Origin of the sequence: Pseudomonas sp. MWU12-2345 (assembly GCF_023242385.1) — a bacterium.
Lineage (GTDB): Bacteria > Pseudomonadota > Gammaproteobacteria > Pseudomonadales > Pseudomonadaceae > Aquipseudomonas > Aquipseudomonas gingeri_D.
In genome coordinates this window covers 230,687-343,504 of sequence record NZ_JALLJA010000002.1, presented here as the reverse complement: position 1 = coordinate 343,504, position 112,818 = coordinate 230,687, and the positions used below count along the sequence as shown (strand labels likewise).

Genomic DNA, 112,818 nt, shown 5'->3' with positions numbered 1-112,818 from the left:
GTAGGACGGCTTGACCTGGATGCTCGCCTCGACGCCCGAACCCAGTTCGCGGGCCGAGACATCGAGCAGACCGTCGGCATCGACCTGGAAGGTCACGCGGATCTTCGCCGCACCCGCGACCATGGCCGGAATGCCGCGCAGTTCGAAACGCGCCAGGGAACGGCAGTCACTGATCAATTCACGCTCGCCTTGCAGCACGTGAATCATCATGGCCGACTGGCCGTCTTTATAAGTAGTGAAGTCCTGGGCGCGGGCGACCGGGATGGTGGTGTTACGCGGAATCACCTTCTCCATCAGGCCGCCCATGGTCTCCAACCCCAGGGACAACGGAATCACGTCCAGCAGCAGCAATTCGCCGCCATCGCGCTTGTTGCCGGCCAGGGTATCGGCCTGGATCGCGGCACCAATGGCCACCACCTGATCCGGGTCGATCTCGGTCAACGGCTGACGGCCGAACATTTCGGCGACCGCCTCGCGAACACGCGGCACACGGGTCGAGCCGCCGACCATGACCACGGCCTGGACCTCGTCGAGCTCCACGTTCGAGTCACGCACGGCGCGTCGGCAAGCCTTGAGGCTGCGCGCAACCATGGGCTCGATCAGCGCATCGAAGACCTCACGGCTCAAGGCCGCACGCCAGTCGCCATAGACCACCTCGACCGAAGTCGCATCGGTCAGGGCTTCCTTGGCGGCGCAAGCGGTTTGCAGCAGATGACGCTGCGCACCCGGATCGAGATCGGCGGACAACCCTGCCTGCTCGATGATCCAGCCGGCAATCGCATGGTCGAAGTCATCGCCACCCAGGGCGCTGTCGCCACCGGTGGCCAGTACCTCGAAGACACCACGGGTCAGGCGCAGGATCGAAATATCGAAAGTACCGCCGCCCAGGTCATAGATGGCAACCACGCCTTCGGCGTTCTGATCCAGACCGTAAGCCACCGCCGCCGCCGTCGGCTCATTGAGCAGGCGCAGCACGTTGAGTCCGGCCAGCCGTGCCGCGTCCTTGGTTGCCTGGCGCTGGGGCTCGTCGAAATAAGCCGGCACGGTGATCACCGCGCCCACCAGTTCGCCGCCCAGGCTTGCCTCGGCGCGCAGACGCAGCACCTTGAGGATCTCGGCGGACACTTCCACCGGGCTTTTCGGGCCCTGCACGGTATCGATGAACGGCATGTGCGACTCGCCGCCGACAAAGCGGTAAGGCAGTTGTTCGCCCAGTTGCTTGACGTCCGCCAGGCCACGGCCCATCAGGCGCTTCACCGACATCACGGTATTGAGCGGATCACCGGCGGCAGCCAACTTGGCCGACTGGCCGACTTCAACGCGGTCGGCGTGATAGCGCACCGCGGACGGCAGGATCACCTGCCCGTCGGCATCGGGCAACGGCTCGGAAAGACCACTGCGCAATGCAGCGACCAGCGAATTGGTAGTGCCCAAGTCGATCCCCACAGCCAGGCGACGCTGGTGCGGTTGAGGACTCTGGCCGGGTTCGGCGATCTGCAGTAGGGCCATCGTTATCTGGACTTATCTGAATATCAGGCGTGCGACCGAGGCGGCACTGGGTTAATCGTCGAGGCGCTCTTCTAACTGGCGCACTTCGTAGGTGAGCTTGTCGAGAAACTGCATGCGCCGCATCAGGCGTTCGGCCTGTTCGCGTTGCGCGGCATCGTTCCAACAAGCTGCGAAGCTGTCGTTCAATTGATCCTGGGCGACTTTCAAGCGGCGCTTGAACGTGGCGATACCGGGCAGGTTCGCTTCGTCCTGCAACTCCTCGAGCTCCTCGCGCCATTGCATCTGCTGCATAAGGAAATCGGGGTCGTGCACCGTGACCTCCAGCGGCAACTCGCGACCGCCCATGGCGAGCAGGTAGCGCGCGCGCTTGGGAGGACTCTTGAGGGTCTGGTAGGCCTCGTTGAGGCTGGCGGACTGCTCCAGGGCCAGGCGTTGCTCACGCTCGGAAGCGTCGGCAAAGCGGTCCGGGTGCACACCGCGCGCCAGTTCTCGATAGCGCGCGGCCAACTGTTCGAGATCCAGCGTAAAGCTCGGCTGCAACTCGAATAAAGCGAAATGACAAGGAGTACCCACAACAAGAAGCCTCAGATGTTGAAGCTTTCGCCGCAGCCACATTCACCGCGCACGTTGGGGTTGTTGAACTTGAAGCCTTCGTTCAACCCTTCCTTGACGAAATCGAGCTCGGTGCCGTCCAGGTAGGTGAGGCTTTTCGGGTCGATGATCACTTTTTCGCCGTGACTCTCGAACACCTGATCTTCCGCCACCACTTCGTCGACGAACTCCAGCACATAGGCAAGGCCGGAACAGCCCGTGGTGCGAACACCCAGACGAATCCCTTCACCTTTGCCGCGCCCGTCAAGGGAGCGTCGCACGTGTCGAGCAGCCGCTTCTGTCATGCTGATAGCCATCGGTGACTCCTTACTAATCGCTTGAACGCCAGATCGTTTAGATCAGGCCTTTCTTCTGCTTGTAATCGCGAACGGCGGCCTTGATGGCGTCTTCGGCGAGGACCGAGCAGTGGATCTTCACTGGCGGCAGGGCCAGTTCTTCAGCCAGCTGAGTGTTCTTGATGGTCTCTGCTTCATCCAGAGTCTTGCCTTTCATCCACTCGGTAGCCAGGGAGCTGGAGGCGATAGCCGAACCGCAACCGTAGGTCTTGAACTTGGCGTCTTCGATGATGCCTTGCTCGTTGACCTTGATCTGCAGGCGCATCACGTCGCCGCACGCCGGAGCGCCGACCATGCCGGTGCCGACATCCGGGTCTTCGGCGTCCATCTTGCCGACGTTACGCGGGTTTTCGTAGTGGTCGATGACCTTTTCGCTGTAAGCCATGGTACTTAATCCTCACTCATCAGGGCCGCTCTCGGTCCTGTCGTTACGTCAGCCGTTGATTGCCGCGTCGCTACAGGACCTGTATGTGGCGGCTTCTTTATTTAGTGTGCCGCCCACTCGATCTTCGAGATATCGACGCCGTCTTTGAACATGTCCCACAGCGGCGACAGAGCGCGCAGCTTGGTGACGGCCTCGCAGACTTTCTGCGCGGCATAATCGATTTCTTCTTCGGTGGTGAAGCGACCGAAGGTGAAGCGGATCGAGCTGTGCGCCAGTTCGTCGTTGCGGCCCAGGGCGCGCAATACGTACGAAGGCTCCAGCGAAGCCGAGGTACAAGCGGAACCGGAGGAAACCGCGAGATCCTTGAGCGCCATGATCAGCGACTCGCCTTCGACGTAGTTGAAGCTCAGGTTCAGGTTGTGCGGTACACGGGCGGTCATGCTGCCGTTGATGTACAGCTCTTCCAGATGCTCGACCTGCTTGTAGAAGCGGTCGCTCAAGGCTTTGATGCGCAGGTTCTCGGCAGCCATGTCTTCCTTGGCCACGCGGAACGCTTCGCCCATGCCGACGATCTGGTGGGTCGCCAGGGTACCGGAACGCATGCCGCGCTCGTGACCGCCGCCGTGCATGGTCGCTTCGAGGCGAACACGCGGCTTGCGGCTGACGTACAGCGCGCCGATGCCTTTAGGGCCGTAGGTCTTGTGGGCCGAGAAGGACATCAGGTCGACTTTCAGCTTCTGCAGGTCGATATCGACCTTGCCGGTGGACTGAGCGGCATCGACGTGGAACAGCACGCCACGGGAGCGGGTCAGCTCGCCGATGGCGGCGATGTCGTTGACGGTGCCGATCTCGTTGTTCACGTGCATGATCGAGACCAGGATGGTGTCGTCGCGCAGGGCGGCTTCAACCATGGCCGGAGTGATCAGGCCATCTTCACGAGGCTCGATGTAGGTGACTTCGAAACCTTCGCGCTCCAGTTGGCGCATGGTGTCGAGGACCGCCTTGTGTTCGATCTTGCTGGTGATCAGGTGCTTGCCCTTGGTGCCGTAGAAATGCGCAACCCCCTTGATCGCCAGGTTGTCGGACTCGGTGGCACCGGAGGTCCAGACGATTTCACGCGGGTCGGCATTGACCAGGTCGGCCACCTGGCGACGGGCGTTTTCCACGGACTCTTCGGCTTTCCAGCCGAACACGTGAGAACGGGACGCCGGGTTACCGAAGTTTCCGTCGACCAGCAGGCATTCACTCATTTTTTGCGCGACACGCGGATCAACCGGGGTAGTCGCTGAGTAATCAAGGTAAATCGGCAATTTCATGGATACTCTCCTAAATCAGGCTGGCTGGCGCACCGTTGGCTCTTTGGCTGTCATTCGACGGTGGACGCTTCGATCTTGTCCAGGTGTAGCGCCCTGCTATTACCGCGGCGCTGATCCTGACGCTGGGCGACTTCTTGCACTTCACGGCGAGTGACAAGGTCCGCCAAGCTGATACCGCTGAGAAATTCGTGGATCTGCAGGCTGAGGTCGCACCACAGATGGTGGGTCAGGCAGGTATCGCCGCCATGGCAATCGCCCAGCCCCTGGCATTTGGTGGCGTCGACCGATTCGTTCACGGCATCGATCACCTGAGCGACCTGGATCCCCTGCATGTCACGCGACAGCTGGTAGCCGCCGCCGGGACCGCGCACACTGGACACTAGGTTGCTGCGGCGCAACTTGGCGAAAAGCTGTTCGAGGTAGGACAGGGAGATGCCTTGGCGCTCGGAGATATCGGCCAGAGACACCGGCCCGCGTTGCGCGTGCAACGCCAGGTCGAGCATGGCGGTCACGGCGTATCGGCCTTTTGTAGTCAGTCGCATGGACAGGTACCACGGAGTTACGGGATCGGTATGGGGAAGAGTATGCTATTCCCGAGTATTTAAGTCAACTATAAGACCTAGTGCTTTAGTCGGGTTTACCGCGAAAAGCGCGCGCAAATTGTAGCAAAGTCTGGGGCGTAATGGCATTGCGCTGGACCGATGGATTTTTGCTACCTGTGAGGGCCTCTTCGCGGGCAAGCCCTGCTCCTACAGTCCGGTGTCGAGCACTTATCTTGCGTCCGACACAAACCTGTAGGAGCAGGGCTTGCCCGCGAAAAGGCCAGCAGCCCCAACGAAGATCAACCCGCCTTGGCCTTCACCTCGACAAACCCATCACACTGCAACTCCGGCAGCTCCTTGGCGCAATAGGTGCTGCCCAGATCCTTCAGCGCCCCGCACATACCCTCCAGACGACCATCCACCGCCTGCAAGTGATCGAGCAACTGGCCAATGGCCCGCGCCACCGGGTCCGGCATGTCTTCGCTGACGCCATAGGCATCGAAACCAATCTTCTCCGCCATGGCCTTGCGCTTGGCTTCGACCTGATCGTCGGCCTTCATGATGATCCGCCCAGGAATCCCCACTACGGTCGCACCGGCCGGCACCGCCTTGGTCACCACCGCATTGGACCCGACCTTGGCCCCGGCACCGACGGTAAACGGCCCGAGCACCTTGGCACCGGCGCCCACCACCACGCCATCCTCCAAAGTCGGATGACGCTTGCCCTTGTTCCAACTGGTACCGCCCAGGGTCACTCCCTGGTAGATGGTCACGTCATCGCCGATCTCGGCGGTCTCGCCGATCACAATGCCCATGCCATGGTCGATAAAGAACCGCCGCCCGACCTTGGCCCCGGGGTGGATCTCGATGCCGGTCAGCCAACGACCGAAGTTCGACACCACCCGCGCCAGCCACTTCCAGCCCATGCCCCACAAGGCATGACCCAGGCGATGCAGCCAGATGGCATGCAGGCCCGGGTAGCAGGTCAGCACTTCGAAGGCATTACGCGCCGCCGGATCACGGTGGAATACGCTCTGGATATCTTCTCGCAAACGCTCGAACATCACTGATCCTTCCGCTTAAGGAGCTCGCCCCGGGCCGCTTTTTCGGTTTCCGTGAGGATGCCCCGCAAAATATTCATCTCGGCGCGACTGACCGAACTGCGCCCGTACAGGCGACGCAACCGTGCCATCAAATGGCGCGGTTTTTCGGGGTCGAGGAAGTCGATGGCCACCAGGGTCTGTTCCAGATGGCCGTAAAACCGCTCCATCTCGTCCATGGTCGCCAGCTCTTCGCTGCGCGTCGACGCCACTTCATGCTTCTCTACCTTGCTCGGCTGCCCGACGGCCGCCAGCCAGGACATCCGCACTTCATAGCTCAGCACCTGCACCGCCGTGGCGAGGTTGAGCGAACTGAAGTCCGGATCGGACGGGATATGTACGTGATAATGACATCGCTGCAGCTCGTCGTTGGTCAGGCCGGAATCTTCACGACCGAACACCAGTGCGATCTCGGCGCCCTGCCCGGCCTCCTCGACCACCTTCAACCCGGATTCACGGGGATCGAGCAACGGCCACGGAATCCGCCGATCGCGAGCACTGGTACCAAACACCAGGTTGCAACCGACCAATGCGTCTTCCAAGGTGGTGACGACTTGCGCGTTTTCAAGGATATCGGTAGCACCGGAAGCCCGTGCATCGGCTTCAGCGGACGGAAAGATCCGCGGCTCCACCAGCACCAGGCGCGACAGCCCCATGTTCTTCATGGCCCGCGCGGCCCCGCCGATATTGCCCGGATGACTGGTATTGACCAGGACAACACGAATATTTTGCAGCACGAGAGACACTCTCAGACTCGGCGAAGGGGAGCAAATCTTACAGAAGCACTGGGGATTGCGCCACGAGCGCCAACGTCGTCCTTCTCCCCCGGGACTTTTCTGGTAGAATGTTCGGCTTTCTTTAACACTCTAGGTGAAACGTCCATGCAGCCCATGCTGAATATCGCGCTGCGCGCCGCCCGCAGCGCCAGTGAATTGATTTTCCGCTCCATCGAGCGCCTGGATACCATCAAGGTCGACGAAAAAGACGCCAAGGACTATGTGTCCGAAGTGGATCGCGCCGCCGAGCAGAAAATTATCGACGCGCTGCGCAAGGCCTATCCGACCCACGCCATTCGTGGCGAAGAAACCGGCTTCCACGCCGGCAGCGGCGAAGGCGAAGAATACCTGTGGATCATCGACCCACTGGATGGCACCACCAACTTCCTGCGTGGCATCCCGCACTTCGCGGTCAGCATCGCCTGCAAATACCGTGGTCGACTGGAACACGCCGTGGTCCTCGACCCGGTTCGCCAGGAAGAATTCACCGCCTCCCGTGGCCGTGGCGCCCAGCTCAATGGCCGTCGCCTGCGCGTCAGCGGTCGCACCAGCCTGGACGGCGCCCTGCTGGGTACCGGCTTCCCGTTCCGTGACGACCAGATGGACAACCTGGACAACTACCTGGGCATGTTCCGCGCCCTGGTCGGCCAGACCGCCGGCATCCGCCGCGCCGGTGCCGCGAGCCTGGACCTGGCCTATGTGGCCGCCGGTCGTTTCGATGCGTTCTGGGAATCGGGCCTGTCCGAGTGGGACATGGCGGCAGGCGCCCTGCTGATCCAGGAAGCCGGCGGCCTGGTGAGCGACTTCACCGGCGGTCACGATTTCCTGGAAAAAGGCCATATCGTTGCCGGTAACACCAAGTGCTTCAAGGCCGTACTGACGGCGATCCAGCCGCACCTGCCGGCTTCGCTGAAGCGCTAAGCTTTCGCCGGACACAAAAATGCCCCGTATCTTGCGATACGGGGCATTTTTTATGTCCCTACAACAGTAGCCGTTACTGGCCCGGCTGCGGAGCTGGCTGACCCTGGTTCTGACTCAGGACCAGATGACCGTCCTTGTCCACCGGGATCTGGTTGCCCGGATCACGGTCCATCCGGATCTTGCCTTCCTTGCCGCCCAACTGATAACGCACGTCGTAGCCGACCACCTTGTCGCTGACATCATTGACCGTGTTGCAGCGTTTCTGGGTCGTGGTGTAGGTGTCACGCTCCTGCATGCCCTCCTGCACCTTGTTACCGGCATAACCGCCGCCGACCGCACCGACCACGGTGGCCAGGGTCTTGCCGCGACCGCCGCCGACCAGGCTGCCAAGCAGACCACCGCCGACCGCACCCAGTGCGGTACCGGCCAGGCGATGCTCATCCTGGACTGGCTTCTGTCGGGTCACCGCGACGTCTTCACAGACCTGACGCGGGGTCTTGATCTGGGTCTTGACCGGCTCTACCGCCAATACTTGCGCATACTCAGGGCCGCTTTTCACCAGGCTGTAGGTGGCAACAGCACCTCCGGCAGTGACACCGACAGCACCCAATACCGCACCCACCAGCAACGACTTGTTCACGTGAACCTCCTGACCATCACAAGTGGATCGGTGCCCACTCTTCTCTATGGCTTTGGAGTACAAAAAAAGGCGCGAGTTCAACACTCGCGCCTTTATCAGCAAACAGCCCGAAGAAAGATTTCCGTCAAGGACGGTCGTCAACTTCCTTCTGGGTATTGGCCGGAGGAATCAAGTCCTCGCTGTTCAGGTTCAGCCAGATCAGCACCACGTTGGCGATGTAGATCGACGAGTAGGTACCCGCCAACACCCCGACAAACAGGGCGATGGAGAAACCGAACAGGTTATCGCCGCCGAAGAACAGCAGCGCGGAAATCGCCAGCAAGGTGGAGATCGACGTCGCCATGGTCCGCAGCAGGGTCTGGGTGGTCGAGACGTTGATGTTCTCGATCAGAGTAGCCTTGCGCAGCACACGGAAGTTCTCACGCACCCGGTCGAAGACCACGATGGTGTCATTGAGCGAGTAACCGATGATCGCCAGTACCGCCGCCAGCACCGTCAGGTCAAAGGTGACCTGGAAGAACGAGAGGATACCCACTGTCACCACCACGTCGTGCACCAGCGAGACGATGGCGCCCACCGCAAACTTCCACTGGAAGCGGAACGCCAGGTAGATCAATACGCCGCCCAGCGCCATGAGCATGCCGAGGCCGCCCTGGTCGCGCAACTCTTCACCCACCTGCGGGCCGACGAACTCGACGCGCTTGATCTGCGCCGGGTTATCGCCGCCGACCTTCTGCAGCGCCTCGGCCACCTGATGGCCCAGCTGCGGGTCCGCACCCGGCATCCGCACCAGCAGGTCGGTGGTCGCGCCAAAACTCTGCACGATCGCCTCGTGATAACCGGACTCGTTCAGTTGCTCGCGCACTTTGGAGACATCCGCCGCATGCTCGTAGGTCAGCTCGATGAGCGTACCGCCGGTGAAGTCCAGGCCGTAGTTCAACCCCTTGTGGAAGCAGCTGAACAAGGCCAATGCGGTGAGAAACAGGGTGAAGCCGAACGCAACGTTGCGAACACCCATGAAGTTGATAGTACGTAACATGGCAGCCCCTTAAATCCACAACTTCTTGAAGTCACGACCGCCGAAGATCAGGTTGACCATCGCGCGGGTCACCAGAATGGCCGTGAACATCGAGGTAAAGATCCCGAGGGACATGGTCACCGCAAAACCTTTGACCGGGCCGGTGCCCATGGCAAAGAGGATGCCGCCCACCAACAGCGTGGTCAGGTTGGCGTCGATAATCGCCGTGAACGCACGACCAAAGCCTTCGTTGATCGCTCGCTGCACCGTCATTCCCGCGGCGATCTCTTCACGTATCCGCGAGAAGATCAGCACGTTGGCGTCCACCGCCATCCCCATGGTCAGGACGATACCGGCGATACCCGGCAGGGTCAGGGTTGCCCCCAGCAGGGACATCAGCGCCAGCAAGGCGACCATGTTGAAGGCCAGGGCCACGGTGGCGATGATGCCGAAGAAGCGGTAGATGGCGATGATGAACAGCGAGACGAACAGCATGCCCCACAGCGACGCATCGATACCCTTGGTGATGTTGTCGGCACCCAGGCTTGGACCGATGGTACGTTCTTCAGCGAAGTACATCGGTGCGGCCAGACCACCGGCACGCAGCAGCAGCGCCAACTCCGAGGACTCGCCCTGGCCGTTCAGGCCGGTGATGCGGAACTGACTGCCCAGCGGCGACTGGATGGTCGCCAGGCTGATGATCTTCTTCTCTTCCTTGAAGCTCTGCACCGGCACGTCTTTCTCGACGCCGTTCACAACCTGCTTGGTGTAGGTGGTGATCGGCTTCTGCTCGATGAAGATCACCGCCATGCTGCGACCGACGTTGCTGCGGGTCGCGCGGCTCATCAGTTCGCCACCGTGACCATCAAGCTTGATGTTCACCTGCGGACGACCGTGCTCGTCGAAGCCGGCCTTGGCATCGGTCACCTGGTCACCGGTGATGATCAGGCCACGCTCGATCTGCGCCGGAGGACGATTGCCTTCACGGAACTCGAACTCTTCGGAAGTGGCCTTCGAAGCACCCGCATCAGCGGCCAGACGGAACTCCAGGTTGGCGGTCTTGCCGAGGATCCGCTTGGCTTCAGCCGTGTCCTGTACGCCTGGCAGTTCGACCACGATGCGGTTGGCACCCTGACGTTGCACCAGCGGCTCGGCCACACCCAGCTCGTTGACGCGGTTACGGACCGTGGTCAAGTTCTGCTTGATGGAGTATTCGCGGATTTCCGCCAGCTTGGCCGGGGTCATCGCCAGACGCAGTACCGGCTGCTCGCCGAGGTCGGCCGTTACAATGTCGAAATCGTTGAAGTTCTTGCGAATCAGCGCACGGGCCTGTTCACGGGTATCCGCGTCAGCAAAGCCCAACTGGATGGCGCCATTGAACGGTGGCAGGGTGCGATAACGCACACGCTCCTTGCGCAACAGGCTCTTGACGTCGCCGTCATAGACTTTCAGGCGGGCGTCGACGGCTTTTTCCATGTCCACTTCCAGCAGGAAGTGCACACCACCGGACAAGTCCAGACCCAGCTTCATCGGGTGCGCGCCAAGGCTGCGCAACCATTGTGGTGTGGTCTGCGCCAGGTTCAGGGCCACGACATAGTCGTCGCCGAGGGCTTTACGCACCACGTCCTTGGCCGGCAGTTGGTCTTCCTGCCTGGTCAGACGAATCAGGCCGCCCTTGCCGCCGGCAGCCAGCGTGGCGCCCTTGACGGTGATCTTGGCGTCGGTAAGCGCCTGGCTCACGCGGTCCAGATCGGCCTGGGTGACCTGCAGTGCAGTGCTTGCGCCGCTGACCTGGATCGCCGGATCGTCTGGATAGAGATTGGGAGCGGAATAAATAAAACCGACCGCCAGCACCGCCAGGATCAGTAGGTATTTCCACAGAGGGTATTTGTTCAGCATCACGCCGCCCGCTTATGACGCGGGGCGCCTTGCGCGCCCCGTCGATTGTTAAGAGTTGAAACCTAGATCGCTTTCAGCGTGCCTTTAGGCAGAGTGGCCGCGATGGCACCCTTCTGAAACTTCATTTCGACGGTGTCGGAGACTTCCAGAACCACGAAATCGTCGCTCACTTTGGTGATCTTGCCGGCGATACCGCCGGTAGTGACCACTTCGTCACCCTTGGCCAGGTTGCCCAGCAGGTTCTTCTGCTCCTTGGCGCGCTTGGCCTGCGGACGCCAGATCATCAGGTAGAAGATGACCAGGAAGCCGACCAGGAAGATCCATTCGAAACCACCGCCCATCGGGCCTGCAGCAGCAGGCGCGGCGCCGTCGGCGAACGCGTTAGAGATGAAAAAGCTCATTTAGCACTCCAGTTGCAATCATTCAATTCTGAAAAATTCAGTCCAAAGGCGGTACGGGAAGCCCGCGTTTGGCGTAGAAGGCATCGACAAAGGCGGCCAATGTACCCTGTTGAATAGCCTCGCGCAAACCAGCCATCAGGCGCTGGTAATGGCGCAAATTGTGGATCGTATTCAACATGCTCCCCAGCATTTCGCCGCACTTGTCCAAATGATGCAGATAAGCACGGGAGAAGTTCTGGCAGGTGTAGCAATCGCAGGTCGGATCCAGCGGCGATTCATCATGGCGATGGAACGCGTTGCGGATCTTCAGCACGCCGGTATCGATGAACAGGTGCCCATTGCGGGCATTACGGGTTGGCATCACGCAATCGAACATGTCCACCCCGCGGCGCACACCCTCCACCAGATCTTCCGGCTTGCCAACGCCCATAAGGTAACGAGGTTTGTCAGCAGGCATCAGGCCGGGCAGGTAATCCAGCACCTTGATCATTTCGTGCTTGGGCTCGCCCACCGACAGGCCGCCGATGGCCAGGCCGTCGAAGCCGATCTGGTCGAGGCCTTCGAGGGAGCGCTTGCGCAGGCTTTCGTGCATGCCGCCCTGGACGATGCCGAACAACGCGGCGGTGTTTTCGCCGTGGGCGTTTTTCGAGCGCTGGGCCCAACGCAGCGACAGCTCCATGGACACACGGGCGACGTCTTCGTCAGCCGGGTACGGGGTGCACTCGTCGAAAATCATCACGATGTCCGAGCCCAGGTCGCGCTGGACCTGCATCGACTCTTCCGGGCCCATGAAGACCTTGGCGCCGTCGACCGGCGAGGCGAAGGTCACGCCCTCCTCCTTGATCTTGCGCATGGCGCCCAGGCTGAACACCTGGAAACCACCGGAGTCGGTGAGGATCGGGCCTTTCCACTGCATGAAATCGTGCAGGTCGCCGTGGGCCTTGATCACCTCGGTGCCGGGACGCAGCCACAGATGGAAGGTGTTGCCGAGGATGATTTCGGCGCCGGTGGCGACGATATCCCGAGGCAGCATGCCCTTGACCGTGCCGTAGGTGCCCACGGGCATGAAGGCCGGGGTTTCGACGGTACCGCGGGGGAAGGTCAGGCGACCGCGACGCGCCTTGCCATCAGTGGCGAGTAGCTCGAACGACATACGACAGGTGCGACTCATGCTTGGTCCTCTGGGGCCCGATCCTTGGGTGCGGCAGGCGCCGGGTTGCGGGTGATGAACATCGCATCACCGTAGCTGAAGAAGCGGTAGCCGTTGTCCACGGCGGCCTTGTAGGCGGCCATGGTCTCGGGGTAACCGGCGAAGGCCGAAACCAGCATCAGCAGCGTGGATTCGGGCAGGTGGAAATTGGTCACCAGGGCGTCGACCACATGGAAGGGACGCCCAGGGAAGATAAAGATGTCGGTGTCGCCGCTGAACGGCTTGAGCACGCCATCGCGGGCAGCGCTTTCCAGCGAACGGACGCTGGTGGTGCCCACGGCGATCACCCGGCCGCCGCGCGCGCGGCAGGCGGCGACGGCGTCGACCACTTCCTGGCTGACTTCCAGCCATTCATGGTGCATGTGGTGGTCTTCAAGACGCTCCACGCGAACCGGCTGGAAGGTCCCGGCGCCGACGTGCAGGGTGACGAAAGCGCGTTCAACGCCCTTGGCGGCGATGGCATCCAGCAGCGGCTGATCGAAATGCAGCCCGGCGGTGGGCGCGGCCACGGCGCCGAGGCGTTCGGCATAGACGGTCTGATAGCGCTCGCGGTCGGCGCCTTCGTCGGGACGGTCTATATAAGGAGGCAACGGCATATGGCCGACGCGTTCCAGCAGCGGCAGCACTTCTTCGGCGAAGCCCAGTTCGAAGAGCGTGTCGTGGCGGGCGAGCATCTCGGCTTCGCCGCCGCCATCGATCAGGATCTTCGAGCCGGGTTTCGGCGACTTGCTGGAGCGCACATGGGCCAGCACGCGGTGGGTATCGAGGACCCGTTCCACGAGGATTTCCAACTTGCCGCCGGAGGCTTTCTGGCCGAACAGGCGGGCCGGAATGACCCGGGTATTGTTGAACACCATCAGATCGCCTGGGCGTAAATGCTCAAGCAAATCAGTAAATTGACGGTGTGCGAGAGCGCCGCTGGGGCCGTCGAGGGTCAGCAGGCGACTGAGGCGTCGCTCGGCCAGGGGATGGCGAGCGATCAGGGAATCGGGGAGCTCGAAAGTAAAGTCAGCGACGCGCATGATGGGGTTCGTTCAGCAGGGCCGGGAAGTTTAGCGGAAATCGTAAAAATTGACCACGAAAGCCGATTGACCAACGGTAATCACGTCTCTATACTTCGCCGCCATTGAGCCCTGATGGCGGAATTGGTAGACGCGGCGGATTCAAAATCCGTTTTCGAAAGGAGTGGGAGTTCGAGTCTCCCTCGGGGCACCATCTTAAAAAAAGACCTTGAATTTCAAGGTCTTTTTTTCGCCTACAGAAAAGCGAAAGGCACCACGATCCCTATAGGAGCCGAGCTTGCTCGCGAAGAACGATAACGCGGTGAGCCTGCCGTGCGCCGCCGCCAATCCCGACATCAATCGAAGATCGCCCGGTCCTTAACCCCTCTTCCCACGCAACATCCCCTGCGTCAAATTACCGATCAGCGCCTTGCCCATCACCCCGGCTATCGGGGCATCCGTAACCTGCTCTCGAATACCGCCCTAAAGCGATTCAAATCTTGAAATACACCCCCAAATCCACGATACCCGCGACCTGCCCTACACCTACCAGGGCGAAACCACGGTCATCACTTCGGTGACAGGAGACGTCTGTCCGGCCTGCGCCGAGTCTGTCCTGGATACGGCCGAATCGGATCGTGTCATGCGCGAAATGCAATCAGTCTCGAAACAGGCCCATGCAGCTAACGCACCGCTCCTGTAGGAGCAAGCTTGCTCGCGATGAACGATAACGCGGTGAGCCTGCCAACACCCACCGCCAAAATCGGCATCAACCGAAAACTACCTGCCTACACCGACGCCTCGCGCAACATCCCCTGCGTCAAATCATCAATAACCGCCTTGCCCATCTCGCCCAAGTAATGCGATGCCCAGGCATAGCGTTCGCCGTCGCTTTCCAGGGCGGCATCGAGGGAGAGTGCTTTGGCGCAATAGAGCAGGAGGGAGGCGTGCTCCATGGCTTCCAGAATGGGAACGCCTGGGTTCACACGGAATAGTTCACGACCTTGGGAGCCGCACTGGGAAAAGGTAATGACGCCGAGGGTTTTGCTTGTAGGTGGATTGCTCATTGGGCACCTCCGGCGAATGCATGGATGCTGGAGACTTGAAGCTGAAGCTCTTGAGTCGAAACGTTCATGCGCTACTCCTACCGTAGAAGAAAGCGCCAGCAATCTAATCGATGATGGCGCCTATGCGCCTATCTTCTGTTCCACGGGTTTCCAGGCCCGGTCGCTGAGTTGGCAGCGACAGGGAAAAGGTAGCGCGCACAGTAGGGAGCCGCAATGTGAGTGGCGGAGGTATGTAAGTCGAAAAATTTCAGTCGGCATAGAAGATCGTTCACAGCCCCAAGCTAGATGGCGATCTACCCGAAGTGCATTACGATCATTCAGGGATGACGTCTTGGGCTGCGACCAAAATAAATCCGTCACCATTTCCGTATTCGTAGCTTTCCACTGCAAAAATCGAAGACAGCTTTCGGCCGATTCTGTTGAAAAAGTCGACCAGGGCCGACGGTCCATGTATTGAGCGGTGAAAACGTCATTTTTGCACGCTGCTACGTGAAATCTGAGTCCTGCACCCGCTGCTCAAGACACGGATTTCAATCTCAGACGCGTATTTTTCTGCCGTGAAAACCGAAACCGACTTTTTCAACAGAATCGGCCAGAAGCGGCCCTTTGTCCAACCTGCTACGCTGATCTCACAAGACCTTGCCTTCATCACTGAGTCTTACCGCTTCTGCGACTTTGCCAGCATTAAAGCCAATCCGCTCAATAAGTCGGCGTAGCAAGCCTGGCGCTCTCGCCACCAGCCCCTGGCTGCGTGGCACCGTCACTAGGTCACGCCTCTGCTCAATGCACTCCACCAGGGCGGTGACCACCCTCTCCAGTGCTACGAACTGCCAGATCCCCTGATGATTGTTCCAGACTAGGGTGGAAGACGGCCCAGCGATGACTGCCTCCATCATCGGCGTCTGGAAGAAGGTCGGGTGGAGTGATCCGACGCCCACGCCGTGCTGACGAAGCTCCAGGCGCAAGCTGTTACATAGGGCCCAAACTCCAGCCTTGCTGGCGGTGTAGGCTGTATTCAATGGCGAATGAACGAAAGCGGCCATGGACGAGATGGCCAGTAGATAGCCCTGGCGCCCCTTAACGTAGGGCAGCGCAGCGCGGAAGGTGCGGGCCACGCCGTTAAGGTTGATATCGATGACCCGCTCAAACGTGGCTGGATCGATGTACTCCAGGGCAACCACCGAGCTGACGCCAGCGCCGGCGACCACGACATCAATTGCGCCGAAGTGCTGCGCAGCCTTCTTCAGAGCTGTCTCCAGACTCTCAATCGAGCGCACGTTGGCCACCCAACCGGCAGCGACATCAGGTCCACCCAACGCCGCAGCCATAACGCTCAGGCTATCCAGATCAAGATCTAGCAAGACCAGCTTCGCGCCTTTGTCGCGCAGTGCCTGCGCGGCGGCCCTGCCGAGCCCCCCTGTGGCGCCGGTGATGGCAATGACGCGGCCGTTCAGCGAGTAGCTTTTCATGTGTGAACCTTATGCAAGTAGTAGGACATCAACTTGGGGTCTGGGTGCGAACAGATTCTTCCAACTCGTGAAGCAATCTTTGCAGGCGGGCATGGCGTGCCAGATGCCAGTCGGTGAAAACGTTGAACAGGCCGCGCATCAGGGAGATGGGCGCCCAGCGAGCCGGTACCACGATGCGCGGCTGGCGCTTTTGCAGACCGCGCACCACGCCACGTGCCACCTTTTCCGGTGCAATCGCCCGATGCAGAAAGGCCGGCAATAGGGCCTCGTTCATCTGGGTGGCGATGGCGTTGCCACCGAAGGCAACCTTGGCAATAGCGGTCGCCGTCCAGCCGGGATAGAGCACACTGGCGCTGGCCCCGGTCGCACTCAACTCAGCGCGCAGCGAGCGGGTCAGCGACTCCACCGCCGCCTTGCTAGCGGCATAGGGCGCGTTGGCCACGCCGTTCAAGTAGGCATAGGTCGACGACGTGACCAGCACCTGACCCCGGTTGCGCACGACTTCCGGCAGTGCGGCGCGCATCGTGTGCCACACCCCAAACAGATTCACTTCAATGATGCGGCGGAACTCCACTTCGTCGCAGATGCGTAGGGTCTCCGGTACACCTCGCCAGGAGATGCCGGCATTGGCGAAGGCCACATCGAGACGACCGAAGTGTTCGACTGCCTGCCGCACCACTGTCTTTGCCGCCTCGGCGTCGGTAACGTCGAACGCCAGCGGCAACACGCGTTGGCTATTGAACTCTTGAGCCAGTTGGTGCACCGCGTCCTGCGAGGTATCGGTTAGCACAAGGCTGGCGCCATGCGCATAGAGTTCGCGTGCACTGGCGGCACCGATGCCGCCAGCTGCGCCGGTGATCAGCACCACTTTGCCTTTAAGATGGTACATATTCTTATCTCTTCGTTGGGATGCTTGGCACGTTGCGCTTGAGGAAGTCGAGTTGATCACTCACCACCTGCTCGAAGGCTTCGCCCACATAAATATCGAAATGCCCATGGGCATAGCGCTTGATCTCATGACGTGGCGCGCGTCGGGCGTGACGCAGCGTCCGCTTCGCCGGTGCCACGCTGTCGGGATCACACACGCAAAACAGCACGGGGACCTGGATACGTGGCGTGCTGTGCCCTGGGTAGTAGCGAATGATGTCCAAGGCAAAGCGCGCAGCGGCCTCTTTGCGGATACACGCACCCGACGGGATCAGTCCGTTATAGCCACTCCAGGCATCCGGCGATGTCATGAATGCCGTATCGCCAGGTTGACCGGTAAGGGGCACAAGAATGGGCTTGGCGCCGAACCACGAGCCCATGCGGTCGGTCAAGGCCAACACGGTGAGTCGAAGTGACACCAGGGGTTCGGTGGCCAGAAAGGAGCTCAGGCCGTCGGTGAAAGGACATTGGGAGATGACTGCGGTCACTCTGGCATCATCGGCGGCGGTGGCCAGCACATGGCCGCCACCAAACGAAGTGCCCCATATAACAATCCGCTGCGGGTCGACATCCGCGAGGTGGCGAGCGTGATCTATCGCGGCTTTCCAGTCCTCGAGCTGGCGGTCGATATCCAGCAGTTGCCGTGGCTCGCCTTCGCTGTCGCCGAAGTGGCGATAGTCGAACACCATGCAAGCGTAGCCGGCGGCGGCGAAGCGTTCGGCAAAGGCAGGCAGACGCATCTTGCGCGTCCCGCCAAGTCCATGTGCCATCACCACCATCGGGAAAGGTCCGGCGCCCAATGGGCGATAAAAGTCGGCAACACAACGCGAACCGTTGGAGAGGAACTGGATTGTCGCCGGTGCGAAAAGATCGGTGATCGTGCTCATGAACGGCATCTGCTGGAATGGCTGGGGTGCCGTCATTCTCGACAGCTGCCGCAAGGAAGGCTTGACGGTATCCGACGCCCCGCTTGACACTTTGCGCCAAACAACAAAAGGCCAACCAGCCTAAAGAGGCCCGATGAGCCAGCCTTTGTATCGGCGCGTGGTGCCAGAGACCTACGTGCAACTGCTTTATGAATACCTGGAGGCGCTCGGTCATGAGCCCGAGTCGGTACTTGGCCAGCCCTGGCCCACACCTACCCAAGAGGGGGCCGGCGGCGTTAACGTGGAATGCTGGGATCGCTTGTTGGTGAGCGCGGCGCAAGTATTAGGCGATCCACTGTTAGGACTGCACCTCGGTCAAACCATCAGCGCCCGGCATATCGGTGTGCTCGGATCGGTGCTGCTGGCCTGCGGTAATCTCGGTACAGCTCTGCAACGCTTGGAACGCTACATTCGCCTGGTATACGACGTCATTCCCATGACTCGCCGCGACGGCGATGGTTGGTTCGAGCTGGTCTGGGATGTCAGCCAGTATCAGCCCGGCCCCTTGGTGAACGAAGTTGGTATGGTTGCCATCGTGCAGTTCTGCCGTGCCTTAGTGCGCGGCACCGCCAATCCGTTGCGGATCGATTTCAGTCACCCCGGGCCCCTCGACTTCAGCCCGTATGAAGCTTTCTTCGGCTGCCCGGTACGCTTCGGCCAGGTCGAGGCGGTCCTGCGTTTCTCCGCGCAACTGCTTGAGTTGCCCTTAAAAAGCCCCGATCCGGTGCTGGTCTCCCTGTTGGAACAGCATGCGGATCGCCTACTGGCGCAGTTACCACAGCAAGAGGAGTTCGTGGAACAGCTGCGCAAGGTCATCACCCATGCCCTGCGCAAAGGTGAGCCGAGTATAGAGCGGATAAGCCCCCAACTGGGCACCTCGTCACGCACGCTACAGCGCCGTCTACAAGAGGCCGGTACCAGCTATCGTCATGAACTGAACCTGGTCCGCCAGGAACTGGCGCTGTCGTACCTGCGCGATCCACGCCTGCAAATCGTGGATATCGCCATGCTGCTGGGCTATTCGGAGCACAGCGCCTTTACTCGCGCCTTCAAGGAATGGAATGGAAGATCGCCCCATGAGGCCAGGCAACTGAATTCGGAACCTTACTGAGCAGGGAGTCCGTGGAGGTAAGGACGGCTTTAGGGAGCAGGCCAGTATCTGATCAGCCCTGGGACTTCATGCCCTTTATGAGTGGCTGCAGATGGCCGATTCTGTTGAAAAAGTCGACCTGGGCTGACGGACCATGCATTGAGTGGTGAAAACGTCATTTTTTGCACGCTGCCACGTGAAAACTGAGTCCTGAACCCTCTGCTCGAAACACGGTTTTCAATCTCAGACGCGTACTTTTCTGCCGTGGAAGCCGAAGCTGTTATCGCTGATGCAGAGTTAACCCAGATGCCGACTTAAAGCTGCTCCATCAGTGATCAACTCAAAGTCAGACCTGCTAATACTTACAACGCCAAGGCTTGGGTCAGCCAAATTTCGGTAGCCGGGTCAATTGGGTATCAGCGACAACATGGCGGAGGTATGTAAGTCGAAAAATTTCAGTCGGTATAGGAGATCGTTCACAGCCCCAAGCTAGATGGCAATCTACCCGAAGTGCATTACGACCATTCAGAGATAACGTCTTGGGCTGCGGCAAAATAAATCCGTCATCATTTCCATTGACAGCGAGATTCTAAAATCGCCAGCCGGACAATATGTCCATGTCCTGCTTTATTCCCAAATCGCATGAATCATATGCCCCGCCGCGACGTTCCGCAGCCCCGCCAAGAGCAGCAAGATAGCCCCAGCACTCTTGCTGACCCACTCAAGGAAAACTGCGATGACCACTTTCACTCGTTACACACTCGACACCGCCCCTGCTGCCTCCAAGCCCATTCTGGAAGCCGTGCAGAAAGCCTTCAGCTTCGTACCGAACCTGCAAGGCAACATGGCTGAATCGCCAGAGCTGCTGGCCGGTTACAGCCAACTCTGGGACCTGTTCGGCAAGAGCACCCTCACCCCGCACGAACAGCAGGTCGTGTACCTGACCTCCAACTTCGAAAACAACTGCCACTACTGCATGGCCGGGCATACCACCCTGGCCAAGATGATCGAGATGGCACCCGAGGTCATTGCCGCTCTGCGCGCCGGCAGCGTCATTCCGGATGCTCGCCTGGAAGCCTTGCATGTGTTCACCACGGCGGTCGTGCGTGATCGCGGTTTCGTCAACGACGCCGGTATCGAAGCCTTCCTGGCTGCCGGTTTCACGCGGCGCAACGTGCTGGAAGTGGTACTGGGCGTCGCCACCAAGGTCATGAGCAACTACACCAACCATCTGGTGCACACCCAGCTCGATCCGTTCATGAAAGGCAACGAATGGACCAAGCCAGCCTGAAACCTGCCTTCGGCCTTCACTCGGCCAGCCCCTGCACGGGCTGGTCCCAGGAGCACTCATGAACAAGCGAACCTTTTTGATCACCGGCGCCAGCAAGGGCATCGGCCTGGCGTTGGCACAGACACTGGCAAACGCGGGTCACCGCGTCGTGGGCGTCGCCCGGCACGCTGAGGGTGTCGATTTCCCCGGTATTTTGGTACCGGTTGACCTGGGAGATCGCAAGGCGACCGAACAGGCCTTGGCGACGTTAACCCAGCAGTATGCTTTCGACGGGCTGGTGAATAACGTCGGTCTGGTTCGCCCGCAGCGGCTGGGTGAAGTGGATCTGGACGATTTCGATGCCGTGATGCGGGTGAATCTGCACTCGGCGCTTCTGGCCACTCAGGCGCTGCTGCCCGGTATGCGCGAGCGTCAATGGGGCCGGATCGTCAACATCTCCAGCCTGACCGTACTGGGCATTACCCATCGCACCGCCTATGCCGCCGCCAAGGCCGCACTCATCAGCTTTACCCGGTCGTGGGCACTGGAACTGGCCACAACGGGTATCACCGTCAACGCCGTTGCCCCTGGGCCGACCGAGACCGAACTGTTCCGCGCGAACAATCCGCTCGGCAGTGAAGGTGAAGCCCGCTACCTCTCAGGCATCCCTCTGCGGCGCTTCGGCCAACCCGAAGAGATAGCAGCAGCCATCGCCTTCCTGCTTTACGAAAGCAGCGGTTTCATCACCGGCCAGACGCTGTTCGTCGACGGTGGCGCATCAATCGGCAAAGCCGCATTTTAGCCAGGGTTGCGTTGCGCACGCCTTGTTGAGATAAACCACCCGCTGCGAGCGAAGCCCCCTGCTTCGCTCGCTTTTTTTGCTATGAGTTTTTAACTGTTTCAGGTGGAACGACATGGATCGATTGGCAGCAATGGAAACCTTTGTCTGCGTGCTCGAAGCGGGGTCGTTTTCCGCGGCGGCGCGGCGCCTCAACCTCGGCCAGCCCGCGGTATCGAAAACCATCGCACAACTCGAAGATCGCCTTGGCGTGCGGCTATTGCTGCGCTCTACTCGCGGGCTTACACCGACTGAAGCCGGCACCGCCTTCTACGAACGTGCCAAGCGTGCCATCGAGGAAGCCCACGAAGCCGACCTCGCCGCACGCGGTGCGGGCAGCGGCCTGCACGGCACCTTGCGGATCTGTGCGGCGGTGACCTTCGCGCGTCTGCATGTGCTGCCGTACCTGGGAGTATTCCTCGATGCACACCCCGAGCTGAACATCGATATCGTTCTGGATGACCGCACCGTCAATCTCGTCGAGGAAGGCATCGATGTTGCCTTGCGTATGGGAGCGTTAGCCGACTCCAACCTGATCGCCCGCAAGATCGGTGAATGTCAGCGGCTGGTGCTGGCCACCCCTGCTTACGTGCTAGCCCATGGCAAACCTTGCAACCCTACTGATCTGGCGCAACACCAAGCGGTCGTTTTCGCCCAGGCAGGCGGCGGTGAGCACTGGGCCTTCAAACAGGGCAGCACGGTGCAGTCGGTGACGGTTAGCGGGCGGGTACGGGTCAGTGCGGCGGAGGGTGTGCGGGCAGCGGTGCTGGGGAGTCTGGGCGTAGCATTGACGTCCCAATGGATGTTCGCAGAAGAACTGGCCAAAGGCGAAGTGGTACCCCTGCTGGAGGATTGGCAGTTGCCGCCGCTGGATCTGTGGGCGGTGTTTCCTACCGGGCGCCTGGCCAGTGCCAAGGCGCGGGCATTCGTTGATTTCGTCGCGGGCTTGATGAGCCAACAATAAGCTAGGCCGCCCGAAGGCGGCCTTGAGGGACTCGATATCAACCGCGTAATGCAGGCAGCAACTCAGTGGGCTCTGGACGCAGCGTGTAATCGGGATTCACCTCCGCGTACAGAATGATGCCGTCCTGGCCGATGACGAAACGACCCGGCATCGGCAAGGTCCAGCTCTGATCACCGTTGATGACCGGCAGGTTGTTGCCCAGGCTCAGATAGAGTTCAACCAGGTAGTCCGGCAGTTTGAACCGCAGGCCGAAAGCAGCCGCTACTTCATTACCGCTGTCGCTGAGGATCGGGAACCCCAGGCCGTTTTGACGTTGCGATTTGCGGCTGTTGGCTTGGCTCTGCGGCGAAATCGCCACCAGGCTGGCACCGCGCTCCTGAAAGGCCGGAAGTGCCTGCTCCAGCGCTTGCAACTCCATGTTGCAGTACGGGCACCAGACACCACGATAAAAGCTGATCACCAGCGGCCCGCGCGCCAGCAGTTCCGCCGACGACACCAGATTGCCCTGAGCATCAGGCAGGCTGAATACCGGCGCCACATCACCGGCCTTGAGCGCACGCTCGGCCTGGCCGCTGGCGATCAGCTCGGCAGTGGCCCGGTGCATCACTGCATGCACGGGTGCCGGAGCATTGTAGGGAGGTTTGCCGGCAACGAAGTCGGCCTTGAAAGCATCCAGTTTGGCTTGAAGGGTCATGAGTATTTCCTCGGTAGGTTGATGTATCGAGACTCATGATCGCGACATCGCCGCTCGCCCAGTAGAGAGCTGGCCTGCATAGGAAATATGCCCATCAGGAATGCCCTTCACGACTCACCTTGCGCAAGCGATGCCTATTCCAGCGGGGAATGATTCATATCCCCACCAGCTGCCTGCCCTATTCCAACCTTCCTCGGCAGAATGATCTCCATCGTAGCCAATTGGCATGAAGCCCTATTCCGTTGGACTCATTCTCAATCCAGGAACACCCCATGTTCATCGTCCATGCGTTTGCCACCCCCAACAGCGTCAAAGTCTCCATCGCTCTGGAAGAGTTGGGGCTCGACTACCAGTTGCAGCCGGTCAACATTCGCCAAGGCGAGCAAAAGCAGCCGACATTCGTTGCTCTGAATGCCAATGCAAAGGTACCGGTGCTGGTCGATCCCGATGGCAATAACGGCCAGCCCATGGTCCTCACCGAGTCGGCGGCCATTCTCGTCTACCTGGCCGAGCGATATGGCCGGCTGCTACCTACCGATGGTGTGAAGCGCGCCAAAGTCTTTGAACAGCTGTTCTTTCACGCCAGCGCGCTGAGCCCTGCTTTCGGCCAATCCGGCTATTTCCAGAAACTGGCCGGCGAGCCGAATCCGGCGGCCGTTGCCCGCTTTCACGGTGAGGCCAAACGCACACTGGCCGTGCTGGACGGCGTGCTAGCGTGCAACGCCTATGTAGCGGGAGATGAGTTCTCAATCGCCGATATCGCGCACTACGGCTGGCTCTGGCGCAAAGAATTTGCGGCTGTCGATTTCGCTGAAAGCCCGAACGTGGAGCGTTGGTTCAACGCCGTCACCCGGCGATCCTCCGTCGCACGCGGCATCGAACGCATCAATGCCCTTCTTCCGGACCACAAATCATGAGCAATCAGCCGCTGTTCCCCCCCACCACGATGAGCCCTTTCACACTGGAGCACCTAGCAGATCGGATACAGTTCGACTGAGTAGGACTTCGATTGGCTGAGGCTTGAGGAAAAACCAGATCTCTTCTTATAGCCGGTACCCAACAGAAGAAAGCTTGTATCCCTGAGGATATAATCTGGCTGCAAGCCACGTAATATATGGAACCCTCGAGTCCCCCTCGGCAAATATTTCTTGCAGTGATCTGTTTCCGACTGTCACGCCAACAACCGAGCTCCACTCGTTGCCGCGACCGCCGCATCCAACTCAGCCCCCGCAAGGTGTTGGGCATAGTGATCCTTCAGATCCTGCTCCCAGTCAGCAACGTCATCGAGAATGACTGCCGCCTCATCTTCAGTGAGGCCGAAATGACGATGATGACTGAGCAGATTGGATCGACTGAGAAGATGCCCCTGCATACCCACGGACATCGCCAGCGCCTGAGCCGGCCCCTCATCCAGCACCGGCACGACGTCATACATAGGCGCGAGCCGCCAGGCGCCGTCCTGATAGATCACCGCATGGTTACGCGGATGATCATCGCTATTCCCAACCAGGGCGTTGTAGGCCATGCGCCGAAACAGTTCACGCCGATCGAAATCAGATGCGCCACGGCGATACAGCTCGTCAGCCAGTGCAGCGTAGATCCAGCCTGCACTGGCCCGCGAATGCCATTCAGCGTCCAACAAGGTCAACCCACTCATCATGGGAATACGGCGGAACCGCTGCTGCCCCTCAAGCCACTCCCGGTCGAAACGCTCGACCAACAGCGTGTTGGCGTTCTCACCCCGGTGCAATGCCGTGCGAGCCACGTTCAAACCTCTATCCGCAGCGAATGTCATGCAGGCGAACTCGAAGACTGGCAGATCGTAGTGGTCAAACTTGTCACGCGGCTTTGCCAGGATCAACTTGTGGTCGGTGCGAAAGGTACGCTTCGGCCGGGCGCCGCCAACAGAGGAGCGCTGATCGCGGATTTTCAGTACCTCCAGTTGCTCGGCGGTCAGTTGGCTGTCATAGATCGCCGCACAGACTTCAATGAAGTGGTCCAGGCCTTTGGCCTCCAACATTTTCATCGGTTTCTCGCCGATCCCCGGCCGAGGTGTACGCTGCTCACCCGCCATGATGTTACCCGCACGGTCCTCGTTGGGAGATCTCAGAAGCAGCTGAATCGGGTCAAGCGGGCCTTGAGTCGTACGTCGTAGCAAGCGCTCCCCCCAGCCGTCTGGCATAGCGTCGTCAATAAACCCAGGCACTCCGCCGTTCTTGCGCACGATGAACTTCCTGTTGGACAGCGGAAAACGGATCGGATCAGGGACCCAGACGCTTCCCTCCACCGCCTCTGGCGCATAGACAAAAGTGCCCTCTTTCCCGGCGAGGGTGAGCTTGCCCAAGGTCACCGTCTCGCCGATGACCGGACACTCCATGTAGATGTAGACGCTCGACATCAGAATGCCTCGTCACGACTGCGCGGAACCCGCACTCGCTTGGTACTGTTTAAAGAAAGCTGCTCGGACTCGAACCCAGGGTCCTCCAACAGGGCCTGGAACACCCTGTCAGAGATGCCGACCGTGAACAGGACCAGCATGAAGTCGTGCAGAGAAACCCCCTCGGCTTTGCCCGCTTCGATATGGCGTACCGCGCGTAGGGAGATATCGGCCTGCTCAGCAAGATCAGCCTGCCTGATCCCCATACGCAGACGCGCCTCCTTCACCAGCATACCTATACGATAGAGCAATGATGCGCTCTGAACCGGGAAATAGCCTTTCATAAGATGATACCAAATGAATTCTTATGGCAATTAATGTAGCATTTAATGAAATACTATGATCAAAATCTAAAAAATTAAGAATCACGAAAACACACCTTAATCAGCATAAGGTGTCATAAAATGATATTCTATTTTTAGATAGCACAGGGAGAGTCCCTTACTCAGGCTCGCCAAGCCAGCACTTTCGCTCGTACGAATGGGAACGCCTGGGTTCACACGGAATAGTTCACGACCTTGGGAGCCGCACTGGGAAAAAGTGATGACACCAAGGGTTTTGCTTGTGGGTGGATTGGTCATTGGACACCTCCGGCGTGGACCCGGGTGCCGAGGGTTAGAACATGCAAAGTCGACCCATCAAAAACGTTCATACGCAGGACTCCTAATGTGAGGGAGCTACCACGTTCGTTTCCAGGCGAATGGGTGGCAGCTGTACGCAGGCTGGAAACCGGGACAATAGGAAAACCCGGCAGACCCAAGGGCCTCCCGCGCACAGCCGCCATAACACGCAGAGACTGGCACAAAAAAGCACCAGCAGTCGTGATGAATGGTGGCGCCTATGCGCCCATTGTTCCACAGGTTTCCAGGCCCGGCCGCTGAATTGGCAGCGACAGGAAAAAGGTAGCGCGCACAGTGGGGAGCTGCAATGTGAGTGGTGGAGGTATGTAAGTCGAAAAATTTCAGTCGGCGTAGAAGATCGTTCACAGCCCCAAGCTAGACCCTAATCTACCCGAAGTGCATTACGATCATTCAGGGATGACGTCTTGGGCTGCGGCAAAAATAAATCCGTCACCATTTCCACAGTCACCATTTCCGCAATGAGGTCGCCCAGCGGGCGAAGATATCCAAGCTAAGCATCTATCGGCACTTCGAGAACAAGGAGGTGCTGTTCAGCGCGGCCATCGCGGCCCACTGCCAGCAGTTTGCACCACAGGCCCTCTTTGAAGGCTTCGGCGATTAGGAGCTTAATTGCCCCGGCCAGCCTGGCCAGCGCCCCTGCTGGCCAAGCTGGCGGCGGCGCGATCGCATCGGCATTCAAAGGGGGTGCGTTTCCGATGCAGTAGCCAAGAGTGCTCTTGCTTCCTGCAAGTGCTTGCGGAACCGGATGACATAGTCCTCTGCAACTGCCGCCTGAATGCTGAAACGGCTGGCCAGCGCACGACGCCAATCAGCCACTCGACTCAGTCCATCGAACAACTGATGATTGGGCTCGAATCCAAGTATGTCGAAATAGCGAAAAACTGGAGCCACGGCGATGTCGACCATGCTGAGCCTCTCGCCGGAGAAATAAGGGCCGTCCGATATTTCACTGTCGAATCGTTCCAGCTTTCCTCTCAACGCTGCAGATTTGCCAAGGGCTGTCTGCTGGTCGGTGGCGTTCAAAAATCCCCATGCATCCGCCAGCGTGGCAGAGGCGAATTCGATCCATGCACGGTGTTGTGCTCGGATCAACGCATTCATTGGATGTAACGCAGGTTCCGGGTACACCTCCTCCAGGTATTCGCAAATGGCGACGCTCTCGAATAGAACGGACTCGCCTTCACTGCCGTCTGGAACCTTGAGCAGCGGAACCTTACCGCTTGGCGACATCGCCAGAAACCAGTCCGGCCTGTCGCGAAGATCGACATCGATACGCTGAAAGGTAATACCTTTTTCGAGTAACACGATGGCCACTCGCTGAACGAATGGGCATAACGGATGGCTGACAAGTGTGAACTGTGACTGTGGCATTGGAATAGACCCACTGAAGAATCAAAGCCCGCCGCCACGAGTGGGGGCGGGCCGTATAGAAGCTACGTCCGTGACTTCAAGAAAGCCTGAATGGCAATCAATTTTCCGTAAAAGCGCAGGAGACGTTCCTTCGCGTATCGTTGGCAGCTAAAGCGAGCGGCCACCGTCGACGATGAGTTCCGAGCCAACCGTCCATCGTGACTCGTCTGACGCCAGGTACAGCACGGCCTTGGCCACTTCCTCGGGCGTACCAAACCGGCCAAACGGAATGGTCGCGGCGATATCCTGGTTGAGCTGTTCGCGATAGGCATCGGGAATGCCGAGCTTGTCGTAAAGCGGCGTATCAATCGGACCAGGGCTGACTGCATTGAGGCGAATACCACGCGGGAGCAGTTCGCTAGAAAGCGTCTTCGACATGTTCAGGAACGCGGCCTTGGTCGCGCCATAAACTGATGAACGCGCGGCGCCGAGGTGTGCACTAACCGAGGTATTGAGAACCACCGACGCAGGGTTCGCGAAGACTGGTAGCAATGCCTGGATCAGAAAGTACGGCCCCTTAACGTTGATGTCGAAGGAGCGATCGAACATTTCCTCCGTCCACTCTTCGATCGGCAGCCAAACGGATACGCCTGCATTGAGAAAGGCAACATCGAGTTGGCCATAGTGAGCCTGAACGGCCTGCGCCAGTTCCTTCTGCGCATCGATGCTGGCTGAGTCAGCACGCAGTACCAATACTTCGCTTCCCAGTTCCGCCTGGGCCTTTGCGATGGACTCCGGATTGACTCCGGTAACGATCACGCGCGCGCCTTCGGCGAGGAACTGCTTAGCCGTTTCCAGGCCAATGCCGCTGGTGCCGCCGGTGATGAGAGTGCGTTTGCCTTGCAATCGGGACATGTAAGTTTCCTTTTCGGTTTTTCACGGTCAGTCGATGTACTGACCTGCTAGAGGGAAACTATGTATTCATACCTGCGCGTTGATAAGATGGCCTATTCGAATACATTTCATGCTGGTATTGCATGAATGAGAGGCCTAGATGGATCGACTACTGCTGATGACCTGCTTTGTTCGCGCTGTTGAGACAGGAAGCTTCTCGGCTGCGGGGCGTGACCTGGGGCTCGGGCAGCCTAACGTCAGCCGCTATGTGGCGGCGCTGGAAGATCATTTGCAAACCAGGCTGCTTCACCGATCCACACGAAAGCTTGCCCTCACCCCCGAGGGAGCACGCTATTACGCAGATGCCCGGCGCATTCTCGATGCCGTGGAAGAATCGGAGTCGTCCTTCAGGGAGAACGTCGCCCCGTCCGGATTGTTGCGAGTCGCCTGCCCGACCGCGCTAGCCCATGCATTCGTGGTGCCGCATGTATCCACATTTCTGGAGCGCTATCCAGAGTTGACGCTCGACCTGCAGATCAATGATCGCTATGTGAATCTGGTCGACGAAGGGGCTGAACTGGCGATCCGCATCGGACATCTGGAAGACAGCGCAATGCGTGCCCGGCCGCTAGGCTGGTTCGAGCGTGTATGCGTTGCCAGCAAGGGATACCTGGCCAAACGCGGAATCCCCACGACGCCCAATGATCTGAGAACGCACGATTGCCTGATCTACACCCTGCTGTCGACAGGCACCACATGGCGCTTTCGGGATATCGATGTTCCCGTTTCTGGCAGGCTTCGGGTCAACTCGCCTGAGGCCATACGAAAGTGTGTAAACGAGGGACTGGGGATCGCACAGGGGCCCGAATGGCTTTACGAGGAAGGGCTGAAAAATGGCAATCTGCGGGTGTTGCTTAGGGACTACGCAGCTCCGGCTGTCCCCGTGCAAGTCATTTACGTTGCCGACCGGCTTCTCCCCAAAAGGGCCATTGTATTCATGGATTTCATCGCCGAGGTGTTCGCAAAAAACTCTGCATTTAACGATCAACCCAGACCATCATAATTGCAGTAGTCAGCTTGGTGTGCTCATGACGCCCGACTAATCATGAAAATTCGCCAGGTGCCGGTTCGGCAGATGGGGATCTGATGTATAAGTGGAAAGGCTTATGACCATTTATCCGCTATTAGCTGTTTTTAGTATATTTTTCATGCTCTTTGGTATTGGCTTGTCAACCTATGTCGTCAATACAAAATTGGATCTGGTCGAGCCCTACTTCAATAATAATGCAATGATAATCGGTGATCGCCGCTGGTGGGGCGGAAGCTCGTTCAAAGATCGCTCGATGAGACAAGGGGTGATCAGCATGATGATCATATTCCCCAAGATGTTTATCTGGCGTGGGCTCTTGACCCAACAAGAGGTCGATGCCATTCCGCCGAAACTCAAGCGATGGATCAAAGCCCCATTGTATTTTGAGATCCCTTTTTTTCTTGCCGCTATCGCATTCTGTATAGGGGAACAATTCCAGCGAGCGTTAAACCATGCAAAGCGTGTATATACTCGCTACCCAACTACACCGACGCTCAACCCGAGTCGCTCTATAATCACTCTATAATTCACCATAATCTGCCCCACCCCTTCTAAACCGGGCACTATAATAGGTCTATAATTGCTCTATAATTCTCTATAAACCGGTCCTGAGCAGGAGCGTGCCAATGTCCGAACTTGATTTCTTGAGAACGAAGACCTGAAGCAAGCACCCATTGTGTGACCGCATTAATCAAGATATGTCAGTGCAAGGCAATCTCTTGGTGCTTCTGGAAACCTTCGGTCACACCCAAATATTGCGAGCGGAAAAAGGTCTCAGTAAAATGAGTTTCCACGTCGATGCTCTCTGTGAGATATGCAAGCTGGCTTTATGCCAGACTTGCGGAAAAAACCGCCCTACTAAGGCGGTTTTTTTTCGCCTCCACTTTCTGGAAAAAGAGGCACCCCGCCCCCTCGTGGACAACACCTCGGTCAGCACTCATCTAGACTCAACAGGCGGTCGCAAAAAGAACCGCGTACGTCGCTTTGGTGCAGGCGAATCATAGGCCGCGTGGCAAGCTGCCTTTTATGCCCTGAAGAGGTGCGGCAAAGACCGCATCGGGCCCAACAAGATGCCCGCCCAGGGTGCCTGGCCAACGGCCTGAAATGCCACGATACCGTGACGTGGCGTGAGTGCCGCAGCCGACACTTTCGGACAACCGACAACCGCCTGGTTTGTCCGTGACCGTGAGGAATGCCGTATGCCTGATGAGATGTTGCACCTGCCTATGGTCAACAACGTGCTGGAGCGCCACAAGGGCTCCCCCGGCGCACTGTTGCCCATCCTTCATGAGATTCAGGCGGGCATCGGCTACATCCCCGATGCCGCCGTCCCCGAGATTGCCCACGCCCTCAACCTGAGCCAGGCCGAGGTACGCGGGGTGATCAGCTTCTACCACGACTTCCGCACCGCGCCCCCGGCCCGGCATATCCTGCGTCTTTGCCGTGCCGAGTCCTGCCAGAGCCGCGGCGCCGAGCAGCTCGCCGCGCAGTTGCGCGAACGCCTGCAACTGGACGACCACGGCAGCAGTGCCGACGGCAACATCAGCCTGCGCCCGGTCTATTGCCTCGGCGCCTGCGCCTGCTCGCCGGCCCTCGAACTGGATGGACAGGTGCATGCGCGGCTCAGCGCCGAGCGCCTGGATGCCCTGCTCGATACCTGCCGGGAGGACGCATGATGCCGAGCCTCTATCTCCCCGCCGATTCCCTTGCCCGTGCCGTGGGTGCCGATGAGGTCGCCGTGGCCCTGGCCACCCAGGCCCGCGAACGCAATCTGCCGCTGGACCTGCAACGCACCAGCTCCCGCGGCCTGTACTGGCTGGAGCCGCTGCTGGAAATCGACAGCGCGCAAGGCCGAATCGGCTTCGGCCCGCTGACGGTTGCCGATGTGCCGTCCCTGCTCGATGCGCTGCAAGGCGATCCATCCGCCCATCCCCTGGCCCTGGGCCCGGTGGAACAGTTGCCTTATCTGAAGACACAACAACGCCTGCTGTTCGCCCGTGCCGGGATTACCCGGCCGCTATCTCTCGAGGACTACCAAGCCCACGGCGGCTTCGAGGGCCTGACCCAGGCCATCGCCCTGGGCGGCGAGCAGACCGCTACCGCCGTGTTCGACTCAGGCCTGCGTGGCCGTGGCGGCGCAGCCTTCCCCGCCGGGATCAAATGGCGCACGGTGCGCAGCGCCCAGGCGGCGCAGAAATACATTGTCTGCAACGCCGACGAAGGCGACTCCGGCACCTTCGCCGACCGCATGTTGATGGAAGGCGACCCCTTCCTGCTGATCGAAGGCATGGCCATCGCCGGTATCAGCGTCGGCGCCAGCTACGGCTACATCTATGTGCGCTCGGAATATCCACAGGCCGTGGCCACACTGCGCGACGCACTGGATATCGCCCGCGCCGCTGGTTACCTCGGATCTAATGTCAGCGGCAGCGGCCTGGCCTTTGATATGGAAGTGCGCGTCGGTGCCGGCGCCTATATCTGCGGCGAGGAAACCGCGCTGCTGGACTCCCTCGAAGGTAAGCGCGGGATCGTCCGCGCCAAGCCGCCGATTCCCGCTCTGAAGGGCCTGTTCGGCCTGCCGACCCTGGTGCACAACGTGCTGACCCTGGCCTCGGTGCCACTGATCCTGGCCAAGGGCGCACAGTTCTATCGCGACTACGGCATGGGCCGCTCCCTGGGCACCATGCCCTTCCAACTGGCAGGCAATATTCGTCACGGAGGCCTGGTGGAACGGGCCTTCGGCCTGACCCTGCGGGAACTGGTGGAAGACTACGGCGGCGGTACAGCCAGCGGCCGGCCGCTGAAGGCCGCCCAGGTCGGCGGCCCTCTCGGCGCCTGGGTGCCGCCCAGCCAATTCGACACCCCGCTGGATTACGAAGCCTTCGCCGCCATCGGTGCCATGCTCGGTCACGGAGGTGTGGTGGTAGCCGACGATAGCCTGGACATGGCCCGCATGGCGCGCTTCGCCCTGCAGTTCTGCGCCGAGGAATCCTGCGGTAAATGCACCCCTTGCCGCATCGGCTCGACCCGTGGCGTGGAAGTCATTGACCGCCTGCTCGCCGCACCGGACCAGAACGGTCGTGATACCCAGGCGCTCATCCTCAAGGACCTGTGCGACACCCTGCAATACGGCTCGCTCTGCGCACTGGGCGGCATGACTTCCTACCCGGTAGCCAGCGCCCTCAAGTACTTCCCCGCCGACTTCGGTCTGCAATCCTCGGAGGCCGAGCAATGATCACTCTCTTCGACCCGAATACCGATATCGACCTCGGCACCCCGGCCCGCGACAGCCAGGTGCAGGTCACCCTGAATATCGACGGCCGCAGCATCAGCGTGCCCGAAGGCACCTCGGTGATGCGCGCCGCCGCGCTGCTGGGCACCACCATTCCCAAGCTGTGTGCCACCGACAGCCTGGAAGCCTTCGGCTCCTGCCGCATGTGCCTGGTGGAGATCGACGGCATGCGCGGCTACCCGGCGTCCTGCACCACGCCGGTCAGCGAAGGCATGAGCGTGCACACCCAGACGCCGAAGCTCGCCACCCTGCGCCGCAACGTCATGGAGCTGTACATATCCGATCACCCGCTGGACTGCCTGACCTGCTCGGCCAACGGCAACTGCGAATTGCAGACCGTCGCCGGCCAGGTCGGCCTGCGGGAAGTGCGCTACGGCTATGAAGGTGAAAACCACCTGGCCGACCAGAAGGACACCTCCAACCCCTATTTCGACTACGACCCGAGCAAGTGCATCGTCTGCAACCGCTGCGTGCGCGCCTGCGAAGAAACCCAGGGCACCTTTGCCCTGACCATCACCGGACGCGGCTTCGAATCCCGGGTCTCAGCCGCTGGTGGCGAGAATTTCCTCGACTCGGAATGCGTGTCCTGCGGCGCCTGTGTGCAGGCCTGCCCCACCGCGACCCTGATGGAAAAAAGCGTGGTCGAACTGGGTCAGCCCGAACGCGCCGTGATCACCACCTGTGCCTATTGCGGTGTCGGCTGCTCGTTCCGTGCCGAGATGAAAGGCGACAAGCTGGTGCGTATGGTTCCCGACAAGAACGGCCACGCCAACCACGGCCACTCCTGCGTCAAGGGACGTTTTGCCTGGGGCTACGCCAGCCACCCGGATCGCATCACCAAGCCGATGATCCGCAAGCACATCAACGATCCCTGGCAGGAAGTCAGCTGGGATGAAGCAGTAACTTATGCCGCCAGCGAATTCCGCCGGCTGCAGCAGAAATACGGCCGCGACTCCATCGGCGGCATCACCTCCAGCCGCTGCACCAACGAAGAAACCTACCTGGTGCAAAAACTGGTGCGCGCCGCCTTCGGCAACAACAACGTCGACACCTGTGCGCGGGTCTGCCACTCGCCGACCGGCTATGGCCTGAAACAAACCCTGGGCGAATCCGCCGGGACCCAGAGTTTCGACTCGGTGATGCAGGCCGATGTGATCCTGGTGATGGGCGCCAACCCTAGCGATGCCCACCCGGTGTTTGCCTCCCAACTTAAACGCCGCCTGCGTGAAGGCGCGCGGCTGATCGTTATCGACCCACGGCGCATCGACCTGGTGGACGCCGTGCATGGTCGCGCCGACCTGCACCTGGCCCTGCGCCCGGGCACCAACGTTGCCATGCTCAATGCCCTGGCCCACGTCATCGTCACCGAAGGGCTGCTCGACCAGGCCTTTATCGACGCCCGCTGCGAGGGCAACGATTTCGCCCGCTGGAGCGAATTCGTCAGCCGCGCGGAAAACTCGCCGGAAGTCCTGGGACTTGTCTGCGGCGTCGCCGCGGCCGATATCCGTGCCGCCGCCCGCCTGTATGCCGGCGGCAACAACGCGGCGATCTACTACGGCCTGGGCGTCACCGAACACAGCCAGGGCAGCACCGCGGTGATGGGTATCGCCAACCTGGCCATGGCCACCGGCAATATCGGTCGCGAAGGCGTGGGCGTGAACCCGCTGCGGGGTCAGAACAACGTGCAGGGCTCCTGCGACATGGGCTCCTTTCCCCACGAGCTGCCCGGTTACCGGCATATCTCCAACGAGGTGGTGCGGGCGCAGTTCGAACAGGCCTGGAACGTCAGCCTGCAACCCGACCCGGGCCTGCGTATTCCCAATATGTTCGAGGCGGCCCTGGGCGGCAGCTTCAAGGGCCTGTACTGCCAGGGCGAAGACATCGCCCAGAGCGATCCCAATACCCAGCACGTCACCGCGGCCCTGTCGGCCATGGAATGCATTGTGGTGCAGGATATTTTCCTCAACGAAACCGCCAAGTTCGCCCACGTGTTCCTGCCGGGCAGTTCGTTCCTGGAAAAGGATGGCACCTTCACCAACGCCGAGCGGCGCATCTCCCGAGTGCGCAAGGTCATGGAACCGCTGGGCGGCAAAGCCGACTGGGAAGGCACGGTGGCCCTGGCCAACGCCCTGGGTTACCCCATGAACTACAAGCACCCTTCGGAAATCATGGACGAAATCGCCAGCCTGACGCCAACCTTCACCAACGTCAGCTATGCCGCGCTGGATAGCCATGGCAGCCTGCAATGGCCGTGCAACGCCGAGGCACCGGACGGCACGCCGACCATGCACATCGAGGAATTCGTGCGCGGCAAGGGCCGCTTCATGCTCACCGGCTACATCCCCACCGAGGAGAAGGTCAACAATCGCTATCCGCTGCTGCTGACCACCGGGCGCATCCTCAGCCAGTACAACGTCGGCGCCCAGACCCGGCGCACCGAGAACGTCGCCTGGCACGACGAAGACCGCCTGGAAATCCACCCGAGCGATGCCGAGAGCCGTGGCATCAACGAAGGCGACTGGGTCGGCATCGGCAGCCGCGCCGGACAGACCGTACTGCGCGCGCGGGTCACCGAACGGGTCGCCCCGGGCGTGGTGTACACCACCTTCCACTTCCCTGAATCGGGGGCCAACGTCATCACCACCGACAACTCCGACTGGGCCACCAACTGTCCGGAGTACAAGGTCACCGCCGTCGAAGTCAGCCGTGTCTACCACCCTTCCGAGTGGCAGAAACGCTATCAGGCATTCAGCGACGAACAGCATCGTTTGCTTGATGAACGTCGCCATGAGCGCGGCGCCGGAGCCGGAGCCAAAGCCGAGGTGCGTCGATGAGCACTGAAAACCTGATCAAGATGGCCAACCAGATCGCCCAGTACTTCGCCACCGAACCGGACCAGCAACAGGCCGTGCTCGGCGTGCGTAATCATCTGCAGATGTTCTGGACACCGGGCATGCGCAAGGAGTTGCTGGCCTGGCAGACGGAGCATCAGGGCGCTGACTTGCACCCGCTGGCGCAGGCGGCGGTCAGTGGCGCGGGGTGGGAGGCTTAGGTCCACACAATCGCTTGGGGTTGCCCCCCCTGGTCGGTGACGACAGACCAAGGGGGCATTTCAACGCCTTTCAAATCTTGAAATACACCTCCAAAGCCCCCTCCATCACTACGGAGTAAGCTGGTTTCCAATACAGCCGAAACGCCCACCAAATTGCCAAATAAAAACCTAATAGGTTAGTATCTAATCTCATGGAAAAACGCATCCCGCATTGCAAGCTATCCATCGTCAAAGCCTTGGTCGAAGCGGGACAAGTACGCACCACCCACACCGCACGAGCGGGCGCGAATGAGTTGGGGCTAGAGCTGCCAGATATGCTGGCGGTCGTGACGGCGCTGACAGCAACGGACTTCTACAAGAGCATGACGACCCATGCCGATCACATGATCTGGCAAGACGTGTACCGCCCCAGCACGCAGGTGGGCGACGTGTATTTAAAGCTGACGGTTATCGATGACGTGCTGATCGTGTCCTTCAAGGAGTTATGAACATGAAATGTCCTGTTTGCGGCGCGGCGGAGCTGATCCACGATACACGTGACCTGCCCCATACCTACAAGGGCGAAACCACCACGATCACTGCGGTGACAGGCGACTTCTGTCCGGCGTGCGCCGAATCGATCCTGGATATGACCGAATCAGATCGCGTCATGCGTGAAATGCGTGCTTTCTCGAAACAGGTCAACGCAGCCATTGTCGACCCTGGATTTATTGCCAGCGTACGCAAGAAACTCTCTCTTGATCAACGAGAGGCGGCTGAGATCTTTGGCGGGGGAATCAATGCTTTCTCTCGATATGAGAATGGTAAAACCAGACCCTCGTTGGCGTTGGTGAAACTGCTCAAGGTGCTGGACCGTCATCCTGAACTGCTGAATGAAGTCAGAATGGCCTGAGGTCCTGGGGCTCGCACTCCAGCTATACACCTTGTGTTCGTTTGAAAAAAGACCTTGAGTTTCAAGGTCTTTTTTTCGACGGCTGGAAAACAAAAAATACTGTATTGCTATAAATTCCGAGTTTGCTCGCGATGAACGATGACGTACGAAACCTACCAATACTCCCCCTGATTGCTCAACCCGGCATCACTACTTAAGACTCCCCGCCAGAAACTGCTGCAACCGCTCGCTGCGAGGCTTTTCAAAGACACTGTTCGGGTCTCCCTGCTCCTCTATCCTGCCCTGATGCAAAAAAACCACATGGTTCGACACCTGTCTGGCAAATGCCATTTCATGGGTGACTACCACCATCGTCCGGCCTTCCTCCGCCAACTGCTGCATGACCTTGAGCACCTCGCCCACCAATTCAGGGTCCAGGGCCGAAGTCGGTTCATCGAACAGCATCACCTGGGGCTCCATGGTCAGCGCACGGGCGATGGCGACACGCTGTTGTTGGCCACCGGACAGATGGGCCGGATACTGGCTTTCGACCTTTTCCGCCAGGCCGACCTTCGCCAGGTAATGACGCGCCCGCTCCAGGGCCTCCTTGCGAGCGAGACCCAGCACACTCATCGGGCACTCGATGAGATTCTCCAGCACCGTCATATGGCTCCACAGATTGAAGTGCTGAAACACCATCGACAACTGGCTGCGCATCCGCTGCAACTGCCGGGGATTGGCCGCACACAAGTCGCCCCCCGAGTTCTTGCGTGTGAGCAGTTCCTCGGCATTGACAGTGATGCGCCCCGCCGACGGCTGTTCGAGCAGGTTGATACAGCGCAGGAAGGTACTTTTTCCAGAGCCCGAGGAGCCAATGATGCTGATCACATCACCCGCCTTGGCCTTGAGCGAGACCCCCTTGAGAACTTCATGGCTGCCATAGTTTTTATGCACATCTTCAACGATCAATTTATACATTCGAGCCAATCCGCTTGGGGTCAGTGCGTCCGGGGTTTGAGGTAGGCCAGCCAATGCAGCTCGCCACGTCGAAACAGCCAGATCAGGAAAAACGCGCTACCGGCATACAGAACCCCGGCAATGCCAAAGGCCGTGAAAGAGGCGTAGGTCGCCGAATTCACATCCCGGGCAATCTTCAGCAAATCGGGCACCGTGGCGGTGAACGCCACCGAGGTGGAATGCAGCATCAGAATCACTTCATTGCTGAACAGCGGCAGGGCCTGGCGTAACGCCGAGGGCAGGACAATCCGCCGATACAGCATGAAGCGGTTCATCCCGAAGGCGCGTGCAGCCTCGACTTCACCGTGGGGAACCGCCCTGATGGCGCCGGCGAAGATTTCGGTCATATAGGCACAGGTATTGAGCCCGAACGCCAACACCGTGCAGTTGAAGCCGTCACGGAAAAACGCGTTGAGGAAATCCTGCGATCGAATCACCGGCAAGCTGTACACCCCGGTGTAGAAGAACAGCAGTTGGATATACAACGGCGTGCCGCGAAACACGTAGGTGTAACCCCAGACCGGCAGGCGCAGCAGCGGATTGCGGCTGCCCCGGGCAAGCGATAACGGCACCGCCAACAAGAAGCCAATCAGCACTGCCAGAATGAGCAACCACAAGGTCACCGCCAACCCGGAAAAATACGGCCCGTCGCGCCACAGGTAAGCCTGCCAGTAGTCGCCGAGAATGCCGGTCATAGGGCTGCCGTCCTGACACCCACCGAGTAGCGGCGCTCAAGCCACATCAATACCCCGTTGGACACGGTGGTAATGGCGAGGTAGATCAGACCGCCGACCAGGGTGAAGTAGAAGAACTGTAGTGAGCCCTTGCCCGCATCCTGCGTGGCCTTGACCACATCCGTCAGGCCGATGATCGAGACCAGCGCCGTGGACTTGATCAACACTTGCCAGTTGTTGCCGATTCCCGGCAGCGCGTGACGCAGCATTTGCGGGAACAGCACCTTGCGAAAGGTGCTCCAGCGGCTCATGCCATAAGCCCGTGCAGCTTCGAGCTGACCAGCCGGAACGGCCTGGAATGCGCTGCGAAACGTCTCGGTAAAGTAGGCCCCGTAAATGAACGCCAAGGTGACGACACCGGCCAGGAATGGGTCGATATCGACCTGGCCGACGCCCAGCCAATCGGTCATCCGGTTGAGCAACATTTGCAGGCTGAAGAACAGCAACAGCATGATCACCAGATCCGGCATGCTGCGAATCACCGTTGTATAACCGGTGGCCAGTGCTCGCAGTAAACGATTGGAGGATAACTTCGAACTGGCGCCGAGCAGCCCTGCCAGAACGGCGATCGAGAGCGACCAGAGCGCCAGTTTGAGGGTGACCAGGGTACCCAGCAAAATCTGCGGGCCAAAGCCTTCCAGGAGCATTTCACTCTCCTTGTTTTTATTAGAGTGAGGTGAAGGGGATGCTGTAACGGAGCGGTGCGCACGACCGCTCCATTCAAGGTAGCGAGGGGCTTATTTCGCTCCGTAGACGTCGAAATCGAAGTACTTTTTATTGATCCGCGCGTAAGTGCCATTGGCCAGAATCGTCGCCAGGGCCTTGTTCAGATCTTCGCGCAACTCGACATCGTTCTTGCGCAAGCCGATGCCATCGCCGACACCGAAAAAGGTCGGATCATCCAGGGTCTCCCCGGCAAACTCATAGTCCTTGCCCGCCGCGGTGCCGAGAAAGCCGTAACTGGCTTGAATGGCGCCTTGTAGCGAGGCATCGAGTCGGCCCACCACCAGGTCGGCGTAGACCTGGTCCTGATTCTGATACGACAGAACGTCCACGCCCTTCGTCCCCCAGACGGCTTTGGCAAAGGCCTCCTGGGTCGAGCCCTGCTCCACGCCGATGCGCCTGCCCTTGAGTGACTCGAGGGTCGGCAGCAGCCCCGATCCGCGCTTCACCACCAGCCGCGCCGGCGCATTGGAGACCTTGTCGGTAAAGGCGATCTGCTCCTGGCGCTTGGGCGTCACGGTCATCGACGACGCCACCGCGTCGAACTTGCGCGCCAGCAGCGCCGGGATCATCCCGTCCCAGCTGCTTTCCACCCAGACACAGTGGGCTTTCAGCTCGGCGCAGAGTGCTTCGGCGATATCGACGCCAAAGCCGGTCAGGGAACCGTCCTTGTTCTTGTATTCCAACGGTGGGTACGTGGGATCGACACCCAGCTTCAAGGTTTTACCGGACCAGTCGGCCGCGCCGGCCAGGCTGGAGGCCGTCAGGAAAACCAGGGATACAGCCGCAATCATCTTGTTCATTGTTATTTTCCTCTTCAGACCAGAGACGATGTTTCGTACAGACTGACGCGCGAAAAGACGGCGTCTCAACTCAGGAAACGCTCGACCAACTTGACCCAGTAGCTCGCCCCGATCGGCAGGCAGGCATCATTGAAGTCGTAGCCGGGGTTGTGCAACTGGCAGCCGCGCTCGCCCTCACCGTTGCCGATCACCAGATAGCTGCCGGGGCACTTTTCCAGGATGAAGGCGAAGTCCTCACTTGCGGTGAAGGGCCGCAGGTCGTCGATCAGTTGCTCCTCACCCAACCAGTCCAGGGCGACCTCGCGGGCGAACGCGGTTTGCTCGGGATGGTTGATCAATACCGGATGACAATGCTGGTAGTCGATCTCGGCGCGGGCGCCGAAACTGGCAGCCTGGCCCTGGACCAACTCGGTAATCCTGACTTCGAGCAAGTGGCGGATCTCAGGCGTCAGCGCCCGCACGCTCAGGCTCATCCGGGCGCTGGACGGGATGACATTCGACGCACTACCGGCATGCAGGGAGCCCACCGTGATAATCGCCATTTCCTGTGGATTGACGTTACGCGAGACGATGCTTTGTAGCGCCATCACAATGGACGAGCTGACCACCACCGGATCGACCGCCTTGTGCGGCACGGCGCCATGGCCGCCACTGCCGATAATGGTGATCGTCACCGTGTCGGCCGACGCCATGAACGGTCCGCTATAGAAGCCCAGGTGCCCGACGGGATAACCCGGCACGTTATGCATGGCAAAGATCGCGTCACACGGAAAACGTTCGAGCAGGCCCTCCTCCAGCATTTTCCGCGCACCGCCCAGCCCTTCTTCGGCCGGTTGGAAAATCACTTGCAGGGTACCGTTGAACGCCCGGGTGTGGGCCAAGTGCCTGGCGGCGGCCAACAAGGTTGCCGTATGACCGTCGTGGCCACAGGCATGCATGACACCGTCGATCCGGCTGGCATAGGGCAGGCCGCTGGTTTCCTGAATCGGCAGTGCATCCATGTCGGCACGCAAACCGATGGAGCGGCCTTCGCCGTTTTTCAGGGTACCGACGACACCGGTCTTGCCGACGCCCGTGCTGACCTGAAAACCCCATTGGCTCAAGCATTGGGCAACACACTCGCTGGTGGCGAACTCTTCGAAACCCAGCTCGGGATGCGCGTGAATGCTGTGACGCAACGCGATCATTTCATCCTGTATCGCTGCAATACCAGGCAGGACATGGCCGGCATCCATTGTTGTACCCCTTCGACGAGATCTGAGCGGTTGATGGGGTGGATCTTAGGGAAGGGACTCCGGGCTGGGGAGACGCAGTTTGGTTATGATGACAACCATGAGTTGTCACCAGGGTGAGCGGATGAAACTGCATCAATTACAGGCACTGATTGCCAGTGCTGAAACCGGCAGTATCCGGGCGGCGGCGCGTTCGCTGGATATTTCCCAGGCCGCGGTGACCAAAGCGCTACGCGAGCTTGAAACCAGCCAGCAGCTACCGCTGTTCACTCGAACACCCAGCGGCCTGAGCTTCACCGAATACGGCAAGGTTTTGCTGACTCACGCCCGATTGGTGATCAAACAGTTGGAACACGCGCAAACCGAACTCGATCACTTGCGTGGCAAGGCTCAGGGGCGACTGTGTGTCGGGGTCACGCCCTGGATTGCGCTGACTTTCTTGCCCGAAGTGGTGGTGACCTTTCGTGAGCAAATGCCGGAGATTCGCCTGGAGTTGTTCGAAAGCCTGATGGCGGTGGCCCAGCCGCTGTTGCGCGATGGCAGCATGGATTTTGCGATTGGCCAGTTGCACCCGACGCAATCGGCCCAGGAGTTTGCCAGCGAAATTTTGCTGGATTACCAGACGTCGGTGCTGGTCCGTCAGGGCCATGCCCTACAGGGCGCGCGATCGATTCACGAACTGCTGGAACAGGACTGGACGCTGAACTATGCGCCGGACGGGCACGATGGGCTGATGCAGGAGTTGTTCTGGCAGCATGGCGCGCAGATCGATGAAAAACGCATCGTCCGTGCTCATTCGCTGGCTATTTTGCAGATGATGGTCGAGCGGGCTGATATGTGCACCTGGGGGCCATCGATTGTGAGTATGGCGCCGCCCTTTCTTGGTCGATTGGTTTCCCTGGGGCTGAAGGAACAGTTCGAACCGAGGCAGTTGAGCATCGTGACACGCCGCAATGGCGCGCTGAGCAAGCCGGCACAGTGCTTCACGGATTGCCTGTTGCAGGTCATCCGGCGTCATGCTCGCTCGGCGAAAAAGGAAGATCGGCAGCTTTTTGAAACCTTACGGCTGAGACTGTGAGCCCCAACCCGTATTACTGTTTAAGGCAGACGGATCGCTCGTCCGGCCATTCAGCTAACGGTTGAAATGTATGCCTCCATGGGCATACAGCCACATCACTTGTATACCTCTGCCGATGAGAACCTAATTATGGATTCCCCCTTGCTGTCATTTCGTGTCGACGAGGTGTTGGTCGAACAACTCGATCAGTTGTCAGCAGCAACGGACCATGATCGCCAGGACCATCTTAACCGCGCCTTAATCCGTTATCTTGAGCCCGAGTCACGGCACCTCAATGCAATTGCCGAGGGTATCGCCGACGCTGAGGCCGGTAACCTGACAGATCTGCAAACCATCAAGGCCAAGTGGGCGAACCGTGCCAACGGCCGGATGCAAGAGAATTAGCTCTATCCAAACTCCCGTTCAGAGCCCCTTACCGCGTGATTCATGGAGAAAATCCAGATCTTGTGCATCCTTCACCAACGCACGTAGCACGTAGCACGTAGAAGATTGGTGATTGCGGCTATTGCCGAATACACACCTGTGGGAGCCGAGCTTGCTCGCGAAGAACGATAACGCGGTGAGTCTGCCAACACTCACCGCCAGTCTGGACCTCAACCGGACGTCACCCGCCTACACTGACGCCCCGCGCAACATCCCCTGCGTCAGATCATCGATGACCGCCTTACCCATCTCGCCCAGGTAATGCGATGCCCAGGCATAGCGTTCGCCGTCAGTTTCCAGTGCAGCATCGAGGGAGAGTGCTTTGGCGCAATAGAGCAGCAAGGACGCGTGCTCCATGGCTTCCTGCATGGGAACGCCGGGGTTTACGCGGAACAGTTCACGGCCTTGGGAGCCGCATTGGGAAAAGGTGATGACGCCCAGGGTTTTGTTTGAGGGTGGGCTGCTCATTGGGCACCTCCGGCGAATGCGTGGGTACCGAGGGTTAGAACATACAACGTGGATCCGTCAAAAACGCTCATACGCTTGGCTCCTAATGTGAGAGAGCTACCACGTTCGTTTCCAGGCGAATGGAGGCAGCTGACACTCTCAATGCCGGTTCGTGAAACAAGGATAAACCGCATGCTCTCTCCCGGACTGGACCAGATAGTGGCACTTCAGTAGCATCGCCGCCTTTCTTCCATATCCGTCAGCCAGGGATGACTAATGCCGGTTCTGTCACTGTTTCCATCACGCTTGTTAACCACCACAACCCTGCTGCTATCGGCGCTACTCGGAGGTTGCAGCGTCAACGGCACTTACCCGGACGCCACGGACCCAGACGCCGCCAAGCTGCGTTTCATCGCCAATACGCAAAACGCCACGCTCGATTACTTCGATGCCGAGCATTGCGACGGGCAAACCACCGGTATTCTCAACAACCTGCTTCTTGGCGATACCAAGCGACGTGCCGACATGAGTATCGCGCCGCCGGAAAACGCCAGGGGCTATCTGGAAATCAAACTCAAGCCCGAACACGAAACCCTTCTGCGGATCCATACCCAGAACGGTTATTCGGTTTGTGGCAACAGCATCAATCTCAAGCCTGAACGCAATGCCGAATACGAGCTGACCTTCGATTCCGGGAAGGGCCAGTGCAGCAGCCAGTTACAACGGGTCCGCAAGATCAATGGCAAGGAGCAGCGCAGTCCCGTCCTGGTCTTTGAAAAAGGCCTCCCGGCCTGTGTCGGGCGCAACGTGATGTTCCCGAAACCACCGGAACCATTGCCGGACACTCCCCATCGCCTGGAACTGATAGGCCGGATTATCGACAACAGCCTTATTCCAGCCATGAAACCCGACCCGGCTGAAATCGCCAAGAGCGCGGTCTCCGCGGAAAAAATCGACGGTTTGATCGCCGAGCGCAAGGCCAAGCTGGGTTTCACCCTGCCGGACGACTATTGGACCTTGTATCGCCAGAATCTCCAGGCCTTCGATGCAGAAGCTGCCCAGCGCAAAGAGCGGACCTTGCAGCTTTACAAGGACGAGTACCTTCTGCGCCTGCGTCGGTTGAAGGATGAGGACCTGGAACAACGGGCGCAGCCCGAAGACAAGTCAGCCAAATCGACCAACGTGGCCGCGCTCGAAGAATACAAGTCGATGACTCTCTACTATTTCGGCGCCAGCAAACGGGTCATGCTGGAAACCATCGACCACCATCTGGAGCGGATGGCGCAGATGGATGCGCATTACGGCGTCTGCGAGCGTTACGCCGATTGCTGGAGACGCTGAAACCCGAGGCCTCGCGGCAGGGCTCACGCACGCACTGCGGCGAGAAAAGCCCAGCATTCGCTATCATCACCTATGCTTTCAGCGACCACTCCAGTGCACTACCACCACGTGATGAACACAGACAAGGACGCTCCATGCCCCGCCTCTCCCTCGGCCAGCTCTCCCTACTCACTCTCGTGTTCACCTGCGTGATCCTGCCGGCCCAAGCCGCCGACAAGGTCGAACGTCGCTGCGGCTGGTTCGAAAACCCGACCGCGGCGAACGCCACCCTCACCGACCGTGATGGCACCTGGGAAATCGCCACCCAGGGTGGCTACCAGGCCGAAGGCGACTGGCCACAGTTCAGCGATGCGCAATGGGTGCGTACCAACGGGCATTACGGCTACGGCTGTGGCTGCATGACCGCCAGCGCCGATCCCCAGACCCACCGCTTGAACCACCTCACCAACGCCGTCGCCCGCCCACTGGCGGCCTGCCGCAACGATGCGACCTTGCACGAGCCGGCCAATCCGCTGGCGCCACGACCACCCGATGTGCCGGCCTCGGCCAAAACTATGAAGCCCTACCAAGCCACCGGCTTCAGCTTCAACTACCCGAAGGGTTGGAAGGTCAGCAAGAACAAGGAGTGCCTGAACCTCAATCAGCCAAAGACCCAGACCAACGAGGAATACACCCTCAACCTCTGTGTCCAGCACGGCACGCTGCAACAGGCCGCCGACAGCATGATCTTTTCCCAGGAAGACGGCGTCTGGATGCGTAGCGCCGGCATGGACTCGCCCAGCCCCGTCGACATTATCGAAGGCCCCGGATGGAAAGGCATGCAGACGACCCAGACCTGTGGTGTTGGTGACCAAGAGACCGGCTTTCATGCCGCCGGAGGCACTTGTCTGATGGCCATTGTCTACAACGCCAAGACGCAGTTGCTGTTCGATACCGTGGGTTACTATCAGGACTTCGACACGATTGGCGCAATCATTCGGTCGGTTCGGTTTGACGAGAAGCAGTAGAAAGCACGCGCCCCATAAGTGATGTCCGGTGGCCACAGCAGATCCGAGTGCGAATCACGCACCCGAAATCGGCAATGTTTTTAAACCACCGGGTGTTTGAATATGAGCGACCAGATACGGAGTTGAAGCGCCTTCGAGCCCGTGAAGATAAACCGGCCCCGAAAAGTTCATGGCCGCCAGAATCGCCCTGACTTTTTCTGGATCAGTATGAAAGACATCCAAAGCCACTAGAGAACAGCCTTTGTCTTGCAGCGTACTTGCGGGATGAGTCGTCTGTTCCCATTGAATCAGGGTAGGAGCTGCCCCTCCCAAAGGAAGGCTTCCGTCCGCGGGTATTGTTATCTGCCAGGACAATGTTCCTCTGCTCATGGGTTCGACATCTCCGACGATGTCGTGGCAATAAGCGCCGACAGCATGGATATCATCGGTTCGCGCAACCCATGTCGCCAGGCGTGCCGGAGAGTCGGGCGCAAGTTGATCAAGACCGAACCAGCGAGGCCGGCTGGGGCGCTCAGCAGATGGATCAAGGGCAATCACTTCCAGATAGAGCTCGGGACCAAGGCGAAGCAGCCGATTGTGAGTGCCCATGCGTGGATGGGCTCCGCCCGGTTGAAGGTCGACGCCCAGCGAATCAGTGACGAACGCGCAGCCGGTATCGAGGTCCGGCGCCACGATAGCCAGGTGATCGATTGTGCTTTTCACGCGATCAACTCCTTCAAGAGATTTTTTACGCCCCGGCTTTATTCAGCCTCACTCGCACTATCACCCCGCCAAACTGAAGGACACCCTTCCTCTTCGCGCTCAGTCACTTCACGGGACTCACGCAATTGCCTCTTCAGCGTGCGCAGTGACGGCGCGTACAGAAAGCCGAACGACACACTGTTCTTGCGCCCCTTCACCGCATGATGCAACAAGTGCGCTTGATACAGGCGCTTCAAATAGGGATGACGCGGCCGCGGCCGAAATGGCCAGTAGCGGTGGACAACGCCGTCATGCACCACAACATAGATGATTCCAAACACCGCCACTCCGGCACCGATCCACTGCAGCGGGTCGTATCCGCTATTGCCCAGCACGATCAGGGTGATGGCCACCGCCGCCAATACCAGCAGGTAGATGTCGTTGGTCTCGAAGGCGCCCAGGTGCTCCTCATGATGGGAGCGGTGCAGAAACCAGCCCCAACCGTGCATGACGTACTTGTGCGCCAGGTAGCCGACCCCTTCCATGGCCATCAGGGTGCAGAGAAACAGGGCAACGTGGGTAATCATGGAACGCCGTGAGCTCGCAGGTACGTCGGAAAGGCGGCTGGAAAATGCTTGAACCGTGCTCAAGCATACCTCGATAGGCGGGTAAATCGAATGCGATGAGTGATTTGGTGTCCGACTTTCTCGGAAGTCGCTGGCTTTGGCGAGGAAGGAGACGGCCCAACAGCCGCCCCTGGGATCAGAATCAAAACCTGCCCCGACTGAAACCGGGGCAGGCCACTTCAATAACCCTTACCGCTGGTTATCATAGTGATCCCGTAGAAACTCATACAGGTGATAAACCCGTAATAAGTTAACTACGAGGCTCCAGGTACGTCGAAGAATCTTGGACATACATTGACCCCAAAGTGGGCCAAACCTCCAGCATGCTTACCGGAACACGCATACCTTCGAGAACTACGTTATCAGTCTCGGTGAGGTGGCCAGGCTGATGGCCTCCTGAGCCAATCCGGCACGGGTTACTAAGCCGTGTCAGAAGGTCCAAAATGCGCGCGCTGGCTTGGCCACTTCAAAAAGTCTTTTTAACGAAAGAGCCATGAAATCATACCCTAGCTCGAATATGGAGTTAAAAGCAAAAAGTGTTACTTACCAGGAAAACCTCAATCAAAATATTTCAGGCCTTCGCCACTTCTAAACACTTGGAAACATAATGAACTGTTACCAGACTTGCGTGAAAAACATGGCTCCAGTAAAGTCAGGACACGTTATCAGTCTCTGTGAGATGAGCAAGCCGGTTCCACATCCAGCTTGCGGAAAAAACCACCCTACTAAGGTGGTTTTTTTTCGCCTCGACTTATCCGGCAGCGACCACATCGCAGCTCACTCGCCCTCAAAACCAGGGCATGCCCGAGGGCACCGCCCAGCCCGACGGCCATCGCGAGGAAGCGTGTTTTTAGGAAATATCGAGAGGGTAAGGCACAGCAGCTATACAGACAGGACATTCTTCAATCGAACAGGAGCACCCAACGTGCCCCTGCCCACCGGCGCCAACGCCGACAACCAACCCGGACTCACTCAAGCCCAGGGATCAGTGACTCAGAACCAGCCGCGTTTACCAACTACATAAGTCTGCTCGAAGTCATCTTCGGACTTGAGCAGGTAGATGATGAATTCAACAAAGGCGACAATACTGATCACGATCGACGGGATACCCAGCAGCAGCCAGCCGAACAGGAACACCAGCAGCATGATCACGCCCTGGACGTTGTAACCCAGGTAGAACTTGTGCACGCCAAAGGCACCGAGAAAGAACGCCAGCAGGGCCGCCGGGATCTTCTTGGAGTTGCCGCTCGCCGCAGCGCCGTCGGCGAAGATGGCTTCGGCAAACGCACCATTGCTGGCGAAGTCGACGCGCGCGCCGGCCTTGGGCAGTACCGCGGCTTTCCACTCGACCACGTCGAAGGTGTAACGGTTGCCGTCATCACCGGAAATAATGCCGTTACGGGTGTTGGTGTCGTAACTCAGGATCTTGCCTTTCATTTACAGCTCCTTGGGAAGAACGGGACAGGGGGATGCGGGATAGTGTTCAGGGGATTAAAGGCAGGGAAATCACTTTTTCCGGACACCCCGAACCTGCGCGAACGCTCCATCGACAATCGCCGAGCAGCGCTCGTCGACATCAATCAATACGGTCGGGTGTTTTTTCAGGTTTGAGTAGTTGGACCGACAGGCCATCGCTCGTCCTTGAAAAGTGACTACCGGACAAAGCTGAAATCGATCAGCACGTCGTCGGCAGTTTCACTGCGTATTCCTTAACCGCTATGAAGGCCTGAGTCGCTGGCGCGTGGAGAGGGCCAGTAGCAGAGGGCTTTGGGGAGGAAAACTACTATTTCGCTAGCCCGGCGTCTAGAGGGGACAGGAAGGAATGGGGCATTGCGGGTAAAAGTGCGGCAACCGCCGGGATAAAAAGCGCGGGAGCCATGGCTCCCGCGCTTCATGCATCAGAACGCGATACCGACCTTGGCACCGTACTCGTCAATCTTGAGTTTGGTGTTGTCCGCCAAGTCGGAATCACCATCCAGTTTGAACTCGGTGTGGGTGTAATAAACGCCCGCGACAATCGGCAACGAACTTTGCTGGTTGAACAGGAAGTTCACTTCGGCATAAGGGTTGGTATGGTCCTTCAGGTCCACCGTATCGGAGCCTTCGCCAGCGACCCTGATCTGCCCCTCGCTGCCAATACTGCGGCGCACGCCCGCTTCGATGCGCATCGTCGCGGCATCGAACTGATGGTTGTAGCCCAGCGCGGCCTTGGCAAACGGCGAACGGCCGGTGAGCTTGATGTCGTAGTCGGCGGAGTCGGGCTCGTAGCGGGTCCAGCTGTAACCGCCACCCACGATCACATCAAAGAAGTTGTGCGAGTCCAGCGCCGCACGCCAGCCAAGGTCGAGGTCGCCCTGGCCTTCCTTGAGTTTGTTGTCATCATTCTTGCCGTACTTCACTTCAACACCGGCCTGGTAGATCAGGCCGGATTCGGCAGTCATCTTGTTGCCGAAGTTATAGAACAGGCCACCAGTGGGCATATGACTTTTCTCGGACTGACTGCCGCCCTCCAGCTTGAAGTGGCTGTAGCTGCCCAGGACGCCGAGTTGGGAAATAGGGTCGGTGGAGGGGGCCGCCATCGCGATCATCGGGGTGGCGATCACTGCCAGGGCCGAGGATTTGATGAACAGGTGAGTCAGACGATTGAACATAAGCACTACTCCATTAGGGTGTAAACGTGAAGAATCCGGTGGTCTATGAACAGGAAAATGATCATTTGGTTCAAAAAACATTGAGCAAATGTTCATATTTCCGTCATTTTTCTAACTCAGGCAAAAAGCAACGCGCACGCTCTACCCTGCGGCATGCCGGGTAGACGCCAATATTCGCGAGGGGGGTGCACAGCCGAGTACCCAGTCGGCCGCGCACAAGTCAGCCAGTGCGAAGCCTCAAACCAAAGGCCGCCCCATCATCCGTGTCAGGATCGCCAAAGGATTGGACTGAGGGTCGTACTGCTTGTCGGCAGGTATGTGCAGGGTCTGCTCAAGCATGTACTGACCGGACATGACCGCATGGGGCACCTGGTCCGAGAAACACACCCAGACCGAGCCGGCGGCAAAGGGCATCGTCACCTGCTCAGCGGTTTCCTGATAGGTCTGATCGCCCTTCATGCCGTCATGCAACTGCAACATCAGGTGGTCATATTCGCTGCGGTATGACTTGGTGATGTGCAACGCCTTCAACAGGCTGGCCTGCCAGGCCGCATAGGGTTTGGCCCGTGGCAGGAACTTGCGGGCGACCGTTTCGAAAGGCTCGCCGACACGCCACACCCGCGGCACACCCTCGGGATTGATGTTGCTGAACACCCGCAGAATCCGCTCGCCATAGTTGGGACGCGAAGGAAAGGCGTCGACATGCAGGCGACGATCATCCGCACGCCAGGACTGGGCACGGGTCTCGACCTGCATCGGACGGTAGCTGGTAGGTGCCAGGCGCAAAGCACCCTGGTAGCGGGGCAGCAGCGAGTACACCAGCGTCTGCGCCTGCTCACGGAAGCGTCCGATCATCTCGGTCAGCGCCTGTTGCACGGCAGCATCGCCTTCGGCGCCCTTGAGGTGATTATTCGCATCCAGGCTGATATTACGAGCCTTGGGTGAGCGAATATCCGGACGGAGCAAGGGCTTCTCTTCTTCCCGCAGTTCAAACGACAACCGGGGGAAATAAAGCACCTTGCCCGCTTCCAACGCAGCGATCCAGTCCGCGTTCACTTCAGGCATCCGCCAATCGGCGAAATCGATGCCTATTATCTGAGAATCCATTTCCTCAGGGGGCCTCTTTGTGGAGTAGGCCTGCAATGATGCGGCGAGCCGACCGACCATTGCAATGTTTTGTTACCTCTGATTACAAGATGTCGCTCCCAAGAGGGCTCAGCTAGAGGCCTCAACGACCTACGCGGGCGGTTCTGCAGAGCCCGGAAATCCTGACTCAGGCGACAGACGGTGAGCTGTGTCCGGCAACGTCTTTCTCTCAAACCTCCAACTGCACGACCTCGATCCCCAGGCGCCGGTAAGCCTGAATATCCCCCGACGGCACAAAGTGCTCGGTCAGCATCGTCTGCAAGCGCGTACAAGGCGCCACCACAAACGGTTCCACGGCCCCGAGCTTGTCGGCCGTGGTCACCGCCACCACATGCGAGGCGCTGTCGAGCATGGCCTGTTTCACGGCGACTTCGTCGTAATGCAGGGAGGTAATCCCCATCTCCGGGTGAATCGCGCAAACGCCGGTAAACAGCAGGTCGGCCTTGATACCCTGGATCAACCGCACCGCCTCATGCCCGCCAGAGGCCATGGTCGCCGGGTTGAGCTTGCCGCCCGCGAGGATCACGGTAATGCCCGGATGTTCAGCCAGGGTCATGGCGATCATCGGCGAACAGGTGACGGCGGTGATCGACAGCCCGGACGGCAGCGACTGGGCAATCTGCAAGGTGGTGCTGCCGGAGTCGAACAGCACGATCTGCCCCGATTCGACCCGACGGGCGGCCATTTTCGCCAACTGGGTTTTCACTTCATTGGGTTCGGCGACCCGGGTGAAGTAGTCCTTGCCGGTGTCCTTGGGACGCGGCAACGCACCGCCATGGACCCGCTGCAACAGCCCGGCCTGGGAGAGCTCGGCAAGGTCGCGGCGAATGGTGTCTTCCGACACCGCGAAATGCTGGCCCAACTCCGAGGCCATGACCTTGCCATCCCTTTCGAGCAACAACAGGATCTTTTGCCGCCGCAAATACGGCAATTCCGAAGCTTGGTGAACGCTATGCATGTTTTCGCCTGAGTCTGCATGTTTGTGCCGACTTATACGAGACTTCCGGGCGAATAGCAACTCAGGGCGAAGGGGCTCTCAGGCAAAGCGCACCTCAAATACGGAAGCCGCTGACCAGTTGCTCCAACCGAGCCGTCTGCTCCTCCAGGTCGGAACAGGCCAGCAGCGTGGCATTGAGGTTCTCCACCGCATCCTTGTTCAAGGTGTCGATCTGGGTGATGTCCATATTGATCGCCTCGACCACGGCGGTCTGCTCTTCGGTGGCGGCGGCCACCGACTGGTTCATCCCGTCGATCTCGCCGATACGCCGGGTGACCTGCCCCAGATGCTCGCCGGCCTGATTGGCAATGGCCACGCTCTCCGCGCTGTATTGCTGACTCTCGGCCATGGTCCGCACCGCCTGCCGGGAACCGACTTGCAGTTCCTCGATCATCCCGTGGATCTGCTGGGCCGAGGCCTGGGTTCGTCCGGCGAGGTTACGCACCTCATCGGCGACCACCGAGAAACCGCGCCCCGACTCGCCGGCACGGGCTGCTTCAATGGCGGCATTGAGTGCCAACAGATTGGTCTGCTCGGAAATCGCCTGGATCACCTTGAGTATCTGGCCGATGCTCGAAGTGTGGCTATTGAGCTGCTCGATCCGCGCGCTGGAGGAAAGGATCTTGGCCGACAGTTCATTCATCGCCTGGATCGAGCGCTCGACCACCCGCCGTGCCTCATCCGCCGTGTCCCGCGCATCGGAGGCGCCTTGTGAGGCATCCGCGGCATTCACGGCGATCTCCTGGGCCGCGGCACCCAGTTGATTGATGGCCGCCGCGACACTGCTGGTGCGATGGGACTGGTTGTCCGAGTTGCTCATCGAGGCGTTGGAGGCGTTGACCACCCGGCTGGCCACCTGGCTCAAGCGGGCGGTGGTCGAGGCCACTTCGCGGATCGAACCGTGGATACGCTCGACAAAACGGTTGAAGGCCCCGGCCAGGTTGCCGAACTCGTCACGCGACTGGATCGGCAAACGCTGCGTCAGGTCGCCATCACCCTGGGCAATGTCCTCCAGTGCACGGGTCATATGGTGCAAGGGTTTCATCAACAATCGGATCAACAGGCTGAGCAGGACAAAAGTGATGGCCAGCAGCACGACGGTGGCGATCACCACAGAAAGACGAAACTTGGCCAATGCCGCGTAGGCTTTATCCTTGTCGACGGCCAGGCCCACCGACCATTTCACCGAAGGCAGGCCCTGCACAGGCATGAACGTCAGCAACTGCGTGCTGCCCGCCTGATGCACCTCGGTCAGATCGGCGCCGATCCGCGCCGGCTCCATACCGTAGATATCACGCAGGTTCTTGGTGACCAGGGTCTTGTCGGGGTGCACGAGGATATTGCCGTCGGCACTGACCAGAAAGGCATAACCGATGCCGCCGAAATCCTGGGCATTGATCATCCGGGCCATCTTGTCCAGGCTGATATTGACCCCAAGCACACCCAGAACCTGGTCGCCAGACTTGATCGGCGCCGCCTCGCTCATGACCAGATAGTCGCTGCCCACGCCGATATAGGGTTCGGTCAGGATCGGACCGTTTTTCACCGCATCCGAATACCAGGGCCGCTGGCGGGGATCGTAGCCGTCGGGCATGACCCGTTCCGGGAAAATGTCGAAGGCGCCGTCACGCGTCGCCCTGTAGCTGGCGACAAAGGTCGAAGTGAGCGCAGGCTGCTGAAGCAGAGTACGGACCTTTTCCTTCGCGGGGTCGAGCGCGATGACCTGGGCCATGGCGTCCACCAGCAGCAAACGATCGCTCAACCAGGTTTGAATATTCTGGGCCAGGACCTGCCCGGTAGTGTGCAAGTTGTTCTCGATATTCCCACTGATTTCATTGCGCTGTTGATAATCGCCATACAGTGCGAACACCGCAAAGACCACAACAACCACGGTAGAAACGGCGAGCAGGATCTTTTGACTGAACTTCAAGCGCATATTCATGGTTTTGGCTACTGCACAATGGAGGGCTTTTTGTTTGGTTTTATATCAAGGCAGGGCAAAACAATGGGCAGGGCGAAAATCACCCTTAATGGAGAAAGTTTCAGTGTTAGTTAAAAGACTGTCAAACAACAAATATCCGGGGGCTGGCATCAAAAAAACTGATCGCCCCTGGAGTTACAGTGTTCTCTTTACCGTTGTATGAAGTTGCCAAGATTTTATTTGTGAAAGGACGTGATAACAAACACATCCTCCGGGCACCACCTACAAGGCCCCTTGCACCGGCAATGCCACCAGGGCGATCAACCCGCCATCAGCCCGATTGCTCAGGATCAGCGCCCCCCCCTGTTCCAGCACAATCGCCCGCGCCGCCGACAACCCCAGTCCGACACCACCGGTGCTCTTGTTACGCGAACTCTCCAGCCGGAAGAACGGTTCGAACACCTGCTCAAGGTAATCCGCGGCGATGCCCGGCCCACGATCCTGCACGCGGATCAGCAGCCGTTCTCCGTCCGGTTCCAACTCGATCGATGGCTCACGACCGTATTTGATGGCGTTATCCAGCAAATTGCCGATGACCCGCTTCAACCCCAGCGGCCGCCCGAAATATACCCATCTGGACGGTCCCACGAAGTCGACCTCAATCCCCTGGTCGCGATAATCGTCCACCAGGGTTTGCAGCAACTCCGCCAGGTCGAAGGACGTTGCCTCTTCCAGGCGCGCATCGTCACGGAAGAACTCCAGTGCCGAGTTGATCATCGCCTGCATTTCATCGACGTCGCGAAACAAGCGCTGCTGTTGTTCCTCATCCTCGATGAACTCACCGCGCAGGCGCATGCGGGTCAAAGGCGTGCGCAGATCATGGGAAATGGCCGCGAGCATCTGCGTGCGGTCCTTGATGAAATGCTGCAACTGGGCCTGCATGGCGTTGAAAGCGAGGATCGCCTGACGGATTTCATGGGGCCCGACCGGCTCCACCGGCGGTGCCCGGAAGTCAACGCCAAAACGCCGTGCGCCCTGGGCAAATTGTTGCAGGGGCCTGGCCAGGCGGCGGGTGGCGATCAGCGTGACGACAGCGGTGGAAATCAGCACCAGTACGATCACGATCAGCCCACGCGGCCCCTCCTCCAGCCCCCAACTGCGTGAGGCGGCGGAAAACATCAGCCAGGAGTCATCGTCCAACTGGATCAGCAAGGCATAGCGCCCACCTGGGCCTGGCCAGTCGGAGGGCCGATAGGCCTCGATCCGGCGGTTCGGCGCATTGAGAGCCCGGCGTATGGCCTCCGATCCCCGACCCCGGACTTCTTCGACGATTTTTGGCTGGGCGATATCCTGACGGTCGAGGTACCAGTTCACCTGCATATTCGGATCGCTGACCACCGCCGCCAGACGCGCACGCTGCCCGGGGTCGGAAGCTTCGATCACCCGACTGATGGAGGCGATCTTCTCCAGCAGGCCGGTCTCGATCAGGGAGGGATAGGCCCAGACTCCGGCCAGCTTGACGAACAGCGCGTTGAACCCCAGCGCCGTGAGCATGGCCATCAGGATGGTCAGGGCGATCCAGCGTGCCACCGTGTCCTTGGGGCGATAACGCCCGGCTCCGAAGCGGCTCACTGGCGTGTCACATCAGGGGTGAACAGATAGCCGCCATTGCGCACTGTGCGAATCATCGCCGGGCGCTTGGTATCGAACTCCAACTTGCGCCGCAGGCGGCTGACCTGGACATCGATGCTGCGGTCGAACGCGTCATGGCTGTGCCCGCGCGCCAGGTCCAGCAGTTGCTCGCGGGTGAGAATGCGCTGGGAATGCTCGACAAATACCAGCAGCAGATCGAATTCCCCCGCCGACAGCGGGATCATCACCTGATCCGGCGAACGCAGTTCACGCCGGGTCAGGTCCAGTTGCCAGTCGGCGAAGCGGATCAGCGGGCGCGGCACTTCACCGGTCAACGGTCGGCTTTCCCCCGCCCGGCGCAAGACCGCCCGGACCCGCGCCAGCAACTCGCGGGCATCGAAGGGTTTGCTCAGGTAATCATCGGCGCCCATTTCCAGGCCCACCACCCGGTCGCTCAACTCGCCCATGGCGGTCAGCATGATCACCGGAGTGGCGTATTGCCGACGCAGGCGCTGGCACAGCATCAGGCCGTTCTCTCCCGGCAGCATCAGGTCGAGGATGATCAGGTCCGGGGCCTGGCGCTCCAGCGCGGCCCACAGCGCAGCACCATCAGCGGCGACTTCCACCGTGTAGCCGTGCAACACAAAAAATTTCTTCAGCAGGGCAAGGACCTCGAGGTCGTCGTCCACGATCAACAGACTGCTCACCGGCGGCCATCACTCGAAGTGGGAAAGAGCTCCATCTAAAACCATTCGCCGCGCTCCGTCATATATTTCAATGCGGTAACAAACTGTCAGCGCAGCAATAAAGCAGACATCTTTGCGCAAGGCGCGGCTGCCAGCATCAGCCTCCCGTATTTCGCAGAGACCGTTTGCCCATGCCCCCGCTCAAGTGTTCGCCCGCCCTGCTCCGTCACGCCGCGCTGTTGCTGACCGTTTCGTACCTGGCCGGCTGCAGCAGCTCGGCCCCGGTGGCGAGCGCCAGTTGCGCGCAAGTCGACCATCCAGTGTTCGACCCGGCCCAGCGGGTCAATCGGGGAATTTTCGCCTTCAACCAGGTCGTCGATGACTATGCCCTGGCCCCCGTGGCCCGTGGGTATCTCCACCTGCCGAATTTCTTCCAGCGGGGTGTGCATAACTTCACCACCAACTTTGGCGAGCCCAAGGTCTTCGTCAACGACTTGCTGCAAGGCAACCTGAAACGTTCGGCCACGACCCTGGGGCGTTTCACGGTCAACACCACCCTCGGCGTGGCGGGTCTGATCGATGTCTCGGACCCGATGGGCATCCCCCGCCACACCGCCGACTTCGGCCAGACTTTTGGCGTATGGGGCATCGGCAACGGGCCCATCGTCGAGCTGCCGCTGCTGGGCACCGGCAACGCCCGCGACGCCGCCGGGCGTGTTCTGGGGCTTGCCTTCAACCCCTTCGGCACCCACAGCGACACCGTCAAGACCCTGGAGACGGTCAACCTGGTCGGCGGTGTGATCGACCAGCGTGCCGAACTGCTGCCGCTCACCGACAGCCTGAAAAAGCTGCCGGACTACTACAGCGCCCTGCGTAATGTCGTCGCCGAACATCGCGCGGCTTTCGTGCAGGAAGGCAAACAGGGCAGCACCCAGCCTGAGAAGGACCGCTGCCAGGGAGCCGCCCAGGATGGTTTCTGAACAGCGGGCATTGATCCTTGAGCAACGGGTGAGCAAGCGCGCCGATACTGACCTGCACTGCCATGAAGTCAGCCTGCGGCTGTCGGACGATCGGCGCCACCTGATCCTCAGTCACTACACCGAGCACTACAGCCCGCAAGGCTCGCAATGGGTCGAACGCCATCAGCAGGTGGCCATGGACGATCTGTTGCGCTGGCTTGCCCACCGGGCGGAGCAAGGCGCCTGACCTGGCGCCCTTCTCATCGACCTCGAGTGTGAACCCGGCACCCTCGAGGCTTGCCACGCTCCTACAGTTTCTTCTCTATTTACCCCTCGAACCCGCGTAATACTTGAGCCCCGCACCTTCGGGATTTAATATCCACGCCGCTTATGTCGAGCATCAGTACCGGTTGCACGCCTGGCCCGCTCAGGTCGACACCGAGAAGAAAAACTAGAGAAGGTGAAGCAATGACGGGTGAAAACCTGACACCGGGTTTGCTCAAGCGCGGCCTGAAAAACCGCCATATCCAGCTGATTTCCCTGGGCGGGGCCATCGGCACCGGGCTGTTCCTGGGTTCTGCCGGCGTACTCAAGTCCGCGGGCCCGGCAATGATTCTCGGTTATGCGATCTGCGGTTTCGTCGCGTTCCTGATCATGCGCCAGCTCGGCGAGATGATCGTCGAGGAACCGGTGGCCGGCTCGTTCAGCCACTTCGCCCATAAATACTGGGGCGGCTACGCCGGCTTTCTCTGCGGCTGGAACTACTGGGTGCTCTACGTACTGGTGGGCATGGCCGAACTCACGGCCGTCGGCAAGTACGTGCAGTTCTGGTGGCCCGATGTACCGTCCTGGGTCAGCGCGGCGGTGTTCTTCGTGCTGGTCAACCTGATCAACCTGACCAACGTCAAGGTGTTCGGCGAAACCGAATTCTGGTTCGCGATCATCAAGGTCGTAGCGATCATCGGCATGATCGCTCTCGGTTGCTACCTGCTGATCAGTGGCACCGGCGGCCCGCAAGCCTCGGTCAGCAACCTGTGGAGCCACGGCGGGTTCTTCCCCAACGGTTTCAGCGGCCTGCTGATGGCGCTGTGCTTCATCATGTTTTCCTTCGGTGGCCTGGAGCTGGTGGGCATCACCGCCGCCGAGGCCAGCGAGCCGCGCAAGGTGATTCCCAAGGCGATCAACCAGGTGGTGTTGCGGATCCTGATCTTCTACGTCGGCGCCCTTACCGTGCTGTTGTCGCTGTACCCGTGGGACCAGTTGCTGACCACCCTCGGGGCTTCCGGCGACGCCTACAGCGGCAGCCCGTTCGTGCAGATCTTCGCCCTGATCGGCAGCGACACGGCGGCGCAGATCCTCAACGTGGTGGTGCTGACCGCCGCCCTGTCGGTCTACAACAGCGGCGTGTACTGCAACAGCCGCATGCTGTTCGGCCTGGCCGAGCAAGGCGATGCACCGAAATCCCTGATGAAACTGAACAAGCAAGGCGTGCCAGTACGGGCGATTGGGGTTTCGGCGCTGGTGACCTTGCTCTGCGTGGTGGTCAACTACGTGGCCCCCCATGAAGCGCTGGAGTTGTTGATGGCGCTGGTGGTGGCTTCGTTGATCATCAACTGGATCGTGATCAGCCTGACCCACCTGAAATTCCGCAAGGCCATGGAACAGCAAGGCGTGGTCCCGGGCTTCAAGGCGTTCTGGACACCGTTCAGCAACTACCTGTGCCTGGCTTTTGTCGCGCTGATCCTGGTAGTGATGCTGATGATTCCGGGGATCAGTGTCTCGGTGTATGTGATGCCGTTTTGGGTGTTGTTCATCTATGGCTTGTACCGGCTGCGGCTGGCCAAGGGCCGGATGCGTACCGTCAGCTGAGACGCTGGCTTGATAGACGACTTGAACACTCAGGGGACCGCAAGGTCCCCTTTTTGTGGCACCGAGTTATAGAGAACTTTCTTTCTGCACTTCTGCGGCAGTGCCAAATAGAAAGCCCGACGTCAAAACCAGGAGTACGAAGGCGATCAGAAAAAACCAGACGCCCGAGCTTCCGATCAAGCCGGCAATGATCGGCATCGTGACAAACATGATGATCTTGCCCACCGTGGCAAACCCCGAAAGAAAGGTTGAGCGCAGGTGAGGGGGTGCCATTTTCACAATAAAAGCGCCACTGAGCGACGACAGCAAACTGCATGAAAAGAATGCCAGCACCAGGTACAGCACCACCAGGCTCGGAATGACAAAACTCAACGCCATGACCAGCACGGTCGCTACAAGCCCAAGGTAGGAAATCACTTTCAACCAGGATGTGCCGTGGAGGGATTCAATGACTTTTCCTGACAAGGACTGCGCCATCAGAACGACAAAGAACACCGCCCCCAGTAGCACGCCCAACGGCAGATTGCCGTGTTCGATATCGGCCAACACCTGCCAATACTGAATCAGCGACTGCAGCACCAGACCGTAGCCTAGCGCCAGGAGAATCACTGCCTGCCCCACCTGCCCGTTCTGCCTGAACACCTCCCTCATACTGGCCATATCGGCTTTCAAGCGCCCCATCATTGCGCGATCTTTGGGCGCTTTAAAAAAGTTGTCCGAGGGCAGGAACCAGGTAATGAGCAAGACCACCGACATCAGCAGCGCCGCCATGAACCAGGCTAGCCTTGGCTCCAGCGTAAACACGCCGGCTCCCAGCAAAGAGGCGATCCCCATGAAGAAGAACTGATTTTTCTGATAGCGGGCAAATATCGTCACGGCCTGGTGATCGGCCCCCTCGCTTTTCGACACATCATACAAATAGGCACTGAAGGTGCCTGACATCATCCCGAGCGACAGCGCATTAAAAAATTCCGCCAGGAGAAAGCCATAGAAGCCCTCGCTGATCCCGGTCAACGCCAGCCAAATCGCTGAGAAAAGCACACTCAACGCAATGGAAAACTTTCGACTGTAGTGATCGGAAAAATAAGAAAGTGGAATATCGATAAAGACGATGACCGCCGCCTGAAATGACTTCAACAGACCGATCTGCGGTAGGCTCAAACCGGCGCGAATCAAATAGGCGACGGAGAAGGCGCCGATCAGCATTCGCACACAGGCGTAGGCGATACCCACGATGTGTACCGTCAAGGTAGGTGAGTACCCTCTTCGCACGATCATAAAGATAAATCTCCTGGTGCTCGAAAGGCACGGCGATACTCTACGACCCCTCGCTTCGTACTCCCGACAAACCCTGCCCGTTCAAAGAAACGATGAGCGGCCTCGCGCTCGCCGGAACTGAGCAACATGATCTTCGAACAATCCGTTCGCAGACAGAAGGCCTCGATAGCGCGGAACAAGGCGTCGCCGATACCGCCCCCGCGAACAGCAACATCGACCAGCACATTCTCCACCACGGCAAACGGCTGGAAACCGAACATCGCATCACTGCACAACAACAGCAGCGCCGTGGCGCAAACGCGCCCTTCCAGCTCGCCGACAAACAATTCGCTATGCGGATCCTGGGCGATCTGTGCAAGGCGTTCAGGCAAGACCTGTATCGCGCCGTTGGTGACCAACTGGTGATACAGGCCCTCGATAGCCTGGGCATCATCAGGGCACGCGTCCCTGATAATCAGTGCTGGTTTCAACATCGTGCCGGTCAAGGCTTGCCCGGATGCGGCGCCGGATAATCCCGGGCAATATCCAGCGGCCAGGCATAGGGCCCGTCCCACAATTGCTCATGCAAGGCCTCGATCCGCTCGGCCATGGCGCTGTTGTGCATCACCACTTCCAGGTTGCGCGAGTTGTCGAGGTAGCCGCCGAGCCAGTTGCTGGTCCCGACCCAGGCCACCTGCCCGTCGATCTCCATGGTCTTGCTGTGGATAACTCGCGCATAGGGGATAAAGCCCTGCGGGTCCTGCGGCAAGGTGACGATCTTGACCTGCACATTGGGCAGGACCGCCAGGCTCTTGAGGTAGGCAATCTCCGGCTTGCCGGTGTTCCAGTCGGAGACCATCAACTTGATCGACACCCCGCGCGCCGCCGCCGCACGCACCGCGTTATCGATCACGGCGTAGTACGGGCGGGTTTTGTCCGGGCCGTAGGACAGCGGTGCATAGTCGAGCAATTGCACTCGCACTTCATGCTTGGCCTCGGCCAGCAAACGCGGTAATTCCAGCTGCGAATCGCCGACGCCCGGCGGGTTGTAGCGTTGCGGGCTGGCCACCAGATAGTTGCCGGTGCGCGCCGGTTCTTTCCCGGCCTTGGGCAATGGCACCGGCTTGTTCGCCGCCAACGCGGCCTGGGCCTTCCAGTCCTGGTCGAAAATCGCCTGGACCTGGCCGACCATCGTTGCCTCGCTGACAAGCAAGCCGGTTTCATGGATATGCTCAAGCGAGCGCCAGTCGAAATTCTGGCTGCCGATAAACGCCTGCCGACCGTCCACCACCAGGTACTTGGCGTGGATGATGCCGCCACTCAGACGTGCGTAGGGCAGGACGCGGAAGGTCAGGTTGGGGATCTTGCGCAGCCGTTCGAGGGTGGCCTCCTCGGAGAGCTTCACACCCTTCTCTTCCAGCAGGAAACGAATCTTGACACCACGCTTGCCGGCGGCCTCAAGACTTTCAATGACCTTGTCCATCACCGAACCGGGATGGTCCGCGGCATAGAACTGGCAGATATCAATGCGGCTTTTGGCGCCATCGAAGAGCTCGATCCAGACCGGACCGGGTTGACGCAAATCGGGGGTGCCAAGATCGGTGGCGAGCGGGACGGTATGCACCAGCTCGAAACCGGGAATGGAAAAGTCCGCCTGGGCCAGCGGACTGAGCAGCAGGCCGACAAGGCTCGCCATGCCGACGCGCAACAGTGTCGGTTGAAACTTAAGGAAGGGGGACATAAGGGTCTCGCCTGGGAAAATAAAACAGCCTGGTCCTGGAGCGAAACTTGATCAACGGGCTTGCCCCAAGACCAGTGTAGGAGCTGGCTTGCCGGCGATGAGGCCAGTAAGCCTTGCATCGCCTGATCGGTCGCTATCGCCAGCAAGCCGGCTCCTACAAGGGACAGTGGTGACTCAGGCCGTCTGCAACTGCGCCGGGCTCGCCGCCCGATGTGTTACTTCAGCCTGCACACGAGCACCGGTCGACGCGCGGATCAGCAACATCTTGAGCTGGTCGTTGATGCGCTCCAGGCTGTCCTGGAAGAAGTTGTGGAACACCACGCAGAACAACGCGATGGCAATCCCCAGGCCGGTGGCGAACAAGGCCGTCCCGATACCACCGGAGATCTGGCCCGGGTCGGAGACACCGGCACTGGCCAAGGCTTTGAAGGTGTCGATGATGCCGAGGATGGTCCCCAGCAAACCCAACAGTGGCGCGGCGGTGGTGATGGTCTCGATGATCCACAGGCTGCGGGCCAACGGCGCGCGACTGGCCAGGTACTGGGTGTCGATCACATCGTCCAGGTCCTTGCGCGGACCATGGGTGGCCTTCTGTGCCAGCACCGCCGAGGCCATGTCCAGCGGCAGGCTGTCACGCCGGGTCAACGCCTGCGGCAGGTCCTTCGCGCTGTGCACATGAGAGCCCAGTGCCTCCATCAGCGCCCGGGCCGAGCGCCGGACATAAGCGAAGTAGATGGCGCGCTCGATGGCGATAAAGATCGCAATCGCCAGGGCCGCATACATCACATAGAAGGTGATTTCGTGAAGCAGGTTCATGTCCATGATCGGGTGACCTCTGTCGGTAATACGCGTGGGACAAACATCAGAAATTCGCTTCCAGCGACATGGTCACCGTACGATCCAGGCCCACGATGTAGGCCGGGTCGCCATCGCGGAAACCGCTGTAGGTCGCCGAGTTGGTCTTGGTGGTGTACACGCCGTCCAGGTACTTCTTGTCGAACAGGTTGTCGACGTTCAGGCGCAGGGTCGCGCTCTTGACCACCTTCTTGTCCACCGGCAGGTAGATACCGGCGCCAAGGTTGAACACGGTGCGTCCGGAGATGGCTTCGTCGTTGGTCAGGTCGCCATACAGCTTGCTGGTGTACTTGCCACCGAAGGTGCCGTAGAACAGGCCGTCGTCATAACCGATATTGGCCGCCAGCATGTTCTTCGGCACGTTGGCGAACTGCTTGCCGGCAGTCGGCAGCAGGATGGCCTTGCCGGCGTTGTAGACGGTCAGGTTGTCCTTCTGCTCGGCGCGGGTGTAGGTGTACGAGGTATAGAAGTTGAAGTTGTGCGGCAGCAGCCCGCTCCACTCCAGCTCCAGACCCTTGTTGTCGACACTGCCGGCGTTGATGTCGGCGAAGTCGCCGTTGATGTCCTTGGACGACACCTGTCGGTTCTCGAACTGCATGTAGAACAGGGTGGCCGCGATGGTCATGTCCTGTTCGGTGTAGCGCCAGCCCAGCTCATGGTTCCAGCTGGTTTCCGGCTTGGAGTCGATGGAACCCGCCCCCTGGTCATACAACACGTAGTTCTGCGGCACACGCATGTTGCGTGACAGGCTATAGAACAACTGGTCATGCTCGTCGAGCTGGTATTTCAGGCCGGCGTTGGGCAGCAGCTTGTTGTAGGTCTGGTGACGTTTTTCCGCTTTCTCGGTGATGCTGCCGTGGTTGGTACCGTCACGCTCGACGTTCATATAGGCGAGGCCGGCCACCAGGGTCCAGTCCGGGGCGAAGTACCAGGTGTCCTGGGCCCAGACTTTCTGTGCCGGGGTCACGGTGAAGCGGTCACGACCCTGGACCTCTTTGCCATTGGCATCGACCACATAATCGGAATCCGGCCAGATGCTTTCCGGCTTGCCGCTCTGCTTGAGACGAATGAACGGCTGGGTCTGGCTCTGGCGCGCGCGCTCATACCAGTAGCCGAATTGCAGGGCGTGGTCGCCCAGATCCCAGTTCAGCTTGGTGGTGATACCCGGACGCCAGGTCTGGGTCCGTGAAGGCCGGTAGTAGACGCCGGTGTTCGGCTGGCCGTCGGCGTTGTACTGGGCGGCGCTCGGCAGGTTGCTCAGGTCGAAGACCCCGCCGACGTTGGAGCCGCTGTTCAGTGCATAGGCCGAGCTGCCGACGCCACTGCCGTTACCCCAGTAGTAATACGGGATCACCGACAGCGACAGGTTGTCGGCCAGTTTGAACTGGGTGTTGAGTACGCCGGTAAAGGTCTGGAACGGGTTGAGCGCCAGGCCCTCGTAGCTGCTGATCTTGCCGTTGCTGCCCAGGGCCGGAGTCGACGGATAGGGGTCGTAGGTACGCCCGTATTTCTGGAACTGGGCCTTGGTCAGCTGGCTGTAGCTGGCGTTTTCCTGCTCGTGATACTTGAGGATCAGGTTCGCGGTGTTGCCGCTGCCCATGTCGAAGAAGCTGTTCCACTCGACCTTGTCGGCACGCTCGGCGCCGTTGCCGCGCCATTTCTGGCCTTCGGTGTGGGAGAACGACAGCCAGTTGCTCAGGCCGTTGACCTCACCGGTATTGAGCCGGGCGAAGGTCTTGGTGGTGGCATGGCTGCCGACCACTTGCTTGACGAAGGCCCCGGTTTCCTTGGTCGGGCGAATGGTCACCACGCCGATGTTGCCGCCGCTGGAACCGATGTGCGGGCCGTCGGCCTCGGACGAACCCTGGGTGACGAAGATCTGGTCGATGTTCTCCGGATCGCCCAGCAGGTTGGCGTACAAGGCATAGTTGCCGGAGTCGTTGATCGGCATGCCGTCGATGGACATGCCCACCTGGTCGGAGTTGAGCCCGCGCATGGTGAAGCGGAAGCTGCCCAGGCCGGTGGCGTCTTCACTGGAGATGTTCAGGCCCGGGGTGTACTTGAGTTTGTCGATGGCGTTGCCGGTCGCGGTCTGTTTATCCAGCGCTTCCTTGGTCACCGTGGAGCGCCCCTTGACGCTCTCCTCCTGGACCATGTAACCGCCACCCACCGTCGCCTTTCCCTGGACACCGATGGTACCGACGTCACTGTCGTTACTGTCCGCCAACGCGACACCTTGGCTCATGCTCGCGGCAATCAATGCCAGGTGAATCTTTGAGAAGCTCATCACTGTATTCCTGATCGTCGGTGCTTTTATTGCACGCTGTAGTTGAAGGTGGCGGTGAAGCGCTGCTCGTTACGTCCGCCAAAGGCTTGTTCAGGGAAAGGCTTGACCTGCTTGATGCGATGCAGGCTGTTGGTTGCCGCACGGTTGAGCAGCATGCTCGGCGCCGGGGTCTGGATCCCGGAGTCGAGGACACGGCCCTGCCGGTCCACCAGCAACCAGACCACCACCTCGCCGCTGGGGCGTTCGAGGGAGGCCTGACGTCCGGTGGGGTACTGCTTGTAGGTATCCAACTCGTTGCGTAGGCCCTTGAGGTAGCCGCCCTCCAGCGCCTGGCCGTCGACTTTCGGCGGCGGCGGTGGCGCGGCCGGTGCCGGTGCACGGGCGACCACGGGCTCGGCAGCGGGCTTGGCCTCGACCGGCTTCTCCGCCGGTTTGGCCGTCACCGGCTGTGGCTTGGGCACAGGTTTCGGCTTGGGCTTGGGCTCAGGTTTTGGTTCGGGCTTTGGCATCGGCTTGGGCGGTGGCGGCGGTGGCGTGGGCTCGGCCTCCTCGTCCTCGATCACCGGCGGTGGAGGTTCTTGCTCAACCACCGGCTCGGGTTCGGGCTCAGGCTCGACCAACGCCAGCTCGACCGCCGACTCGTCGTACACCGGCTGGACCTTCAGCGGCTGGGACTGGATGCCCATGGCAATCAACACCAGCGCCACGATGGCCGGGACACTGCCCAGCCACTGACGGACTCGAAACAGGACGTACATGGTCAGGACTTACGCGTGGCGATGGAGACGGACGTGAAGCCACCCAGACGCAAGGTGTCCATGACTTCCACCAGGCGCGCGACTTCCACGCCCTTGTCGCTGTTGACGATGATCGTCGACTTGGTATCCGGCTTCTGCGCCGCCTTGAGTGCCGACACCAGCGCGTCCACGGCAATGTCCTTGCCGTCGAGTTGCAACTGGCCGGCGAGCCCCAGGGTGAGGATGAATTTGTTCTGTGGTTTGAGCTGCTGCGAACTGCTCGCGCTCGGCAATTGCGTCTTCATGCCCAGTGCCGGAATCACGTTCAGGCTCACCAGTACGAAGAACACCAACAGGAACATCATCACGTCGATCATGGGGATCAATTCGATGTGTGCCTTGCGCTTTTTGGGTTCGTCCCAGGTTCTCATTCCGATGCCCTCATTCGATTAGGGGCGCCAAGCTAGCAACGGAAAATGACCGAACGGTTAACATTAATTTACGATTTGAAGGCTCTAAACCGGGCCTTACAAGCTGTTACACAGTAAATTTATCCATGTAATGAACACGACACAATGTTGGTACAGTCTTGCAAAATTTGACTGGATGGACCTCCCACCATGAGTGTCGCCTTACCTCACCTGAACACCCGACGCCTGCTATTGATGCCCTTACAAGCGGAGCAGGCGCAAACGTTGGCGTGGCTGGCGGACGATCCGGAAATCGCCAGCAACACGGGAGCGCTTCCCTCGCCTTACACCGTCGAACATGCACGGGAATTCATTGACGATCAGGAAGAGCAATACCGCTCCGCTCGTCAGATGGGACTGGGTATTCATTTGAGTGAAAATCGTGAACTGATCGGCGTTATCAACCTGAGACTCTCACCGGCCCATCACAGCGCGCAGCTGGGATATTGGATCGGGGCGCAGCATCGCAACCGTGGTTATGCAGGAGAAGCCGTCGGCGCGATGCTCGAGCACGGCTTTATCGAGCGCAAGCTGCAGCGCATTGCTGGTCATTGTTTCAGGCGCAACAAAGCCTCCGCACGGGTCCTGGACAAAGCCGGACTGCGCTACGAAGGCTGTCTGAAAGGCTCCTTTCTCAAGAATGGGGTCTACGAAGACATGCTGCTGTACGGGCTGTTGCGTGACCATTGGCAACCTCTCACCTGATCATCCGCGAGCCGTGTCCATGAACGATAAGCTTGTACCGAGCGAAAGCGAAAAGGGGGTCGACCAGGACCGCCGCCGAATTATCACCGGACTGGCTGGGGCGGCGGTTTTGTCGATCCTCAGCCCCTTTGCCCGTAGCGCGGGAGTCGATTATCCCTTCACCCTTGGGGTGGCTTCGGGGGATCCACTGCCGGACGGTTTTGTTATCTGGACCCGGCTGGCGCCGCTGTTCAACGCCGCCGACGGCAGCGGTGGCCTGAGCAAACCGGTGCCGGTGCGCTGGCGGGTGGCGAGCGACGCGGCGATGACCCGCCTCGTCAAACAGGGCGAGGTGGTGGCCGACCGGCGTTTCGCCCACTCGGTGCACGTCGAGGTCGCCGGGCTGGAAGCCGGACGGCCCTACTGGTATCAGTTCGAAGGGCTCGGCGCGCAAAGCCCGGTGGGGCAGTCACGGACCACCCCGGCGCTGACGGCCATGACCCCGGCACGCCTGGGTTTCGTCTCCTGCTCGCATTGGGAGCGCGGCTATTTCAGCGCCTACCGGCACCTGGCGGCGGAACAACCGGACCTGGTGTTTTTCCTCGGCGACTATATCTACGACAGTTCCTACGCCGCCGATTCGGGCAAGATCATCCGCCCCCATGGCACCGGCAACGCCGTCGACCTGGCGGGCTATCGCAACCGCTACGCGCTCTACAAAACCGACCCCGATCTCCAGGCCCTGCATGCCTGTGCGCCCTGCGCCGCGACCTGGGACGATCACGAAGTGCAGAATGACTATGCGAACCAGTGGTCGCAGGATCCGGCTGTTTCCACCGGTGATTTCCTGCGTCAGCGAGCGGCGGCCTACCAGGCCTTCTACGAACATATGCCGCTACGCGCCAGCAGCTTGCCGAGGGGACCGGACATGCGCCTCTATCGACGACTCGACTACGGCCGGCTGGTGCAATTCCATATCCTCGACGGCCGTCAGTACCGCTCCGAACAGCCGTGTATCCCGCCCAATCGCAGCCACCAAGGGCATGTCGCGCCATCAGATTGCGCGGACCTCAGCGACCCGAAACGCACCATGCTCGGCTGGGAACAGGAAGCTTGGCTGGAGCAGGGTTTTGCCCGTTCGAAAGCCCGCTGGAACGTGATTGCCCAGGACCTGCTGGTGGCACCGCTGATGCAACGCGATCCGGCCAGCCAGGCATTGGGACATTGGACCGATGGCTGGGATGGTTATGGGGCGACGCGGAATCGGGTGTTGGCGTCCATAGAACGCAGCAAGGTGAGCAACCCGGTGTTCTGGGGCGGGGATATTCATTCGTTCTGGACCACGGACCTGCACGCGCGCCCAGGTGATCCGCAGTCGAAGGTCGTGGCGACCGAGTTCGTCGGCACCTCGGTGACCTCCGATGGGCCACCATTCGAGTTGTTCAACGGCGTGTTGCCGCTCAATCCTCACGTGCGGTTTTTCGACAGTCGCCAGCGTGGTTATGTTTCGGTCGAGGTGCAGGAGCAAAAGATGCTGACCCACTTCCGGGTGATCTCCGATCCCCGGGATGTGAACGCCAGCGTGTCGACGCTCAAGCAGTTTGTAGTGGAGAGCGGGCGGGCCGGGGCAATCGAAGTTTAACCGGGGGACCGCGTTATCGTTCATCGCGAGCAAGCTTGCTCCTACAGTTTTGTGTCGTACCGTGGTTTTGTGAACGACACAACTCTTGTAGGAGCAAGCTTGCTCGCGATGCAGGCGACAGGGTCTGACAGGCCACCTTCATATCCAGCTCAAGGCAACCGCACACTCCCGTCATAGGGCGTCTGCAGATCCCGCTCCGGGATCTCCCAGATCAGCAACTTCGGCGGCGTCTGCTTGAATGCCGGGCTGTCGAAGTAGGCTTTCGCCGCCCCGGAAAACTCGCCACCATCCTTGGCGAAATTGCCCACCGGCGCGCCCACCGCCGCCTCCAGGAAACCGACAAAATTCGAGTTGCGCGAGAACGATGTACCGATCAACGCCGTGTTCGGCAAATTGTCATCACCAAACAGATCGTCAAGGTTCTCGCCTGTCGCCGCATCAGCCTTCTCCTTGATCAGCGTCGCCGCCACGCTCTCGGCCTTCGGCTGCAACGCCAACGGCAACCAGTCGATCCCCGCCAGGCGCACCAGGTCACCCGGTCGCACGGCACTGGCTTGCGTACTCAGTTCATAGCTCTTGCGCGGCGTCGCGCTGAACTTCAAGGCACCGACCGCCTCGGCAATCCGCCCCGCCGCCGCCTTGGCCCCGGCCTCGCTCCAGTGGGTATCGGTACGCAGGAAAGCGCCCTCCCCCAGCGCCTGCAAACCTGACGTCAGATCCACCGCCGCCACGCCCGCGCCTTGCAGCCCGGTCAACCAGGCGGCAATCCGTGGCTGGAATGCAATCGGACGCCTGAGCGAGCACAACTGCGCCGCCGCGATCCGGCTCTTGTCCGGCACCACCGCCACCAGCAACTCGATGCCGCGTTTGCTCAACGCCTGGCGCAAATCAAGCACCGCCTGCGCCTTAGCCTGGGCATTGGTCGCCGCGTTGCGGTTCACGCGCAACTCGTCACTCAGGAACAACCAACCCGGACAGCCCTCGCGCACCCGTGGCCCGAGGTCGCCGTCGATCAACCAGCTGCCGCCGCGCTCAAGGTCAGCAGCCTGCTTGGGCAGTGGTGCATCCGACAGTGTCTTGGCGAAACGGTGGGTGATCTCGCCATGCAGGAGCATGTCCGGCGTCACCACCTTGGGCACGAACTCGATCGAACCCTTGATCATCAACCAGACGCAGGACAAGGCCCCCAGTGCCAGGAACAAGGTGAAGATCACGCCCGCCAGGGGACTGGCGCGCATCGCCAGCGCGCTAGGCGGCGTGGGTGCAACGGACGGGGATTGCGTTGGCTGGTTCATCAGAATTGAAAGTACAGAAAGGGCACGGCTTCACGGCTGGCGATCAGAGCGAACGACAGGGTGAACCCGAGCACGGGCCAAAGGGCCGCAGCCAACACGAACAACTCGTTGCCTGCGAAACGTCTTTCCACACAAGGCTGCAACAGCGGCGCGAGAATGCACACCAGGCCGAGCAACGCCGCCAAGCCATGCACCGGGCGCAAGGTCACGGCCAGGGCGTCGCCCAGGGCAAAACCGTGCTGGCCGAACTGGCCACCATACATGCTCAGGGCCGTGGCGAAGTCCGGCGAACGGAACAAGGTCCAGGCCAGGCACACGAATAACAGCGTAGCCACATGACAAGCCCAGAGCGGCAACCCCGGCAGGCTGGAGCGCGACCAGGCCCGGTCGACACACAAGGCCACGCCATGGGCCGAGCCCCAGAGCAGGTAGTTCCAGCTGTCGCCGCCATGCCAGAGCCCGGCGATGGCCATGGTCAGGAACAGGTTGCGATAGGTTTTCCACACGCCTTTGCGATTACCGCCCAGGGCGATATACAGGTAGTCCCGCAGCCAACTGGACAACGACAGGTGCCAGCGCCGCCAGAAGTCCTGGATGCTGTAGGCCAGGTACGGGCGGTTGAAGTTTTCCGGAAAGTGAAAGCCCAGCATCAGTCCCAGGCCGATGGCCATGGCGCTGTAGCCGGCGAAGTCGAAAAACAGTTGCAACGAGTACGCCAGGCAGCCGATCCAGGCGTCGACAAAGGACGGGGTGTCCAGATGGAAAGCCACGTCCACCAGCGGTGACAAGGTGTCGGCCACCAGCACTTTCATGCACAGGCCGATCATGAACCGGCGTGCGCCAAGGGAGAAATTGAACCAGTTGAAATAGCGCTGGTTCAGCTCCCGGCGAACCCAGTCATAACGAATGATGGGCCCGGCAATCGAATGACCGAACATGGAGATGTAGGTGGCGTAGTTGATAAAGCTGCGCTCCACCGGCACCACATGCCGGTGCACATCCACCAGGTAGGAAATCGCCTGGAGGACGATAAACGACAACCCCGCCGGCAAGGCCACACGCTGCCAGGCCATGGGCATGGCACCGTAATAGGTGATCAGCTGGTTCCAGGTCGCGGCGAGGATATTCGCGTACTTGTACCAGCAGAGCACCAGGGTGTTGATCACGATCAGCGCGATCAACAAACGTATCCGCCCCCGCGAATCCTCCCGCGAGCGGTCCACCAACAGGCCGCCGACCCAGGCCAGCAGGGTCAGCACCATGTGCAGGAACAGGAACAGCGGGCTCAGCCAGCCGTAGAACAACCAGCTGCCGATCAGCAGGATGACGTTACGCCAGCCCGGTCGGGCCAGCGCATAGACCAGCAGAAAGGCTGGCAGGAACAGCGTCAGGAATTCAAGCGAGGCGAAAACCATGGCAACGGGCGCTTCCGATTCAGTTGGACAAGCTATCCGTGGCGGTAATCAGGCGCGGCCCCGACGACGATGGCAGTAATAACAAACTGTAGCGCTTGTTCGCCTCCAATGCGCCGAGTTCGACCGCCGAACCCACCGGGCTTCCGGCACAGACCAACTGCACCGCCAGCGAAGCCCGCGGGTTCAGTTCCTGACGCCGAGGGTTACCCGGCGGCGCCTTCTGGAACAGGTCGACATCGCGTCCGGCCAGGTTGATCCGGGCGTCAGTGCAAGCCGGGTCGGCATCGAAAAATGCCAGCGAGGCCTTGAGCTGGTTGGGGATATCGAAGGCTTCGCTGATCACTACTTGTCGAATGCCTTGCTGTGCATCCGCCAGGGCGAACACCGTGGCGAAATCGCCGGCGTTGACCTTCACGTCCAGGGCCACGCTTTTGCCGTCACGGCTCAAGCTGCCCCTGATTGGTTGACCACCGGATACCGGAATAAAGCCGCTGACCACCTGGCCCTTCTCCAGCTTCAGGCTACTGCTCGCCCCTTCGGGGGTCAGTTCCAGGGGCGTGTCGACCGCGTTGACGAAACGCAGATAGGCCGAGTCCTGGGACGGGCCGGTGGGGTACAGGGCAATCGGCCCACTGAAGGCACTGGCACTCAGGGCCAGGCCGGCCAGGGCGCCAACGGCATTGAAAATCCGTTTCACTTTGCAGCTCCTTTCACTGCCGTGGCGGGCAGTTCGTTCAATGATTTGCCGATGGCCGCTGCCCATAACTTGTAGCCGGCGATGGTGAAGTGCTGGCCGTCGGAGGTGGTCCACTCGCCGGGCTTGGAAAACTTCGTCGAGTCGATATAGGTGCACGGCGCGACCATATTGGCCAGGGTGCCCGCCACCAGTTGGGTACGGACCTGGTTCTTGCCGTACTGGTTTTCGTTGGTGTTGCTGCCGTTGGCCTTGCCCCATGCAGGTCCGACCCAAACACACTTGGCACCGCTGTCGGCGATCTGCTTGGTCAGCGCGGTGACACTCTGGTAGGCCCAGACCTTGGGAAACGGCGTGGTCTTATAGGAGGCCATGGTGTCGCCCATGATCAGGACCACCAGGTCCGGTTTGTCCTTGGCGATCACGTCCTTGATCGGCTGCGTGTCGAGGGTGCCGCGACTCATCACCTTGATCTTTTCACCCGGTTCGCGAATCGCCCCGCAATCGAGTTTCAGCTTGGGCGTGACCCAGTCCGCCGGGTTGGCGCCGCAGGCACCGATGGCGTGAACCTGGGCGCCTTGCTGGGTCAGGTTGTCGTAGAGCGGGTTCATCAGCGAGTCGGGAAAGCTCATATGGCTTTCGCCAATCACGAGTAGGGTCAAACCAGCCAGTACGGAAGAAGCCATCAATCATTTCCTCGTTGCATCAATTCGAATAGGGGGAGCCAAAAGGGCTGACCGGCAGGGCCATAGGCCCGGTCATGTTCTCGAAGGTGTAGCGCAGGTACACACCGCCGCTGAGCTGTCGGTAATCGCTGGCGTTGTCCACGCCCAGCGTGCCACCGAGGAAGAAGCGCGAACCGAACTTGTATTCGCCCGCCGCATTGAGGCTGTATCCGACGCCGGTCTTGCTCTCGCTGCCATAACCGGTCAGCCCGGCAGCGGTGGCCTGTGGTTGCAGATTGCTGTTGCCGGGGAAGACCTCGGCGCTGTCCTGGCCGATATGCTGGACGCCCACCGAACCCTTGACCCGGTAGGTGAAGTTCTCGGTACGTTGCGACCAACTGATCGGTACGCCCAGGGCGAAGAAGGTCTGCGGGCTGAAGTAGCCGCCATGGCCCACGGTGAAGAAGTCCTGGTTGTTGGCATAGGTCAGCGCCGAACCACTCAGGCCCAGGGTGAGGATGCTGTCGGGGGCATTGCGCAGGTACCAGTAGATACCGCTGCCCAGTTCGAAGCGGTTGTTCGACTCGACGTTGTTGCCTTGCAACACATGCGCCGAACCATAGCCGTAGGCGCCGAATTTCTGGTCGTCGTAGCTCAGTTCGCCGCGCACGCCGTTGGCCGTGACGCCGCCCCACTTGTCGCCGGTGCGCGGATCGCGAGAACCGGCAAAGGAGGTCACGCTGTCGGTGACCGCCCGCCGTGAAACACTCACGCCGTAGCGGTAATCGGAATTGCTGTCGAACGGCCGATTAAGGCTGACACCACCAATCGGCGTGCTGTAGATAAAGCCCATGGGACTGACACCGAGATCCGCCTTGAGGCCTTGCTCCTTGTCCCGATAGGCCACGGCCACGCCGACACCGCTGGCGGTCTGCGAACCGACCGGGTCGAGGCCGCTGGCACCGAAGCGCGCCTGGGCGGAATTGCCCGGGCTGCCTGAAGACAGCGACACCGGAGTGATCTGCAACGCCATGCTGGCGCTGTTATCGCCCACCGGCACGCTGACTTCGAAGGGGGCCTCGACATCCGTCAGCTTGCTCAGGCCCTTTTCGCCGTTGTTGCTGCGCACGGTCAGGCCCTGGACGGCATAGCCGGTACGGTCTTCAACGATCTCGTTCAAGGCCTGTTGCGCCGGGCTCAGCGTCGGGCGCGAAGTACTTTCGCGGGCGTAGGGATCACCGAACGGATTAACCGAATTTGCCGCGATGCCGGTCCCGCGTCCGACCGCCGTCGACACCGTGTCACCGTCGCGGGCGCCCAAACCTGAACCCAGGCCCACGACAGAGGCATTGATCGGCGGCGGAACCAGGTTCGACGACGCCAGGGCCGTCGCCTCCCGGCGTTGACCGGGCAAACCGACAAAGGGGTTGGCCGACTGCGTCGCGGCTTGCGGAGCCGCTGCCATATAGATCTCCTGGCGCTGGCTGTCTTCGATTTCGATGGCCTTGCGCAGCAGCTTGCCGGCCTCACCGGTCTTGCCCATGCCGCGATAGATTCGCGCCGACGCGGTCAGGGTCTGGGGTACCCCGGGCTCCAGTTCAAGAGCCTTTTTCACCGACTGTTCGGCCAGGTCGAAGTCCCGTCCTTGCAGGGCGACATCGGCCAGGCCCAGCTGCAATTTGGCATTGCCCAGGTCGGCCTTGATCAGCGGTTCATAGAGTTCCCGGGCCTTTTGCGTATTGCCGCTGGCTGCATACATCCGTGCCAGAGACGACACCGCCTGGCTGTCATTGGGCCGCTGCTTGAGGGCTGGCGAGAGCATGTCGAAAGCCGCCACCAGGTCGTTCTTTTCCCGCAACTCATCGGCCTGCTTGATCCGGTAGAGGAACAACAGGTCTTCATAACGCTTGCTGGCGGTCTCGCTCATCGGCTTGCCCTGCAAGTCCCGCAGGATCTCGCTGGCCTGGGCGTCCTGATCGGCCTTGAGCAGCACACCGGCGTAGAGCAATTGCAGGTCGGGGGTCGATGGCGAGTGATCGAGCACTTGGCGCATCAGGTTGACCGCCTGCTGTGGATTGCCGGCTTCGGCATAGGCCGATGCCAGCACCGCGACACGCTCGGGTTTCTGCCCGGCCAGCGGCTCACAGCGCGACAGCAGTGCCCAGGACTCCTGGCGCTGACCACGGCGGGCCACGTCCACCGCCAATTCGGTCTGGATATGCAGGCGGATGTCCAACTCCATATCGTTCATGTCGCTGCTGCGCTTGGCCGCTGGAATCCGCGACAAGGTGCGCTGGGCCTTGGTCCACTCACCCAGCTCGGCCGAGAGCAAGGTGCTGGTGTAGAGCGCGTCGGGCTGATCGGGTTGCTGCTTGAGCAGTTCGTCGATCAGGTCCCGGGCCACCTGGGTCTGGCCGTCACGCAGGTAGACACGGGCCAGGGCAAAGCGGGTCCAGGGATTTTTCGGGTCGTCGGCCAGGGCCTCCTTGTAGGCCTTTTGCGCCGCCGCCAGATCACCGCGACGTTCAGCCAACTTGGCCACCTGGATCGCGCGCAGGGAGCGGATTTTCACCGTAGGCGCCAGGCGTGCCTGGTCCGCCGCCGACAGCCCGTCGATCAGGCGCAACGCCTCATCGGACTTGCCTGCCCGCGACAGCACGTTGATCAATCCGGCGAGGGCTTCCGGGTAGTTCGCCGTGCGCGCCAGCACCTGCCGATAGCCGGCTTCGGCGGCATCCAGCTGCCCCGCCTGGGACTGCCAGTTGGCCAGGGCCGTGGGACCGGCCGGCTCGGCGGGGTTCTTGGCGATCGCCTGGTCGATCAGTGCCCGGGCCTGGCTCTGTCGGCCAGCGCGCTGGGCATCGCCGGCCTGGTCCAGCAGGATCCAGTAGCGTACGTCCTCGAGGGCCGCGTTCCACTGCGCGCCACCCGGCAGGCGGGTGGCTTGTATCAGGTAGCTTTCGGCCTCGCCCAGACGCTTCTGTTGCTGGCGCACGATACCCATGCCGCCAAGGGCATCGTAATCGTTGGGGCGCTCCTTGAGACGGGCCTGCAAGGCCTGCTCGGCACCCGCGATATCGCCGGCATCGATGGCCTTGAGACCACGGGCCACCTGCGGGTCGCGCTGCCAGCCGGAACCACCACGGCCCCGGGCGATGCCCTTGTCCATCAGCGCACGGATCTCGGCATCGTCCGGGTGTGCCTGCAGATACTGCTGGAACAACGACACCTGGTCGCGTGAGGGCGGCCCCAGCCACTGCAAGGCGAAACGCCAGGTTTCATCGGCATTGCCGCCGATATCCGGGTTGTGCGACAGCCGCGCCAGGGCACGGATGCCTTCCGGGCGGCTGTCGGAGTTACGCGCCAGGTGCAAGGCCAGGAACAAGTCGAGGATCGCGTCGTCGGGACGTTCCCGGCGCAACCGCTCCAGCCCCACGCGGGCCTCGGGCCAGCCACCAGTGGAGAAGCCCAGGGTGTTGTAGTACTCACGGGCGATCAAGCCTTGCGGCTGATGGCCATCGAGCAACTGCCGGTACACCGCCACCGCCTTGTCGCGCTCATCGGCGTCGCTCAGTTCGCGGGCCTTTTCCAGCAGTTGCTGCTTGTCGCCCGGGCTCAGCGCAATATCCTGCTCCAACTGCAAGGCCAAGCGTGGCAACGGCTTGATCGCCTGCAGCCGCGCCAGGTACTGGCGGGCACCGTCCAGGCGTTTCTGTTGCAGGTCGATCAGGCCCAGGCCATAGAGTGCGTCAGGCTGCTCGGGGGACAGGTTCAACAACTTGCTCCAGGCCTCCGCGGCCCGATCGGGATGCTCCTTGGCCTGCCAGTAGTAGCCCTGCTGGATCAGCAGCGACTGCGGGTTGCCGGTCTCGGCGGCCAGGCCGGGCATGGCCGCCAGCGCGGCGCACACCGCCAGGGCTAGGGTTTGCTGGCGCATGGAGCCTCCCAGGACACTTTCAAGGTACCGTCCTTGTTGAACTGATAACGTTTTTCACTCCAACCCAGTGAGAACAGGCTCAGCATCACATGGTAATACTGGTGCTGGCTGTAGGCCGGATCGGCCGGATTGCTGTAGTGCGCGATGGCTTCGTCGACGATGCGCTGCTGCTGGTCGGCCAGCAACGGCAGGCCCTTGGCCCGCAGATACGGCACCAGGGACGCGGAGAAACCGTAAGGGCCGATGCCCTCGGTAACGCCGGTGACCACCTGGACCTTTTCCGGCGGCACGCCGGTGGAGGCGACGGACTGGGCCATGCCGTCGAGATTGTCGAGGATCGGCTTGGCCAGCGGGTCGGCAGGCGAGGTCAGGCCGGCCCACAGGTAGGTGCGGATGGCGTCGTAGCTGCCCTGGGCCGAGGTAAATTTATCGACCACGAACATGCCCTTGTTGACGTCCGTGCCGCGATAACCGACCCAGTCGGGCACAAAGCCGAAACGGTTCATGTTCTTGTCGGCAATCATCTTCGCGGTGCTTTCGGCGATGTCCTTCCAGGCACCGGACGGGCTCTCCTGGCTGAAGCGTCGCAGCAACGGGATCGGTGTATAGCTGGCGTTGAAGCGCCAGAGCTGGTCCGGATGCTCATAGCCGACCGGGCCCGGCAAGAGCATCTTGCCCAGGCCCGGAATGTTGCGCACCAGGGTCTTGTCCAGGTTGTTCAGAATCCGCTGGGCGTCCGTACGGTACTCGGGCTTGTGCCACAGACGGTCGGCCTCCAGCAGCGAGTACGCGATCCAGAGATCGGCATCGCTGGCGGAGTTGGTGTCGATCACACCCCAGGTGCCAGTGGGCGTTGGGCCCCACAGCCAGCCGGGCAGGTTCTGCGCGATATTGGCCCCGGCCATATTGTCGCGGGTCCAATGCCAGAGCTCCTCGAAGGTCAGCGGATCGTTGCCGACCAGGGCGAAGAACATCCCATAGGCCTGGCCTTCGGAACTGCTCTGGTTGGGGTCCATGCTCGAGCCGAGCATGCGCCCGTCCTTCTGCACGAAACGCTCGGCGTAGTTTTTCCACAAAGGCCAGTTCTGCAACGAGCAGGATTCGGCCCGCGCGACCAGCGGCACCAGCAACGCCAGGGACAGCAAGGTTCGACGCCAGATCATGACAGACGCTTCTTCGCACGGGCACGCAGGGCGAGATACAGCAGGCTGGCTACCAGCAACAGGCCCAGCACGGTCACCAGCAGCATCCACTGCATGTTCTGCGACAGCAGCCATTGCACGCGCTTGAACAGGTTCAGCTCACCGACGTAATACTGCTCGTCGGCCACCAGCGAAGTGATCTCCTTGCCCTGCACCACCGCCAGGCTGCCCTGGAGACTGTCCTTGTAGGCGTCGCCACCGATCATCGCGGCCGTGGCCTCGGCCAAGCCTTCAGGCTTGCCGCTGGCAATCACCACCACGCTGCGACCAGGCTTGAGCGGCGACTCGAAACCGGCCAGGTAGGTACTGCTCTGGGGACCGCTGTAGCTCACGGTCAAGGTCGGTTTGCGCTGGTTGGCCGCAGGGTCCGGGCTGATCCACTGGCGCACGCGCAAGGTCAGGTCGGACAGCGAGAAGCGATGGTTGTCGCCCGAGACACCGGCCGGCAAACGGTCGATCCACTGCTTGAGCAAAGGCTGGTTGTCGCCCGAAGCCAGCACCAGCAGGTCCTTGTCACTGACCGACTGCACCTGCGCGGCATCCACCACCTGCACGGCCGTGGCCGGGTAGCCGGTGGAGTCGCCGAAGCGACCGAGCACGGTCAGGTAGGCGCCCCACTCCGCCGGCCCGCTGCCGTCGGGCAGCACCACGGCGCTCTGGGAAAGGTCGGCCAGGCGGGTGAACGGGAAGCCGCTGTCGTTGAACACGCCCAGGTTCGGCAAGGCGATGTAGTGGTTGTAGCCCGTCAGGTCGAGGGTCGAATCCGGGTCGATCAGCCCACGCATGTTGTCGATGATGATGTCGCGGCATTCGCCCTGCTTGATGTAGTCGAACATGAAGCGCAACTGCAATTGCGACTGCGCGCCGGCGGAACCCAGGGGGATGCGGACGACGGATTCGCGGGGCAGGCTTTCATCTTTCTGCAGCAGTGTCAGCAGGCTTTCAGCACCGCCCAGGCTCTTCATCGAAGGCAGGGGCATCGACTTCATGAAGGTGTTGTTCAGGCTCACCAGCAAGGAGGAATTGCTCGATTCCTGCTGCGGGGTGTAGCGGTATTTCAAGTCCAGCCGGACGCCCTCTTCACGCCAGTTGAACATGTCCGGCGGCAAGCGCAGCGGTATGCCGATGGGCCCCGGGTTGTAGCCGGACACGCTGAACAGCTTCGGATCGAGCAGCTCGCCGAGCTTGACCGGACGATCGGACGGCAGCCAGTTGGGCGCATCATAGGGTTTGCGCGGGCTCAGCGAATCAAGATGCTCGATCAGTACGCTGTTGCCCTCCAGCGCTTTGCTGCCCAGGGCCACGGCCGAGGCCGCGAGCTTGAGTTCGGCGCCGTCGCGACCGGCGACGATCAGGAGCTTGGCATGGGGGTCGCCGGGATGGGTCACGAGGGTGACCGTCGGGCCCTTCGGCGCGGGAATCGCCAGCCCACCCAGTTGCACGGCGTCCTTGCTCTCGACCAGGACAATGGCGTTGCCCTTGTCCGGCAGTTGCCCGACGTTGCTGGTGAAACTGGCACCGCGATAAGCCGCCAGGGCACCCAGCCACGACGACAGCGCACCGGCGCCTTCGAGGGCGGCGTGATCCGGCGCCTTGGCAAACACGAACGGCAGGTTCAAGGGCTGCGAGTCGCGACGATCGAAAAACGGCAGCGGCAGGATCGACAGGTCGTCCTTGAGCGGGATCGGCGACACGTTGAGCTCAAGCTCTGAACTGTTGTTGATCTTGGCCCACAGGCTGCTGTGCTGTGGGTCTTCGCACTGCATGGTGTAGTGCCCGATAAATTGCAGGCGCAGGCGGTTGAACTCGGTGATCAGGTGCGCCGGGATATTCACCACCTGCTCTTGCGGCTTGCCGGCACCGTCCTTGGGCAGCGCCAGGCTGGCGGCCACCTCATCGTTGACCAGCACGTTGATCTGCGACAGGTCGGCCAGCAACGCTGGCGAGTAGCTGTAGCGCAGCAGCAGTTGCGCACTGTTGACCACCTCGTCGGCGCGGACGTTGAAGCTGACGCTGTCGGCCGCTTCCACGCCCTGCAGGTTCATGGTGTCCAGGCGTCCCAACTGCTTGAGGGTCAGGCTGTGGCTGTAACTCCCGGACGGCGGCTGCGGCGCGACATTCGTCGGCACCACCGGCGGCGTCGCGACGGTCTCGGCCCAGGCGTTATGGACCAGCCCCCCCAGGCACAGTGCGGACGAAGCCAGGAGCATCAGCGGACGACGAGTGCAACGCAGGGCGCCGCGGGTCAACGGTGTAGGGGTCATGACTTATCCATAAGAGGTACGAGCGGGTTCAAAGGGGCGTTTTTTCTGGCCGGTACGGCTGGGCGAACAGACGTCGGCTGATCGGCCGGGCGTCGGCGCGTCGGCAGCAACAGCGCCTTGACCAGCGTGCCGAGGCCGATCAGGCCAATGGCACTGACCTCGCGCAGGGCCGACAGCGGTGTATCGAGTTTGCCGTTGCCCCAACTGGTGGCCCAGGTGTCGGCACGGGAGAAGGTCATGCGCACCAGTTCGCTTTGCTGGCGCAGGGTCAACGGATCGAACAGCGCGCCGAGGTACTGGCCCTTGCTGAACACCACCGTGGTGTCGAACTCACAGGTCGTGGCGTTGCGAAACAGTGTCACCCGCACCCGCTCACCGGCCGTGACCGTAGTGCCCGCCGGCAACTTGATGCCGAGCCCGCGCTGAGAGAAGTCCTGGGTGATGCCATACACCGGGGTGCCGTCGGGCAGTTCGACCTTGACCGGCAACTCGGCGCTGACCCGCGGCTCGGCGCGGATCTGCCGCGACTCACTGGCCACCGCCACCGCGGCGCTGGTGATGATCAGGTTGTAGAGGGTCCAGAGGGCGTTGATCAGCACCGTGATCGCGGTGGCGGGATCGCCCCAGATCCATTGGTGGACGGCAAAACCCAGCCCGGTGAGGTTCAGCACCAGCAGGACGATATAGGGCCGGGCCAGCTTCCAGTCGAAGAACTGCTGGTCGATGATCCCGCCCTTGTCGGTGACGTTGAAACCGCCAAAGCCGGGTTTTATCAGCGCCATCAGTACTGGCGGCATGATGTACCAGGCCAGCACCGTCTCGTAGACCTCGTTCCAGAACGAATGGCGGAAGCGCCCCTGGATACAGGAGTTGGTCAGGTTCGAGTGGAACAGGTGCGGCAGCACATAGGCGGTGATCATCAGCGCCGAGGCGTGGAAGATCTGCGCACCGAAGATCAGGTACGCCAGGGGCGCGGTGAGGAACACCAGGCGCGGCAAACCGTAGAAGAAGTGCAGCATGGCATTGGCGTAGCAGACCCGCTGGCCGAGCTTGAGGCCCTTGCCCATCAACGGGTTGTCCAGGCGGAAGATCTGCGCCATGCCCCGGGCCCAGCGGATGCGCTGGCTGATATGTCGCGACAGGCTTTCGGTGGCCAGGCCCGCGGCCTGGGGAATCGCCAGGTAGGCGGTGTTGTAACCGGCGCGGTTGAGCTTGAGGGCGGTATGGGCGTCCTCGGTGACGGTTTCGATCGCCACGCCACCGATTTCTTCCAATGGCTGGCGCCGCAGGATGGCGCAGGAGCCGCAGAAAAAGGTGGCGTTCCACAGGTCGTTGCCATCCTGCACCAGGCCGTAGAACAACTCGCCTTCGTTGGGTACGGCGCGGAAGGTCTTGAGGTTCTTCTCGAACGGGTCCGGGGAGAAGAAAAAGTGCGGCGTCTGCAACATCGCAAGCTGTGGGTCCTTGAGGAACCAGCCCATGCCGATCTGCAGGAAGGAACGGGTCGGCACATGGTCGGCGTCGAACATGGCGATGTACTCGCCGTCGGTGACCTTGAGAGCGGCATTGAGGTTGCCGGCCTTGGCGTGGGCATTGTCATCACGGGTGATGTAGTTGACGCCGATGCTCTGGCAGAACCGTCGGAACTCGTCGCGACGACCATCGTCGAGCACATGCACCCGCAGTTTTTCCTTGGGCCAATCCATCGCCTGGGCGGCGAAGATGCTCAGTTTCACGATGCTCAGGGCTTCGTTGTAGGTGGGGATGAACACATCCACCGTCGGCCATTCGCTGGGGTCGCCGGTGAGCAGTACCGGGCGGCGACGCAGGGGCCAGGCGGTCTGCACATAACCGAAGACCAGCACCACCAGGGCATAGATTTCCGCCAGCACCAGGCCATAGCCAAAGGCGATGTCCAGCCAGCCTTCGAAACCGAGGGTCTCGGTCAGGCGCCAGTACATGTAGCGCAACGAGGCGACCAGAGAGAGCACGATCAGCAGCAGGATCGGCCAGCGCCCCGGCATGCGCTTGACCAGCAAGGCCAGGCCGAAGCACAGCGCGGCAAACAGGCATTGGCTGTACAGGTCCAGCGGTGCGCTGACGATGCTGATCAGTAACAGCCCGCCAATCAGCGAAATGCCCGCGATCAGCGCCTTGCGCAGCGCCCCCGGCCATTGGTTGAAACGCTCCAGCCAGGCGTTGAGACGCAGTTCAGAGCGCCCCGGGAGATGGGGCGTGAGGTTGGGATCGCGGGTCATGACAAAGAGGACTCTTGCGTACCGTACATGAGCAGTTCGCACAGCGAACCTGAGAGGTCGAGGACGTCCTGGCAGCCTCGGGTGCTTGGGGTATGCGCCAGCGGATTACGGTCGTACGCCAAGGCTTCGCTGATGAAATGATCCTGGCGGATCACCCCCAACAGCTGCTGTCCTGTTCTTTTTTTCAGCACTTCGCAGAGGTCGAGGCTGAACTGGCGGGACGTGTCCAACTGGTTGATCACAACTTTGTATTGCGCGGGATTTTCCCGTTGCAGGTAGGGAGCGAGCAGCCGGTCCAATTGATTGAGGCTGGTGTAGGCGGCCGCATCGGCCAGGGTCACCCCAAGCACCACATCAGCGATCTCCAGCGCCTGGGCCAGGTAGACCGTTGCCCCGGGCGGGGTGTCGATCAACAGCGTGTCCTGCTCATCCAGGTCAAGCTGCGCCAGGTGACGGGCCAGCCACAAACGATCGTTTTCCAGGCGCTGTTCCAGGCTCCGACGCTGCGGCTCGCCGACCACGCCGTAGGCCAGGCAACGGCTACCGGAAAAGCCCTTGCGGATCAGCGGCTGCCAATCTTCGTCGGCACTCTCGGACTGGGCAATGCCTGGCCAGTCTTCGTTGCCGCCCAAGTGCAGGCACAAGGCGTTTTGCGGGTCCAGATCGAGCGCGAGCGTGCGCCCGCCCGAACGTTTGATCCCACAGGCCAGGACGGCGGCCAGGGTGCTCTTGCCCACCCCACCCTTGGCCGACACCAGGACAATGACCTTGGCCTTGAGCTTTGGCGCACCCTGTCCAACAGGCTGCGCAGTAGACACGCCGCCGCGCTGTTGTTCGATTTCCACCAGCAGCCGGCTCAGCGGCGTGGAGCCGACGAGCGCCATGGAGGACGACGGGAAAACATCCAAGGGTTCAGTGGGCGGAGGGTCGAGGTTGACAGTCAGCGACTCCTGCATCGGGACTTCGGATACGACAGGCGCCGTGTCTTCGATGTAGTCGTAGCTGGGCTCGATCTCCCGGTAGCTCTCGACACTCCCCCCGAATCGATTGAACAGATTCGCAATGTCATCTGAACGGTGCATGTAGGTGTCCCTTCGTACAATTAGGTTCAACTCAAAAATGTAAGGGGACAAGCACTCGACTAGCTCTACATTCCATTGCCCGTTATTCCCGGATTGCTCCCTCCCCACGCAGTATCAATTTGATAGCGCCATTATTTTGTTGTCCAATAGATTTTCATCAAATAAAAATCGCCTATCGCCAATAAATTGGCGAGCAAAGCCAACCACCTCATTTCACTGGTAAATTTCCTTCTTCCAAGACCGCTGACCGGTTGAGCCGTGACATTGGCGCGTGGGTCCAATAGATTAGGCGCCCTGAAATGCCCCGGCCTTTCGAGCCTCACCCCAGTTAAATGACACTGAAATAGCGAAATTTCGATGCCTGATTCCCATACCGATGAAGCCGTAACCTCCTTGTCCGCCAAGGGCGAATACGAAAACGCCATCCATCTTTCCCAGCATGTGCCCCAGGCCAAGAACATCAGCGAGATGGTTCTCGACGCCTTCCACACCTCGAAAGAGAGCGACCAGATTCGCGAACTGCGCTTGGCGATCCGCCAAGCCCACGACCGTTTCGACGACGACAAAGCCTACGAACTCATGGGCCAGCTCAAGCAACTCAAGGACGCCGAGGCGGCCGACATCGCGGCCCTGGAAGACCTGAGCACGAAATTCCCGATCAGCCGGATTCTCTCCAGCTACAAGGACGACGCGGCGTTCCAGGAACTGGTCTATGGCTTGGCGCTCAAGGTGCTGAACCAGACTCACCAGGCCCTGAGCAACCCCAGCGCCGGCAAGGGCAAGGCCGCACGCGTCAAGAAAGAGGCGCCGGTCTTTGTCATCAGCAAGGACGACACCAGCGTCAACTTCCCGCTGCGCACACCGCGCAGCAAGGCCAATGCCGACCGCGAAGCGTTCGAATTCCTCGGCTTTGCCTTTGCCGGCCACGGCGACCTGGCCGAGTTGCTGAGCGAAACCTTTGTCGACAACGAAGGCAACGAACAGCCGGCCACCCGTCAGAACATCGTCACGGCGATTCAGCAGCAGACGGCGTTTGCCGGGTATAGCGTCGTACAGCAATGACGATCCGCCGCTGAGTGGGAGCGGCGGCGAATGAAAAGAGGTAGGTGCGTTTCGAGGTCAGTCGCGGTGAGGGCTGGCCTGGGGATGGGCCTGCTTTTTTTTCGAATGCGGGAAACCTGCTGGAAGGTTTCTTGGATAACGACCGTAAAAATGACCTCACGCAGCAGCGAGAGACATTCTGATCATGGAGGGTCGAAGCTAAACCAAGGCTCGCGCATGAGCATTCAAATCTATTCCTAAAGCATGCATGACCCTGAGCACCGTCTCGAAACGTGGTTTCGAACCAGGCGCAAAAGTCTTGTAGAGGCTTTCCCGCCCGAGCCCCGAGTCCTTGGCTATTTGCGCCATTCCCCTCGCTTTGGCCACATATCCAATCGCGCGAAGAAATTCATCGCTATCTCTATCGGCCAATACCTGGGACAGGTACTCACTGATAGCCTCGTCGCTATCCAGCAACGCAGCCATGTCAAATGCGATGAGAGCTTGGCTCATATTCAAACCTCCTGTGACAGTTTCTTTGCTCGTCGGATGTCGGCAACCTGTGAAGACTTGTCACCCCCAGCCAGCAGGATGACCACCACACCGTTGCGCACCGTGAAATACACACGATAGCCCGCACCGACATCTACTCGTAGCTCGGATACGCCCTCACCCACCGATTTCACATCACCCCAATTACCTGCGGCGACGCGATCAATGCGGCGAGCAATTGCCACCTTGGCGCGCAAATCACGTACGGATGAATGCCAGTGCGAAAAACTCTGCGTTTGCTGAACAACGTAATTCAAAATCATCAAGTATCCATCTGGATACTAGCAGAAACGCCCGCACTCGCCAACAAGCACCGGGAAAGCGTTATCCACCAGCGCTTTATCAGACCTGATCGCTGCACGTGCAACGACAGAGCGACATTAGCTTTCCCTTGAAACGCAGTAAGTCCGTCGCAGCCGCAATAGGATGTAAGAAGAGGAATCGCCACTAGGCGGCTTGCATGCTTCGATCTAAATGCCTACACAGTCCCTGGCGGGTATCTGACGAAATCCAGCCATTCTCGCCGTGAAATCCTTATCCTTCGGCTTCAGCGCCAATGTCTGCTTCTCAGCCGCGATCGCCCCGGCAAAGTCACCGCTCCTGGCCCGCACACAGGCCAGGGTCTCCAGCGTATTGGCATCGGGTTGCAGCGCCATCGCCCGTTGCGCGGCGGTGAGAGCTTCAGCCTGGAACGCTGCACCCTTGAAGATTTCAGTGCTCGCAATAAGCCAGGCCAGGTTGTTCTGGCCTTTGGGCGAGTGCGGATAAAGCCGGGTTCCGCTACGGTAATCCGCCAGGGCTTTTTCGAGCGCCCCTTTCTTCTGCCAGAACTCGCCGCGCAGCAGCGTGGCATACCCCAGCACCTCGTCGCGGGACAAGGTACGCCCCTGCCAGACCGGCAACTGCGCAGACGGGCTCAAATCCGCCGCCCCAGCCCGCAGGCAGGCCAGCCCCAGGAAAATCATCGCCCGCGCCTTCACTGCCCATGCCTATGCGGATCACCCCCATTGCGCCAAACACCTCGAAAACCCCGAGAGCCAGGGCTCTACATCTATATTTCCCACAACAAACGGTACAGTATTACTGTGCCATAGACCGTTGCGTCCCCGCTTTTGGCCTGAGACACCGAAATCAATGCCAAAGGAGTGAGCAGCGATGGTCGAACCATCCAAAAGCGGACCCTGGAACAGCCAACTCGGCGATATCAACGAAGACGTCGTGCACGCGATCCTTGAACTGGTCAGCGATGGCGTCTGGGACTGGAATGCCAATACCGGCCTGGTCTACCGCAGCCCCGGCTGGTACGAAATGCTCGGCTACTCCCCCAATAGCCTGCCGAACAGCGTCTTCACCTGGGAAAACGTGATTCATCCCGACGACTACCCACAGGTGATGGCGCATTTCGACGACCATCTGAATGAACGCACCCTGGGTTATCACGCCGAGTACCGCTGCCGCACCCGCAGCGGCGACTATATCCTGGTCGAAGACCGCGGCTATGTGATCGCCCGCAACCCCGACGGTTCGGTCGCCCGGATGATCGGCGCCCACCGTAGTCTCGAAGACCAACGGCGCCTGCTCGAACAACTGGAGGCCCGCACCCATTCCTTCGAGGCCATCGTCGCCGAGCGGACTGCCGAGCTGTCACGGGTCAATCGCCAGTTGCAGGCCCAGCTCGAGGAAAACCGCCGCCTGGCCGAGAGCGATTCGCTGACCGGGGTCGCCAATCGCTATTGCCTGGAGAAGATCCTGTTCCGGGAGTGCCAGCGCGCCGGGCGCTTTCGCCAGGCGCTGTCGCTGATTGCGATGGATATCGATGACTTCAAGCTCATCAATGACCGCCACGGGCATCAAGGCGGCGACAGGGTGCTGGTCGAGGTCGCGCAAACACTCCAGGGCTGCCTGCGCGACACTGATCTGCTGGCGCGCTGGGGCGGTGACGAATTCATGCTGGTCCTGCCGGACAGCCCCCTCGCCACCGCCATGAACCTGGCACAGCGAATGCGCGAGCGCCTGCTGCAACGCAACCCCGTGGGCCTGAACTCACTGACAATCAGTTTTGGGGTGGTGGAACGTCACGCCGACGAGCCCATGGCCGAACTGATGGGCCGGGCCGACCAGGCCCTGTATCGCGCCAAGGGTGCCGGCAAGAATGTGATTTCCAATTGAGACCGCACTGGCCTTGGCCGACGCCAGGCACCGCCGGTTTTTCCCGCGTACACAAAAAACCCCGCCGAAACGGGGTTTTCTTTTGACCATTCCAACGTCCTGTCGGCTGCCGTCCTGGCGATGGTCGATCTTCCCTGATCCTGTGCACATCCTTGCGCAGCAGTGATGGATCCAGAATAGGGCAGCCGCTCAAACGCTCATAGAGGCGATTGCGGGCGCGGCGTGTAAGCCTTTCGCTATTGCCGTGTTTTTTTCCCACTGCAATACGCCACACAGCCCTTTCACTATCATCTCGACTTCCTGCTTGTCGATCACCAGCGGTGGCAGCAGGCGAATGGTCTTGCCCCGTGTCACGTTGATCAACAAGCCCTGGTCCCGGGCCGCGATCAGCGCCAGGTCACGTACCGGCTGGTGCAGTTCGACACCGATCATCAGGCCTTGCCCACGTATCGCCAGGACCTGCGGACAACCGCTCAGTTCGGCCCGTAGCCGTGCCAGCAAATGCTCCCCTTGCTGCCGGGCATTCTCCACCAAGCCCTGCTCCTCGATGATATCGAGCACGGTGCAGCCGGCCCGACAGGCCAGCGGGTTACCGCCAAAGGTGCTGCCGTGGCTGCCAGGAGTAAACAGCTCGGCGGCCTTGCCCCGCGCCAGGCAAGCGCCGATGGGAATGCCATTGCCCAAGCCCTTGGCCAGGGTCATCACGTCCGGGACAACGCCTTCGTGCTGGAAGGCGAACCACTGGCCGGTGCGGCCGATGCCGGTCTGGATCTCGTCGAGCATCAGCAACCAGGAGCGCCGCTTGCACAGGTCGCGGACGGCCTTCAGGTAGCCCGGCGGCGGCAGTTGCACACCGCTTTCGCCCTGGATCGGCTCCATCAGCACCGCGCAGATCCGCTGGCCGTGGCTGCGGGCAATGCTGTGCAACAGCGCCAGGTCGCCGTATGGCACCTTGATGAAGTCCCCCGGCAGGTCATGGAAGCCCAGGCGCACCGCCGGACCGTCGCTGGCGGACAAGGTGCCCAGGGTACGGCCGTGGAAGGCATTCTCCATGACCACCACCAGGGGTTTCTCGATCCCTTTGTGCCAGGCATGCAGCCGCGCCAGCTTCAGCGCCGTTTCATTGGCCTCGGCGCCGGAGTTGTTGAAGAACACCCGGTCCATGCCCGATAGCTGGACCAGGCGTCGGGCCAAGTGTTGCTGCCAGTCGATGCTGTAGAGATTGGAGGTGTGCAGCAACAGGCCGGCCTGCTCGCAGATGGCACTCACCAGGCGCGGGTGGGAGTGACCGATATTGGTCACCGCCACGCCGGCCACGGCATCCAGGTACTCACGGCCTTCGCGATCCCACAGGCGGGTGCCGAGCCCTTTGACGAAACCCAGGTCCAGTGGTTGATAGGTGGTCATCAGGCTAGCGGCGGTCATGGCATCGAGCTCCAGGCATGGGGTGGTGCTGGCAGTATCGTTAGCCACCTGAGCTGGATAAACTGCGTTGTGCTTCAATCATTTTAAAGCTGAGATTGATAATGGATCTTTTCCAGGCAATGCGGGTGTACGTGACCGTGGTGGAGAGCGGCAGCATGACCGCCGCCGCCCTGGAGTGCGGCATTTCCACCACCATGGTCGGCAATCACCTGCGCTCACTGGAGCAACGGCTCGGGGTCAGCCTGCTTAACCGCACGACTCGTCGTCAGCGCCTGACCGAGTTCGGCTCGACCTACTATCAGCGCTGTCTTGAGGTGCTGGGGCTGGTGGCGGATTCCGAGCGCCTGGCCGAACAGGCCCAGGGCGAGCCCAGCGGTATCCTGCGGATCACCGCGCCGCTGACCTTCGGCTCCGAACGCCTGGCCCCGGCCCTGAGTGAGTTCGTGCTGCGTTATCCCCGGATCAAGCTGGACGTAATGCTCAGCAACCAGCGCGAAGATCTGATCGATAGCGGCTTTGATGCGGCGATCCGCCTGGGTGCGCCCGAACCCTCGGCGCTGATTGCCAGGCCCCTGGAAAACTATGCGCTGACCGTCTGTGCCTCGCCGTCGTACCTGAAACGGCGCGGGACACCGATCATCCCCCAGGACCTGGAACATCACGACTGCCTGGCCTTCGCCTACCCGGCGGGAGACGACTGGCGAACGGTGGAAAAACAGTGGAGCCTGAGCGGCCCGGAGGGGGAAATCCTGGTACCGGTGAGCGGCCCGATGACCATCAACAGTTCTTCGGCGTTGTACCAGGCGGCGCTCTCCGGAATGGGTGTCGTGATGCTGCCGGATGCGTTGCTGCGCGACGATCTGCGCGAAGGCCGACTGGTGCCGCTGCTGGGGACATACAAGCTGCCCAGCCGGCCGATGAACCTGCTTTACGCGCAAGACCGCTACCGACTGCCCAAGCTGCGCAGCTTCGTGGAGTTCGCACTGGAGAAGTGGGGCAAGCCCTAGCAGGCCGAGTACACATCCTGTGGGAGCGGAGCTTGCCCGCGAAGCTTTTAGCGGTCTCAAGGGCCCCTTCGCGGGCAAGCTCCGCTCCCACAGAATCCCTGATCGGCTTTCAAACCTCACTGTGCCTGTCTGGATGCTCGTGGTTTATTTGGCGATAGCCTTGGCCGCATCTTCAATGATCGCCGCGACCTTGTCCGGATGGGACACCATCACCACATGGGACGCGCCCTTGATATCCACCGTCTCCCTGGAGCCCGCGCGATCAGCCATGAACTTCAGGGCCGCTTCGGGAATGTTCTTGTCCGCCGAACCGTAGATAAACCAGGACGGCAGGGTTTTCCAGGCCGGATCACCCGAGCCTTCCTTCAACGCGGCCTCGGCGACCGGGCGCTGGGTCGCGGCCATCAGCGCGGCCTCCTTGGGGGCGACATCGGCGGCGAACTGCGCGGCGAATTTATCCTGCTGGATAAACAGGTCCACCGTGCCATCTTTCAACGGCACCGGCGGCGCCAGGGTCGGGCCCAGGGTGCTGCCCGGAAAACGGCCGGAGAGTTCGATCGCGGTCTCGCCTTTTTCCGGGGCGAAGGCGGCAACATAGACCAATGCCTTGACGTTGGAACGGCCATGGACCGCGTTGGAAATCACCGAGCCACCGTAGGAATGCCCAACCAGGATCACTGGACCTGGTGTATGTTCGACGATGTCAGCCACATAGTCCGAATCGCTTTTCACGCTGAGCAGCGGGTTGGCGACGGCGATCACCGGATACCCCTTGGCCTGCAGACGGGCAATCACCCCATTCCAGCTGGAAGACTCGGCAAAGGCGCCGTGCACCAGCACCACCGTGGCTTTCTGGCCCGGCTGCGCGGCAGCGGCGGCCGAACCCGCCCAGCCCATCGACAAGGCTCCAGCCGCGATGGCGACGGCGGCGAACAGTTTGGAGACGGCAGAAAAACGGAACATTTGCATTGGTATTCCCTCTCGCATGAAATGGCTGACCCACCGGAAGCGGCGGCGTCCAGGTCGCTGAACGTGGGGCCATGATGGGCAAAACAGCTTTACGAATGGCGCCTTCCTGTCGATGATATGCGCCAGATCGTCTAATTCCAGCGTTAACGAGAGGGAAAGAATGGATCGCCTGTCGACCTTGCTCACGCACTTCGGCATCGCCGCCGACACCTTCCACAGTGGCCTCCTGCGAGGCAATGCCGAGGTCGATGGCCTGGAACCCCGCGGGCACGTGCACCTGCTGAAAAGTGGCCGGGTCAACCTCGAGAGCGGCGGCAAGCTGCTGCGCATCGAAGAACCGAGCCTGATCCTGATCCCCCGTCCCCTGCCCCATCGCCTGGTTGCCAGCAAGGCCGACGCCGCCGAACTGGTCTGCGCGGCGCTGCGTTTCGATGGCGGTATCGACAATCCGCTGTCCGTGGCCTTGTCCGACACCATCGTGATGCCGCTCGCCGCGGTGCCCATGCTCGAGGGCAATCTCGAGTGGCTGTTCGCTGAGGCCTTCGCCGAACACTGTGGCCGCGAAGCAGTGATGAACCGCCTGTTCGAACTGATGGTGATCCAGTTCCTGCGGCACATGATGGCCTACCACAGCATGACCACCGGGATGATGTCGGGTCTGGCTGACCTGCGCCTGGCCCGGGCCATGACCATGCTGCACAACCATCCCGAGCGGCCCTGGACAGTGGCCGACCTGGCGCAGGAGTCGAATATGTCCCGGGCCAGTTTCGCCGCGCATTTTCACAAAGTGGTCGGCCAGACTCCGGCAGACTATGTACTCAGCTGGCGTGTCAGCCTGGCCCAGAAGCGTTTACGCGAGGGCCGGCCGATTGCCCTGATCGCCGATGAGGTCGGTTATGAAAGCCCATCGGCCCTGGCCCGGGCCTTTCGCCGCAAGATCGGTGAAAGTCCGCGGGAGTGGTTGGCGCGACAGTCAGCCTGAATCAGAACAGGCACAAGCTCGGCTATTGTTGAGCCGGGCACCCCAGGGCACTTTCGCCTGGCCAATCGATCAGACCCAAGAACACCGTCGCCTGCCTGCTGCCTCGTGCATCGGCAACAGCGCCCATGGACCGATACAAGGATCAGTACACCGTTATGTTCGAACACATCGACTTCAACTACCTGCTCGCCACCTACGGCTATTGGGCCATCTTCATCGGCTGCCTGCTGGAAGGGGAAACCATCCTGATCCTCGGCGGGGTGGCGGCGCACCAGCAGGTCCTGCACCTGCCGCTGGTGATCTTCTGGGCCAGCCTCGGCGGGATGCTCGGCGACCAGGCGCTGTTCTGGACCGGACGTTATTTCGGCGCCCGCCTGCTACCCCGCCTGCATCGCCAGCAGGCCGCCATAGAACGGGTGACGGGACTCATTCAACGCCACCCGCTGACCTCGATCTTTGCCGTGCGCTTCCTCTATGGCATGCGCCTGGTGGGTCCGCTGGTAATCGGTGCCAGCCGGCTATCGCCGCTGCGCTTCAGCCTGATGAACCTGCTCGGAGCCGTGGTCTGGGCCATGCTCTTTGCCACGGCCGGTTATTGGGCAGGCGGCTTCCTCGAAAGCCTGCTGGGCAATCTCAAACCCTATCGCCTGCGCATCGTGATCGGCGTAGTGGTCATCGTTGCCGGGATCGCCCTGATCCGCCATCTGCGGGCCAAGGCGCGGGAGCGTCAGAAAGCCTGAGTCAGGCTCAGACCCGGAAGCGCCCGACCAGTCCCTGCAACGAAGTTGCCAGCCGCGACAACTCATGGCTGGCGGCGCTGGTCTGGTCGGCCCCGGTCGCCGAGCGGATCGACAGGTCGCGGATGTTCACCAGGTTACGGTCGACTTCCCGGGCCACCTGGGCCTGCTCTTCCGCCGCGCTGGCGATCACCAGGTTGCGCTCGTGGATTTCATGCACCGAGGCGGTGATGGTCACCAGCGCTTCGCCGGCCCGTTCGGCCAGGGCCAACGTACTGGCGGCACGGGCGCTGCTGGTATGCATCGACTCCAGGGCCAGGGTCGAGCCGCTGCGCATGCCGGACACCATCTGTTCGATCTCCTGGGTCGACTGCTGGGTGCGATGGGCCAAGGCACGCACCTCATCGGCCACCACCGCAAAGCCGCGCCCGCTCTCACCGGCACGGGCCGCCTCGATGGCGGCATTCAGTGCCAGCAGATTGGTCTGCTCGGCAATGGCGCGAATCACTTCCAGCACTTTGCCAATGCCCTGGGACTGATCGGCAAGCGAACGCACCAGTTCCCCGGTGCGCTCGACGTCCCCGGACAGCGCGCTGATGGCGCCGAGAGTTTCACTCACCCGCTCCTGGCCGAGCCGCGCCGATTCGCTGGATTTGCGGGTGGCATCGGAGGTGGACACGGCATTGCGCGCCACCTCTTCCACCGCCGTGGTCATTTCGTTGACCGCCGTGGCCGCCTGTTCGATTTCATGGTTCTGCTGTTGCAGGCCCTCGGTGCTGCCCCGGGTAACCGTATTCAGTTCGTCCGCCGCAGTGGTCAGCGAGGTCGCCGAACCGCTGATGCCTTGCAAAGTGTCACGCAAGGTTTGCTGCATGGTGGCCAGGGCTTCGAGCAGGTGACTGACTTCATCGTCACCGTGGCTTTCGATACGCTGGGTCAGGTCGCCCCGCGCCACATTCTGCGCCGCGCTCAGGGCCTGCCCCAGGGGTTTGACGATACTGCGCGTGAGCAACGTCGCCAGGCCCACGGTGGCCAGGGCCGCCAGGACGATAAACAGGATCACGATCATCCGCGAGCTGCTGTAGTGCTCCTCGGACTTCTGGCTCTCGGCCGCCACCTGTTTGGTAAAGAGGTCGGCCAGGTCGGTCAGTTGCTTGCCGGAACCGTCCACCACGGTCTTCATGTCCACCAGCAGCAGCTTGATCAGTTCGTCGCGCCGGCCCTGCTCGGCCAGGGTGAAGGATTGGGCGATACCGGCCCGGTACGCGGCGAAGGTCGTCTTGAACTGGTCATACAACAGCCGGGCCTCGGGGGTGGTGACCAGTTTGTCGTAGGCGACGATCCGCTTGCTCAACTCCTTGTCGCGCACGTCCATCTGGCCGCGGTACACCGAGATGTTCTTCGGGTCCTGGTCGAGGGCCATGCGCAGGGAGATGGTGCGGATGCGCAACATGATCTCGCGAATCTCATCACCGCCACGAATACTCGGCAGCCATTGGGTTTCAACCGCCACCTCGCCTTCGCGGATGTTCGACATCTGGCCCAGGGCGAACACCCCCAGCAAGGCCACCAGCACCGCGATCAAGGCAAAACCCAGCGCCGCGCGAGGCGCGATATTCAGTTGACGAAGAAACATGACGACCGCCTTTTTTGTTATGGCTTCGGGTCAGCGACCCCTGCCCTTAGCTTCAGAGTTGGCAGGCTATCGGCACGTTGTACGACAACTTGAAATAATTGCCAAACCCTTTCACTCGCGCACTGGCTTGTCTCAGGGAGCTTTCTGTCCGGGGCCGGGGACGATATTGACCTTGTAGATAATGCGCGTGTGGTAGCCCGCCTGCAGGATTTTCGTGGCGCGCTGATTGATGGCGTCGGCCTTGGCCTCATCGGCCGAGACACTGTGCAGTTGCGTGCGCTGGGTGCGGGCTTGCCAGCTGGATACGCCCTGGTCCGGCGCGCAGGGCTGCGCGGCGAAACTGACCTTACCGTCCTGGCTGACACACTTGTAGGCATCGGCGCTGAAGGCCGAGCAGGAAGCGCCAAGGAGGAAAACGAAGACCAGGCATTTGCCCATGGGTGTGCATCCCTGTACATGTTGGCTGTCCACAGATAAAAGAAAACCCGCCGAAGCGGGTTTTCTTCAAAGCATTCCGACATCCCGTCGGCGGCCTCCATGGCCCGGCTCGATCATCCTTGATCCTGCACACATCCTTGCGTAGCAGCGATGGGTGTAGATTAAGCCCGGCCATGAACGGTCAACAGAGGAGATCAGTGCCACGGCATGTAAGCCTTTCGCCATACATGGATCCAATCCTCACTGCCACGAGCAGCACCGCTCATGGCGCCAGGGCAGGCATGCTTGCGCGGTCACGGCTGGCATCGGTCGTTTCATCGAGCAGCACATCGGCCTCCACAACCCCCAGTTGCAGGAGGATTGCCTCCCACTTCGAATGATCCTCGGCGGCAAACCCGTGGAGGGCCTTGGGCAGGATCCGCGCAAAGAACAAGTGTTTCTCGGTATCCAGCCCCAGGTACATCACCTTGGCCACTTCAGCGAGCATCTGGCTTCGTGTTCCGGGCGACGCGGCCCCATGGTGACTGCGCGGCTGCGCCCCTGGCTCATCGACGAGCAGCTCCAGGTGATTATTCACGCGGATGTGGGCCACGAGCGCAAAGGTGATCGTGGCCAGATCGCGTTGCCAGCCATGGTGGAGCTCGGCGCAGAGCCCCTGCAAGCGCAGATAGGTCGCGGACAGCGGCAGCTCCAGGTCTTTCCAATCGTCGCTGGCCAGGCAACGGCAGACAGCATTCAGCGCAGCGTCGACGTTTTCGACCGCGAGGGAAGGCGCCCAGGCGTTACCCGCCACGAGCTCATCCCCGGGCTGGACCTTCTCCACCAGAAAGATCAGCGAGGCCTGATACACCGTCCGGCACAGCTCGCGCAGTTTCTGGATATCGCCTGCACGCTTGCCCGCGCAGCCGGCCACCATCACACAGGGTTGCGCGTTCATATCAGACTCCCGGCGGGTTCAGTCATGCAGCGGTACCTCGAATGTTCGATTGGGCAGTTTCAACACGTAGGGAGAACCTCTTCAATCAGCACGGCATGCAGGGGAACAATGGCCTCTTGATACTAGCGAGCGGATGTCTTCTTGATCAGGGCAAGTTCGACTAGAATCCTCCGGACTTTATTGCTCGAGCGACCAGTAAAATGCAGGTTCAGAGAGCCGTGATCGCCGCCATCGAGTTCCTTCCAGGCGAGCCACTGGTACAACAGATCGTCGACCGCGTCTCGGCTGCCATCAACCAGGGCTCCCTGCAGCACGGGGCCAAGTTGCCGCCGATTCGCGAACTCTCGGATCTCATGGGGGTCGGCAAGTCGACGGTGGTCGAATCACTGGACCGGCTGCGGGCCAAGGGCCTGATCACTTCGCGCCAGGGCTCGGGGCACTACGTCTCACGGCTCAGCGCGGCGGTGCAGGCCGGAGTCGGCCGTGAGCTGCTGCCGCAGGACACCCTGAGCGTGGTGCGCCGGGGCCTGCTGCTGGACAACGGAGCCCTGCGCCCCGGCTGCGGTTTCCTGCCCTCCTCCTGGTTGCCTCGCGAGGAATTGCTCAAGGCCGCTCGCGGCACCCTGCGGGCCACCACCCTGCGCATGGGTGAAGTCGGCGTGCCCGCCGGTTACCCGCCGCTACGCCAGGCCCTGCGGGTGAAGCTGTCGACCCTGGATATCGACGTCCCGGTGGAACAGATCATCACCACGGCCAACACCCTCCAGGCCATCGACATGCTTATGCGCCTGTTGATCAAGCCCGGCGACACGGTGCTGCTGGACGACCCATGCTACTTCAACCTGCGGGCGAACCTGGTGCTGCACGGCGCGCGGATCGTCAGCATTCCCCGCGGCCGTGACGGGCTGGACTTCAACCAGCTCGAACAGCTGCTCGACAGTCATCGCCCGATGCTCTACCTGACCAACAGTACGCTGCACAATCCTACCGGTCATTCCTTTTCCCCAGCCCAGGTCTATCGGTTGCTGGAGCTCAGCCATCGCTACGGCTTCCATATCATCGAAGACGACCTGTATGGCGATATCCAGCAGAAACAGACCCCTCGCCTCGCGGCGGCCGGCGGCCTGGACAACATCAGCTATATCTCGGGGTTCACCAAGATACTCAGTGCCAACTGCCGGCTCAGCTACCTGGCGCTGCGGCCGGAGCTGGCCGCGCGGATGATCGACCTGAAGATGTCGAGCGGCTGCGTGACCTCGGAGCTGGTGGAACAGATCATCTACCGAATGCTCAGCGACGGCAGCTACACCCGGCACGCCCGACGCCTGATCGATCGCTTGTATGCGGCCAACAACCGCGTAGCCCGCTGGCTGGGCGAAGCCGGCTGTTCGGTGGCGTCATGCCCGGGAGAAGGGCTGTTCATCTGGGCCCGCCTGCCGGCCGGAATCGAGGCCGAGACCCTGGCCTGCAAAGGCCTGGAAAACGACATCGTGCTGGCCCCCGGGACCTTGCTCAGCGCCGGCCCCGAAGCCTCGAGCTTTCTGCGCTTCAACGTCGCCCACAGCGACGACGAACGGGTCCGCGAGCGCTTCCTGCGTTTGCTCCAGGCCTGAGCAAAAAAAAGCCCCGCGCTTCTTGCGAAGGCGGGGCTTTTTCAATAGCCGGTGGACTCAGCGGGCGTAAGTCAGCAACAACTCACTGGGCACCTTGAAATCCAGCGACATCATCACGCTCAGGGCGGTGATGGTGAAGATCGAGAACACGAACAGCTTGCGTGCCCAGACCGTATCATCCACCGCCTTGTAGCCGGTCCAGGCCATGTACAACCAGTACATGCCCATGGCCGCGGCCACGGCGAGGTAGCTCATGCCGGCATAACCGCTGAACGTCAGCATCAACGTCGCACCGAGGAAGGCCAGGATATAGAGCAGGATGTGCTTCTTGGCCACCAGGATCCCGCGCTTCACCGGCAACACCGGAATCGATGCGGCCAGGTAATCGTTGAAGCGGAAGATCGCGATCGCGTAGGAATGCGGCATCTGCCACAAACTGAACATCACCAGCAGCGTCAGGGCCGCCATGTCGAAGCTGTTGCTCACCGCCACGTAGCCGATCACCGGAGGCATCGCCCCCGACAGACTGCCGATCAGCGTGCCGTGAACCGACTTGCGCTTGAAGTACAGGCTGTAGAAGCCGACGTAGATGACAAAGCCGATCACCGCGAACAGCGCCGCCAACGGGTTGGCGACGCGGTACAGCAGGACCACGCCGGCGATCCCGAGGACGGTGGCGTAGATCAGGGCCAGTTTCAGGGAGATAAGCCCCTGGACCAGCACCCGGTTCTTGGTGCGCTCCATCTTCAGGTCGATGTCACGGTCGATGCAGTTGTTGAACACGCAACCGGACGCCACCACCAGCGAAGTACCGATCATGGCCGCCAGGAAGATGGCCAGATCGACATGCCCTTTCGAGGCCAGGAAGAAACCACCCGCCACAGAAAGCACGTTACCGAAAATGATCCCCGGTTTGGTGATTTGGATAAAGTGCTTGAGCGACATCGGGTTTACCTCACTTCGCCATCATGACGGTGTGGATGCTGAACATGATCCACAGCGACAGACCCACCAGCAGGACGATCACCAGTGCCGCGAAGATAAACGCCACCACATTGTTACGCTGTGCCGCGGAACGGTCCAGGTGCAGGAAGTACACCAGGTGCACCAGCACCTGGATCACTGCGAAGACCAGAACGATCCACAGGGTCGCCGCTTTCGGCAGCGACGGGTACATCACCAGGCCGAACGGGATGATAGTCAGGATGATCGACAGGACAAAGCCGACCATGTAGGACTTCACGCTGCCGTGGTTGGCATCACTGGAATGCTGTGCATTAGCCATTTACAGAGTCCCCATCAGGTAAACAACGGTGAATACGCAGATCCACACGACGTCCAGGAAGTGCCAGAACAAGCTCAGGCAGCTCAGGCGGGTGATGTTGCTTGGCGTCAGGCCGTTTTTCCAGACCTGGTACATCATCACGCCCATCCAGATCAGACCGCTGCTGACGTGGAGACCGTGAGTCCCGACCAGGGTGAAGAACCCGGACAGAAAGCCGCTGCGGTTAGGGCCAAAACCTTCTTCGATCAGCTTGTGGAATTCATTGATTTCCATGCCGATGAAGCCCAGGCCGAACAGGAAGGTGATTGCCAACCAGAACAGAACCTGACTTTTCTTGCCCTTGAACACCGCCAGCATGGCGAAGCCGTAGGTGATCGAACTGAGCAACAGGCAGGCGGTTTCGCCCAGCACATACGGCAGTTCGAAGATGTCGTGGCCCGACGGGCCACCGGCGACGTTGTTAACCAGCACCGCGTACGCTGCGAAGATCGACGCAAACAGGATGCAGTCGGTCATCAGGTAGAGCCAGAAACCGAAGACGGTCATCTCGCTCGTATCGTGGTGGTGGTCATCGTGCCCATGGTCATGACCATGGGCGTGTCCAGCATTGGTCACTAAGTTCGACATGGTTTAAGCCTGTTCCAGCGAAGATTCAACACGGGTGGCAGGAGTCACTTTCGCCGCCGCCAGCACCTTGTGCTGCTCGGCTTCGATACGCTCGATGACGTCCACTGGCACCATGTAACCCTGATCATCACGCGAGATATGGATGATGAAGTAGATCACCGTACCGGCCAGGCCAGCGATCGCCATCCACCAGATATGCCAGATCATCGCGAAACCGAACACGGTCAGCAGAGCACCCATGACCAGGCCGGTCGCGGTGTTGTTCGGCATATGGATCGGCTGGTAGCGCTTGGGCACCGAGTACGCGGTCCCGTTTTCCTTGGCTTCGGTGAACGGGTCAACCCCATCGGCTTTCGGCAGTTCGGCGAAGTTGTAGAACGGCGGTGGCGAAGAAGTCGACCATTCCAGGGTGTGGCCGTTCCATGGGTCGCCGGTCACGTCCATGTTCTGCTTGCGATCACGCACGCTTACGTAGATCTGGATCAATTGCGAAGCGATACCGAAGGCGATCAGAATGGCACCGAACAGAGCCACGTACAGGTAAGGCACCCACTCAGGGTTGGTGCTGGCGTTCAGACGACGGGTCATGCCCATGAAGCCCAGTGCGTAGAGCGGCATGAACGCAACGAAGAAGCCGGAGATCCAGAACCAGAACGCCGCCTTGCCCCAACCTTCGTGCAGCTTGAAGCCGAACGCTTTCGGGAACCAGAAGCTGAAGCCGGCGATGTAACCGAAGACCGCGCCGCCGATGATCACGTTGTGGAAGTGCGCGATCACGAACAGGCTGTTGTGCAGGACGAAGTCAGCACCCGGGATGGCCAGCAGTACGCCGGTCATGCCGCCGATGGCGAAGGTCACCATGAAGCCCAGGGTCCAGAGAACCTGGCTGGTCATGCGCAGACGGCCACGGTAGATGGTGAACAGCCAGTTGAATAGCTTCACCCCCGTCGGGATCGAAATCAGCATCGTCGCCAGGCCGAAGAAGGCGTTGACGTTGGCACCCGAACCCATGGTGAAGAAGTGGTGCAGCCAAACCATGAAGCCCAGCACCGAGATCGCGCCACTGGCGTAGATCATCGAATGGTGGCCGAACAGTCGCTTGCCGGAGAAGGTCGAGATGACTTCGGAGAAGACCCCGAACGCCGGCAGGATCAGGATGTACACCTCGGGGTGACCCCAGGCCCAGAACAGGTTGACGTACATCATCGGATTTCCACCCAGTTCATTGGTGAAAATGTGGAAATCCATGTAGCGGTCAAGCGTCAGCAAAGCCAGTGTAGCGGTGAGGATCGGGAACGAAGCAACGATCAGCACGTTGGCCCAGGTGCAGGTCCAGGTGAAGATCGGCATGTCCATCAGCTTCATGCCAGGGGTACGCATTTTCAGCACGGTGGCCAGGAAGTTCACCCCGGTCAGCGTTGTACCCAGCCCTGATAGCTGTAGCGCCCAGATGTAGTAATCCACCCCCACGCCCGGACTGTATTGCAGGCCCGACAGCGGCGGATAGGCAACCCAACCGGTCTTGGCGAATTCGCCGACACCGAGGGAAACGTTGATCAGCACCACGCCGGAAACCAGCAGCCAGAAGCTCAGGGAGTTCAGGAACGGGTAGGCCACGTCACGCGCACCGATCTGCAACGGCACGACGATGTTCATCAGGCCGGTGAAGAAAGGCATCGCCATGAAGATGATCATGATCACACCGTGGGCGGTGAAGATCTGGTCATAGTGGTGAGGCGGCAGGTAGCCAGGAGAACCCTCGGTGGCCATGGCCAGCTGGGTCCGCATCATGATGGCGTCGGAGAAACCGCGCAGCAGCATGACCATGGCGACGACGATGTACATGACACCGATTTTCTTGTGGTCGACCGAAGTCAGCCACTCGGTCCACAGGTAGGTCCACTTCTTGAAGTAGGTGATCGCCGCGAACAAAGCCAGACCGCCGAGCGCGATCATGGCAATGGTCACCATGACAATCGGCTCGTGGAACGGGACCGCTTCCCAACTTAATTTACCAAACATCGTTTACTCCTCTGCCCCGGCAGCTGAATGCGAACTCATGTCCATTCCTTCCGATGCGGCCACTTCTTTCTTCTCGTGCTCGATCGGCTTGCCTGCTTTCATCCCTTCGTACTTGTCGACGATGTTCTGGAACAGGTTCGGCGTCACGGTCGAATAAAGCGCGACCGGATTGTCCTGGCTTGGCTTGGCAAGGTCCGCGTATTCAGCTTGTTCAAGCTGTTTAGGTGCCTTCTTGACCTCAGCTACCCAGGCATCGAAATCCGCCTGGCTGGTTGCGGTCGCTTTGAATTTCATACCGGTGAAGCCGGCGCCGCTGTAGTTGGCGGAAATCCCTTCGTACTCATGATTCTCGTTGGAGATCAGGTGCAGCTTGGTCTGCATACCGGCCATGGCGTAGATCTGACCGCCCAGGCCCGGGATGAAGAACGAGTTCATCACGCTGTCGGAAGTGATCTTGAAGTTCACCGGGGTCTTGGCCGGGAAGACCAGCTTGTTGACGGTGGCGATGCCTTGTTCCGGGTAGATGAACAGCCATTTCCAGTCCAGGGCGACCACTTCGACGGTGATCGGCTTGACGTCGGATTCCAGCGGACGATACGGGTCCAGGGCGTGGGTCGACTTGTAGGTGACGATGCCCAGGAACAGGATGATGATGGCAGGTACGGCCCAGACCACGATTTCGATCTTGGTGGAGTGGCTCCATTTCGGCGCGTAGGTGGCGTCCTTGTTCGACGCGCGGTATTTCCAGGCGAAGGCAAAGGTCATCAGGATGACCGGCACCACGACCAACAGCATCAGCAGCGTAGCGGTGATGATCAGGTTACGTTCGTCCAGGGCGACCTGACCCTTCGGGTCGAGCAAGGTCATGTTGCACCCTCCCAGCAACAACGTGCCGAGCAGCGGCAATAAGCCTAAGAATCTGGGATACCTTGTTTTACTCATCTCACGACCTCTAAAGCAGCTTGCGCAATGCAGTTGGGTTTCGATAGCCAACACTTCACCCTGCCAAGGGTTGGCAATTTTTTCCGATTGAATAAGGGCCTGTCCGTCGTACCAATCATTGATCGGCACCTCTGGAACGGGCGTGAGTTCTTATTCGATTTCGTGGGTCATAGGCCTTGTTACAGACCAATTCCATTTGGTGCGGATACTTGGAAAGGTCGCCAGCACCAGGGGTCGCATAGCGCCCTTGAGCCCTTCGACCGCCCTATTGCGCTCAGGCAGAGCGGCGCCGGACATTCAGTGCGGCGATTGTAGTGAGGTAGCGTTTTATAAACCACGTCTCATCCTGAAATATTTTTTATCAATTCACGCAACAATCATTAACCGTTTTTGCAACGATCCTGAATCGTATCGCGTTCCATTCTCAACAAAAAGCCATGAACCGCTCTTTTGTCCAACAACTGATCCGCAGTGAAATCACCCTGGCAAGGGCCGTGAAAGAGGCTCTGGCCCAAGCATGACGGGGTATTGGAAGGATCTTCGGGGGGTATCGGGAGGCTCCCCGTATAGACGTGAAACACAGAGCGTGCCAGGGAACTTTTTCGAGGATGGCTGTCAATCAGAAGATGACATCGAGGTCAGAAACGGCCAGTGCGACAGCTTCGACGTGACAATATGTCGCAGTTTTTTCGCGCGTTTTATTGCCGGTTATCAGGGCTTTTTACCAGGGCCGACAGACATAAAAAACGCCCCGATCTTACATGAAAGATCGGGGCGTTTTCCAAGGATTATCGGCAAACCTCAGCCGCATCGACTGACCACCGACATCAGCGGTTTTTCTGGCGATTGCGGTAGATACCCACCGGCACCAGCAACGCCGTCAGCACGAAAGCCACCAGCGCCCATTGCGCCAGGGACAGCCCCAGCAGCGGCGGGTATGGCGTTTCGCAGAAACCCTCGACCTGGAAGCCCAACGGGAAGATCGACGCCAGGGGCAGGCCGTCGACAATCGGTTGCAGCACGTCGATGCCGCAGCTGACCGCCGGATTGGCCTGGATATAGACGTGACGACCCGCCGCAATGATGCCGCCGACGGCACTCAACCACACCAGCACTTCCAGCACCGTGAGGCTGCGCCGGGTGCGCATGCCCGCGCCGATAAAGGCGAACAGCGCAATGAACAGCAAGGCGTAGCGTTGCAGGATACACAACGGGCACGGCATTTCGCCCAGTACCACCTGCATGTACAACGCACCGCCGATCAAGGCGAGGCAGATCACCCCCAGCAGGACCAGGAAGCGTTTTTCCCGTCCCAGCCGCATCATTTCGTCAGTCATCCCGTTTCCCTTTGACTCGTTGTTGGATCGGCCGAAGGGCCGCGCAGCGAGCTGCGGCATCAAACCGAGGTTGTATCCCATAGGCCCACAGGTCGCAATCCGCTCGTTTCAACCCGGTGAACATGTGTTGCCCGGAAGTCTACACGCTGACCATGACCTTTGAGCGTATTGAACACGCGAGGTCGGTGTCTGGGGGAGTATGGGTAAACCACCACAAGATCGCCGACAATGATCGGCGAATTAACGACAAGCCGATTAAACCGGGATTAACGCGCCCAGGGATTTTGCCCATGCGCCCGATCCGGCCGGCCGACCGCCGTGGCCACAGGCTTGGCCACGGCGGTACCACGAATTACTCCAGGGCCGCGGCCGGCCCGAAGAACTCATAACGGCTCTGCTGTTCCGGCACCCCCAGGGCTTTGAGGTGACGCTTGATTGCGCCCATAAAACCCTTGGGCCCGAGGAAATAGGCATCCAGGTCACGCTCCTGAGGCAACCATTCGCCCAACTGTTCCTGGCTCAGCAGACCGACCTTGTCCGCGGCGGGGCTCACACCATCATCCTCGGCGTAACAATAGAAGCGCTTGAGCTGTGGATGACGCTCGGCCAGGGCATCGACCCAGTCGCGGAAAGCATGCACCTGGCCGTTGCGCGCGCAGTGGATAAAATGCACCGGCCGCTCGCCCACCAACGCCGCCTCGAGCATCGGCAAGGTCGGCGTGATCCCGACCCCGCCACTGATCAACACCAGCGGCTTGTCGCTGGCCGCCAAAGTGAACTCGCCCGCCGGCGGGAACAGTTCCAGGCTGGCGCCGACGGCCAGTTGGTCATGCAGGTAGTTCGAGACTTTGCCACCGGCCTCGCGCTTGACGCTGATCCGATACTGACCGGCCTTCGCCAGCGCCGAGAGCGAGTAGTTGCGGCGCGTCTCTTCGCCGTCGATAACCAGCTTCATGCCGATGTACTGTCCCGGGGTGAACGCCAGGACCGGCTGGCCATCCTCCGGCTCGAAATAGAACGAAGTGATTTCCTGGCTTTCCTCGACCTTGGCCACCACCTTGAACAGCCGGGCGCCGCGCCAACCGCCGGGCGCCAGGGCTTTCTCGTCGTAAATGGCCGTTTCGGCCCCGATCAGGATATCGGCCAACTGGTTATAGGCCGCCCCCCAGGCACTCATGACTTCAGGCGTGGCGATCTCCTCGCCGAGCACTTCGTGAATGGCCCGCAACAGGCAAGTGCCGACAATCGGGTAATGCTCCGGGAGGATCTGCAGCGCGACATGCTTGTTGATGATCTTGGCCACCAGGTCGCCCAACTGATCGAGCTGGTCGATATGCCGGGCATACATCAATACGCCGTTGGCCAACGCCCGGGGCTGGTCGCCACTGGACTGGTGGGCCTGGTTGAACAGTGGACGCACCTGCGGGTACTCGGACAGCATCATCCGGTAGAAGTGAGTGATCAGCGCCTCGCCGCCGCTTTCCAGCAGCGGGACAGTCGATTTGACGATGGCACGGTCTTGAACGCTCAGCATGGGTCAACTCCTGGGGGTGAGGTTTTATCTGAATCAACCTTTACTCATCACACTTCATGCCAAGATTAAAAATGATATAAATCAATAAGTTAAAATTGTATTAGTCATAGTGACTACAGGCAACTTATAGTCATTCCGACACCATAGGAGTCAATATGACTGCAAAACTCCTGCTGACGGCCCTACTGCCGCTGGTATCGGATCTCTCACGGGAACTGCCCGAAAGTGAACGCTATCGACGCCTGCTCGAAGCCATGCGCGCCCTGCTGCCCTGTGACGCCGCCGCGCTGCTGCGCCTGGACGGCGAGTGGCTGGTGCCGCTGGCTGTCGATGGCCTGAGCCCGGACACCCTCGGACGGCGCTTCAAGATCAGCGAACACCCACGTTTCCAGATCCTGCTCGGCAGCCACGGGCCGACCCGTTTCGACAGCGACACCGATCTGCCGGACCCTTACGACGGCCTGGTGGAGGGTTTGACCGAGCACCTGGAGGTCCATGACTGCCTGGGCTGCCCGCTGTTTATCGACGAACAACCCTGGGGCCTGCTGACCCTCGACGCCCTGGACCCGGAGCGCTTCGAACGGATCGAGCTCGATGCCCTGCAGGCCTTCGCCAGCCTGGCGGCGGCCACGGTGAATGCCGCCGAACGGATCGCGCGTCTGGCCTTGCGCGCCGAGGACGAACACCAGCGCGCCGAGCTCTATCGCCAGGCCAGCGGTCCACAGAATCGCGAGATGATCGGCCAGGGCAAAGCCCACAAACGCCTGGTGGAAGAGATCAACCTGGTGGGCGGCAGCGACCTGACGGTGCTGATCACCGGTGAAACCGGGGTCGGCAAGGAACTGGTGGCCCAGGCGATCCATGCCGCGTCCCCCCGTGCGGAAAAACCCATCATCAGCCTCAACTGCGCCGCCCTGCCGGATACCCTGGTGGAGAGCGAGCTGTTCGGCCATGTACGCGGCGCCTTCACCGGCGCCGTGAACGATCGTCGCGGCAAATTCGAACTGGCCAATGGCGGCACGCTGTTTCTCGATGAGGTCGGCGAGTTGTCGCTGAGCGTCCAGGCCAAATTGCTGCGGGTCCTGCAAAGCGGCCAACTACAGCGCCTGGGCTCGGACCGCGAGCATCAGGTGGATGTACGGTTGATCGCCGCCACCAATCGCGACCTGGCTGAAGAAGTGCGCAGCGGGCGCTATCGAGCCGACTTCTACCACCGCCTGAGCGTCTATCCGCTGCAAGTGCCGGCCCTGCGCGAGCGCGGTCGCGATGTATTGCTATTAAGTGGTTTTTTCCTGGAACAGAACCGCTCGCGCCTGGGGCTGGGCAGCTTGCGCCTGGGTGCGGATGCGCAGGCGGCGCTGCTGGCGTACAACTGGCCGGGTAACGTCCGCGAGCTGGAACACCTGATCGGACGCAGCGCCCTGAAAGCCTTGGGCAATTGCCGGGAGCGGCCAAGAATCCTAAGCCTGAGCGCCACCGATCTGGATTTGCCGACGACTGCCCCCCAGGCCCCACAGGAGCAAACCCTTGCCCCGCCGGAGCTCGAAAGCGGCGTTGATCTGCGCCAGGCCACGGAAAACTACCAGCGACAACTGATCGGCGCCTGCCTGGAGCGACACCAGCACAATTGGGCCAGCGCCGCCCGCGAACTGGGGCTGGACCGGGCCAACCTCGGGCGGATGGCCAAACGCCTCGGCTTGAAGTAAACACTTAACAGCGAGTTGTGTATTACACCTAAAGCCGGCCCCCATCGGGTCGATAACCCATCATCGATAGCCGTTCAGGGTTAATCTGTCCTGGACCACCTTTTTCCACAGAAGGTTTTTATGTCTTCCAACAAAGCCCGCGCAGACTCGCTATCCCTTCTGCTCTTCACTTTGCGCAGCGGCAAGCTGATGGCAATCAACCTGCTGAAAGTCAGTGAAATCATTCCCTGCCCGCCACTGACCAAGCTGCCGGAGTCCCATCCCCACGTCAAAGGCATCGCCACCCTGCGCGGCGCCTCGCTGTCGGTGATCGACCTGAGCCGCGCCATCGGCGAACGCCCCCTGGTGGACCCGGACGGCGGTTGCCTGATCGTCACCGATGTCAGCCGCTCCAAACAGGGCCTGCACGTCCAGGCCGTGAGCAAGATCGTTCATTGCCTGACCACCGATATCCGTCCGCCGCCCTACGGTTCCGGCGGGCCCAAGGCCTTTATCACCGGGGTGACCCAGGTCGACGGCACGCTGGTCCAGGTGCTGGATATCGAAAAGGTCATCCACGGTATCTCGCCGACGCAAATCGAAGTCACCCCCAGCGAACTGACCATGGAAGAAGCGGAAATCCTCGGCCATGCACGGATCCTGGTGGTCGACGACAGTCAGGTGGCCTTGCAGCAATCGGTGCTCACCTTGCGCACCCTCGGCCTGACCTGCCACACCGCCCGCAGCGCCAAGGACGCCATCGGTTGCCTGCTGGACCTGCAAGGCACCGCCGAACAGATCAACGTAGTGGTTTCGGACATCGAAATGTCCGAGATGGACGGCTACGCCTTCACCCGTACAGTGCGCGAAACCCCGGACTTCCAGGATCTCTACATTCTCCTGCACACGTCGCTGGACAGCGCCATGAACAGCGAGAAAGCACGACTGGCCGGGGCCAATGCGGTGCTGACCAAGTTTTCCTCGCCGGAACTGACCCGCTGCCTGATCCAGGCGGCCCGGACCGTCGCGGAACAAGGTATCTGAGATGTCCGACCGCCACTGCCAGTTGCTGCGCAAGGACCTCGACGACCTGCTGGACATCCCCCAATGGCCGGCCGGCATCCGTATCGGCGTATTGCGCGCACAGCTGATGGAGCCGGTGCATGCCTTGCTCAAGCACGGTTACCAGGATGGCGGCGGCCAGGTCGAAGACTTCGCCCAATGGAGCCAACACTTCACCAGCGATGCCGAGTTCGATCCGGCGCTGTGCCTGGTCGCCCTCGACGAACAGGGCGTGGCCGGTGTCGCGCTGTGCTGGACCAGCGCCTATATCAAGGACCTGGTGGTGCACCCGCGTCGCCGCGCCGAAGGCCTGGGCCTGGCCTTGCTGCGCCAGGCGTTCAAGGTGTTCGCCGCGCGCGGCGAAGCCTTCGTCGACCTCAAGGTCATGGAAAACAACCTCGGCGCCCGGCGCCTGTACGAGCGGGTCGGCATGCGCTTTATCGAACGCTATGAAGTCAGCCCGGCTCAGGCATAATCCCCCTTTTGCCCGCCGCCCTTGAAGGAGACCTGTCATGAAAGCCTTCACTCTGCTCTTCATCAGCCTCGTCACCCTGGCCAGCCAGGCCCAGGCCGCCAGCCCCGACGCCTGGGCGAATGTTCACAAAACCGTGGTTGCCAGTTGCACCAAGGCCAGCAAGCTGAAAAACGTCAAACCCGTGGGCAACCCCGCGCAATTCGACGACAAGGTCGGTTACACCGCGCTGTTGCTGCACGGCCGCTATCCGCAGGCGCACATGAAGAACCAGCCGGGTACCGAGTTGTGCCTGTACAACAAGAAGAGCAAGACCGCCGTCGTCACCGAATGGGACTCGGTCATGCCCGCCCGCAGCAACTGAGTGGCTGGCGCATAACTTGCTTTGACCGAAGCCCATACGGTGAAACAAAACGGAATTACGTCACCGTCCCAGTCCTTGCCCTTCGGTCGGTTCACTTATGAGCACCCACTTTTCCTGCGTCGGTTGCGGCAAATGCTGCACCGATCACCATGTCCCCCTGACACTGGCCGAAGCCCGGCAATGGGCGGCGGACGGCGGCCAGGTGATCGTTCTGGTCGAGGCCTTCCTGGCCGATGGCCTCGGCCAGCCGGAACAGCAACGCGATCACGTGCTGCGCCGCTCCTGGGGCGTACCCAGCGGTCACGCCGAAGCCCGCGTCGCCATCACCTTTGCCGCCTACAACGTGGGGCCCTGCCGGAATCTTGACGAAGACCTGCTCTGCCGGATCTATCAACGGCGGCCACTGGTGTGCCGGATCTACCCGATGGAAATCAACCCGCATATCCCGCTGCGTCCCGAGGCCAAGGACTGTCCGCCGGAGGCCTGGCGGGACACGCAGCCGTTGCTGATCGTCGGCGGGCAGTTGCAGGACCCGGAACTGGTGCGGCTGATCGAAACCTCGCGTCAGGCCGATCGTGACGATATCCAGGCCAAGGAAGTGATTTGCGCACGGCTGGGGATTCGCACCACGGCACTCAAGGGCGACGGTTTCACCGCCTACCTGCCGCTGATGCCGGCGTTCGCGGAGGCGATTGAGCAGGTGCAACAGCTGACGCATTGGCCGGCGGCGAGCGAGTGGAGCTTCCATGTCTCCGGCCCGGCCATCGCAGAGCAGTTGCAGGCAGAAGGGGCTCGGGTAGTGAGCGAAGCCGCGACCACCTACGCCTTTATCCCCTTGCAGGCGGCCTGACCTCGGATAAAGATCCGCCTGGAGAAACACGGACCTGTAGGAGCCGGCTTGCCGGCGATGGCGGCCGATCGGGCGATGCAAGGCCCACGGGCCTCATCGCCAGCAAGCCGGCGCCCACAAGGGATCGCGTTGACCCTGTCTGCCAGCATGGAGGTTCAGCAGCGCTTGCGCCAGAACTCCTGGGCCAATGAACGCAGGTCATCCGCCAGCCCCGCCACATCCCCCGAGCTGAGATGACTCTGCTGGCCGACATTGACCAGTGCCTCGCAGGCATTGCGGATGCTGACGATATTGCGGCTGATGTCCTCGCTGACGGTGCTTTGCTCTTCCACCGCCGAAGCGATCTGCTGGCTCATGGCGGTAATCCGGCTGACCCGCTGGCTGATCCCGGCCAGGGCATCGGCCGCCTGCTGGACCTGTTGCACACTGTCCTCGGCCTGCTGGCTACTGTGCTGCATCACTTGCACCGCGTTGCACGCGCCTTCCTGCAGATTGCTGATCATGCGCTGGATCTCGTTGGTCGATTGCTGCGTGCGCTGGGCCAACCCCCGTACCTCGTCGGCCACCACCGCGAACCCGCGACCCTGCTCTCCGGCACGGGCGGCTTCGATGGCGGCATTGAGCGCCAGCAAGTTGGTCTGGTCGGCAATCCCGCGGATCACTTCCAATACCGTGGAGATCTCGGTGCTGTGGCTTTCCAGATGCAGGATCACCTCGGTAGCCCGCGCCAGCTCGTTGGCCAGGCGCAGCACCGCGCTGCGACTGTCTCCCACCAGTTGATGACCTTCGTGGGTTTCCCTACCGACCTGGTCGGCCACCTCGGAGGCCTGCTGGGCATTGCTCGCGACCTGGGCCACGCTGGCGCTCATCTGCTGAATCGCCGCCGCGACCTGGTCGGTTTCAGCCTGTTGATCCAGGGTGCTGGCATGACTGCTTTGAATATGCCGGGCCAGCGCCTGAGCATGCCCGGACAGGCGCAGCGAGGCATCGCCGATACGTCCCACCACCGCGCCGACCTGGGCCTCGAGCATGTTCAGGGCAAAGCCGATCTGACCGAACTCGTCGCTACGACCGGTGTAGATCGCCTGGCTCAAGGGGTTGTCGGCGATCTCCCGGGCTCGCGCCGTCAGTTCGGCAAACGGGCGCAGCGCCCAGTGGGTCAGCGCGCCGACCAGCACGCTGCCCAGGGCCCAGAGCCCCAGATCAACCTCCAGCGGCTGCCCGGAAAACCCTTGCCCCAGTGCCAGGACAACGGCAAACACCGCGCTGGCCTGCGCCCAGAGCCGGGTCTGCACACGCAGGCTGGGCAGGCGCTGACGCCAGGGCAAACGTCCGCTGCGCAACCAGGCGTACCAACGCTCGGCGGCCTCGACCTGGGCAGCCTCGGGCCGGGTCCGCACCGACTGGTACTCCACCGTCTGACCGTCGCGGGTCACCGGCGTGGCGTAGGCACTGACCCAGTAGTGATCGCCATTCTTGCAGCGATTCTTGACCAGCCCCATCCACGAGCGTCCGCCCTTGAGGGTTTGCCACATATGGGCGAAAGCCTCGGCGGGCATGTCCGGATGACGCAAGAGGTTATGCGGCGAACCCAGCAGCTCCTCACGGCTATAGCCGCTGATCCTGATGAAGTCAGGATTGGCGTAGGTAATCGTGCTGTCCAGATCGGTGGTCGAAAGGATGTTGGCATCAAAGGCGACATCTACATTTCGCCCGGTAATCGGGAGATTGATCTTCATGGAACGCGCGCTCAGAAAGTGAGAGGAGTCGGCAGGGCGTCGACTCTAAGCGCACGGAAAAGCAAAACACTGATCTAGCTCAGGGTCTTGGCATTTAGCCATCTTCATGACAATTCAAAGACGATCCCTGTTTTTGGCGCCAAGTCGCTGGCGATGGCGACCCTATGGGCGAAGCCGGACTCAAGGCTCAGCGCTTGCCCATCGACCGACGCGTGCCATTCGGCGCGCGGCCCGGTCTCTCGTGATGCCCGTCCTTGCCACCTTTCTGGTACCAGGTCTGGCCGGCCTTTTTCGCCGCGGCGAATTCAGCGGGATTGAACGGAAAACTGAAGGCCGGGACGGCGGGCTTTTCGCTGACCGCAAGCTCAGCCTCGACCACAGGCTCTTCACCCGGGTTGGCGGAAACGGACGGTTGTTCAGGGGAAGTCATGGAAGCTCCGAAAAGGCGGGACGGATCAGGTCGAACCGAAAGACCGCAGTATACCTGCCAGCACCCTGCCCGCGCCGCCACCAACGGTCATTTATAGAACAAATCGACCACCACCCCGGCCGAGAACGGCCCGGCCTTGGGCCGATCACTGTTCCACACCAGCTCGGCATCGAAGCGCGCCATGGCCGCCCGGGTTTCGCCCAACAGGTCGGCCAGGTGAAAGGAGCGGTTATAAGGAATCCCCAGGCCGCCCTCCGCCCGGACGATCCGGATGCCCACGCCATCATTGCCCTGGGGAATCAGCAGATCCCCGGAGACACTGCCCGATACCGGCTTCAAGCGCGCGTCCAGGCTGAACGCGGTGTCGCAGGTCCGACTGGTGTGCAAGGCGAAAGGACGACGCGCGGCGACCTGGCCCATGACCACCCGCTCGATGGCGACCCGACCGAAATCGACGGTCTCGGGAATCACCTGCAACTCCGCATCACAGGCCACGAAGCGCAGGCCGGACAGGTTGTTGATCACGTAATTGAGTGAACGTCCGCCCGCGCTCGGCCCAGCGCTGCCGTCCAGCTGGAACAGACGATAGTCCTGCAGATTGCTCGCCACCCCCGAAGGCGGCGTCGGCCCGAATTTCTCGATAAACACCGAGAAAGCCAGATTGAAACTCGACGGCGGGCAGTTCCCCTCAAGGCACCCCGGCACCCGCCGCCCGGTCGCGATGCGTCCGCTGCTCTGGCGATGATCGACGCCGTCATGGGTCAAACCGGCGCGGATGCCCTGGCCGATCACCTGGCCGGCCGGATTGAGGTAGATAAACACGTCCTCGTCGCCGCCCTGGGGATTGTCCCTGGCGCAATCGACCGCCAGGTTGAGCGGTTCCGAACGCCAGATCACGCTGCCATTGGGCGACGAGGCCGGGATCGCGACGGTGCTGCCGAGGTCGGCGTTGACCAGGGTGGCGCCACTGCCCTGCAAGGTGCAGGTCAAGGCAAATGCGCTGGCCGGGCTCAAGAGTCCAAGACACAACAACGGACGCAGCCAGGCACGACAATCAAACTTAGTCATGGGATAAAACCTTCTGTTCGGATTGGGCGGTGTCGCCACTCAGTGACGCGTTGAACGGCGTACCGAAGGCCAACCGGGCGCGATAGGCGCGTTGACCGCCGTAGTCGGTCAGCGCCTTGAACTGCAAGTGCTGCGCGGGGGAACGGGCGAGGATCAGTTCCCGCCGCTCGCCCGGCGGGACCAGCAAATCGTCCCCCTGACGCTGGGGGGCGCCCTGGCGTGGCTCCTCGATCTGGATATTCAGCAGGGCGGCATGGAACACCGTCGGGTTCTCCACCCGCAGTCGATGGACGCCACTGTCGTCGCGCACCAGTGTCCAGTTCAGGCGTTGCGGGGTGGCCGCCGGATCCCCCGGCAGCCCGGGCGGACGAAAAAACACATTGATCCGTTGGCGGATCGCGATATTCAGCAGCCCGTCGCCCGGGCGGGTGCGGGGAATTTCCAGCACATACAGGTGCAGCAGCGACTCACGCCCCGCCGGCATGCCCAACCCTTCATACATCAGGCGCAAGACCTGACGCCCCTCCGGCGCCAGCCGCGACAGCGGCGGTGACAGCACAAAGGGCAAACTCACCGACGGCTCCGCCCCCTCGTTCACGTCGCTCAACCAGGCCTGCAACAGGACCTCCTCCGTCCCACGGTTGCGCGCTTCGATACTCACCTCGCGAAAGCGCCCGTCGAACACCAGCCGCGTGCCGCTGAGGGACACCGCGGCCTGCAACGGGCCGCCGGCGTACAAACCCAGCAGCAACGCCAGCACACCCAAGCGTTTCACTGGCACACCCCACGAATCCGTTCGTAGGTCCGTTGCGGGTCCTTGGCTGGCAGCGTGAAGGAAAACTGGCAGCGCCGATCCGACCAACTGACGCTCAACACGCCTTGCTCCTGCTCGCTGAGCAC

General features: G+C 60.7%; 110 protein-coding genes, 1 tRNA gene and 1 pseudogene (2 of these 112 only partly in view). 37 read left to right on the top strand and 75 right to left on the bottom strand.

The window, feature by feature from the left end; genetic code table 11:
- The 8 genes from hscA to trmJ all read right to left on the bottom strand — a co-directional run.
- Window positions 1–1,509, bottom strand: the 5' portion of a protein-coding gene (gene hscA / locus M5C71_RS07905) for a Fe-S protein assembly chaperone HscA (RefSeq protein ID WP_103498546.1). It extends 354 nt beyond the left edge of the window; 1,509 of the gene's 1,863 nt are visible here — the first part of the coding sequence; its start codon is at window positions 1,507–1,509; the stop codon falls past the left edge of the window.
- A gap of 51 nt (window positions 1,510–1,560) precedes the next feature.
- Window positions 1,561–2,082: a co-chaperone HscB gene (gene hscB / locus M5C71_RS07900; RefSeq protein ID WP_103498547.1), complete on the bottom strand. Its 522-nt coding sequence runs from the start codon at window positions 2,080–2,082 to the stop codon at window positions 1,561–1,563.
- 11 nt (window positions 2,083–2,093) lie between these two features.
- Window positions 2,094–2,417: an iron-sulfur cluster assembly protein IscA gene (gene iscA / locus M5C71_RS07895; RefSeq protein ID WP_010565230.1), complete on the bottom strand. Its 324-nt coding sequence runs from the start codon at window positions 2,415–2,417 to the stop codon at window positions 2,094–2,096.
- Between the two features lie 37 nt (window positions 2,418–2,454).
- Entirely contained in the window at window positions 2,455–2,841 is a 387-nt protein-coding gene (gene iscU, locus M5C71_RS07890; RefSeq protein WP_003443374.1) for a Fe-S cluster assembly scaffold IscU, read from the bottom strand.
- Window positions 2,842–2,942: 101 nt separating this feature from the next.
- Window positions 2,943–4,157, bottom strand: a complete 1,215-nt coding sequence (locus M5C71_RS07885) for an IscS subfamily cysteine desulfurase (RefSeq protein WP_103498548.1) — start codon at window positions 4,155–4,157, stop codon at window positions 2,943–2,945.
- A gap of 50 nt (window positions 4,158–4,207) precedes the next feature.
- Window positions 4,208–4,699 (bottom strand): Fe-S cluster assembly transcriptional regulator IscR, encoded by a 492-nt coding sequence (gene iscR / locus M5C71_RS07880; RefSeq protein ID WP_103498549.1) that lies wholly within the window; start codon window positions 4,697–4,699, stop codon window positions 4,208–4,210.
- Window positions 4,700–4,998: 299 nt separating this feature from the next.
- Entirely contained in the window at window positions 4,999–5,763 is a 765-nt protein-coding gene (gene cysE / locus M5C71_RS07875) for a serine O-acetyltransferase (RefSeq protein ID WP_248767588.1), read from the bottom strand.
- Complete coding sequence (trmJ, locus tag M5C71_RS07870; RefSeq protein ID WP_248767587.1) at window positions 5,763–6,536, bottom strand: tRNA (cytosine(32)/uridine(32)-2'-O)-methyltransferase TrmJ; 774 nt, start codon at window positions 6,534–6,536, stop codon at window positions 5,763–5,765. The genes cysE and trmJ overlap by 1 nt, the downstream gene beginning before the upstream one ends.
- A 144-nt stretch (window positions 6,537–6,680) precedes the next feature.
- Here trmJ and suhB point away from each other — a divergent pair, with 144 nt between their 5' ends.
- Window positions 6,681–7,496, top strand: a complete 816-nt coding sequence (gene suhB, locus M5C71_RS07865) for an inositol-phosphate phosphatase (protein WP_152740973.1) — start codon at window positions 6,681–6,683, stop codon at window positions 7,494–7,496.
- A gap of 73 nt (window positions 7,497–7,569) precedes the next feature.
- Here the strand turns inward: suhB and M5C71_RS07860 are convergent, their stop codons facing one another.
- From M5C71_RS07860 to queA, 6 genes are all read right to left on the bottom strand, one after another.
- Complete coding sequence (locus M5C71_RS07860; RefSeq protein ID WP_103498552.1) at window positions 7,570–8,136, bottom strand: glycine zipper 2TM domain-containing protein; 567 nt, start codon at window positions 8,134–8,136, stop codon at window positions 7,570–7,572.
- A 124-nt stretch (window positions 8,137–8,260) separates the two neighbouring features.
- Window positions 8,261–9,175 (bottom strand): protein translocase subunit SecF, encoded by a 915-nt coding sequence (secF, locus tag M5C71_RS07855; RefSeq protein WP_103498553.1) that lies wholly within the window; start codon window positions 9,173–9,175, stop codon window positions 8,261–8,263.
- A 9-nt stretch (window positions 9,176–9,184) separates the two neighbouring features.
- Window positions 9,185–11,053 carry a protein translocase subunit SecD gene (gene secD, locus M5C71_RS07850; RefSeq protein ID WP_103498554.1) on the bottom strand — a complete coding sequence of 623 codons (1,869 nt, stop codon included), beginning with the start codon at window positions 11,051–11,053 and terminating at the stop codon, window positions 9,185–9,187.
- Window positions 11,054–11,115: 62 nt separating this feature from the next.
- Window positions 11,116–11,454, bottom strand: coding sequence for a preprotein translocase subunit YajC (gene yajC, locus M5C71_RS07845; RefSeq protein ID WP_100941399.1), 339 nt, complete (start codon window positions 11,452–11,454; stop codon window positions 11,116–11,118).
- A 37-nt stretch (window positions 11,455–11,491) separates the two neighbouring features.
- A complete protein-coding gene (tgt, locus tag M5C71_RS07840) occupies window positions 11,492–12,607 on the bottom strand; it encodes a tRNA guanosine(34) transglycosylase Tgt (RefSeq protein WP_164886323.1) in 1,116 nt (371 codons plus the stop codon).
- Between the two features lie 14 nt (window positions 12,608–12,621).
- Window positions 12,622–13,686 carry a tRNA preQ1(34) S-adenosylmethionine ribosyltransferase-isomerase QueA gene (queA, locus tag M5C71_RS07835; RefSeq protein WP_248767586.1) on the bottom strand — a complete coding sequence of 355 codons (1,065 nt, stop codon included), beginning with the start codon at window positions 13,684–13,686 and terminating at the stop codon, window positions 12,622–12,624.
- A 108-nt stretch (window positions 13,687–13,794) separates the two neighbouring features.
- On the opposite strand from queA, the gene M5C71_RS07830 reads away from it, so the two are divergent.
- A tRNA-Leu gene (locus tag M5C71_RS07830) sits at window positions 13,795–13,879 on the top strand.
- A gap of 291 nt (window positions 13,880–14,170) precedes the next feature.
- Window positions 14,171–14,368, top strand: a complete 198-nt coding sequence (locus tag M5C71_RS07825) for a type II toxin-antitoxin system MqsA family antitoxin (protein ID WP_349294010.1) — start codon at window positions 14,171–14,173, stop codon at window positions 14,366–14,368.
- 85 nt (window positions 14,369–14,453) lie between these two features.
- Here M5C71_RS07825 and M5C71_RS07820 read toward each other — a convergent pair whose 3' ends face one another.
- The 4 genes from M5C71_RS07820 to M5C71_RS07805 all read right to left on the bottom strand — a co-directional run bounded on the left by M5C71_RS07820 (window position 14,454) and on the right by M5C71_RS07805 (window position 18,015).
- Window positions 14,454–14,732: a DUF3077 domain-containing protein gene (locus M5C71_RS07820; protein ID WP_248767585.1), complete on the bottom strand. Its 279-nt coding sequence runs from the start codon at window positions 14,730–14,732 to the stop codon at window positions 14,454–14,456.
- Between the two features lie 629 nt (window positions 14,733–15,361).
- Window positions 15,362–16,201, bottom strand: a complete 840-nt coding sequence (locus M5C71_RS07815; protein WP_248767584.1) for an SDR family NAD(P)-dependent oxidoreductase — start codon at window positions 16,199–16,201, stop codon at window positions 15,362–15,364.
- A 28-nt stretch (window positions 16,202–16,229) separates the two neighbouring features.
- Entirely contained in the window at window positions 16,230–17,090 is an 861-nt protein-coding gene (locus tag M5C71_RS07810; protein ID WP_248767583.1) for an SDR family NAD(P)-dependent oxidoreductase, read from the bottom strand.
- A 4-nt stretch (window positions 17,091–17,094) separates the two neighbouring features.
- Complete coding sequence (locus M5C71_RS07805; RefSeq protein ID WP_248767582.1) at window positions 17,095–18,015, bottom strand: alpha/beta fold hydrolase; 921 nt, start codon at window positions 18,013–18,015, stop codon at window positions 17,095–17,097.
- A gap of 133 nt (window positions 18,016–18,148) precedes the next feature.
- Between M5C71_RS07805 and M5C71_RS07800 the strand changes: the two genes are divergently transcribed.
- From M5C71_RS07800 to M5C71_RS07785, 4 genes are all read left to right on the top strand, one after another.
- Window positions 18,149–19,165 carry an AraC family transcriptional regulator gene (locus tag M5C71_RS07800; protein ID WP_248767581.1) on the top strand — a complete coding sequence of 339 codons (1,017 nt, stop codon included), beginning with the start codon at window positions 18,149–18,151 and terminating at the stop codon, window positions 19,163–19,165.
- Between the two features lie 715 nt (window positions 19,166–19,880).
- A complete protein-coding gene (locus M5C71_RS07795) occupies window positions 19,881–20,435 on the top strand; it encodes a carboxymuconolactone decarboxylase family protein (RefSeq protein ID WP_103498557.1) in 555 nt (184 codons plus the stop codon).
- A 58-nt stretch (window positions 20,436–20,493) separates the two neighbouring features.
- On the top strand, window positions 20,494–21,216 hold the full coding sequence (locus M5C71_RS07790) for an SDR family oxidoreductase (protein ID WP_248767580.1): 723 nt from the start codon (window positions 20,494–20,496) through the stop codon (window positions 21,214–21,216).
- Window positions 21,217–21,328: 112 nt separating this feature from the next.
- Entirely contained in the window at window positions 21,329–22,216 is an 888-nt protein-coding gene (locus tag M5C71_RS07785; protein ID WP_103498559.1) for a LysR family transcriptional regulator, read from the top strand.
- A 37-nt stretch (window positions 22,217–22,253) separates the two neighbouring features.
- Here M5C71_RS07785 and M5C71_RS07780 read toward each other — a convergent pair whose 3' ends face one another.
- Window positions 22,254–22,910, bottom strand: a complete 657-nt coding sequence (locus M5C71_RS07780; RefSeq protein WP_248767579.1) for a peroxiredoxin-like family protein — start codon at window positions 22,908–22,910, stop codon at window positions 22,254–22,256.
- Between the two features lie 272 nt (window positions 22,911–23,182).
- Between M5C71_RS07780 and M5C71_RS07775 the strand changes: the two genes are divergently transcribed.
- A complete protein-coding gene (locus tag M5C71_RS07775) occupies window positions 23,183–23,827 on the top strand; it encodes a glutathione S-transferase family protein (protein ID WP_103498561.1) in 645 nt (214 codons plus the stop codon).
- A gap of 254 nt (window positions 23,828–24,081) precedes the next feature.
- Here M5C71_RS07775 and M5C71_RS07770 read toward each other — a convergent pair whose 3' ends face one another.
- The 3 genes from M5C71_RS07770 to M5C71_RS07760 all read right to left on the bottom strand — a co-directional run bounded on the left by M5C71_RS07770 (window position 24,082) and on the right by M5C71_RS07760 (window position 25,928).
- Window positions 24,082–25,308 carry a type II toxin-antitoxin system HipA family toxin gene (locus M5C71_RS07770; protein ID WP_248767578.1) on the bottom strand — a complete coding sequence of 409 codons (1,227 nt, stop codon included), beginning with the start codon at window positions 25,306–25,308 and terminating at the stop codon, window positions 24,082–24,084.
- On the bottom strand, window positions 25,308–25,631 hold the full coding sequence (locus M5C71_RS07765; protein WP_103498563.1) for a helix-turn-helix domain-containing protein: 324 nt from the start codon (window positions 25,629–25,631) through the stop codon (window positions 25,308–25,310). The genes M5C71_RS07770 and M5C71_RS07765 overlap by 1 nt, the downstream gene beginning before the upstream one ends.
- Window positions 25,632–25,727: 96 nt before the next feature.
- Window positions 25,728–25,928: a DUF3077 domain-containing protein gene (locus M5C71_RS07760; protein WP_248767577.1), complete on the bottom strand. Its 201-nt coding sequence runs from the start codon at window positions 25,926–25,928 to the stop codon at window positions 25,728–25,730.
- 517 nt (window positions 25,929–26,445) lie between these two features.
- Here M5C71_RS07760 and M5C71_RS07755 point away from each other — a divergent pair.
- Window positions 26,446–26,577 (top strand): annotated as a pseudogene (locus M5C71_RS07755) (TetR family transcriptional regulator); the annotation flags it as partial.
- An 86-nt stretch (window positions 26,578–26,663) separates the two neighbouring features.
- Here M5C71_RS07755 and M5C71_RS07750 read toward each other — a convergent pair.
- Both M5C71_RS07750 and M5C71_RS07745 read right to left on the bottom strand, forming a co-directional pair.
- The gene (locus tag M5C71_RS07750) at window positions 26,664–27,359 is read right to left on the bottom strand and encodes a glutathione S-transferase family protein (RefSeq protein WP_103499766.1); all 696 of its coding nucleotides are present in this window, start codon (window positions 27,357–27,359) and stop codon (window positions 26,664–26,666) included.
- A 147-nt stretch (window positions 27,360–27,506) separates the two neighbouring features.
- On the bottom strand, window positions 27,507–28,253 hold the full coding sequence (locus M5C71_RS07745) for an SDR family oxidoreductase (RefSeq protein WP_152740978.1): 747 nt from the start codon (window positions 28,251–28,253) through the stop codon (window positions 27,507–27,509).
- Between the two features lie 139 nt (window positions 28,254–28,392).
- Here M5C71_RS07745 and M5C71_RS07740 point away from each other — a divergent pair, with 139 nt between their 5' ends.
- The 8 genes from M5C71_RS07740 to M5C71_RS07705 all read left to right on the top strand — a co-directional run bounded on the left by M5C71_RS07740 (window position 28,393) and on the right by M5C71_RS07705 (window position 36,558).
- The gene (locus M5C71_RS07740) at window positions 28,393–29,295 is read left to right on the top strand and encodes a LysR family transcriptional regulator (protein WP_103497586.1); all 903 of its coding nucleotides are present in this window, start codon (window positions 28,393–28,395) and stop codon (window positions 29,293–29,295) included.
- Window positions 29,296–29,398: 103 nt separating this feature from the next.
- Window positions 29,399–29,848: a hypothetical protein gene (locus M5C71_RS07735; protein WP_103497585.1), complete on the top strand. Its 450-nt coding sequence runs from the start codon at window positions 29,399–29,401 to the stop codon at window positions 29,846–29,848.
- A gap of 673 nt (window positions 29,849–30,521) precedes the next feature.
- Window positions 30,522–30,998 carry a formate dehydrogenase subunit gamma gene (locus tag M5C71_RS07730; RefSeq protein ID WP_103497584.1) on the top strand — a complete coding sequence of 159 codons (477 nt, stop codon included), beginning with the start codon at window positions 30,522–30,524 and terminating at the stop codon, window positions 30,996–30,998.
- A complete protein-coding gene (locus M5C71_RS07725) occupies window positions 30,995–32,557 on the top strand; it encodes a formate dehydrogenase beta subunit (RefSeq protein ID WP_247263492.1) in 1,563 nt (520 codons plus the stop codon). Before M5C71_RS07730 ends, M5C71_RS07725 begins: the two co-directional genes overlap by 4 nt.
- The gene (gene fdhF, locus M5C71_RS07720) at window positions 32,554–35,448 is read left to right on the top strand and encodes a formate dehydrogenase subunit alpha (RefSeq protein ID WP_248767576.1); all 2,895 of its coding nucleotides are present in this window, start codon (window positions 32,554–32,556) and stop codon (window positions 35,446–35,448) included. The genes M5C71_RS07725 and fdhF overlap by 4 nt, the downstream gene beginning before the upstream one ends.
- Complete coding sequence (locus M5C71_RS07715) at window positions 35,445–35,666, top strand: formate dehydrogenase subunit delta (protein WP_103497581.1); 222 nt, start codon at window positions 35,445–35,447, stop codon at window positions 35,664–35,666. Before fdhF ends, M5C71_RS07715 begins: the two co-directional genes overlap by 4 nt.
- Window positions 35,667–35,857: 191 nt before the next feature.
- Complete coding sequence (locus M5C71_RS07710) at window positions 35,858–36,154, top strand: type II toxin-antitoxin system MqsR family toxin (protein WP_103497580.1); 297 nt, start codon at window positions 35,858–35,860, stop codon at window positions 36,152–36,154.
- 2 nt (window positions 36,155–36,156) lie between these two features.
- Window positions 36,157–36,558, top strand: a complete 402-nt coding sequence (locus M5C71_RS07705; protein WP_103497579.1) for a type II toxin-antitoxin system MqsA family antitoxin — start codon at window positions 36,157–36,159, stop codon at window positions 36,556–36,558.
- A 189-nt stretch (window positions 36,559–36,747) separates the two neighbouring features.
- Here M5C71_RS07705 and M5C71_RS07700 read toward each other — a convergent pair whose 3' ends face one another.
- From M5C71_RS07700 to M5C71_RS07680, 5 genes are all read right to left on the bottom strand, one after another.
- Window positions 36,748–37,515 carry an ATP-binding cassette domain-containing protein gene (locus M5C71_RS07700; RefSeq protein ID WP_248767575.1) on the bottom strand — a complete coding sequence of 256 codons (768 nt, stop codon included), beginning with the start codon at window positions 37,513–37,515 and terminating at the stop codon, window positions 36,748–36,750.
- A 20-nt stretch (window positions 37,516–37,535) separates the two neighbouring features.
- Window positions 37,536–38,249: an ABC transporter permease gene (locus tag M5C71_RS07695; protein ID WP_248767574.1), complete on the bottom strand. Its 714-nt coding sequence runs from the start codon at window positions 38,247–38,249 to the stop codon at window positions 37,536–37,538.
- Window positions 38,246–38,935 (bottom strand): ABC transporter permease, encoded by a 690-nt coding sequence (locus M5C71_RS07690; RefSeq protein WP_248767573.1) that lies wholly within the window; start codon window positions 38,933–38,935, stop codon window positions 38,246–38,248. The genes M5C71_RS07695 and M5C71_RS07690 overlap by 4 nt, the downstream gene beginning before the upstream one ends.
- A 90-nt stretch (window positions 38,936–39,025) precedes the next feature.
- Window positions 39,026–39,814 carry an ABC transporter substrate-binding protein gene (locus tag M5C71_RS07685; RefSeq protein WP_103497575.1) on the bottom strand — a complete coding sequence of 263 codons (789 nt, stop codon included), beginning with the start codon at window positions 39,812–39,814 and terminating at the stop codon, window positions 39,026–39,028.
- Window positions 39,815–39,879: 65 nt separating this feature from the next.
- Entirely contained in the window at window positions 39,880–41,049 is a 1,170-nt protein-coding gene (locus M5C71_RS07680) for a M20 aminoacylase family protein (RefSeq protein ID WP_248767572.1), read from the bottom strand.
- 85 nt (window positions 41,050–41,134) lie between these two features.
- Here M5C71_RS07680 and M5C71_RS07675 point away from each other — a divergent pair, with 85 nt between their 5' ends.
- Entirely contained in the window at window positions 41,135–42,124 is a 990-nt protein-coding gene (locus tag M5C71_RS07675; RefSeq protein WP_248767571.1) for a LysR substrate-binding domain-containing protein, read from the top strand.
- Window positions 42,125–42,253: 129 nt separating this feature from the next.
- Window positions 42,254–42,508, top strand: coding sequence for a ribbon-helix-helix protein, CopG family (locus M5C71_RS07670; protein ID WP_177099535.1), 255 nt, complete (start codon window positions 42,254–42,256; stop codon window positions 42,506–42,508).
- Window positions 42,509–42,736: 228 nt separating this feature from the next.
- Here M5C71_RS07670 and M5C71_RS07665 read toward each other — a convergent pair whose 3' ends face one another.
- Window positions 42,737–43,015: a DUF3077 domain-containing protein gene (locus M5C71_RS07665; protein ID WP_248767570.1), complete on the bottom strand. Its 279-nt coding sequence runs from the start codon at window positions 43,013–43,015 to the stop codon at window positions 42,737–42,739.
- Between the two features lie 255 nt (window positions 43,016–43,270).
- Between M5C71_RS07665 and M5C71_RS07660 the strand changes: the two genes are divergently transcribed.
- Window positions 43,271–44,335, top strand: coding sequence for a hypothetical protein (locus tag M5C71_RS07660; RefSeq protein WP_103494600.1), 1,065 nt, complete (start codon window positions 43,271–43,273; stop codon window positions 44,333–44,335).
- A gap of 134 nt (window positions 44,336–44,469) precedes the next feature.
- Window positions 44,470–45,342 carry a DUF4087 domain-containing protein gene (locus M5C71_RS07655; RefSeq protein WP_103494599.1) on the top strand — a complete coding sequence of 291 codons (873 nt, stop codon included), beginning with the start codon at window positions 44,470–44,472 and terminating at the stop codon, window positions 45,340–45,342.
- Window positions 45,343–45,396: 54 nt separating this feature from the next.
- On the opposite strand, the gene M5C71_RS07650 is transcribed toward M5C71_RS07655, so the two are convergent.
- The 9 genes from M5C71_RS07650 to M5C71_RS07610 form a co-directional block, all read right to left on the bottom strand.
- Window positions 45,397–46,044 (bottom strand): VOC family protein, encoded by a 648-nt coding sequence (locus M5C71_RS07650; protein ID WP_248767569.1) that lies wholly within the window; start codon window positions 46,042–46,044, stop codon window positions 45,397–45,399.
- 38 nt (window positions 46,045–46,082) lie between these two features.
- A complete protein-coding gene (locus tag M5C71_RS07645; RefSeq protein WP_248767568.1) occupies window positions 46,083–46,610 on the bottom strand; it encodes a sterol desaturase family protein in 528 nt (175 codons plus the stop codon).
- Window positions 46,611–47,642: 1,032 nt separating this feature from the next.
- Entirely contained in the window at window positions 47,643–48,086 is a 444-nt protein-coding gene (locus M5C71_RS07640) for a TM2 domain-containing protein (protein ID WP_100941372.1), read from the bottom strand.
- Window positions 48,087–48,547: 461 nt separating this feature from the next.
- On the bottom strand, window positions 48,548–49,300 hold the full coding sequence (locus M5C71_RS07635) for a porin family protein (protein ID WP_248767567.1): 753 nt from the start codon (window positions 49,298–49,300) through the stop codon (window positions 48,548–48,550).
- Between the two features lie 237 nt (window positions 49,301–49,537).
- Complete coding sequence (locus M5C71_RS07630; protein ID WP_248767566.1) at window positions 49,538–50,365, bottom strand: Kdo hydroxylase family protein; 828 nt, start codon at window positions 50,363–50,365, stop codon at window positions 49,538–49,540.
- 250 nt (window positions 50,366–50,615) lie between these two features.
- Entirely contained in the window at window positions 50,616–51,404 is a 789-nt protein-coding gene (locus M5C71_RS07625) for a DeoR/GlpR family DNA-binding transcription regulator (protein WP_177099525.1), read from the bottom strand.
- A 94-nt stretch (window positions 51,405–51,498) separates the two neighbouring features.
- Window positions 51,499–53,385 (bottom strand): methyl-accepting chemotaxis protein, encoded by a 1,887-nt coding sequence (locus M5C71_RS07620; RefSeq protein ID WP_152740993.1) that lies wholly within the window; start codon window positions 53,383–53,385, stop codon window positions 51,499–51,501.
- A gap of 261 nt (window positions 53,386–53,646) precedes the next feature.
- The gene (locus M5C71_RS07615; protein ID WP_152741025.1) at window positions 53,647–54,924 is read right to left on the bottom strand and encodes an ATP-binding protein; all 1,278 of its coding nucleotides are present in this window, start codon (window positions 54,922–54,924) and stop codon (window positions 53,647–53,649) included.
- Between the two features lie 68 nt (window positions 54,925–54,992).
- Entirely contained in the window at window positions 54,993–55,703 is a 711-nt protein-coding gene (locus M5C71_RS07610) for a response regulator (protein WP_177099522.1), read from the bottom strand.
- A 170-nt stretch (window positions 55,704–55,873) separates the two neighbouring features.
- On the opposite strand from M5C71_RS07610, the gene M5C71_RS07605 reads away from it, so the two are divergent.
- The 3 genes from M5C71_RS07605 (at window position 55,874) to M5C71_RS07595 (ending at window position 58,510) form a co-directional block, all read left to right on the top strand.
- A complete protein-coding gene (locus tag M5C71_RS07605; protein WP_103494591.1) occupies window positions 55,874–56,662 on the top strand; it encodes a VacJ family lipoprotein in 789 nt (262 codons plus the stop codon).
- Window positions 56,652–56,888, top strand: coding sequence for a hypothetical protein (locus tag M5C71_RS07600; protein ID WP_103494590.1), 237 nt, complete (start codon window positions 56,652–56,654; stop codon window positions 56,886–56,888). The genes M5C71_RS07605 and M5C71_RS07600 overlap by 11 nt, the downstream gene beginning before the upstream one ends.
- Window positions 56,889–57,109: 221 nt before the next feature.
- Window positions 57,110–58,510, top strand: coding sequence for an amino acid permease (locus M5C71_RS07595; protein ID WP_248767565.1), 1,401 nt, complete (start codon window positions 57,110–57,112; stop codon window positions 58,508–58,510).
- A gap of 66 nt (window positions 58,511–58,576) precedes the next feature.
- Here the strand turns inward: M5C71_RS07595 and M5C71_RS07590 are convergent, their stop codons facing one another.
- The 7 genes from M5C71_RS07590 to M5C71_RS07560 form a co-directional block, all read right to left on the bottom strand.
- On the bottom strand, window positions 58,577–59,743 hold the full coding sequence (locus tag M5C71_RS07590; protein ID WP_247263162.1) for an MFS transporter: 1,167 nt from the start codon (window positions 59,741–59,743) through the stop codon (window positions 58,577–58,579).
- 41 nt (window positions 59,744–59,784) lie between these two features.
- Complete coding sequence (locus M5C71_RS07585) at window positions 59,785–60,261, bottom strand: GNAT family N-acetyltransferase (RefSeq protein WP_248767564.1); 477 nt, start codon at window positions 60,259–60,261, stop codon at window positions 59,785–59,787.
- An 8-nt stretch (window positions 60,262–60,269) separates the two neighbouring features.
- Window positions 60,270–61,508, bottom strand: a complete 1,239-nt coding sequence (locus tag M5C71_RS07580; RefSeq protein ID WP_248767563.1) for a phospholipase D-like domain-containing protein — start codon at window positions 61,506–61,508, stop codon at window positions 60,270–60,272.
- A gap of 174 nt (window positions 61,509–61,682) precedes the next feature.
- Window positions 61,683–62,330, bottom strand: a complete 648-nt coding sequence (locus M5C71_RS07575; RefSeq protein WP_103494585.1) for a MotA/TolQ/ExbB proton channel family protein — start codon at window positions 62,328–62,330, stop codon at window positions 61,683–61,685.
- 40 nt (window positions 62,331–62,370) lie between these two features.
- Entirely contained in the window at window positions 62,371–64,650 is a 2,280-nt protein-coding gene (locus tag M5C71_RS07570) for a TonB-dependent receptor (protein WP_103494584.1), read from the bottom strand.
- 26 nt (window positions 64,651–64,676) lie between these two features.
- Entirely contained in the window at window positions 64,677–65,408 is a 732-nt protein-coding gene (locus tag M5C71_RS07565; RefSeq protein WP_248767562.1) for a TonB family protein, read from the bottom strand.
- Between the two features lie 2 nt (window positions 65,409–65,410).
- On the bottom strand, window positions 65,411–65,818 hold the full coding sequence (locus tag M5C71_RS07560; RefSeq protein WP_100941360.1) for a biopolymer transporter ExbD: 408 nt from the start codon (window positions 65,816–65,818) through the stop codon (window positions 65,411–65,413).
- A 189-nt stretch (window positions 65,819–66,007) separates the two neighbouring features.
- Between M5C71_RS07560 and M5C71_RS07555 the strand changes: the two genes are divergently transcribed.
- Window positions 66,008–66,562, top strand: coding sequence for a GNAT family protein (locus M5C71_RS07555; RefSeq protein ID WP_248767561.1), 555 nt, complete (start codon window positions 66,008–66,010; stop codon window positions 66,560–66,562).
- Between the two features lie 19 nt (window positions 66,563–66,581).
- Window positions 66,582–68,183, top strand: coding sequence for an alkaline phosphatase D family protein (locus tag M5C71_RS07550; protein ID WP_248746343.1), 1,602 nt, complete (start codon window positions 66,582–66,584; stop codon window positions 68,181–68,183).
- A gap of 149 nt (window positions 68,184–68,332) precedes the next feature.
- Here the strand turns inward: M5C71_RS07550 and M5C71_RS07545 are convergent, their stop codons facing one another.
- From M5C71_RS07545 to bcsQ, 9 genes are read right to left on the bottom strand one after another with little or no spacing between them, the layout of a single operon-like run.
- Window positions 68,333–69,421, bottom strand: coding sequence for a cell division protein FtsQ (locus M5C71_RS07545; RefSeq protein WP_248767560.1), 1,089 nt, complete (start codon window positions 69,419–69,421; stop codon window positions 68,333–68,335).
- Between the two features lie 56 nt (window positions 69,422–69,477).
- Window positions 69,478–70,893, bottom strand: coding sequence for an MBOAT family O-acyltransferase (locus tag M5C71_RS07540; protein ID WP_248767559.1), 1,416 nt, complete (start codon window positions 70,891–70,893; stop codon window positions 69,478–69,480).
- A 19-nt stretch (window positions 70,894–70,912) separates the two neighbouring features.
- On the bottom strand, window positions 70,913–71,590 hold the full coding sequence (locus M5C71_RS07535) for a cell division protein FtsQ (RefSeq protein WP_103494577.1): 678 nt from the start codon (window positions 71,588–71,590) through the stop codon (window positions 70,913–70,915).
- Window positions 71,587–72,273, bottom strand: a complete 687-nt coding sequence (locus tag M5C71_RS07530; RefSeq protein WP_100941354.1) for an SGNH/GDSL hydrolase family protein — start codon at window positions 72,271–72,273, stop codon at window positions 71,587–71,589. Before M5C71_RS07530 ends, M5C71_RS07535 begins: the two co-directional genes overlap by 4 nt.
- 19 nt (window positions 72,274–72,292) lie before the next feature.
- The gene (locus tag M5C71_RS07525; RefSeq protein ID WP_248767558.1) at window positions 72,293–76,189 is read right to left on the bottom strand and encodes a cellulose synthase subunit BcsC-related outer membrane protein; all 3,897 of its coding nucleotides are present in this window, start codon (window positions 76,187–76,189) and stop codon (window positions 72,293–72,295) included.
- Window positions 76,171–77,352: a cellulose synthase complex periplasmic endoglucanase BcsZ gene (bcsZ, locus tag M5C71_RS07520; protein ID WP_103494575.1), complete on the bottom strand. Its 1,182-nt coding sequence runs from the start codon at window positions 77,350–77,352 to the stop codon at window positions 76,171–76,173. The genes M5C71_RS07525 and bcsZ overlap by 19 nt, the downstream gene beginning before the upstream one ends.
- Window positions 77,349–79,655, bottom strand: a complete 2,307-nt coding sequence (gene bcsB, locus M5C71_RS07515) for a cellulose biosynthesis cyclic di-GMP-binding regulatory protein BcsB (protein ID WP_248767557.1) — start codon at window positions 79,653–79,655, stop codon at window positions 77,349–77,351. The genes bcsZ and bcsB overlap by 4 nt, the downstream gene beginning before the upstream one ends.
- Window positions 79,652–81,913 (bottom strand): UDP-forming cellulose synthase catalytic subunit, encoded by a 2,262-nt coding sequence (gene bcsA, locus M5C71_RS07510; protein WP_103494573.1) that lies wholly within the window; start codon window positions 81,911–81,913, stop codon window positions 79,652–79,654. The genes bcsB and bcsA overlap by 4 nt, the downstream gene beginning before the upstream one ends.
- Entirely contained in the window at window positions 81,910–82,995 is a 1,086-nt protein-coding gene (bcsQ, locus tag M5C71_RS07505; RefSeq protein WP_103494572.1) for a cellulose biosynthesis protein BcsQ, read from the bottom strand. Before bcsQ ends, bcsA begins: the two co-directional genes overlap by 4 nt.
- A 357-nt stretch (window positions 82,996–83,352) precedes the next feature.
- On the opposite strand from bcsQ, the gene M5C71_RS07500 reads away from it, so the two are divergent.
- On the top strand, window positions 83,353–84,057 hold the full coding sequence (locus tag M5C71_RS07500) for a hypothetical protein (RefSeq protein WP_152741011.1): 705 nt from the start codon (window positions 83,353–83,355) through the stop codon (window positions 84,055–84,057).
- Between the two features lie 198 nt (window positions 84,058–84,255).
- Here the strand turns inward: M5C71_RS07500 and M5C71_RS07495 are convergent, their stop codons facing one another.
- The 3 genes from M5C71_RS07495 to M5C71_RS07485 form a co-directional block, all read right to left on the bottom strand.
- A complete protein-coding gene (locus M5C71_RS07495; protein ID WP_103494570.1) occupies window positions 84,256–84,549 on the bottom strand; it encodes an addiction module antidote protein in 294 nt (97 codons plus the stop codon).
- A gap of 2 nt (window positions 84,550–84,551) precedes the next feature.
- Window positions 84,552–84,845 (bottom strand): type II toxin-antitoxin system RelE/ParE family toxin, encoded by a 294-nt coding sequence (locus M5C71_RS07490; RefSeq protein ID WP_152741028.1) that lies wholly within the window; start codon window positions 84,843–84,845, stop codon window positions 84,552–84,554.
- A gap of 213 nt (window positions 84,846–85,058) precedes the next feature.
- Window positions 85,059–85,553 (bottom strand): hypothetical protein, encoded by a 495-nt coding sequence (locus M5C71_RS07485; RefSeq protein WP_248767556.1) that lies wholly within the window; start codon window positions 85,551–85,553, stop codon window positions 85,059–85,061.
- 190 nt (window positions 85,554–85,743) lie between these two features.
- Here M5C71_RS07485 and M5C71_RS07480 point away from each other — a divergent pair, with 190 nt between their 5' ends.
- The gene (locus tag M5C71_RS07480; protein ID WP_248767555.1) at window positions 85,744–86,757 is read left to right on the top strand and encodes a sensor domain-containing diguanylate cyclase; all 1,014 of its coding nucleotides are present in this window, start codon (window positions 85,744–85,746) and stop codon (window positions 86,755–86,757) included.
- A 189-nt stretch (window positions 86,758–86,946) separates the two neighbouring features.
- On the opposite strand, the gene M5C71_RS07475 is transcribed toward M5C71_RS07480, so the two are convergent.
- Entirely contained in the window at window positions 86,947–88,182 is a 1,236-nt protein-coding gene (locus tag M5C71_RS07475; protein WP_248767554.1) for an acetylornithine transaminase, read from the bottom strand.
- Between the two features lie 101 nt (window positions 88,183–88,283).
- Between M5C71_RS07475 and M5C71_RS07470 the strand changes: the two genes are divergently transcribed.
- Entirely contained in the window at window positions 88,284–89,189 is a 906-nt protein-coding gene (locus M5C71_RS07470; protein WP_248767553.1) for a LysR family transcriptional regulator, read from the top strand.
- Between the two features lie 144 nt (window positions 89,190–89,333).
- On the opposite strand, the gene M5C71_RS07465 is transcribed toward M5C71_RS07470, so the two are convergent.
- Window positions 89,334–90,158 carry an alpha/beta hydrolase gene (locus M5C71_RS07465; protein WP_248767552.1) on the bottom strand — a complete coding sequence of 275 codons (825 nt, stop codon included), beginning with the start codon at window positions 90,156–90,158 and terminating at the stop codon, window positions 89,334–89,336.
- Between the two features lie 160 nt (window positions 90,159–90,318).
- Here M5C71_RS07465 and M5C71_RS07460 point away from each other — a divergent pair, with 160 nt between their 5' ends.
- Together M5C71_RS07460 and M5C71_RS07455 are read left to right on the top strand one after the other, a co-directional pair.
- Entirely contained in the window at window positions 90,319–91,140 is an 822-nt protein-coding gene (locus M5C71_RS07460; RefSeq protein WP_248767551.1) for an AraC family transcriptional regulator, read from the top strand.
- 155 nt (window positions 91,141–91,295) lie between these two features.
- A complete protein-coding gene (locus M5C71_RS07455; RefSeq protein WP_103494563.1) occupies window positions 91,296–91,880 on the top strand; it encodes a DedA family protein in 585 nt (194 codons plus the stop codon).
- A 7-nt stretch (window positions 91,881–91,887) separates the two neighbouring features.
- Here M5C71_RS07455 and M5C71_RS07450 read toward each other — a convergent pair whose 3' ends face one another.
- The 3 genes from M5C71_RS07450 to M5C71_RS07440 all read right to left on the bottom strand — a co-directional run bounded on the left by M5C71_RS07450 (window position 91,888) and on the right by M5C71_RS07440 (window position 94,888).
- Entirely contained in the window at window positions 91,888–93,513 is a 1,626-nt protein-coding gene (locus M5C71_RS07450) for a methyl-accepting chemotaxis protein (protein WP_248767550.1), read from the bottom strand.
- 132 nt (window positions 93,514–93,645) lie between these two features.
- Entirely contained in the window at window positions 93,646–93,951 is a 306-nt protein-coding gene (locus tag M5C71_RS07445; protein WP_248767549.1) for a DUF4124 domain-containing protein, read from the bottom strand.
- 262 nt (window positions 93,952–94,213) lie between these two features.
- Complete coding sequence (locus tag M5C71_RS07440; protein WP_248767548.1) at window positions 94,214–94,888, bottom strand: hypothetical protein; 675 nt, start codon at window positions 94,886–94,888, stop codon at window positions 94,214–94,216.
- A gap of 200 nt (window positions 94,889–95,088) precedes the next feature.
- On the opposite strand from M5C71_RS07440, the gene M5C71_RS07435 reads away from it, so the two are divergent.
- Entirely contained in the window at window positions 95,089–96,501 is a 1,413-nt protein-coding gene (locus tag M5C71_RS07435; RefSeq protein WP_248767547.1) for a PLP-dependent aminotransferase family protein, read from the top strand.
- 57 nt (window positions 96,502–96,558) lie between these two features.
- On the opposite strand, the gene cyoE is transcribed toward M5C71_RS07435, so the two are convergent.
- The 7 genes from cyoE to hmpA form a co-directional block, all read right to left on the bottom strand.
- Window positions 96,559–97,446: a heme o synthase gene (cyoE, locus tag M5C71_RS07430; RefSeq protein WP_248767546.1), complete on the bottom strand. Its 888-nt coding sequence runs from the start codon at window positions 97,444–97,446 to the stop codon at window positions 96,559–96,561.
- Window positions 97,447–97,456: 10 nt separating this feature from the next.
- On the bottom strand, window positions 97,457–97,786 hold the full coding sequence (gene cyoD, locus M5C71_RS07425) for a cytochrome o ubiquinol oxidase subunit IV (protein WP_100941333.1): 330 nt from the start codon (window positions 97,784–97,786) through the stop codon (window positions 97,457–97,459).
- Window positions 97,787–98,413, bottom strand: a complete 627-nt coding sequence (gene cyoC / locus M5C71_RS07420) for a cytochrome o ubiquinol oxidase subunit III (RefSeq protein ID WP_100941332.1) — start codon at window positions 98,411–98,413, stop codon at window positions 97,787–97,789.
- Window positions 98,414–98,416: 3 nt separating this feature from the next.
- Window positions 98,417–100,435, bottom strand: coding sequence for a cytochrome o ubiquinol oxidase subunit I (gene cyoB, locus M5C71_RS07415; RefSeq protein ID WP_152741154.1), 2,019 nt, complete (start codon window positions 100,433–100,435; stop codon window positions 98,417–98,419).
- A gap of 3 nt (window positions 100,436–100,438) precedes the next feature.
- On the bottom strand, window positions 100,439–101,377 hold the full coding sequence (gene cyoA / locus M5C71_RS07410) for a ubiquinol oxidase subunit II (protein ID WP_103494556.1): 939 nt from the start codon (window positions 101,375–101,377) through the stop codon (window positions 100,439–100,441).
- Between the two features lie 827 nt (window positions 101,378–102,204).
- The gene (locus tag M5C71_RS07405; RefSeq protein ID WP_103494555.1) at window positions 102,205–102,714 is read right to left on the bottom strand and encodes a disulfide bond formation protein B; all 510 of its coding nucleotides are present in this window, start codon (window positions 102,712–102,714) and stop codon (window positions 102,205–102,207) included.
- Window positions 102,715–103,066: 352 nt separating this feature from the next.
- Window positions 103,067–104,248, bottom strand: coding sequence for an NO-inducible flavohemoprotein (gene hmpA / locus M5C71_RS07400; RefSeq protein ID WP_248767545.1), 1,182 nt, complete (start codon window positions 104,246–104,248; stop codon window positions 103,067–103,069).
- A gap of 155 nt (window positions 104,249–104,403) precedes the next feature.
- On the opposite strand from hmpA, the gene norR reads away from it, so the two are divergent.
- The 5 genes from norR to M5C71_RS07375 all read left to right on the top strand — a co-directional run bounded on the left by norR (window position 104,404) and on the right by M5C71_RS07375 (window position 108,681).
- The gene (gene norR / locus M5C71_RS07395; protein WP_152741156.1) at window positions 104,404–105,954 is read left to right on the top strand and encodes a nitric oxide reductase transcriptional regulator NorR; all 1,551 of its coding nucleotides are present in this window, start codon (window positions 104,404–104,406) and stop codon (window positions 105,952–105,954) included.
- A 120-nt stretch (window positions 105,955–106,074) separates the two neighbouring features.
- Window positions 106,075–106,977, top strand: a complete 903-nt coding sequence (locus M5C71_RS07390) for a chemotaxis protein (RefSeq protein WP_103494552.1) — start codon at window positions 106,075–106,077, stop codon at window positions 106,975–106,977.
- A 1-nt stretch (window position 106,978) separates the two neighbouring features.
- Window positions 106,979–107,470: a GNAT family N-acetyltransferase gene (locus tag M5C71_RS07385; RefSeq protein WP_152741157.1), complete on the top strand. Its 492-nt coding sequence runs from the start codon at window positions 106,979–106,981 to the stop codon at window positions 107,468–107,470.
- A gap of 37 nt (window positions 107,471–107,507) precedes the next feature.
- Complete coding sequence (locus M5C71_RS07380) at window positions 107,508–107,831, top strand: hypothetical protein (protein ID WP_248767544.1); 324 nt, start codon at window positions 107,508–107,510, stop codon at window positions 107,829–107,831.
- Between the two features lie 97 nt (window positions 107,832–107,928).
- The gene (locus M5C71_RS07375) at window positions 107,929–108,681 is read left to right on the top strand and encodes a YkgJ family cysteine cluster protein (RefSeq protein ID WP_248746361.1); all 753 of its coding nucleotides are present in this window, start codon (window positions 107,929–107,931) and stop codon (window positions 108,679–108,681) included.
- Window positions 108,682–108,836: 155 nt separating this feature from the next.
- Here M5C71_RS07375 and M5C71_RS07370 read toward each other — a convergent pair whose 3' ends face one another.
- The 5 genes from M5C71_RS07370 to M5C71_RS07350 form a co-directional block, all read right to left on the bottom strand.
- Window positions 108,837–110,420, bottom strand: coding sequence for a PAS domain-containing methyl-accepting chemotaxis protein (locus M5C71_RS07370; protein ID WP_152741161.1), 1,584 nt, complete (start codon window positions 110,418–110,420; stop codon window positions 108,837–108,839).
- Window positions 110,421–110,607: 187 nt separating this feature from the next.
- Entirely contained in the window at window positions 110,608–110,850 is a 243-nt protein-coding gene (locus M5C71_RS07365) for a hypothetical protein (protein WP_152741162.1), read from the bottom strand.
- An 87-nt stretch (window positions 110,851–110,937) separates the two neighbouring features.
- Entirely contained in the window at window positions 110,938–111,918 is a 981-nt protein-coding gene (locus tag M5C71_RS07360; protein WP_248767543.1) for a fimbrial protein, read from the bottom strand.
- Entirely contained in the window at window positions 111,911–112,699 is a 789-nt protein-coding gene (locus tag M5C71_RS07355) for a molecular chaperone (RefSeq protein ID WP_248746363.1), read from the bottom strand. The genes M5C71_RS07360 and M5C71_RS07355 overlap by 8 nt, the downstream gene beginning before the upstream one ends.
- A protein-coding gene (locus M5C71_RS07350) for a fimbria/pilus outer membrane usher protein (protein WP_248767612.1) crosses the window boundary here: on the bottom strand, window positions 112,690–112,818 show its 3' portion. The gene runs 2,319 nt beyond the window's last position; only the last 129 of its 2,448 coding nucleotides appear in the window; its start codon lies beyond the right edge, outside the window — the gene reads right to left on this strand; the stop codon is at window positions 112,690–112,692. Before M5C71_RS07350 ends, M5C71_RS07355 begins: the two co-directional genes overlap by 10 nt.

Bases quoted from the DNA above. Each gene is read 5' to 3' on its own strand.
- M5C71_RS07530 (WP_100941354.1), bottom strand. From the start codon at position 72,273: ATGGCTTCTTCCGTACTGGCTGGTTTGACCCTACTCGTGATTGGCGAA.
- cyoC (WP_100941332.1), bottom strand. From the start codon at position 98,413: ATGTCGAACTTAGTGACCAATGCTGGACACGCCCATGGTCATGACCAT.
- M5C71_RS07820 (WP_248767585.1), bottom strand. From the start codon at position 14,732: ATGAGCAATCCACCTACAAGCAAAACCCTCGGCGTCATTACCTTTTCC.
- M5C71_RS07745 (WP_152740978.1), bottom strand. From the start codon at position 28,253: ATGTCCCGATTGCAAGGCAAACGCACTCTCATCACCGGCGGCACCAGC.
- fdhF (WP_248767576.1), top strand. From the start codon at position 32,554: ATGATCACTCTCTTCGACCCGAATACCGATATCGACCTCGGCACCCCG.
- M5C71_RS07605 (WP_103494591.1), top strand. From the start codon at position 55,874: ATGCCCCCGCTCAAGTGTTCGCCCGCCCTGCTCCGTCACGCCGCGCTG.
- M5C71_RS07575 (WP_103494585.1), bottom strand. From the start codon at position 62,330: ATGGACATGAACCTGCTTCACGAAATCACCTTCTATGTGATGTATGCG.
- cyoA (WP_103494556.1), bottom strand. From the start codon at position 101,377: ATGAGTAAAACAAGGTATCCCAGATTCTTAGGCTTATTGCCGCTGCTC.
- M5C71_RS07445 (WP_248767549.1), bottom strand. From the start codon at position 93,951: ATGGGCAAATGCCTGGTCTTCGTTTTCCTCCTTGGCGCTTCCTGCTCG.
- M5C71_RS07695 (WP_248767574.1), bottom strand. From the start codon at position 38,249: ATGACCGGCATTCTCGGCGACTACTGGCAGGCTTACCTGTGGCGCGAC.
- M5C71_RS07810 (WP_248767583.1), bottom strand. From the start codon at position 17,090: ATGTACCATCTTAAAGGCAAAGTGGTGCTGATCACCGGCGCAGCTGGC.
- M5C71_RS07630 (WP_248767566.1), bottom strand. From the start codon at position 50,365: ATGCCTGAAGTGAACGCGGACTGGATCGCTGCGTTGGAAGCGGGCAAG.
- M5C71_RS07540 (WP_248767559.1), bottom strand. From the start codon at position 70,893: ATGGTTTTCGCCTCGCTTGAATTCCTGACGCTGTTCCTGCCAGCCTTT.
- M5C71_RS07730 (WP_103497584.1), top strand. From the start codon at position 30,522: ATGCCTGATGAGATGTTGCACCTGCCTATGGTCAACAACGTGCTGGAG.
- M5C71_RS07455 (WP_103494563.1), top strand. From the start codon at position 91,296: ATGTTCGAACACATCGACTTCAACTACCTGCTCGCCACCTACGGCTAT.
- M5C71_RS07565 (WP_248767562.1), bottom strand. From the start codon at position 65,408: ATGTACGTCCTGTTTCGAGTCCGTCAGTGGCTGGGCAGTGTCCCGGCC.
- M5C71_RS07815 (WP_248767584.1), bottom strand. From the start codon at position 16,201: ATGAAAAGCTACTCGCTGAACGGCCGCGTCATTGCCATCACCGGCGCC.
- yajC (WP_100941399.1), bottom strand. From the start codon at position 11,454: ATGAGCTTTTTCATCTCTAACGCGTTCGCCGACGGCGCCGCGCCTGCT.
- M5C71_RS07690 (WP_248767573.1), bottom strand. From the start codon at position 38,935: ATGCTCCTGGAAGGCTTTGGCCCGCAGATTTTGCTGGGTACCCTGGTC.
- M5C71_RS07620 (WP_152740993.1), bottom strand. From the start codon at position 53,385: ATGAATATGCGCTTGAAGTTCAGTCAAAAGATCCTGCTCGCCGTTTCT.
- queA (WP_248767586.1), bottom strand. From the start codon at position 13,686: ATGCGCGTCGCTGACTTTACTTTCGAGCTCCCCGATTCCCTGATCGCT.
- M5C71_RS07770 (WP_248767578.1), bottom strand. From the start codon at position 25,308: ATGTCGAGCGTCTACATCTACATGGAGTGTCCGGTCATCGGCGAGACG.
- cyoB (WP_152741154.1), bottom strand. From the start codon at position 100,435: ATGTTTGGTAAATTAAGTTGGGAAGCGGTCCCGTTCCACGAGCCGATT.
- M5C71_RS07700 (WP_248767575.1), bottom strand. From the start codon at position 37,515: ATGTATAAATTGATCGTTGAAGATGTGCATAAAAACTATGGCAGCCAT.
- cyoD (WP_100941333.1), bottom strand. From the start codon at position 97,786: ATGGCTAATGCACAGCATTCCAGTGATGCCAACCACGGCAGCGTGAAG.
- M5C71_RS07740 (WP_103497586.1), top strand. From the start codon at position 28,393: ATGGATCGACTACTGCTGATGACCTGCTTTGTTCGCGCTGTTGAGACA.
- M5C71_RS07560 (WP_100941360.1), bottom strand. From the start codon at position 65,818: ATGAGAACCTGGGACGAACCCAAAAAGCGCAAGGCACACATCGAATTG.
- M5C71_RS07460 (WP_248767551.1), top strand. From the start codon at position 90,319: ATGGATCGCCTGTCGACCTTGCTCACGCACTTCGGCATCGCCGCCGAC.
- tgt (WP_164886323.1), bottom strand. From the start codon at position 12,607: ATGTCGTTCGAGCTACTCGCCACTGATGGCAAGGCGCGTCGCGGTCGC.
- M5C71_RS07360 (WP_248767543.1), bottom strand. From the start codon at position 111,918: ATGACTAAGTTTGATTGTCGTGCCTGGCTGCGTCCGTTGTTGTGTCTT.
- M5C71_RS07800 (WP_248767581.1), top strand. From the start codon at position 18,149: ATGAGCCAGCCTTTGTATCGGCGCGTGGTGCCAGAGACCTACGTGCAA.
- M5C71_RS07680 (WP_248767572.1), bottom strand. From the start codon at position 41,049: ATGGATGCCGGCCATGTCCTGCCTGGTATTGCAGCGATACAGGATGAA.
- M5C71_RS07545 (WP_248767560.1), bottom strand. From the start codon at position 69,421: ATGCGCGCCAGTCCCCTGGCGGGCGTGATCTTCACCTTGTTCCTGGCA.
- M5C71_RS07780 (WP_248767579.1), bottom strand. From the start codon at position 22,910: ATGACCCTTCAAGCCAAACTGGATGCTTTCAAGGCCGACTTCGTTGCC.
- M5C71_RS07660 (WP_103494600.1), top strand. From the start codon at position 43,271: ATGCCGGTTCTGTCACTGTTTCCATCACGCTTGTTAACCACCACAACC.
- M5C71_RS07665 (WP_248767570.1), bottom strand. From the start codon at position 43,015: ATGAGCAGCCCACCCTCAAACAAAACCCTGGGCGTCATCACCTTTTCC.
- M5C71_RS07440 (WP_248767548.1), bottom strand. From the start codon at position 94,888: ATGAACGCGCAACCCTGTGTGATGGTGGCCGGCTGCGCGGGCAAGCGT.
- cysE (WP_248767588.1), bottom strand. From the start codon at position 5,763: ATGTTCGAGCGTTTGCGAGAAGATATCCAGAGCGTATTCCACCGTGAT.
- iscU (WP_003443374.1), bottom strand. From the start codon at position 2,841: ATGGCTTACAGCGAAAAGGTCATCGACCACTACGAAAACCCGCGTAAC.
- M5C71_RS07775 (WP_103498561.1), top strand. From the start codon at position 23,183: ATGTTCATCGTCCATGCGTTTGCCACCCCCAACAGCGTCAAAGTCTCC.
- bcsA (WP_103494573.1), bottom strand. From the start codon at position 81,913: ATGACCCGCGATCCCAACCTCACGCCCCATCTCCCGGGGCGCTCTGAA.
- M5C71_RS07435 (WP_248767547.1), top strand. From the start codon at position 95,089: ATGCAGGTTCAGAGAGCCGTGATCGCCGCCATCGAGTTCCTTCCAGGC.
- bcsQ (WP_103494572.1), bottom strand. From the start codon at position 82,995: ATGCACCGTTCAGATGACATTGCGAATCTGTTCAATCGATTCGGGGGG.
- cyoE (WP_248767546.1), bottom strand. From the start codon at position 97,446: ATGTCGCTCAAGCACTTTATCCAAATCACCAAACCGGGGATCATTTTC.
- M5C71_RS07655 (WP_103494599.1), top strand. From the start codon at position 44,470: ATGCCCCGCCTCTCCCTCGGCCAGCTCTCCCTACTCACTCTCGTGTTC.
- M5C71_RS07450 (WP_248767550.1), bottom strand. From the start codon at position 93,513: ATGTTTCTTCGTCAACTGAATATCGCGCCTCGCGCGGCGCTGGGTTTT.
- M5C71_RS07785 (WP_103498559.1), top strand. From the start codon at position 21,329: ATGGATCGATTGGCAGCAATGGAAACCTTTGTCTGCGTGCTCGAAGCG.
- M5C71_RS07405 (WP_103494555.1), bottom strand. From the start codon at position 102,714: ATGACTGACGAAATGATGCGGCTGGGACGGGAAAAACGCTTCCTGGTC.
- M5C71_RS07500 (WP_152741011.1), top strand. From the start codon at position 83,353: ATGCCTGATTCCCATACCGATGAAGCCGTAACCTCCTTGTCCGCCAAG.
- M5C71_RS07675 (WP_248767571.1), top strand. From the start codon at position 41,135: ATGATGACAACCATGAGTTGTCACCAGGGTGAGCGGATGAAACTGCAT.
- M5C71_RS07595 (WP_248767565.1), top strand. From the start codon at position 57,110: ATGACGGGTGAAAACCTGACACCGGGTTTGCTCAAGCGCGGCCTGAAA.
- bcsZ (WP_103494575.1), bottom strand. From the start codon at position 77,352: ATGATCTGGCGTCGAACCTTGCTGTCCCTGGCGTTGCTGGTGCCGCTG.
- M5C71_RS07380 (WP_248767544.1), top strand. From the start codon at position 107,508: ATGAAAGCCTTCACTCTGCTCTTCATCAGCCTCGTCACCCTGGCCAGC.
- M5C71_RS07790 (WP_248767580.1), top strand. From the start codon at position 20,494: ATGAACAAGCGAACCTTTTTGATCACCGGCGCCAGCAAGGGCATCGGC.
- M5C71_RS07670 (WP_177099535.1), top strand. From the start codon at position 42,254: ATGGATTCCCCCTTGCTGTCATTTCGTGTCGACGAGGTGTTGGTCGAA.
- M5C71_RS07475 (WP_248767554.1), bottom strand. From the start codon at position 88,182: ATGACCGCCGCTAGCCTGATGACCACCTATCAACCACTGGACCTGGGT.
- M5C71_RS07715 (WP_103497581.1), top strand. From the start codon at position 35,445: ATGAGCACTGAAAACCTGATCAAGATGGCCAACCAGATCGCCCAGTAC.
- M5C71_RS07495 (WP_103494570.1), bottom strand. From the start codon at position 84,549: ATGAGCCAAGCTCTCATCGCATTTGACATGGCTGCGTTGCTGGATAGC.
- M5C71_RS07480 (WP_248767555.1), top strand. From the start codon at position 85,744: ATGGTCGAACCATCCAAAAGCGGACCCTGGAACAGCCAACTCGGCGAT.
- M5C71_RS07580 (WP_248767563.1), bottom strand. From the start codon at position 61,508: ATGTCCCCCTTCCTTAAGTTTCAACCGACACTGTTGCGCGTCGGCATG.
- M5C71_RS07385 (WP_152741157.1), top strand. From the start codon at position 106,979: ATGTCCGACCGCCACTGCCAGTTGCTGCGCAAGGACCTCGACGACCTG.
- M5C71_RS07365 (WP_152741162.1), bottom strand. From the start codon at position 110,850: ATGACTTCCCCTGAACAACCGTCCGTTTCCGCCAACCCGGGTGAAGAG.
- secD (WP_103498554.1), bottom strand. From the start codon at position 11,053: ATGCTGAACAAATACCCTCTGTGGAAATACCTACTGATCCTGGCGGTG.
- M5C71_RS07525 (WP_248767558.1), bottom strand. From the start codon at position 76,189: ATGCGCCAGCAAACCCTAGCCCTGGCGGTGTGCGCCGCGCTGGCGGCC.
- M5C71_RS07585 (WP_248767564.1), bottom strand. From the start codon at position 60,261: ATGTTGAAACCAGCACTGATTATCAGGGACGCGTGCCCTGATGATGCC.
- M5C71_RS07795 (WP_103498557.1), top strand. From the start codon at position 19,881: ATGACCACTTTCACTCGTTACACACTCGACACCGCCCCTGCTGCCTCC.
- M5C71_RS07485 (WP_248767556.1), bottom strand. From the start codon at position 85,553: ATGATTTTCCTGGGGCTGGCCTGCCTGCGGGCTGGGGCGGCGGATTTG.
- M5C71_RS07735 (WP_103497585.1), top strand. From the start codon at position 29,399: ATGACCATTTATCCGCTATTAGCTGTTTTTAGTATATTTTTCATGCTC.
- M5C71_RS07725 (WP_247263492.1), top strand. From the start codon at position 30,995: ATGATGCCGAGCCTCTATCTCCCCGCCGATTCCCTTGCCCGTGCCGTG.
- M5C71_RS07710 (WP_103497580.1), top strand. From the start codon at position 35,858: ATGGAAAAACGCATCCCGCATTGCAAGCTATCCATCGTCAAAGCCTTG.
- norR (WP_152741156.1), top strand. From the start codon at position 104,404: ATGACTGCAAAACTCCTGCTGACGGCCCTACTGCCGCTGGTATCGGAT.
- M5C71_RS07375 (WP_248746361.1), top strand. From the start codon at position 107,929: ATGAGCACCCACTTTTCCTGCGTCGGTTGCGGCAAATGCTGCACCGAT.
- M5C71_RS07570 (WP_103494584.1), bottom strand. From the start codon at position 64,650: ATGAGCTTCTCAAAGATTCACCTGGCATTGATTGCCGCGAGCATGAGC.
- M5C71_RS07635 (WP_248767567.1), bottom strand. From the start codon at position 49,300: ATGTTCAATCGTCTGACTCACCTGTTCATCAAATCCTCGGCCCTGGCA.
- hmpA (WP_248767545.1), bottom strand. From the start codon at position 104,248: ATGCTGAGCGTTCAAGACCGTGCCATCGTCAAATCGACTGTCCCGCTG.
- M5C71_RS07550 (WP_248746343.1), top strand. From the start codon at position 66,582: ATGAACGATAAGCTTGTACCGAGCGAAAGCGAAAAGGGGGTCGACCAG.
- iscA (WP_010565230.1), bottom strand. From the start codon at position 2,417: ATGGCTATCAGCATGACAGAAGCGGCTGCTCGACACGTGCGACGCTCC.
- M5C71_RS07465 (WP_248767552.1), bottom strand. From the start codon at position 90,158: ATGCAAATGTTCCGTTTTTCTGCCGTCTCCAAACTGTTCGCCGCCGTC.
- M5C71_RS07705 (WP_103497579.1), top strand. From the start codon at position 36,157: ATGAAATGTCCTGTTTGCGGCGCGGCGGAGCTGATCCACGATACACGT.
- M5C71_RS07760 (WP_248767577.1), bottom strand. From the start codon at position 25,928: ATGACCAATCCACCCACAAGCAAAACCCTTGGTGTCATCACTTTTTCC.
- M5C71_RS07625 (WP_177099525.1), bottom strand. From the start codon at position 51,404: ATGCATAGCGTTCACCAAGCTTCGGAATTGCCGTATTTGCGGCGGCAA.
- iscR (WP_103498549.1), bottom strand. From the start codon at position 4,699: ATGCGACTGACTACAAAAGGCCGATACGCCGTGACCGCCATGCTCGAC.
- M5C71_RS07765 (WP_103498563.1), bottom strand. From the start codon at position 25,631: ATGAAAGGCTATTTCCCGGTTCAGAGCGCATCATTGCTCTATCGTATA.
- M5C71_RS07805 (WP_248767582.1), bottom strand. From the start codon at position 18,015: ATGAGCACGATCACCGATCTTTTCGCACCGGCGACAATCCAGTTCCTC.
- M5C71_RS07750 (WP_103499766.1), bottom strand. From the start codon at position 27,359: ATGCCACAGTCACAGTTCACACTTGTCAGCCATCCGTTATGCCCATTC.
- M5C71_RS07685 (WP_103497575.1), bottom strand. From the start codon at position 39,814: ATGAACAAGATGATTGCGGCTGTATCCCTGGTTTTCCTGACGGCCTCC.
- bcsB (WP_248767557.1), bottom strand. From the start codon at position 79,655: ATGACCCCTACACCGTTGACCCGCGGCGCCCTGCGTTGCACTCGTCGT.
- M5C71_RS07470 (WP_248767553.1), top strand. From the start codon at position 88,284: ATGGATCTTTTCCAGGCAATGCGGGTGTACGTGACCGTGGTGGAGAGC.
- M5C71_RS07615 (WP_152741025.1), bottom strand. From the start codon at position 54,924: ATGGCCATGCTCACGGCGCTGGGGTTCAACGCGCTGTTCGTCAAGCTG.
- secF (WP_103498553.1), bottom strand. From the start codon at position 9,175: ATGTTACGTACTATCAACTTCATGGGTGTTCGCAACGTTGCGTTCGGC.
- M5C71_RS07370 (WP_152741161.1), bottom strand. From the start codon at position 110,420: ATGAAGATCAATCTCCCGATTACCGGGCGAAATGTAGATGTCGCCTTT.
- suhB (WP_152740973.1), top strand. From the start codon at position 6,681: ATGCAGCCCATGCTGAATATCGCGCTGCGCGCCGCCCGCAGCGCCAGT.
- M5C71_RS07885 (WP_103498548.1), bottom strand. From the start codon at position 4,157: ATGAAATTGCCGATTTACCTTGATTACTCAGCGACTACCCCGGTTGAT.
- M5C71_RS07600 (WP_103494590.1), top strand. From the start codon at position 56,652: ATGGTTTCTGAACAGCGGGCATTGATCCTTGAGCAACGGGTGAGCAAG.
- M5C71_RS07645 (WP_248767568.1), bottom strand. From the start codon at position 46,610: ATGATTACCCACGTTGCCCTGTTTCTCTGCACCCTGATGGCCATGGAA.
- M5C71_RS07640 (WP_100941372.1), bottom strand. From the start codon at position 48,086: ATGAAAGGCAAGATCCTGAGTTACGACACCAACACCCGTAACGGCATT.
- M5C71_RS07390 (WP_103494552.1), top strand. From the start codon at position 106,075: ATGTCTTCCAACAAAGCCCGCGCAGACTCGCTATCCCTTCTGCTCTTC.
- M5C71_RS07555 (WP_248767561.1), top strand. From the start codon at position 66,008: ATGAGTGTCGCCTTACCTCACCTGAACACCCGACGCCTGCTATTGATG.